Origin of the sequence: Amycolatopsis sp. NPDC051373, assembly GCF_040689465.1 — a bacterium.
Lineage (GTDB): Bacteria > Actinomycetota > Actinomycetes > Mycobacteriales > Pseudonocardiaceae > Amycolatopsis.
Map to the genome: position 1 here is coordinate 1 of NZ_JBFBAE010000013.1, position 112,086 is coordinate 112,086.

A 112,086-nucleotide genomic window follows, 5' to 3' on the forward strand; every position below is an offset into this window, starting at 1 on the left:
TTGTGTTGACGGCCGGTGACGTGTTGTCAAGGCGGGAAAGCGTGCCTTGACAACACGTCGCCGGCCGCAAGGAGGCTTCGGATCGGGGTGCGGGGTGGGGCTGGGTGCAGGTTTCGTCGCGTGGGTGGGTGGCGGTTGCGGGGGTGGACGCGGTCTGTGTGGGTGGTGAGTCGGGCAGGTGGGTGGCGGTGGGTGGGGGCCGAGGGGTCCCAGTGTGGTTTTCGGTGCGTTGGGTGTGCCGAACGCGGGCGTGGGGTGCGTTGGGCGCCAGTGCGGCATGGGGGGTGCGTGGGAGGGCGGGAAGGTTGGAGAAGCGGTGGAGCGGACTGGGGGAGGTCAGTCGCGGAGGAGGAGGGCGGTGGCGAGGGCGGCGATGCCTTCGCCGCGGCCGGTGAGGCCCAGGCCGTCGGTGGTGGTGCCGGAGACGCTGACCGGGGCGCCGATGGCCGCGCCGAGGGCGTCTTGGGCTTCGGTGCGGCGTTTGCCGACGCGGGGGTGATTGCCGATGATCTGGACGGTGGCGTTTGCGACGCGCCAGCCTTCGGCTTCGAGCAGCGTGCGGACTTCGGCGAGCATGTCGGTGCCGTGGGCGCCGTCCATGCGGGGGTCGCCCGTGCCGAAGACGGCGCCGAGGTCGCCGAGGCCGGCGGCGGACAGGAGGGCGTCGCAGAGGGCGTGGGAGGCGACGTCGCCGTCGGAGTGGCCGGCGCAGCCGTCGACGCCGGGCCACAGCAGGCCGGCCATCCAGCAGTCGCGGCCGGGTTCGATGGGGTGGACGTCGACGCCGTTGCCCACACGCAGGTCGGTCACAGCGGGGCCTCCTGGTCGCCGCCGGCCACGAGGGCTTCGGCCAGCGTGAGTTCAAAGGCGCTCGCGACGCGCATGGCGTCGGGATCGCCGGGGACGGTGGTGGCGCCGGACACGGAGCCGAGGCCTGGGTCCGGGCTTTCGGCGAGTGCCGCGCTGAACGCGTCGAGCGAGAAGCCGACGGGGGTCTGGGCGGTGCGCAGGCCGTCGCGGTCGACGGTGGCGGTGATCAAGCCGGCGTCGGTCGCCTTAACGGTGTCCGCCATCGGGAGCACCGGGACTACGACAGACGCACCTGCACGGACCGTGGTCAGTACATCACGGACAGTCCGTTGTGGAGTGAAGGCGCGCAGGGCGTCGTGGACGAGAACCACCGCACCGGGAGAAAGCGAGGGCTCGACGGCGGGGAAAACCTGCCGGAGCGACGCGCCGGGGACGAACCGGCAGCGATCGGACAGCTCGGAAACGAGGTCCGACAGCGCGTCCGAAAACGACTCAGCACACCGAGAAGGGGCTGACACGACCACCAGATCGAGCTCCGGTGTGCCGAGTAGCCCCCGCACGGTGTGCTTGAGAAGAACTTCACCGTTCACCGTCGTGAGAGCACGCTCTTCATCGGCGATGTGGTGTGCGACAGTCACGAACGCGACGCTCTGCACCTGCTGGTTCATCGAGTCGTGATCGTAGAGAAGTGGCTGCCCGGTGCCTCCGCCGGGAGCCGGATGACCCCAGGGGTCAGACCGTCGCGGTTTCCAGAACTTCGTCGAGGAGTGTTTCCGCCTTGTCCTCGTCGGTGCCTTCCGCGAGCGCGAGCTCGCTGACCAGAATTTGCCGCGCCTTCGCCAGCATGCGCTTCTCGCCGGCTGAAAGTCCGCGGTCCTTCTCTCGCCGCCAGAGGTCGCGCACCACTTCGGCCACCTTGTTCACATCGCCGGAGGCGAGCTTCTCCAGGTTGGCCTTGTACCGACGAGACCAGTTCGTGGGCTCTTCGGTGTGGGGAGCACGCAGTACGTCGAAAACCTTGTCCAGTCCTTCTTGCCCGACGACATCACGCACACCGACGATCTCGGCGTTGTCAGCAGGCACGCGAACCGTAAGATCCCCTTGCGCGACTTTGAGGACGAGGTACTTCTTCTCCTCGCCCTTGATCACGCGGGTCTCGATGGCTTCGATGAGTGCGGCACCGTGGTGCGGGTAGACGACGGTCTCTCCGACCTTGAAAACCATGTGTCCTCTGCCCCTTTCGCTGATTCCATCTTAGCACGGTCTTCAGATGGCCACCTAGCGGCCCGGGATCGTCGTCGCAGGTCAGCGGCTTGGCGGGGGTTGACAAACCTGAATCGCCCGTGCTCATGCAGGTGATGGGGAAGGCATTGATCAGCAGGTACGAAATCCTAATTGGACGGTTGATCTTGGGTCGTGGCGCACCCGTTGGGGCCCACCGGTTCCGCGCGCGCGGACGCGCCCGGCTAGTCTTCGTCGTGACGAGGCCGTGAGATGGAAGGACTCCGACGTGAGGCTGCAGAAACGTCGCGTGCTCGGCGCAGGTGTGTCGGCGCTCGGTGCCGCGCTCGTGCTCGCCGGTTGCGGGGCCGGTCAGATCACCCAGACCGACACGCAGCAGCCTGCGGTCAACGGCACGTACGCGCAGGTGAAGACGCTGGTGCTGCGTGACGCCGCCGTCCAGTACCCCGCGCAGGGCGCCGCCTACTCGGCCGGCCAGCCCGCGCCGCTCACGCTCACGATCGTCAACCAGGGCGCCCAGGACGACCAGCTCGTCTCGGTCAGCTCGGAGGGCACGAAGTCGCCGGCGCAGATCAGCGGCGCCACCGACATCGTCGCCGGCCACACGCTGGTCATCGGCCCGGACGACGCCGTCGAGTCGACCAACGAGCAGGCCGCGCCGACCACGCCGACCACGTCGAGCTCCGCCTCCACGCCGCCCGGCGGCACCTCCTCGGGCGCTCCGACCGCCACGAGCAGCGCGTCCCCCGGCGACGGCGGTGCGGCCACGAAGCTGGGTCAGGGCACGGTCGTGTTGCAGGACCTCACGCAGCCGTTGTGGCCGGGCATGACGATCAACGTCACCTTCACCTTCCGCAACGCGGGCCCGATCACCGTCGCGATGCCGGTCGCCGCGCCGGCACACGTCGAGCCCTGACGGTTTTTGTCGGTGCCCGCCGATAGCCTCGGCGCGTGGTGAAGAAGACCAACACCGTCTACCGGTGCGCGGAATGCGGGTACGAAGCCGCGAAGTGGCTCGGCCGCTGCCCGGAGTGCCAGGCCTGGGGCTCGCTCGAAGAGCGGGGCGGGGTCAAACCGGCGATCACGCGAGTGGCCGCGGGTGCCCCGAGCGCGCCCGCGCGGCCCATCGGGGAAGTCGACGTGGAGACGGCCCGCGCGAAGGCGACGGGCGTCTCCGAACTCGACCGCGTGCTCGGTGGCGGGCTTGTGCCCGGCGCAGTGGTGCTGCTGGCCGGCGAACCCGGTGTCGGCAAGTCGACCCTGCTGCTCGAAGTGGCGTTCCAGTGGGCCAGAACGGCCGGCCGCTCCCTGTACGTCACGGGTGAGGAGTCGGCCGGACAGGTGCGGCTGCGCGCCGAGCGCACGGGCAACGTGCACGGCGAGATGTTCCTCGCGGCCGAGAGCGACCTGTCGGCGGTCCTGGGCCACGTCGACGCCGTGAAGCCGGGCGTGCTGATCGTCGACTCGGTGCAAACGATGGCGTCACCGCAGGTGGAGGGCTCGCCGGGCGGGGTCACGCAGGTGCGCGCCGTCGCGGCGGGGCTCGTGGCGCTCGCCAAGGAACGCGGGCTGCCGGTGGTGCTGGTGGGCCACGTGACGAAGGACGGTTCGGTCGCCGGCCCGCGCGTGCTGGAGCACCTCGTCGACGTCGTGCTGCAGTTCGAGGGCGACAAGCATTCGACGCTGCGCATGGTGCGCGGCATCAAGAACCGCTTCGGCGCGGCCGACGAGATCGGCTGCTTCGAGCTCACCGAGGGCGGCATCGTCGGTGTGCCCGACCCGTCCGGGCTGTTCATGAGCCGCACCGCCGAACCGGTGCCGGGCACGGCCATCACGGTCGCCATGGAGGGCAAACGGCCACTGCTGGGCGAGGTGCAGGCGCTGGTGTCGAGCACGAGCATGCCGCAGCCCAGGCGCGCGGTGAGCGGCCTCGACTCCTCGCGCGTGGCCATGGTCCTCGCCGTGCTGGAGAAACGCGGCCGGCTGAAGCTGGGTGACAAGGACGTCTACGTCGCCACGGTCGGTGGGATGAAGATCACCGAGCCCTCGATCGACCTGGCGCTGGTCCTGGCGCTGACGTCGTCGATGCACGACGTCGCGTTGTCCCAGCGGCTGGTGGCCGTCGGCGAGGTCGGGCTGGCCGGCGAGGTCCGCCGGGTGCCCAACGTCGCGCGCCGCCTCGCGGAAGCCGCGCGGCTCGGTTACACCCACGCCCTCGTGCCACCCGACTCCGGCAAGCTGCCCAACGGCATCCGCGCCCTCGAGGTCGGCGACGTCGCCAGCGCGCTCAACGCCGCCAACCACGCGAAGTGATCACGACCCGAACTGGCTGGTGATCTCGAAGCTGAACTTCGCCTCGCTGAGCGTCTCGCCCGGGTGGATCCCGTAGAAGTTCTGGTTGGTGACGTTCTTCGCGCTGACCAGCTGCGAGGTCGGGGTGTTGACGTCGACCACGAGCTGGTGGTTGCCGTAGCTGACCGTGTAGGTCTCGACGTCGTCGTTCCTCGTCCACGAGGTGGCCTGGTCGCGCAGGGCGTCGATGATCGCCGTGCGCACCGGACGCGGCGCGAGCCCCGACGCGAGCACCGTGAGCAGGCGCATCTGTGTGTCGCCAGGCCCGGCGTAGGCGGCGACGGCCGACCCGGGGGTCGGCGGCAGCGGTGTCTTCGCCGTGCTCGTCTCGCCGGACGTCGGCACCTGGAACAGGCCGGGGTACGACTGCATCGGCGGGAGGACCTCGGTGGAGTAGCCCGACCGCTGGGGCGGCGGGTGCGCGGACGCGACGTCCTTCAGCAGCGGCGCCTGCTCCGTCGGCAGGTTCGCGACGAACTCCGGGGTCGGCCGGTACCAGCCGTCGGGGACATCGACGGCCCAGCCGCCAGGGTGGGGGAACTCCGCCTTGAAGTCGCCGCCCGCCGCGATCTGCGTGGTGGAGTCCGGCCCGGGCAGGCTCGGCTCGTCGGACCGCTGACCGGTGAGGAGCACCGTGTCCGGCTCGCGCGTCCACTTGCGCATCCACATGTCCGAGCGGTCGGCGGGGATCCAGAACTCGACCTTCTGCTGCACGGCGAAGGCGCTGCGGTCGTCCACCCACTCGACGTCGATGTAGTTGTTGGTCACGTGGGTGTACTGACCGGGACCGGGCTGCACGTCGGCGGTCGCCGTGGCCGCCGGGGCGACCGTGGCGGGACGCTCGACCACCTCGCGGGCCACGACCACGCCACCGGTCACGACGGCGACGGCCGCGGCCACGGCGATCCAGCGCCACGTGCCGCCACGCTTCTTCAGCGCCGGAGGGGCGATGTGCGAGCGGCCGGTTTCGGCGGCGGCGGCCCGCAGCAGCGTCGCGCGAGCGCGGTCCAGCTCAGCGGGATCGGTGCGGACGTGGGGATGCAGGGCGTCGAGGGCTTCGTCGAGCTCGGCGTCGGACCACAGGTGGCGCACATTGTCGTCGTTCACAGTTCCTTCGCCTCCTCGGCGGTCTCGGTGGTGCGCTGGACGGACGCGGCGTTGGCCCGAAGCCAGCGCCGGATGCGGTGCAGCCGCGAGCGGATCGTGCCAGGCGGCACACCCAGGGCTTCGGCGACCTCCGTCGGCTCGAGCCCCGCCCACGACACGAGCAGCAGGGTGTCACGGTCGGCGGCGTTGAGCTTCGCCAGCGCGCCGGCGAGCTGCGCCGCGCGGGTCTGCGCGTCCACCTGCTCGGCGACGCGGCCGTCGTGCCCGGCCGTGGAGCGCTCGCCGACCGCCGCGAGCCGCGCGGTCGCCCTCAGCGCCCGCGTCTCACTGCGGATGTGGTGGCGCAGCAGGTTCGTCGCGATCCCGTACAGCCACGAGCGCGCCGTGCCCAGGTCCGGCCGGTACGACTCGCGCCGCCGCAGCGCGACGAGGAACGTCTCGGCCACGAGGTCGTGGGCGGCGTCGTCGCCGACGCGGCGCGCGAGGTAGCGGTGCAGCTGGCGCGAGTGTGCGTCGAAGAGCCGGCCGAACACGGGCGCCGGATCGGGAACGCCCAGGTCGGGACGGTCGAACGAGTCCGGCAACGCCGCCTCCGGACCGTCGTGGATCACCTGCATGCCCTGTGTTGCCCGCAGAGCTCCGCAGCGTTCACAGCGGCGCTCACGGAGTGACCGGACTCACCAGATCGGGTGGTCGCTGAACTTCTCCAGCGTCGTGACGGACGGGCGGATGTAGAACAGGCCCGCCGCGTAGCCGAGCAGGCCCAGGGCGAAGTTGGCGAAGGTGGCCAGCACGTCCGTCGCGCCGAAGCGGTCGTGATCGCTCCACAGGTCGACCAGCGCCGACGCGGTGAGGGCGAGCAGGCAGGTGACGACGGTAGCCGTGAAGCAGGCGACCAGCGCCGTGCGCGCGGCTCGGGCGCGGGCGACCACGAGGTAGTCGCCCCGCAGGCAGCTGCGGCAGGTGAACACGACGATGGCCGTCATCACCACCGCGAGCGTCGGCAGCAGCAGGCCGATGACGCCGACAGGAGCGTCGGGGAGGCTGTGCCCGTGCAGCGGGCGGTTCACGAACGCGGTCAGCCCGAACACGAACGCGGTGCCGGCCAGCAGCGCGGTGCCGGTGACCACGGAGCCGGTGCGCACGCGGCGGGCGAAGAGCGGGGGCAGCGGGGCGTAGTCCGTGGCTTCGCCGTAGTACTGCTTCATCCCGTCACCTCCTTGCACCGACCTGCGTCCGAGCGCCGAATGAACGTGCAAATGCTCGTGAAGGTCACCTTAAGGGACGGTAGGTCTCTCAAGGTGACCTTCACGGCACTTGTCACCGACCTGTGCTAACGCGGTTAGGCCGGTGACAGGTGTTCACAGCTTCTCGGCGAGCAGGTTCGCGCACCGGATGAGGCCGATGTGCGAGTACGCCTGCGGGTGGTTGCCCAGCGAACGCTCGGCGATCGGGTCGTACTGCTCCGGCAGCAGGCCCGTGGGGCCCGCCGAGGCGACGATCTGCGTGAACAGCTCCTCGGCCTCGTTGCGGCGGCCGGTGATGAGGTACGCCTCGATCAGCCAAGCGGCGCAGATGTGGAACCCGCCTTCGCCGCCGGGCAGGCCGTCGTCGCGGCGGTAGCGGTACACCGTGGAACCGCTGCGCAGCTCGGCCTCGATCGCGGTCACCGTGCGCTGAAAGCGCTCGTCGGCCGGGTCGATCAGGCCGGTGAGGCCCACGAACAGCGACGCGGCGTCGAGGTCGGTGCCGTCGTACGCCGTGGTGAAGGCCTGGACCTCGTCGTTCCAGCCGTGCGCCAGCACGTCGGCCTTGATCTGCTCACGCAGCTCCGGCCATGCGGCCGGCACGTCGCGGCCGTACTCGTGGCCGAGCTTCACCGCGCGGTCGATCGTGACCCAGCACATCACTCGCGAGTACACCCGGTGGCGTGGCACGTGCCGCTCTTCCCAGATGCCGTGGTCCGGCTCGTTCCAACGCCGCGTGACGGCCTCGGCCATCGCGCGCACCATCTGCCAGTCCTCGTCGCGCAGCTCGCCACGCGCGTCGGCCAGGGTGACCACGAGCTCCACGACCGGGCCGAACACGTCGAGCTGCACCTGGTGGTTGGCCAGGTTGCCGACGCGCACGGGCCGCGAACCGGCGTACCCGGGCAGCGACTCGATCACGGCCTCGGCGCCGATCACGCTGCCGGCCAGCGTGTACAGCGGGTGCAGGCGCTCGGGACCGGCCAAAGTGGACAACACGCCGTGCAGCCACTGCAGGTAGCCCTCGGCCTCCTCGTTGGACCCGAGGTGCACCAGCTCGCGCACGGTCATGGACGCGTCGCGGATCCAGCAGTAGCGGTAGTCCCAGTTGCGGACGCCGCCGATCTCCTCGGGCAGCGAAGACGTCGCCGCCGCCAGGACACCACCGGAGTCGGTGTTGACCAGCCCGCGCAGTGTGAGCGCGGAGCGGCGCACCAGCTCGGCCTGCACCGTCGGCAGCTTCAGCTTGGCCGCCCAGTCGCTCCAGTAGCGGCCCGCGCGGTCGCGACGGTCTATTTCGGACAGTTCGTGGGCGCCGAGATCCGTGGTGCCGCAACGGAGTTCGAGCACCACGGGGTTGTCCGGTGTCGGCTGCACGAGCGCCGTGGCGGTGTCGTGCAGCCCGTCGGACGTGATGGTCCATGCCACGCCCGGCGAGCGGAGCACGAACGGCTCCGACGTGCCCAGCACCCGCAGCCCGTCGCCCTCGGCGACCAGCTTCACGGGCACGCCGCCGAACTCCGGCCGCGGCGCGAACAGCACGTCCGCCGCCGTCTCGCCCGAGATCACGCGCACGATGTCCGTGCGGTGCGAAGGGCTTTCCGGCTCGAGGTAGTCGGTCACGAGCAGGCGCGACCAGCGCGTTTCGACCGTCATCGTGTTCGGCAGGTAGCGCTGGCCCAGCGGCAGGCCGTTGCGGTGCGGCTTGATCGAGAAGGCTCCCGCACCGGGGCCGCCGAGCAGGTCGGCGAACACGGCAGGCGCGTCGGGACCCGGGTGGCACAGCCACGTGAGCTTCGCGTCGGGCGTCACGAGCGCGACGGAGCGCTCGTTGGCCAGCATCGACAGCCGCTCGATGGGCGGCGCCGACTCGCCGTAGAGCCAGTTCCGCCGTTCCTCCAGGAGGAAGCCGAGAACCAGCGCGACGTCGACGGTGTCGGGCACGCGGTAGGTCGCGAGCGTCTCGCCCTCGCCCACCTTGATGCCCAGGTCCGGGCCCGACAGGCGGGCGAACGCCTTCTCGTCGGTCACGTCGTCGCCCAGGAAGATGGCGGCGGTGGCGCCCACCTGGTGGCGCAGGGTGTCGAGCGCGCGGCCCTTGTCCGTCTGGACGACCGCGAGCTCCACCACCTCCTTGCCGTCGGTGGTCGACACGCCTTCCCAGGTCGACGGGCCTTCGTGCACGTCGGCGAGCACGCGGCGACCGGCCTCGTGCTCGGCTCGGCGCACGTGCACCGCGATGCTCGCGGGCTTGACCTCGAGCGACACGCCCGGCACGTCGAGCACCAGGTTCTCCAGCTCCGCCTCGAGCCGGCGGTGCAGCGCACGCGCCTTCTCGTCGAGGGCGTGGATGAACCCGATGTCGAACTCGGAGCCGTGGCTGCCCACGAGGTTGACCTCGGCGGGCAGGCGCGACAGCGTCGCCAGGTCACGCAGCGCGCGACCCGAGATGACCGCTGTGGTGGTCTCGTGCAGGCCGGCCAGAGATCTGAGTGCGCCGACGGACTCCGGCAGCGGCCGGGCCTCGTCGGGGTTGGCGGTGATCGGGGCCAACGTGCCGTCGTAGTCGCAGGCGACCAGCAGGCGCGGGGTACGGGCGATCTGCACGATCGCGCGCCGTAGCTCCGCAGGCAACGCCTCGGCGGTCAACACTCCTCCTCAGGAGGTCCAGCGCGGTACGGGGGAGGTCAGTCGACCGGCTCCGCACCCAGCGCCTGCAGGAACGAGCGCGCCCACCGGTCGACGTCGTGGGTGAGGACCTGTCGACGCATGGCGCGCATCCTGCGTCGGCCCTCGGCGGGGTCGAGCGTAATAGCAGCCACCAACGCGTTCTTCACCCCGTCCAGATCATGGGGGTTGACCAGGAACGCGCTGGTCAGTTCGGCGGCCGCGCCGGCGAACTCGCTGAGCACGAGCGCGCCCCCGAGATCGTGACGGCAGGCGACGTATTCCTTGCAGACGAGGTTCATCCCGTCGCGCAGCGGTGTCACCACCATCACGTCGGCGGCGGAGAAGAAGGCGGCCAGCTCGGTGCGGTTCACGGATTGGTGCAGGTAGTGCACGACCGGGTGACCGACACGCGCGAACTCGCCGTTGATGCGGCCGACCATCTGCTCGATCTCGCCGCGCATGCGCTGGTAGTGCTCCACGCGTTCGCGGCTCGGCGTGGCCAGCTGCACAAAGGCGACGTCCTCGGGCTGCATGCGCTCCTCGTGCAGCAGCTCGTGCAGCGCCTGCAACCGCAGGTCGATGCCCTTGGTGTAGTCGAGTCGGTCGACGCCGAGCATCACCGCTTTCGGGTTGCCGAGGTCGCGGCGGATCTGCTTGGCGCGCTCGATCACGCCCTTGCTGCGCGCGAGGGTGTCGAGGCCGGCGGCGTCGATCGAGATCGGGAACGCGCCGACGCGCACGGTGCGGTCGCCGACCTGCACCATGCCTGGCCGCGACCGCACGCCGACGGCGCCGCGCGTGGGCTCGAGGCCGACGAGCTGGCGGGCCAGCCACAGGAAGTTCTGCGCGCCGCCGGGGCGGTGGAAGCCGATGAGGTCGGCGCCGATGAGCCCGCGCACGATCTCGGCGCGCCACGGCAGCTGCATGAACAGCTCGACGGGCGGGAATGGGATGTGCAGGAAGAAACCGATGCGCAGGTCGGGGCGCAGTTCGCGCAGCATCGTGGGCACGAGCTGCAGCTGGTAGTCCTGGATCCACACCGTCGCGCCATGGGCCGCGACCTGGGCGCTGGCCTCGGCGAAGCGGCGGTTGACCTTCACGTAGCTGTCCCACCACGCGCGGTCGAACACCGGCGGCGCGACGACGTCGTGGTAGAGCGGCCACAGGGTGGCGTTGGAGAAGCCCTCGTAGTAGTCGCGGACCTCGGCGGAGGTGAGCGTGACGGGGTGCAGGACCAAGCCGTCGTCGTCGAACTCCTCGACGTCGACGTCGGGGACGCCGGGCCAGCCGACCCACGCGCCCTTGCGCGAGCGCAGGAACGGTTCTAGCGCGGAGACGAGCCCACCGGGGCTCGCCGTCCAGCGCTGGCCGCCGTCCGAAGCGCGCTCCAGGTCGACGGGCAGCCGGTTGGCCACCACAACGAAATCGGCGGACGGTGCGGTCTTCTGCTCGACAGTCACTACAGCTGCTCCCTCGTTTTCCGCGGGTCGCGGCCCCAGTGAAACCCTAGCGCGCGCCAGGTGACCGGCCGGTTGTCAACCGCTTACTCCAGACGGCGCTCCGGCGGCTCCAGCGGTCCCGCCATTCGCGGTCCGGCGAGCTTGCGTTCGAGCCGTCCGAGCCGCATCCGGACGGGTTGCGCGAGGTATTCACCCAGGACAACGCCCGCTGCGAGCGCGAGCCCGATGGCGACGGCGGTCATCAGCGTCGAGATGTTGCCGCCGGGCTCGACTCCCAATTGGTATAGACCACGATAGGTGGACAGGCCGGGCAGCAGGGGAGTGATCCCGGACACGGCCACGACGAGGGGCGTGACGCGCAGCCGCCGCGCCATCAGGCCGCCGCAGAAGCCGACGAGCGTGGCCGCGATGGCCGATGAGCTCACGGCGTCGAACTGCGTGAGCATGAGCGAGCCGTACACGAGGGCGCCGATGGCACCCGCCGCCGCGGCGACGAGCAGCGCGCGCAGCGTCGAGTAGGAGGCCAGCGCGAAGCACGCGGCCGCGCCGGCGCCGGTGACGACCACGATGGGCAGCTGCTGCGGGGTCGAGTTGATGACCTCCGGCAGCGGTGTGCTCGGCAGGCCGAGCATCACGGCGATCTTCAGCGCCAGCACCACGCCGGTGATCAGGCCCGCGGACATCAGCGCGGTCTCCATCGTGCGGCCGGCGGCCGTGACGTTGTAGCCGGTGATCGCGTCCTGCACCGCCGAGACGGTGGACAGCCCGGACAGCAGCACCGTGACGGCCGCGGCGACCACGAGCGTCGGGCGGTCGGTGGTGAGGACGTTGCTGCTCACGATCGCCATCGCCGACAGTGTCGCGACGAGCCCGCCGACGACCTGCTGGAAGAAGAACGGCAGGTGGTAGCGGTTGAGCAGCCGGCCGAGCCGGTCCACTACCGAGGAGATCACGAACGCCACCACGGCCACATCGGGGCCGCCGCCGAGCAGCAGCGTGATGAACGCGGCCAGCCCGCCCCACGCGATCGTGGCGACCCAGCGCGGGTACGGGTGCGGCGCCGCCGTGATGCGCTCCAGTTCCGTGTGTGCTTCCTCGGCGCCCATGTTGCCGCGGACGATCTTGCGCACGAGGAGCTCGGCCTGCGTGAGCCGCGTGTAGTCGAGGCTGCGCGAGCGGACCACTCGCAACGCGGTGACAGGCGCCAGGTCCGTGCCGCGGTGGCACGTGACGGTGATCGACGTGAAGATCACGTCGACCTCGCAGTGGGGCAGCCCGAGCGCGGCGGTGAGCGCGAGGATCGTGGCGGTGACGTCGGACGCACCGGCGCCGCTGGCCATCTGCACCTCGCCGATGCGCAGCGTGAGGTCGAGGACGAAGTTGACCGTCGCGTCGTCGGGCGGCTGCGGGCCCAGCGCCTCGTCGTTTTCGACGGCCGGCTGTTCCGCCGTCGGCGCCTCGAGGATGTGCCACGCGCGGCGCCGCAGGAGGTTCGGCCGGTGCCGCTGGTTCGAGCTCGGCCGGGGAGGCTCCAGGATCGGCCACCGTCTGCGATGAATCCCCTGGTCGGCGCGTTCGTTGATCTTCATGATCGATCCCACCTCCTCGTCCGTCTGGCGTCGTTCTCCTCGACGTTCCCGGGGACCATCGGCCGACGCGTCCCGACCGTTGCACTGATCCGGAAGTGGTGTGCACCACGTCTGCCCCTGATCGTCTCGCAGGGTCGTCCGGGGCGCTCGTTTCGAGGGTTGAGCTGGGGGTTCGAGGTGGTCTGGGCAGGCTTGCGCCGGGGTGCGCCGGGGTGCGTGTGCCGTGAGTGCGAATTCCTGGGTGAAACCGGTTTCGAAAAGTGCTTACCGGAATCCGCTGAGCGAATTTCGCGGGCTGCTTTTTGGGTGCATTCACGCTGGTGGAGCAGGTCTTGACTGTCGGTAAATTGCCATTGATACCACGCGGTATTTGCGCCGGTTGACAGGCAGGAATTGTTGATCTGTGCCACTGATCACTCTTTGGTGCATTCTCGTATTTCGTTTCGTAATGTGCCCGTGTTCTTGCGGTTACCCGCGATTCGCTCTCCTCCCCCGAAGGAGCTCTACCCCGAAATGGCACTCCACCGATTCGAAGTTCGATCCGATGCCGCACCGTCACGCAAGCGGCGCTTCGTCCGCGCCGCCCTGACGGCGACCGCGCTGGCCGCCGCGATGTCGGCCACGGCCGGCCCGGTCCTAGCGAGCACCGCGTCCGCCGCGACCGCGGCCCCGGCCGCCTCCGCGTCGGCCAGCGCTCGGGTTGGCGCCACTGCTCTCAGCCGCGCGCTGACCCAGCAGGGCAAGCCCTACGTCTGGGGCGCGGCCGGTCCGAACGCCTACGACTGCTCCGGCCTCGTCGTGTGGGCGTTCAAGCAGGCCGGCGTCGCGTTGCCGCACAGCTCACGCCTGCAGTCCACGGCGGGCGCCGCCGTCTCCAAGGCCGCCCTGCAGCCCGGTGACCTGGTGTTCTTCTACACGCCCGTGAGCCACGTCGGCATCTACGCCGGCGGCGGCATGGTCCTGCACGCCAGCCGGCCCGGAGTTCCGGTGAAGCTGTCGCCGCTGGCCTCGATGCCGTTCCACAACGCCCGCCGCATCTGACGGGTCGCGAACAACCCCAAGATCGATCAGCGACCTGTGGGGCGGAAGGAGCCGGCAAGGGGACTTGAACCCCTGACCTACCGCTTACAAGGCGGTTGCTCTACCAACTGAGCTATGCCGGCAGCGCCTGAACCAGGCCGCGAAAGTATATCGGTGTGGTGCCCGGCCTCCAGCCGCGGGAGCGAGCTTCCCGAGCCTGGCACCACGCGCCGCGGCGCTCGCGGGTCCACGTTTCCCCGGGCGTCGAGCACAACGGTCAGTTGTCACGTCGGTCTCGGCCGGGTGCGAAACCCCGGCCGAGGCCGATGTGATTCTGAGTCCTCGCAGTTGCCGAAAACGGGAACCCCCGATTTCCCGGGCTCGCGGGAAGTGAGCCGGGCCACACCGCGATGGTGAGAGCCGGCTGTTGCTTGACCGCGTCCAGGGATATTCCCCGTGACGAGTTGAACCGGTAGAAAACGATGCCCGTCAGCCATGTTCACGTATACGAAGTGTCGAGCACCGTGGGTCCGGCTGAGCCGGTCTTGGCACCGGGCGGCGTCGCCGCTGGCCTACTTGACCACGATCGGGTCACCGGCGACCCCGTCCCGCCCACCACCTTCAGCGGTGCCGCCGCGTAGAGGAAGTCCCACTGGCCGTCGGCACGGCAGTCGGCGACCAGCGCGCGCAGGTCGCAGATCTCGGTGAACACCAAGCCGAGGTTGCGCATCAGCGCACAGTGGACGAGCAACGTGGTGCCGTTGCGGGGGGTCGATGAGCACCTCGTTGCCGATCGTGTCGGTGGCGAGGTTGGCGATCTCCATGGCCTGGAACCACTCGGCCAGCTCAGGGGTGTAGATCAATCCCGGTTCCTGATAGGACTCGCCGAAGAACTCCTCCCGTGGCACGGAGTAGAAGAACTCGAGCCAGCCGGTGTTGATCAGCAGCACGTCGTGCGGCCGGATTTCCACGCCCTGCGCGGCGGCCGCGGCGGTGAGGTCCTCGTGGGTGAAAGTCTCGTCGCGGTCCAGGTGGCGTTTGCCTCGGAACCCCGCCAGATCGACGAGCACCCCGCGGCCGACGACGCCGCGTTCGGCGATCGGCAGCACGCTCGCCTTGCGCAGGCCGCCGATCGTGGTCGCGGCGTCGTAGCCGTTGTAGAGCGTGTCGTCGTACCAGACGTGGCCGAGCGCGTCGTACTGCGTCGAGCCCTGCAGGTGGCTCACGACGACGTCGTCCGCGTAGCGCGCGCCGCCGGGCAGGTCCGGTGGTTCGGGGCCGTACCAGGAACCCTGGTCCTGCACCATGTACCGCCGCGGCGCCGCCCGCGCGGGCGAGGACGGGTTGAGGGTGCCCACCTCGTCATCCTCGCCCCAGCGGCCCCAGTTCCGCGGCGCACCCGCGAGCAGGTGCGCCACGGCCGGGACCTCGTCCGTCACGCCTTGCCCCACAGCGCGGCGTACTGCTTGTCGTAGTCGGCGACGATCGGGAACAGTTCGCTGCCGGCCTCGGCGGGGTGGTTGTCCTTGGTGACGACCCACATCGGCGGGTGGATGGTCGGCACCGCGACGCCGGCGAACTTGCGGGCCATGCTGTCGACGATCGCCCACATGTCGCCGTAGAGGTCGTACGGGATCGCCCGGGCCTCGGTGCCGTTCTTCAAGTAGCCCAGCGAAGCGCCGTACGGGCCTGGCCGAAGACCTTCACGTCGTCGAGGCCCGCGGCCCGCAGCGCCGCGGGCAGACCGACGCCGGCCGCGTCGTCGGCGAGGAGGGGCGAGCTGGGCACCCTGGTCGTCGGGAGCGGCGCGGGCGTGATGCAGGCTTCGGAGGTTGCTGGAACGGATCGACGGCCTGCCCGACCGCGGCGTGCCGCGGAGCTTGGAGCTCGAGGGTGACGACGTGGACGTGGCCCGGGAGGTGGCCGAGGCTTTGGTGCGGGTGGGTCAGGAGGCCGTGGCCGATGCCGAGCAGCACTCGGGCTGCGACCGGCTCGCGGTTCGGGTGGTGACGGCGGTTTCGCGCGTGGTGAGCCTGCAGGTCACGGACAACGGCACGTTCGACGACGCCGCCCGCGGCCCCGCGGCCGGCCACTTCGGGATGCGGGCGATGCGCTCGGCCGTCGAGTCGCTCGGCGGTTCGCTCGCGGTGCACCCGGCGCCGGGCCGCGGCACGGTGGTCGAGGCGACGATCCCGGTCTGGCCGGTGCCTTCGTGATCCGGTTCTGCGTGATCGACGACCACGAGGTCATCCACGACGGACTGCGCGCCATGGCCGAACGCGAATCCGACCTGGAATTCCTCGGCGGCGCCACCACCGTCACCGACGGCGAGGTGCTGGTGGAACAGGTTCAGCCCGCGGTCGCCATCCTCGACCTCCGCACCGGCGAACGTGACGGCGGCAACGGGATCGACCTGTGCCGCACGTTCACCGGCCGGTACCCGGCGCTGTCCGTGGTGATGTTCAGCGCGTACGGCAACGGGGAACTCCTCGCCCAGGCCATCGAGGCGGGCGCCGCGGGCTACCTGCTGAAGGAGACGTCGGTCGGGCGCGTGCCGGGGATCCTGCGGGAGATCACCACTCGGGGGAGCTGGTTCGAACCGCGGATCGCCAGCGAACTTCTGCACCGCCGCGCCCGCGGGGACACCGCGCCACCCGCCTTCAGCCGCCGCGAGCTGGACATCTCCGCGGCATCGGCCGGGGCGAGAACAACCACGAGACCGGCGAACACCTGCACCTCAGCCCGCACACGGTGAAGTACCACATCGCGTCCATGCTGCGCCGCCACGACGTGCACCGCCGCGCGGAACTGGTGCGGCTGGCTTCGGACCTGCATTTGCTGGATTGACGGCGGGCCGGCCTGAAGGGACCGGCTCCAACGGTGAAGGGCCGCGGCGTTGAAATTGATCTTGCTGAATCGAATCGTGCTGGACCAACACGCGCCGAATCACCACGTGCCGGTCGGAAACTCTGGCAGCGAAGGCTTTCGGCCGTCGGGAGTCAGGAAGCGGCGGCCAGGCGGACGCGGCGGTCGCGGGCGTAGGACACGAGTTCGCGGACCTCGTCGGTGGTGATGATGCGCACGGCGTCGTCCAGGAGTTCGGCGGTGGCGACCTGCAGGGGCCAGCCCGCCAGGCCCGGGACAGGGACGTGCCAGAACCACTGGCCCTGCGTCAGATCTTCGGCGGCAACCTCGTCCACAGCGTGCCCCATCGTGTTCCCCACAGCGTTCCCCCAAGCGGCGTTTTCGAGAGTGGAGTTTTCCTCGGAACTCATACGGGAACCCTAGCGACGACCACCGACAAAAAACCGTCCACCATGGACGAGCGCCTGACCCGCATTTTTGCGGCCGGGCGCGCGCTGGCCTAGGCTGCGCCGATAGCCGGAAGAACAGGAATGGCGAGATGCCCCTGCTTGACTCCGGGTCGTACCGTGATGTCGACCTGCCGACGATCGTCCGCATGGAGCGGAGGCTGCCCTGGTTCGGGTGGCCGCACCTGCCGCTCGGCCTGCTGGTCTGCGTTGCCGCGATCCTGGCCGCGTACCGCGTGCCCGTGTCGTACCACACCACCACCGCGCTGGTGGCCGGCGGCGGCGTGCTGGGCGGCTTCTGCGGTTACGGCTGCGGCCTCGTGATGGTCAGCACGCCCGACCTCGTGAAGACCGGCCGCCTGCGCTGGCGCCGCACGCGCGTGTTGCGGGGGCTGCTGTTCGCGCTGGGCGTGCTCTCCGCCGCGTCGCTGGTCCTCGTCGCGGTGTGTCACTTCGTGCTGCTGGCGGGGGCGTCGGGGCTGCACCCGTTCACGCTCTCGCTGCAGGCCGGCGTGTATCTCCTGCTGGCCGTGGCCAACACGCTGCTCGCGGTGCTCGAGATGCTGGCGCTCACGAAGGTCCTCAATGGAGTGTCCATCAAGGACGGTGAGCTCACCGCCGCCGCAGCAGGACTTCCTGCGTGACGGAGGCCACCAGCCGGCCGTCGGTGGTGTAGAACTCGCCGTGGGTGAGGCCGCGCTCGTTGGTGAAGCTGCGGCTCTCCATGTCGAACAGCAGCCACTCGTCGGCGCGGAACGGGCGGTGGAACCACACGGCGTGGTCGAGTGAGGTCAGCTGCGCGCGGCCCGGCTCGTCGCGGTGGGGCAGCGCCGCCGTGCCCGCGAGGCGGATGTCGGAGATGTAGGTGAGCGCGCACACGTGGGCCAGCGGGTTGTCCGGCAGCCGGCCCTTCGCGCGCACCCAGATGCGCTGGCGCGGTCCGCTGCCGACGTCCGGCAGCCCCGCCGCCGGGTCGCTGATGAACCGCGCCTCGATCACCGACAGCATGATCGGCAGCTCGTCCTCGTCCCGGACCTCGACGTCGTCGGGCGCCGGGACCTCGGGCATGCGGGCCTGGTGTTCGCTGCTGGCGGCCGGTTTCTGGAACGACGCCGAGAGGCTGAAGATCGTCTCGCCGTTCTGGATCGCCGCCACGCGCCGGGTGGTGAACGAGCCGCCGTCGCGCGTGCGCTCCACCTCGTAGACGATCGGCAGGTCCGTGCGGCCGCCGCGGATGAAGTAGCCGTGCAGCGAGTGCACGTGCCGGTCCTCGGGCACGGTCGCGCCCGCCGCCGTGAGCGCCTGGGCCGCCACCTGCCCGCCGAACGCCCGTTGCGGCGAGCCCTCGTGGCTGGTGCCGCGGAAGAGGTTGCGCTCGAGTGGTTCCAGCTTGAGGAGCTGGTCGATGCCGGGGTGTACGGGGTCGGTGATCACCCCGTCATCCTAAGCGACCGCTCACTCCGCACGTCCCGTGAGCTGCGTCAACAACGGCAGCAGCGCGGCGGGTTTCTCCACGTGGGCGTTGTGCCCGAGCCCCGCCAATGTGACGGAGTCGGCAGCCAGCGCACGCAGCTGCTCCGGGCGTGACATCGGGTCGTCGGCGCCGGCGGCGAGCACGACGGGGCACGTCACGTCGGCCAGCAGCCGCGGCAGGTCCGGCGCGCCCACGCCGAACGCGGCGGAGTCCAACGCCAAGCGCCAGCCGTCGGCGGTCTCCACCACACCATCGGGATCGGCAGGCGCCAGGCCGGTGAGCCCGGCGACCTTCAGGTACGCGACCTCGGCGTCTTCCCTCGAGGCGAACAACCGGGGCGGACGCGCGGCCATCGTGGCGGCGCGGTCCAGGTCCTCGGCGCTCCACTCCACCTTGACGCCCAGCGCCAGCACTCCGGCCACGGCCAGGCCGTGCCGCCCGGAAGCCAGCTCCAGCGCCACCACACCACCCAGGGAATGCCCCACGACGACGACCGGCCCGGCGTCACCCAACCCGGTGGCCACCGCGCCCGCCATCGCCGAGAACGAGTAAGCCGGCAACGGCGCCGAACCACCGTGTCCGGGCAGGTCGGGCACGAGCAGGCGCCGGTCCAGCAGCTCGGCCAGCCCGTCCCACACCGCGCCGGTCGCGCCCAGGCCGTGGAGCAGCAGCACGGCCGGCTCGCCGGACCCGCCGGTGCGCAGCTTCAGCGTTTCCACCAGTCGGATCTTTCCCCAGGCCGGGGTTCCGGGGCTAGGGTCGAGACCGTGTCGAGTGCCCTGATCGCCGACCCGGACACCTACGTCGAAGGCGTGCCCTACGACGTGCTGGCGAAGCTGCGGCGCGAGACGCCGGTGACGCGCGTCGGCGACTTCTGGGCCGTGCTGCGCCACTCCGACGTGCGCGACGTGCTGCGCAACCCCGCCACGTTCTCGTCACAGCTCGGCGGCACGCAGATCCGCGACCCCGCGACGGCCGAGGACCTCGGCTACGTGCGGCGCATGATGCTGAACATGGACCCGCCCGAGCACGGCCGGCTGCGCGGGCTGCTGACCAAGGCGTTCACCCCGCGTGCGATCGGCCGGCTCACCGAGCGCATCGAGGGCTGGGCCCACGACCTGGTCGCGGCCGTCGCGGACCGAGGCGAGTGCGATTTCGCCAAGGACGTGGCCGCCGACCTGCCGCTGCTCACGCTCGCCGAGGTGTTCGGCGTGCCCGAGCAGGACCGGCGGCTGATGTTCGACTGGAGCAATCGCGTGATCGGCTTCCAGGACGCCGAATACGCGGTGAGCGCCACCGTCCGGCCGGAAGACGTCACGGACCTCGCCCGTGCCGCCCTCGCCGTGCGGCCCGAACCGGGGCCGGACGGATCGATGCCCGATCCGCGCACGCGCGCCGGGATGCCGGACCTCTACGCGTACGCCAACGCCCTCGGCGAGTACAAACGCAGCCACCCCGGCGACGACGTGATGAGCAACCTCATGCAGCACGTCGACGACGAGGGCGGCCGCGTCTCGATCGCGGAGTTCGAGAACCTGTTCTGGCTGTTTTCCGTGGCGGGCAACGAAACTCTGCGAAACGGCTTGCCCGGCGGGCTCGCCGCACTTCTGCACCACCCGGAGCAGTACCGCAAGCTCCTCGACGACCGCTCGCTGCTGCCGGGCGCCGTCGAGGAGATGCTGCGCTGGTGGACGCCCGTCATGCACTTCCGCCGCACGGCCACCGAGGACACCCGGCTGTCCGATGTGGACATCAAGGCCGGCGACAAGGTCGTGGTCTGGTTCTCCTCGGCCAACCGCGACGAGACCGTGTTCGCCGACCCCGACGCGTTCGACGTCACGCGCGCGCCGAGCGAGCACCTGACGTTCGGCCACGGCCCGCACTTCTGCCTCGGTTCGCACCTGGCGCGCGTGCAGATGCGGGCGCTGTTCGAGGCCGTCCTGGAGCAGCTCGGCGAAGTCCGCCTCGCGGGCGAACCGCGGCGGCTGCGGTCGAACTTCCAGAACGGCCTCAAGAGCCTCCCCGTTCAGTGGGGATGACCGCGCGTCACGACGAGCTTGGCGACGCCGGTCGAGGTGAACCCGAAGAAGATGAACGCCAGGATTCCGTACTGCACCAGGGAATCCCCGGCGAACCCCGTGGACAGCTCGGCGATCAGGAGACCCAGCATCACCAAACCGATCACGAGGTACGCCCAAGCCGTGCCCCGCGTACGGGGAAGCCAACGAAGCCCCATTTCTACCTCCCCGAGTTGAGATCGCGGATCAGGTCCTGCACGGTCTGGCGTAGGTGCGAAAGCGCGTCGCGCACTTCGGTCGCGACGCCGCCGGCGTGGTGGTCGACCGGCCCGGCCACGGGGTGCACCTCGTCCTCACCGGGCAGTGGCACACCGGGGCACGTGGTCGAGGCGGGCCGCGAGTTCTTGGTGAGGAACGTGTTCACGAGCCCGTCGACGCACGGGTTGCCGTTGATCGCGTATTCGCCGTGGAAGGGCGCGTCGTCCACGGAAATCAGCGGCACGCCGGCCGCACGAGCCCCGGCGCGGCCCTGCTCGTAGCCGGTCTGCGGATCGAACTCGCCCTGCACCACGAGAACGTGGCTCGCGACCGACGCCGGCAGGTCCGGCAGTTCGTGCTGCGGCGCTTCAGACCAGAAACCGCACGGCTCGCTGAGCCCGTAGGACCAGCCGTACAGCGGGTCGACGGGACCTTGGCGGTCGCTGAGGTTTTTGTACCAGGCCGCCGACCGCGTCAGCTGGTCACCGCAAGCCACGGCGTAGCGGGTGCCGCCCACCGGTGCGTAGTCGGGCGTCGCCGCGACGACCTTCGCCACGGTGAGGTCCGCGGCCTTCACGCCGAACGCGGTGCGCGACTCGGCGTCGAGGTCGGCCGCGAGGTCCTTCGGCGGCGCCGGCGCGGTGCCGTCCAGCGCGGCCGCGCCCTGTGTGAAGATCAGCGCGCCCAGCAGCCACTGCAGTTTGCTGCCGTTGCCGACGAAGATGTGGTCGAAGTTGTCGGGTGACATGCCCTCGCTCGCGTAGTACGCGCGCACCTGTTCGTACTTCTGTTTCACCGCCTTCGGCGTCTTGCCGAGCTGGTCGGGGAACTGACGTGAAAGCCACGGCACGTACACGTCGTCGAACTGGCGCTGATCGACCTCGGGGAACGCCTCGAAGTCGGCCTGTAGGCGGCCCTCGAAGTTCACGCTGGAATCGAGCACGATCTTGCCCGCGTGATCGGGGAACATCGACGCGTACTTGGCGCCGAGCCACGTGCCGTAGGAGTAGCCGAGGTAGTTGAGCTGCTGGTCGCCCAGCAGCGTGCGGATCAGGTCCATGTCGTGAGTGGTCTGCCACGTCGTGATGTACGGCGTGAGCGCGTCGCTCTGGCAGGCTTCGGCGATCGCCCGCGGTGTCGCCTGGTGGGCGGCGATGCTGGCGGCGGAGCGATCACGGGCGTCGAGGGCGGTGCCGGGCAGCCGGTCGGTGGGCACCTGGCACGACAACCCCTTGTCACTGCTGCCTTCCTGGCCGGTGCCGCGCGGATCCATGCCAATGAAGTCGTACTGCGCGTTGACGGTCGGTTCGAGCCCGGCGAGACGGCCGGCCAGGGAGGTGCCCTGCCCGCCCGGGCCGCCGGGGTTCACGAGGATCGCGCCGTGGCGGTCACCGGTCGCCGCGACGCGGCTGATCGACACCTTGAGGTCGACGCCCGCGGACGGGTTCGCCCAGTCGCGCGGCACGGTGATTTCGGCGCATTGTGCGGGTTTCGCCCCGGTGGCCGGTTTGAACGCGCAGTCGCCCCACGTGATTTTCTGGCTCGTGTAAGGGTCTTCGGCCGCGGCCGCCACTGCCGGGACCGCGGTCGCCGCGGTGGCCGTGATGACCGCAGCGACCAGTACTGCTCTGGGAGTTCGCACCGGGAAGTCCTTTCGTCCGTGATCCGCTTGCCGTCGAGTCTCGTGCGCGCGCGGACGCCGGCGATCAGCCTCGGGTACGAACTTCCGGCGCCGCCTCGGCCGTGCGAACGAGGCGGGCCAGCGCGCGCGGGGCTGCCGCAGCGGGGAAACTGGCGGCATGACCATTCCCGCGCCCGGCCCCGGCGTGGTGGGCCGACGGGTCGTGCAGCGCCTGCTCGACCAGCTGCTCGCCACCGTGCCCGTGGCGGTGGTCGCGGTGCTCGTCGTGCTCTACGTGCCCCCGCCCGGCTCGCTGCTCACGTTCATCGAGGTCGTGGCGTTCACGACGTTCGGGATCTGGATCGTCGCGAGTCTGTACCTCGAGATCTGGTGGCCGCACCGGCACGGCGGGCAGACGCCGGCGATGCGCTGGCTGCGGATCCGCGTGGTGCTGCCGGACGGCGGGCAGCCGCCGTTGCGCGCCTACGTGATCCGCGCGGTGCTGATGGTGGTCGACGGGTTCTGCTGGGGGCTCGCGGGCGTGGTGATCATGCTGGTCAGCCCGCGTCGGCAACGCCTCGGTGACCTGGTCGCGGGGACGCTGGTCGTGCGCGTGCCAGCCGCAGCTTCAGCGGACGAGTCCGGTTTCCCAAGCCCAGATGGCGATCTCGGTGCGGTTGCGAGCCCGCAGCTTGCGCTGGGCGGCCGCGAGGTGAGTCTTCACGGTGGAGAGCGACAGGACGAGTGACTCGCAGATCTCGGCGTTGGTCTGGCCGCCCGCCACGGCTTTCACCACGTCGAGCTCGCGGTTCGTGAGCGGGCTTTCCGGCTCGGACCGTTCTTTGCCGGCGCTGCCGACGAAGTGGGCCAGCAACCGCGTGGTGATGGCGGGGGAGACGAGCGCTTCGCCGTGCGCGGCGGCGTGCACGGCTTCGATCAGCAGCGTCGCGCCGGCGTCCTTCAAGAGAAAACCGCAGGCGCCCGCGCGCAGGGCCGCGTGGACGTTCTCGTCGAGTCCGAAGGTCGTGACCATCACGACGTGCAGCGGATCGGCGACGTCGGGACCGGCCAGGAGTTTGGTGGCCTGCAGCCCGTCGACGCCGGGCATGCGGATGTCCATCAGCGTGACGTCGGGACGCAGCTGCCGCGCCAGACGTACGGCGTCCTGACCGTCGGCGGCCTCGCCGACCACCTCGATGTCGGGCTCGCCTTCGAGGATGAGCCGGAAGCCGGTGCGGACCATCGCCTGGTCGTCGGCGATCAACACGGTCACCGGCACGGGGTTCCTCCTGCTCAGGCTGTTCTGGTCAGGCTGTTTCGAGCGGCAGCCGCGCGGCCACCAGCCAGCGGTGCCCGGCCGCCGGGCCCGCGGAAACCGTACCGCCGACGGCGGTGACGCGTTCGGTCATGCCGATCAAGCCGTAGCCGCCGGGACGCGTGGGCTTGGCGGCGCCGTCGTTGCCGACCTCCACCACGAGGTCGCGCTGGTCGCGGTGCACGCTCACGCGCACGTCGGTGGCGCGCGGCGCGTGGCGGCGGACGTTGGTGAGGGCCTCGGTGATCAGGCGGTGGACGGTGGTCACGACCTCGGGCGTCGCAGTGAGGCCGGCGAGGTCGTCGGGCACGTCGAGGGTGATCGTGCCGTCGTCGGGCACCGCGCGGTCCACGGCCGAAGCGAGCCCGGACGGTGGACTGAACAAGTTCTCCCCGTCGGTGCGCAGCGTGCCGACGAGCCGGCGCATCGACGCCAGCGCCTCCGCGCCCGCGTGCTCGATCTCGGAGAACGCGCTGGTGTCGCCGCCTTGCCGTTCGGTCACGCGGTGCGCGGCCTGCACGCGCACGACGATGCCGGTGATCTGGTGCGCGACCAGGTCGTGCAGCTCGCGCGCGAGGTTCAGCCGCTCCGCCGCGCGCACTTCGACGGCTTCGGCGCGGGCCCGCGCGTCGGCGTCGCGCAGCAGCAGGCCGATCGCGAGCGCCGCACCCCACGCGACGGCCGCGGCGGCGGAGAACAGCGCCGCGGGCGAGCCGATGCCGTAGCGGAACACCGGCGCCGCCACGGCCGCGATCCCGCCGACGACGGACAACGTCGCGGCGGGCGGGCGTTGCAGCCGGTGGCAGCACGCACCGACGACCAGCGCGATCGCGAGCGCCTCCGCACCACTGGGCTGCACCGGCAGCCGTTGCCCGAGCGCCGCGACGCCCGCCGTGACGGCCGTGCCGAGCAGCGACAGGCACGAAACCGCCGTCGCCACGAGCGCCACGTGGTCCGGGAAACGGCGGCGCAGCACAGCGAGCACGGCCACCACGGGCCCCAGCCCGGGCGCGAAGTCCACGGCGATCAGCGCGAGCGTGCCCTGCGCCGGGCCGGAGCGCGCGAACACCACGGCGTCGAGCACCACGAGCACCCCGAGCGCCGCGATCTCGGCGACCAGGGCGATGCGCGGGCCCACGCGCTGGGTGGTCATGGTCCTGATCGTCTCGTGCCGGGGCGCGCTTCGCCTCCTGCGCGGGTGCGAAGTGCCTCGGCCGTGAGGCTGAGCCGGGCGTTCAGCCGAAACTCACCAGCGACAGCCAGGTGTCGAGGAACGCCGTGTCGCCCGTGAGCTTCGCGGTGGTGGCGGGCACGCGGGCATAGATGATCAGCAGCAGGTCGGTCAGCGGCGCCTCGACGGTCACGGCCGGGTTCTCGATCGCGCCGGGATGCCACGCGGGCAGGTCGCCGGAGAGGTCGACGGTCCACGACGCCGCGTGGTCCGTCGGCGTGAGGTGGATCGTGTGGCCGGGGCCCTGCAGCGCGCGGCGTTCGGGGAAGTAGTCGAACATCACCGGCAGGGAGCCGAGTTCCAGCCACTCGTCCAGGGTGTCGTGGGCGATGTCGCCGTCGAGCGCGAAGCTCTGCCCGAGGGCGAGCGTCACGTCGGCGCGGTGCATGGCCGTCTCGTGCAGGAAGCGGCGGGCGTAGAACGCGGCTCGCGGCGCTCCGGCGGGGACGGGGGTCCAGACCTCGGCGTCGGGCCCGGCTTCACGCAAGGTCGTCGCCAGGGCCTCGGCGCCGTCGGTGAGCCAGCTGCTCGGCCGGACTTCGTGTCCCGGGTTGCGCAGGTAGTCATCGGCGGGGGCCTGAAATGCGCGCGTGCGCACGATTGCTTCGGCGTACCGGTGCCCCGCGCCGACGTGGTTGAGCAGCTGGCCCAGGCTCCAGTCCGGGCACGCCGCGATCCGCGTCGCGAGGTCAGCGCCGTTCGCGGTGGCCTGCAGCAGCTCGGTCTGCGCCGCGATCTCGGCGGCCCGGCGTTCGAAGTCCATGGTGGTCGTCCTTTCGGTTCGCTTCACCAAGGAGTCGGCGCCGGTGCCGCCGACCGGACACGGTCGCTCAGGATTCTTCCGGAGCCGGATCGATCGCCACGGACCGCGCGAGCGTCTCCAGCGGCGCGAGCGCGTCGATGCGGCCCTGCAGCGTGGCGGACAACGCGTCGAAGGCGTCGCTGCCCAGCGGGACCCGCAGCGGCGGGTTCTCCTGGGTGCTGAGGTCGTGGATCGCGCCCGGCGACCTTGCCGGGGTCGCCCCCGCCGCCGTGCTCGCGCAGCGCGGGCAGCACGGCGCGCGTGATCGCGATCGGCGCGTGCAGCATCGTGGTGAGCTGGCTCTGCACGAGCTCGGGGCTCTGGTCCTCGAGGGCACCGATCACGCCGAAGCCGGCGTTGTTCACGACCACGTCGAGCGGCCCGCGGGCCAGCACCCGGCCGAGGACCTCGTCGATCGCCGGGAGGTCGCTGACGTCGAGCTGCTCGACCTCGATCTGCGAGCCGTACTTCTGCTCGAGGTCGGCCACGCTCTCGGGCCGCCGGACCGCGGCGACGACCCGGTCGCCGCGATCGAGCACGACCTCGGTCAGCGCCCGGCCCAAGCCTCGGGAGGCACCGGTGACGAACCAGCGACGGACAGCACTCATCTGCAACTCCAGGAACTCGCGCGGTGGGGGAAGCCGAGCGCGAGGCTAGGAGGAGCGGGTTCGCGGCGGCACCGGCAGCTACGCCGTGCGTTCGAGGGAAGTGACGCGGTAGGTCAGGTGCGTCATCGTCGGCGTGGTGACGACGTCGGTGCGCTCCAGTGCCACGCGGCGGCCGGCGAAGTCGTCGAACAGCCGCACGCCGTCCCCGAACAGCAATGGCACGAGGTGCAGCCGCAGCTCGTCGACGAGGCCGAGGCGCAGGTACTGGCTGATCGCCGAGCCGCTCATCAGCACCACATCACGTTCGCCCGCGGCTTCTCGTGCTTGAGCCAGGGCGGCTTCCGGGCCGTCGGTGACGAAGGTGAACGTGGTCTTCCCGCGCTCCAGCGGTTCGGCCGGACGGTGGGTGAGGACGAACGCCGGCCGCTCGAAGGCGCCGTCCGGGCCCCAGACGTCGATGCCCATGTCGAACGTGGTGCGCCCGAGCACGAACGCGCCGGTGCCGGTGAAAAACCCGGCCATCACGTCGTGGTCGGCCTCGGTGCCGTGGGCCATCCACGTGTGCAGCAGCTCGCCGTCGCGGCCGAGGCGGTTGTCGGTGTCCGTGCCCGGGCCGGCGACGACACCGTCGAGCGACATGCTGATCTCCGCGACGACCTTCCCCATCGGACTACTCCTTCGTGGTCCCGGTGTTCGTGGTCCAGGCGTCCCCCCATTCAGCGTCGCGCGCGGCGCGGTAGCGGGGGCCGTGGCGTTTGGACACGGTGACGCCGGAAGCGAGGCCATCCACCGTACACAGATCGAGCTGCACGAAACCCTTGTGCTTGCGTGGGTGCCGCAGGATCCGCGCGTCGGTGCGGTCGGCCGCGACGCCTGCCGGCGCCGCGACGACGTAGGAGAACTTCTCGTCCTCGAACCCCAGCGTGCCGGCCTTGATGCGCCGGTGCACGCCACTTCGCGGCAGGCGCGCGGCGAAGTGGCACCAGTCCTCGCCGGGTTTGACGGGGCACTCGCCGTCGTGCGGGCACGGCGCGAGCACCGTGTGGCCGAGGCCGCGCAGCACGTCGCGCGCCGCGCGGATGCGGGCGAACCCGGCGGGCGTGCCGGGCTCGATCAGCGCCACCGCACCACCCGACGCGGCGAGCCAGCGCACCACCTCGTCGCGCACGCGTTCCGGCAGCTCGCCCAGGACGTACGACAGGGTCACCAGGTCGGCGGCCGGCAGCGGCGACGACGGATCGATCAGCCCGCGTTGCCACGTCGCCCCGCGGACCGCCGCGTCCGCGGCGCTCGCCGCGAGTTTCCGGCCGAGGGTGAGCGCGCCGGCGACCTGCTCGACGACGGTGCACTTTTCCAGCGTCGGCCACGCGCGGGCCGCGGCCCAGACCGCCGCGCCCGTGCCGCCGCCGACGTCGAGCTGCGTGCGCGGCGCGAACTCGGGCGCGGCCGCCGCCACTTCGCTGAGCACGGAGCTGACGGCCGCGTACGTCGCCGGCATGCGGTAACCCGCGTAGGCGGCGACGTCGAGCTCCGAGGTGAGGATCGGCGACGTCGCGGCTTCGCCGGAGCGGTAGCGCGAGCTGAGCTTGTCGACCGCCTGGGCGAGCCGGGATTCGGGGAAGCGGCCGAGCTCGTGGTCGAGGGCGGTTCGCAGGTCGTCGGGGAGGTGCGCCACGACGGAGAATTCTCCCACGCCCGATTTGTCCCCAGGCAGGCACCTGACCTGCTAGTTTCGGCCGCGGGGAAAAAGTTCGGGGGCCTTGTCGATCCAGTGGCCGCCCGTTCGACGTAAGCGTGACGGCAAAACCACAGAGAGAGGATCTCCCGATGCGGTTCATGGTGATCATGAAGGCGAGCGAAGAGTCCGAAGCCAACCAGCTGCCGACCACCGAGATGCTCGCCGAGATGGGGAAGTTCAACGAGGAGCTCGTCCGGGCGGGCGTGATGCTCGCCGGTGAGGGCCTCACGTCGAGCGCCGACGGTGCGCGCGTGCGCTTCGCGGGCAACGCCGAGCCGACCGTGATCGACGGCCCGTTCGCCGAGAGCAAGGAGCTCGTGGCCGGCTTCTGGATCCTGCAGGTGAAGTCGAAGGAAGAGGTCATCGAGTGGGTGAAGCGCGTGCCCAACACGGACGGCGCGCACCACGAGATCGAGATCCGGCGCATCGCCGAGGCCGAGGACTTCGGCGACAACCTGACGCCGGAGCTGCGCGAGGCCGAGGAGAAGCTGCGCGCGGAAGCGGCGAAGAACGCCTGATGCGCTTCCTTGTCATGGTCAAGGCCAACGCGGACTCCGAGGCCGGGGTCTTGCCGAGCGCCGAGCTGATGGAGCAGATGGGGAAGTTCAACGACGAGCTGGCGGCGTCGGGGCACCTCGTGCAGGCCGAGGGCCTCGCGCCCAGCTCGAAGGGCGCGCGGTTGGTCTACTTCGACGGTGAGCCGCAGCCGCAGGTCGTTGACGGGCCGTTCGCGGAGACGAAGGAGCTCGTGGCCGGGCTGTGGATCCTGCAGGGGGAGTCGGTGGCGGAGATCGTCGAGCTGCTCAAGCGCGCGCCCAACCCCGACCTGCAGGCGGGGGTCGTCGAGATCAGGCCGCTCGTTCCGTGACGGCGCGCCCGCCCGAGGCTTGCTCTCGGGCGGGCCAGCCTGTCTGATGGGCCCGTGGAGACGCACGGTGCCGTGGAGGCGGTCTGGCGGATCGAGTCGGCGCGGGTGATCGCGGGCCTCGCGCGGATGGTGCGCGACGTCGGGCTCGCGGAGGAGCTCGCGCAGGACGCGCTGGTCGCCGCGCTGGAGCAGTGGCCGGAGACCGGCGTGCCGCGCAACCCCGGCGCGTGGTTGATGACCACGGCCAAACGCCGCGCCATCGACCAGTTCCGCCGCAACGAGACGTTTGGCCGCAAGCTCGACGAGCTCGGCCGCGAGCAGCAGGCCTTCGAGCCGGACCTCGACGATTTCGACGCGGTCCTCGACGAGGAACACATCGAGGACGACATCCTCCGGTTGGTCTTCACCGCCTGCCACCCGGTGCTGCCCACACCGGCGCGCGTCGCCCTCACGCTGCGCATGCTCGGCGGCCTCACCACCGACGAGATCGCCCGCGCGTTCCTCGTCAAGGAATCCACTGTGGCGCAACGGATCGTGCGTGCGAAGAAGTCCCTGGCCGACGCGAAGGTGCCCTTCGAGGTCCCCGTCGGCGAAGAGCGCATGGCCCGCCTGTCGTCCGTGCTGGAAGTCATCTATCTGATCTTCAACGAGGGCTACTCCGCCACCCACGGCGACGACTGGCTGCGCCCCGCCCTCTGCGAAGACGCCCTGCGGCTGGCCCGCGTGCTCACGGGGCTCATGCCAACGGAGCCCGAGGTCCACGGGTTGGCGGCGCTGCTGGAGATCCAGGCTTCACGGTCCGCCGCGCGGACGGGGCCGTCCGGGGAGCCGGTGTTGTTGCTGGAGCAGGATCGGGGTCGTTGGGACCAGTTGCTGATCCGTCGTGGGCTCGCGGCGTTGGCTCGTTCGGAAGAACTGGCCGAGGGTGCTTACGGCCCCTATTCGGCGCAGGCGGCGATCGCCGCGTGTCATGCCCGGGCGCGGGTGCCGGAGGAGACGGATTGGGCGCGGATCGCCGCGTTGTACACGGGGCTCGCGCAGCTGACGCCTTCGCCGGTGATCGAGCTGAACCGGGCGGTGGCGGTGTCGATGGCTGAGGGTCCTGAGGCCGGCCTTGAGCTCGTGGACAAGCTGAAGGACGAGCCGGCGTTGAAGAACTACCACCTGCTGCCGAGTGTCCGGGGGGATTTCCTGGTGAAGCTGGGCCGTCTGGCCGAAGCGAAGGCCGAGTTCGAACGCGCGGCGGACATGACGGGGAACGCCCGGGAGCGCACGTTGTTGCTCGACCGCGCGGCGGCTTGTTGAGCGGCTTCGAATTCGAGCAGTTCGCTGCCAATGTGCAAGCACGCGCGCCCCAATGGGAACGCGCTGGATTCAGTGGCGGCTCGGACCCGAACGCGCGAAATCCGCAGCCTGGGTCGAGTGCGAGACCGGTGATTTGTCCGGACAGCTGAGCGTGTGGACCACCGGCGAGGCCGAGCTCTCCGTCGGAAGCATCGCGACCGACGTCATCGACCACGTTCATCACGACCTGGCTAGCCTTGACAACTTCAGGCTTGCCTCTACGACCTCACCTGTCGGCTCGGCAAAACAAACTGACCGAGTCCGGGATCAACGGCGCGGCAGCCTTGAGTCATCCGCAACTCACCACCACGCCTGTGGACAACTTCTTACGCCTCCACGAACACGATCCGCTCCGGCGGCACCACCAGCTTTACCGTCTGCCGCTTCACCTCCACCAGCGTCTCGAGCTCCGTCGACTGTCCATCCGGGACGGTGAACAACCGGTCGTCGCGCGTGTCGAGGAAGTGCGCGAAGCCGGCCAGTGAGACTCCGCCCGTCTCGTCCAGAGCAAGGTAATCGGCCAGTCGGCGGAACAGCTTGGGCAGCAGCACGAGCTCATCCTGCAACTGCGCCCGAGAACGGAGTCGAAAACCCTCACTGGTCACATCCGAAGCCCACACGCCGCTTCCCGACGCTCGTGCGGACGAGGCAGCGTCGGCCAGCGCCTGGCGCAGATCGACGTACAACAGCGAATAGAACGTCGGATACGCGAGACCCTCCGAAATCAACTGGAAATTCACCGAGTTCTTCACCGTTTTCGCATCGAGGAACACCTCGCTGCCGTCCACCGAACGGCCGGGCCGCTGACCCGGGAAGGCGAACGCGACCGCGCGGCCGTACTTGTCGGCGAAGCGCGTGAGGATGTGGCCAGCGACTTTCTCGGGCTTTGCCGCCGTGACGATGCCGCCTTCGCCTCGCGTCACGGAGGTGAAACCGAGCAGTGACACGAGCCGGTCGGCCGCGGCGTCGCCGAGCGCGGCAGGCTGGTGCAGCATCTCGCCGCCGCGCGGACGGTAGTGGGTCTCGAGCGCGTCGATGGCGTCGAGGCGCAGCTGCATGCCGCCGCGGGAATTGAGGCGGACGCGCAGGCCGGCGTTTTTTGTGGCGGAAGGGTCGTCGGGGTAGAACCGCACGGAGTCGCCGTCCGGTGCGGCACCGAGGAGCTGGAACGTGCCTTTGATCAGCGTCAGTGGCATGTGCACCACCGTAGATCGCGCGGAGCCGGGTGTGTCCGGTTTTCATCCGGACAGCCCAGTCACCGCCCACAGTGGACGGTGACTGGTTGCCCGGAAACGCGGAAACCGTGTCAGGGGATCATGAAACTGAGCACGGTCGCCTGCAGCAGTGACATCACGCCGACCACGGCGGTGAGGGCGAGTGACCACAGGAACGTCTGGCGCAGCAGTGATCCTTCTTTGCCGCTCTGCCCGATCGCCGTCGCGCCGATGGACAGGTTCTGCGGCGAGATCATCTTGCCCATCACGCCGCCGGACGTGTTCGTGGCTCCCGCCAGCACGGGGTTGAGGTGCAACTGCTGCGCGGAGATCACTTGCATGGGCCCGAAAAGGCTGTTGGTCGACGCGTCGGAGCCGGTCAGGAACACGCCGAGCCAGCCGATGTAGGCGGAGAAGATCGGGAACAGCACGCCGGTCGTGGCCAGTGCGAGGCCGAGTGTCTGCGTGGCGCCGGAGTAGTTCATCACGAACGCGATGGCCAGGATCATGAAGATCGTCGCGAGCGCCCAGCGCATCTGGTGCAGCGTGTTGCGGTACGTCTGCACCAATTGTTTCGGCCGCGCGCCCATCGCGAAGCCGGCGATCACAGTGGCGATGAGCGCGATCGTGCCGGGGGAGAAGAGGAAGTCGACGGTGAACGTCGCCGCGTACGGCGTGTCCTTCGACGTGATCGGCGCGTGCTGGATCACGTGGTTGTGCAGCCCCGGCCACGCGAACACCCAGTCGGCCTTGTGCAGCAGCTTCGTGAGGTCCAACCACGCGGGCAGGTGCGCGAAGATCGTGCCGATACGCGAGAGGAAGATCGCGAGGATCAGGATCACGTACGGCATCCAGGCGTAGAGCGCGCCGCGTTCGGACTTCGCCGCGCCCAGGCTCGCCGACTTGACGGGTTCTTCGCCCTCGAAGCGCCACACGGTCTTCGGCTGCCAGAACCGCGTGAGCACATACAGCGCGGCCATCGCGGCGAGGGCGGCGAGCACGTCGACGAGGCTCGCGCTGATGTAGTTCGACGCCGCGAACTGCATGAGCGCGAACGCCAGCCCGGCCGTGACGACGGCGGGCCAGACCTCCAGCATCTTCTTCCAACCGGCCAGCACGACGATCAGGAACGCCGGGATGATCACCGCCAGGAACGGCACCTGCCGCCCGACCATCGACGAGAACGCGGCCGTCGCCTCTTCCGGCTTGAGGTGCATGATCGGCCCGGTGAGGCGGCCCAGCACGATCAACGGGTTGCCGAGCCCGCCGAACGCCACCGGCGCGGTGTTCGCCAGCAACGCCAGCACCACGGCTTTCACCGGCGGGAAGCCGAGCGCTGCCATCATCGCCGCCGTGATCGCGATCGGCGACCCACCACCCGCGACGCCCTCCAGCAGCGCCCCGAAGCTGAACGCGATCAGCAACGCCTGTAGCCGCCGGTCCTCACTGAACCCGGCGAGCACGCGCTTGATGCTGTCGAAGCGGCCCGTGGTCACCGTGACGTTGTGGAAGTACACGGCGTGGAAGGCGATCCACGCCACCGACCACACGCCGAAGACCACGCCCATCACGGCCGAGTCGAGCGCGAGCCCCGTCGGCATCCGGTAGAGCAGCAGCGCCACCCCGAGCGCCGTGATGAGCGCCAACGCCGCCGACAGGTGCGCCGACAGCTTCACGACGCCCAGCGCCACCAGCAACACGATGATCGGCAGCGCGGCGAGCAGCGCGGACACCCACAGCCCGCCCGCCGGTTGGTAATCCTGGATCCAGGTCACGCGTCAGCCCCTTCGCTGATCCGTCCGGCCCTCCCGACGGCGGCGGTTCCGGGAGACCCAGAGGTTTTCGTTTCCTGCCGACCACGGCGGACGCCGAGCCGGCCTACGCTGGCGGCGGGTATTTCGGCTGCGGCTGGTGCCGAGCCTGGGGTGGGTCGGGTCTACCGACCGCGGTTGCGGCCGGCTTTGTCACGCGAGGCGGTGCCGGCGAGTGCCGGGCCTCGGTGGGTAGGTCGGGTTGCGGAGGCGGCCGTTCTCGTGTGTCGGGTCGGTCGCCACCGGGACTGTTCGGTTGGTTGTTTCGCCGCGGGTGTCGCGCCGGGTTGCGCTGGTTGCGGCGGCCAGCGCGGCGCGAGCCGAGCCGGAGTTCATTGGCCGTACCGCGGGTTCGGAGCTGGGTGCTGAGGCTTTCGCGAGAAGCGATGTGCCGGCGAGGTGCATGCACCGCGAGCCGGAGTAGGTGGGGCTTTGGAGTGCGGCGGATGCCGGCCGGGGTCGCCGGCTGGGATGGCCGCGGCCGAGGTGAATCGGAGCCGTTGATCATCGGCTGGTGGTGGCAGCCGGGGCGAGGGCTGTCAGTCGTGGGTGGACCGAAGCCGAGCCGGAGCTGGGCTGGGACGAGACGGGGAGCCCTACCGGCTTCGGACGTACCCCAGCCGGAGCGAAAGCGCCGCAGCCGTCCCCGCCACGGTCGCCCCCAATTCCTCCACGCGGCGCAGCACCCGGGGCGCCGGACCGGCCACGCTGATCGCCGCGATGGGCCGCCCGGAGTGGTCGCGGACGGCGGCGGCGACGCAACCCACGTCTGGCTCGTTCTCGACGTCGTCGATAGCCCACCCGCGGCGGCTCGTGCGGGCGAGGTCGTCGAGGAGCCGGCCGGGGTCGATGATGGTCTTGAGGGTGAGGCTGTCGAGCTTCATGCGGCGCACGCGCTCCACCCGGTCGAACTCCGGCAACGCCGCGAGCCACGCCTTGCCCAGCGAGGTCGCGTGCTGGGGGCGGCGCGTGCCGAGACGGCAGGCGAGCGTGACGGCGCTGGCGCTGCGCTCGGTGGCGACGTAGACCATGGTGTCGTTGTCGGGCACGGCCAGGTAGGTCGTCTCGCCCGAGCGTTCGGCCAGGGACGCCAGGTAGCGCGGCGCGCAGCGGTGCAGGTCGGTCGCCGCCATCGCGCGGGCGCCGAGCTCGACGAGGCGCGTGCCGAGGCGCACGCGGCCGGTCACGGTGTCCGCTTCGAGGTATTCGAGCCGCTTGAGGGTGCCGACGATGCGGTACGCCGCGCTTCGCGAGAGCCCCAGTTGCCTCGCGATCGCGTTGGTGGAAATCTCCTGGTGCTGCCCCACGTGCTCCAGCACCGCGAGCCCTCGCTCCAGCGTGCCGCTCTGGTCCAGCCCTCGTTCCGTCACGTCGTTCGCCCCTTCGCCCAAATTCCCGCTCATCGGCACGTGTTTCCGATAAGCGGGGTTGGACGCTAACACCTCGGATGTATAGACGGAAGATCTTGACCTACTTTCGTATTGTGGCAGGTAAAGGTTGCCCTGAATGGTTCAACCTCCGATCGCTAGGACGCCTAACAAATCATTCACGAGTCCGAATAGGACAACCGCCGGCGCCCGGCCCGGAAATCGTTACCCTGCCTTCGTGCGAACGGTGATCGGCGTCCGGATGCGGACCACGGCCGTCGCGGTGGTGGTGCTGGCGCTGGCCATCGCGGTGGCGTGCGTGGTCGTCGTCGTGCTGCTCGAAGAATCGCTCGACCGCAGCGTGACGGAGAGTGCGCGCAGCACCGGTCGCCAGGTCGCCATCCAGCTCGTCCGCGAAGGCTCACGCGACCTCTCCGCGAGCGACGTCGCCAGCACCGGTGACACCGAGGCCGTCACGCAGGTGCTCGACAAGGTCGGCACGCCCATCGCCGGCGACCCCGCCATCACCGGCCACCCGCCCCTCACCGCGAGCCGGCCCGTGCCCGGCCGGGAAACCGTCGAAACCCTGCCGCTGGACCTGAACGGCGACGGCGCCGACTACCGCGTCGTTTCGCAAGGCGTCAGGGGACCGGGTGGGCCCTACACCGTCATTTCGGCGAGATCACTAGAGCCCGTCACCGAGGCCTCAACCCGGCTCACGCTTCTGCTGGCCCTGATTTCCCTGCCAGTCCTCGCCATTGCCGGATTCGCCGTCCACCGATCCGTCGGCGCGGCGCTGAGGCCGGTGGAACGCATGCGGCGCACCGTCGCCGAGGTGTCCACAAGGGACCTCGCCGCACGAGTCCCGTTGCCACCCGGCAACGACGAGGTCCACCGCCTCGCCGTGACCCTCAACGAGATGCTGACCCGGCTCCACTCCGCCCAAGCCGCGCAACGCAGGTTCGTCGCCGACGCCAGCCACGAGCTCCGCAGTCCACTCTCGACGATCAGCACCGCCCTCGACGTCTCCGGCCGCCACCCCGAGACGACCGGTGAGCTCGTCCCCGTGATCACCCGGGAAACCGCGCGCCTGCGTGAACTCGTCGACGACCTCCTCATGCTCGCCCGCACCGACGACACCACCGACCGCCCCGCCACGACCGAAGTGGACCTCGACGACATCGTCCGCGCCGAGGCACACCGCATCCGCGCGGAAGGTCCCGTCGCGATCGAGGTCCGCGCCGGGCCGGCCAAAGTCCGCGGCAGCGAAGCACAGCTGAGACGGGCCGTGCGCAACCTCGTCGACAACGCCCGCGGCCACGCCCGCGAACGCGTCCGCATCGCCAGCTGGGTCCACGAAAACACCGCCGTGGTCGAGGTCAGCGACGACGGCCCCGGCGTCGGGCCCGAAGACCGCGAGCGCGTCTTCGAACGGTTCGTCCGGCTCGACGCCTCGCGCCAGCGCGGCCACGGCGGCACCGGCCTCGGCCTCCCGATCGTCGCGGGCATCGCCGCTCGGCACGGCGGCCACGCGTCTTATGCGGACGTCACCGACCCCAGTTATCCGGGCGCCCACTTCCGGATCGAACTGCCCCGCCTCGAGGAGGACTGACCGTGCGGCTGCTGATCGTCGAGGACGAGCGCGAACTCGCCGAAACCCTGCGCCGGGGACTGGTCGCGGAGGGGTTCACCGTCGACGTCGTCCACACCGGACCCGATGGCCTGTGGTCGGCCACGGAGCACGACTACGACACCGTCGTGCTCGACATCATGCTCCCCGAGCTCTCCGGCTACGAAGTCCTCAAACGCTTGCGAGCCAAGGAGAACTGGACGCCGGTCCTCATGCTCACCGCCAAGGACGGCGAGTACGACGAGGCCGACGCGTTCGACCTCGGCGCCAACGACTACCTGTCCAAACCCTTCTCGTTCGTCGTCCTCGTCGCGCGCCTCCGGGCCCTGTTGCGCAGAGGCGCCCCTGCGCGCCCCGCCGTGCTCGCGGCCGGCGACCTCAAACTCGACCCCGCCGCCCGCACCGTCCACAGGGGAGAGCGGCGGATCGACCTGACCGCCCGCGAGTTCGGTCTGCTCGAGTTCCTGCTCCGCCGCCAGGGCGCGGCGCTGACGAAGAACGAGATCCTCGGTCACGTGTGGGACGCACACTACGAGGGCGATGAGAACGTGGTCGAGGTCTACGTCGGCTACCTCCGGCGCAAGATCGACGCCCCGTTCGGCACCCACACCATCGAGACCGTGCGCGGGGTCGGCTACCGGCTCGTCACCTGAACGAACTCTTCCTGAACACCCACCACCCCGGCTTTCCTGGTACGACCGTGCCAGTGGATGCTGTGCCCGTGGCTACCGGCACCCTGGCCAGCAGTGCGCCCTCCGTGGAGCAGGGCGAGCTGATCACCTTCACCTACACGACGCCCCAGTCGTCGGTGACCCCGAAGAACTGGGTCGGGCTCTACTCCGACCCGGGCGGCGGTCCCGTCGACCAGTCCTATGTCGGCCCGTCGACGCTGTGGGAGTACACCCCGCTCGCGACCGGCACCGTCTCGTTCTCCACCGGCTCTCTCGGCCCCGGGAACTACCTCGCGTTCTACCTCGCGAACGACGGCTACGCCTGGCTCGCCGAACCCGTGCGTTTTGTTGTGCGCCCGACGCCACAGACGCCGCCGCCCGTGTACCAGGGCGCGTTCGGCCGCAGCGGCCGCGGGCCGTCGCAGTTCAGCAGCCCGGCCGGCCTCACGGTCGACGCGCGAGGCCAGATCTGGGTCGCCGACACCGGCAACGACCGCGTGCAGGCCTTCACCCGCGACGGCCGGCTGGTGCGCGTGCTCGCCGGCCGGTTCAAGACGCCGCAGGCCGTGGCCGTGGACCACGCGGGCAACGTCTACGTGGCCGACACCGGCAACAACCGTGTGGTCCAGTACTCCTGGTGGGGCGGCTTCGCGCGCGAGTACGGCGCCGGCAAGCTCGACAACCCGCGCGGCGTCGCCATCGACACCGCGGGCCGGCTGCTCGTCTCGGACACCGGCCACCAGCGCGTGGCCCGCTTCGACACCCACACGGGCAAGGCGCTCACCGACATCACCGAGAAGGTCAGCTCGCCGCAGGGCATCGTCAGCGACGGCGCGGGCGGCGCGTGGATCGTGCAGAACGGCCGCGCCGCGAGCGGCAGCGTCGCGGTCGTGCACTACTCCGGCGACGGCAAGGCGATCGGCTCGATCGGCGGCGGCCAGAACAGCGAGTTCGGCGGCCTGTCCAACCCCGCGGGCGTCGCGCTCAACACCCAGGGCGACGCGTACGTGACCGTCCCCGACTACGGCTGGGTCGCGCAGTTCCGCACCACGGGCCCGTACCGCGCCGAGTTCGGCACCGACGGTCCCGGCGCGCTGAGCTTCCCGCTCGGCGTGGCCGTGGACGCGCAGGGCCGCATCTTCGTGGCGGACACCGGAAACGATCGTATCGTCCACTTTGGAGTGAGAGTGTGAGCGAGTTCACCCGGCGCCGGGTTCTGGGCGCTGCCGCGGCAGCCGCGGCGGCTGCCGGATCGCTCGCGCTGCCGGCGAACGTCCGCAAGGCGCTGGCCGAGCCCGCGCGCCGGCCGGCGCGGCTCGAGGACATCGAGCACATCGTGATCCTGATGCAGGAGAACCGCTCGTTCGACCACTACTTCGGCACCATGGACGGTGTGCGCGGCTTCGCCGACCCGCACGCGATGAAACTCGCGGGCGGCAACTCCGTCTTCCAGCAGCCCTACAGCGGCCACCCCGACGGTTACCTCCTGCCGTTCCGCTACAACACGCGTGAGACGAACGCGCAGGCCACGCCCGGCCTCCCGCACGACTGGACCGACCAGCACACCGCGTGGAACAACGGGAAGATGGACCGCTGGATCGAGGCCAAGGGCGCCAAGACCATGGCCTACTAACGACCGCGACGACATCCCGTTCCACTTCGCGCTCGCCGAGGCGTTCACGGTCTGCGACCACTACCACTGCTCGGTGATCGGCCCGACGAACCCCAACCGGCTCTACATGTGGACCGGCTGGATCGACCCGCACGGCACCGCCGGCGGACCCGCGAACACCAACTTCATGTCGTCGGACAACCCGGTGCTGTCCTGGAAGACCTACCCGGAGCGGCTCACCGAGGCCGGCGTTTCCTGGCGGATCTATCAGGAGGAGGACAACTACGACGACAACGCGCTGGCCTGGTTCCGCCAGTTCGCGGACGCACTGAAGTCTTCGCCGCTCTACAAGAACGCGATGGTGAAGAAATCGGCGGGCTGGTTCGAGCACGACGCCCGCAACGACAACCTGCCCGCCGTTTCGTGGCTGGTGGCGCCCTCGGCGCAGACGGAGCACCCGAATTGGATGCCCGCGGCGGGGGCGCAGTACATCGCGTCGAAACTGGACGCGATCGCCGCCAACCCGGACGTGTGGGCCAAGACGGCGTTCATCCTCACCTACGACGAGAACGACGGGTACTTCGATCACGTCGCCCCGCCGACTCCGCCCGCCGGCACCCCGGACGAGTTCGTCGGCGGCGTGCCGATCGGCCTCGGTTTCCGCGTGCCGACCGTGGTGGTGTCGCCGTGGACGGCCGGTGGGTACGTGAGCTCGGAGACGTTCGACCACACGTCGTTGATCCGGCTGCTGGAAGCGCGGTTCGGGGTGCGGGAGCCGCACATCAGCGCTTGGCGCCGCCGTACCGTCGGTGACCTGACGTCGGCGTTCCGGTTCGGCCGGCAGCCTTCGCGGTACCCGCGCGACAACCGCGCGTTGCACTATCCGGCGACGACCGCAGACCTGCTGCAGGCGCAGGTCCAGGTCCGTGACAACCCGGCACCATCGGTCCCGACGGGGCCGCAGTCGATGCCGAACTGAGCTGCGCTACCGCGCTGGGCGGCCGAATTCGCCGTAGAAGGCATCGCCGGAGAGCAGGGCTTGGTGCGCGAGTGCGACGCGCCTGGCCTTGGACGGCCGCAGCCGGGGCCTGGCGGCGTCCAGGTTCAGGAACTCGAAGCCGCCGAGTTCGTCGCCGTCCGGGTCGATGGCCCGGATTTGCCCGCGGCTGAGGGTGCCGCCGTCGAAGATCAGCTGCAGGCTGTCGCGCCAGACGCCGTGAGTCGGCATCCAGTCGACGAGCAGCAGCCGCCCCAGCGTGAGCTCGAGGCCAAGCTCCTCCCGGACCTCGCGGTAGCAGGCCGCGAGCGGGGACTCGTCGTCCTCGACCATGCCGCCGGGGATCTCCAGGAACGGCTTGTAGGTCGGGTCGACGAACAGCACCCGGCCCTCCCCGTCGCGCACGAGCGCGCCGGCGGCGACGTTCTTGCGGGGCAGCCGCCCGGCGATGCCGGGGTTGAACTCGGCCTCCGGTTCGCCGTCGGCACGCAGGTCCTCGGCGAAAACGGCCCGGTCGCCGCGGTGGTGGAGCTGTTCGTCGGTCACGGTGCCTCGCCGGCCAGGAGCGCGCCTCGGCCGGCGGACGCTGCTACGCGTTGATGATGCCCTAGGCAGGCCGCGATCAGTTCTTCGAGATCGCGGCGACCGCGCGGACCACCGCGGTGCAGCGGTTCTCCACGTATTCGAGCCCGCCCTCCTCCGCGATGCGCTTCGCCTCGGCGGAAACGATGCCCTGCTGCAGCCACAGCGCTTTCGCACCGATGGCGACGGCGTCGGCCGCGATCCCCGGGGCCTCGGCGGCCGGGCGGAAGACGTCGACGAGGTCCACCGGCTCCGGGATGTCCTTCAGGGACCGGTAGACCTTCTCGCCGAGCAGCTCTGTGGCCGACGGGTGCACGGGGATGATGCGGAAACCGTGCGCCTGCAGCGTGGCGGGCACCCCGTGCGCGGCCTTCGCCGGGTCGCGGCTCAGGCCGACCACCGCGATCGTCGTGGCGTTCGCGAGGATTTCTTCAGGTTGCATGTGGGTTGAACGCCGTTCGAAACAGGAGGATTCCGCGTCAGCCGATCTTCGAGCCGTACATCTCACCGAGGTCGTCGGCGATGAGCTCGATGCGCGCGCCGTCGGGGTCGGTGAAGTAGATGGACGTGCCGCTCTCCTCCAGGTACTTCACGCCCGCCTTGTCGAGGCGGTCGCGCGCGCCGGCCCAGTTCTCCGGGGTCAGCGAGAGCGCGAGGTGGTGCAGGCCGCCGAGGACCTCCGCGTACGGGCCGAGGTCGAGGCCCGGCAGGTCGAAGAAGGCGACCGCGTTGCCGTTGCCGACGTCGAAGAAGAAGTGGCTGGAGCCCGGGTAATCGCGGTTCTCGATCAGCTCGGTGAGCGGGAAGCCGAGCACGTCCTGGTAGAAGGTGATCGTCCGCTCGACGTCACTGGAGAGCAGCGCGGTGTGGTGGATGCCGCGGCCCGCGGTCGTGGGCCGGACGGCGGCCGGGTGGAGGTGCTTGTCCCGCAGCTGGTCACGGGCTTCGGTGAGCTTCGCGACGTCTGTCTCGGTGGGTGCCATTTCCGGTCACGTCCTCTCTGGGGCTGATGCTTCAAAACCTACTCTCCATATCTCTCGCACGCAAGAAGTTTCTTCGCGAGAGATTTCGGCGTGCCGTCCAGTGGAACGAACGCCTTGGCCGGAACCTCGAAGGTGTGTGGCTTTGCCTGCGCGCTGAACTCCGCCGGATGCTCGGGTCCGGCGGCGGGTCCATTGTGAACACTTCGTCGACCGGCGGCCTGGTCGGAATGGGCATCGGACTGTCCGCTTACGTCTCCGCGAAGCACGGTGTCATCGGCCTGACGCGCGCCGCCGCCTTGGAATACGCGACGCAGGGAATCCGCGTCAACGCCGTCTGCCCGGGCGCCGTGCGCACCGGCATGTACGAGCAGGTGGTCGTCACCGAAGAGCAGATCGCGGCCATGCAACCCATCAACCGGGCCGCCCGGCCGGGGGAAATCGCCGAGGCGGTGGCCTGGCTGCTGTCCGATCGGGCGTCCTTCGTGACGGGGCAGGCGTGGGCTGTGGACGGTGGGTTGGTGGCGCAGTGAGTCAGGCCTGTGCCGCCACCCGCTCGATGCCGTCCAACACGCGGGGCCACACGGGTTCCGGCAGGTCGTGGCCCATGCCCGGGACGACGTCGAGGTCGGCGCGCAGGGCGCGGGCCGTGGCGCGGCCGCCGGAGACGTGGACGAGCGGGTCACGCGCGCCGTGGACGACGAGGGACGGGAGGGTGAGGCGGCGCAGGGCGGCCGCGCGGTCGCGGGTCGAGAGGATCGCGGCGAGCTGGCGCACAGCGCCGCCCGGGTTGACGCCGCGGTCGAAGGTGCGTTCGGCGCGTTCGCGCATGCGTTTCTCGTCGAAGGGGTAGCCGGGGGAGCCGATGAGGCGGAACGTCTTGACCAGCAGCTCGACGTACTCCTCCCGGCTGCGCGGCTGCGGCGCCAGCATCGACGCGGCCGCGCGCGGGCTCGGGTGGCCGATCAGGCGGCTGCCGGTGGTGGACATGATCGACGTCAGCGACCGGACCCGGCCCGGGTGCCGGATGGCGAGCGTCTGCGCGATCATGCCGCCCATCGACGCGCCGACGACGTGTGCGCGCTCGATGCCGAGGGCGTCGAGCAGGCCGGCGGTGTCGTCGGCCATGTCGGCCACCGAGTACGGTGCCGCGCGCAGCAGGTAGGCACGCACGACATCGGCGCGCCCGGACATGCGCTGCGAGCGCCCGGCGTCGCGGTTGTCGAAGCGGACCACGCGGAAGCCGCGGCCGGCGAGCTGCTCGCAGAAGTCGTCGTCCCACCAGGTCATCGGCGCGGCCAGGCCCATGATCAGCACCAGCGGCGGGGCCGTCGCGGCGCCGAACTCCTCGTGGCAGAGGGTGATGCCGTTGGCCTGGGTGGTCGACTCGCTCATGCCTTCTTCTTACCAATCCGACCAAAAGCAGGCGGGGCCCAACCGGACGCTACCGTGCCTGGTGGCAATTCCCGCTGTGGCTGTGGTCGGATTGGTAACGAACAGCACAGTTAGCGTGTACGGGTGTAGCGGGCGCGGAGGAACGGGCTGAACTCCGCGGCGTCGCCCATTTTCACGTCGATCTCGTGGGTGAGCGTGTCGCCTTCCGGCCGGAGCCGATGCCACGCGACGCCACGCGGGGTGCGCTTCTCGAGGTGAAGGGTCCCCTCGCGCCAGCCGCCGCGGCCGGGCTCGCCGGGTGGGAAGCCGTAGCTGTCGAAGCCGTACCAGAGCGTTTCCTGCGTGGCCGGGTCGACGGTGAAAACGTTGTGGCCCAGGAAGTCGCTGCCGTCCTCCCGTGTCTGGACGTAGTCCTGCACCACCGCGAACCCGTCCAGTGCGGCCCGGTACTCGGCCTTCGCATTCGCCGTCGACGCGGGCGCCCACGGCGACGCCGCGAGCTCCTCGACGCCGGCCCAGTCCCCGACGAGCGCGCCCAGCGCCTCGTGCGCTTCGCCTCTTCGTGGCATCTCCATGCCGTTCCCCTTTCGGCAGGTGCCTGTCAATATGAGACGCTAGCACGCATGACCGACCGGGCGCAGCGCCTCACCCAGCTCGTCAACGACGTCTTCCTGACCAACGGCACCCTGCTCACCACCGGCGACGCCCTCACCGCCCCGGCCGGCCTCACCGCCGCCCAGTGGCAGGTCCTCGGCTTCCTCGAAGACGGCCCCACCACGGCCGCCGACCTCGCCCGCCGCCGGGGCCTGCGCCGGCAGAGCGTGCAGGAAACGGTGAACCGCCTGCTGCGCAACGGAATGCTCACCCGAGCGCCGAACCCTGCGGATGCCCGCGCCCCGCTGCTCCACCTGACCCCGGCCGCGCGGAAGGCCCTGCGTGAACTGGAGACCCGCCGCGTCCGGTGGGCCGACGCCGTGGCCGCCGGGTTGTCACCCGAAGACCTCGAAATCACGCTGCGCACGCTCCACCGCCTGCGCGAGCGTCTCACCGAGGTGAAAACCGGTTGACCACCCCAGCCCCGACCCGGTTGAGTACCGCCCAGCACCCTCACGAACAGAAAGGAGGTGGACGCCATGTTCGGCTACTCGATCACGCGTTCCCACCTCCGGCTGAGGGTGCCGAGGGCCTGACGGGAGCGCGGAACTCCCGGAAGGAACCTCATGACCGATCTGGTCGTGCGCCCGCTCGTCGCGGGTGAGGAGCACCTGTTCACCGGCCTGAAGGTGGGCCACAGCGTCGGCAGCGCGTTGCGCAGGCCGGACTACGAAGAAATGGTCCGGCGCGGCGAATACCGTCCCGAGTGGACGTGGATCGCCACGAGAAACGGTGTTGTGGTGGCGCGGGCGGCGTGGTGGGTGCCCATCGGCGAAGACCAGCCGCGCGTCCTCGACTGGTTCGACTTCGTCGACTTCGCGGACGGTGTCGAACTCCTCGAGCGAGTCCCGACCCGCACCGAGTTCTCCCTGACGACACCGCCGAACTGGCGCGACGACGCGGCCGTCAAACGAGAAGTCGAAACCCGCATCGAGGCCGCGGAAGCCGCGGGGATGAGGGTGCTCGTGGAGCGGTACCGCTACACGTGGACGCCCGAGAGCGGTCTGAGGCAAAAGCCCGACCGGCTCCAGTTCAAAGCAGAACCCGACGACGCCAAGATCCTTGACGTCTTCCGCCGCGTCCACCAGGGCAGCCTCGACGCGCACGCGCGGCGCACCATCGCGGAGCACGGGCTCGAGGCCGCGGCGCAGGAAGACCTCGACCTCCTGCGCCGGCTGCCGAGCCCACGCGACTGGTGGCGCCTCGCGTACACGCGCGAAGGCCACCTCGTCGGCCTCACCATCCCGGCGCGCAACCAGACCACCCCGATCGTCGCGTATGTCGGTGTCGTGCCGGAGCACCGCGGGCGCGGGTACGCCTATGACCTGCTCGTCGAGGCCACGCACGAGCTGGTCGGGCGTGGGGCCGAGACGATCGCCGCCGCCACGGACGTCACGAACAAACCCATGGCGGCGGCGTTCGCGAAGGCCGGGTATCCGGTGAAGTACCACCGCATTGATCTGGTGTGAGCGGCGGACCGGCGTTACCCTTCTCGCTAGAGCGATCTATCAAATCGCAAGGGGGCGACCATGGACGTTCTGGCCGGGTTGGGTCTGAAAACGCTGCGTGTGATCCTCGGGTTCACGCTGCTCACGACCACTTTCCATTACGCGCACAACGTGATCCGCGCGCAGGACTACCCGCAGCTCCCGGGAATCCCCGTGCTCGTGGCGCAGATCGTCGTGGCGTTCGGGTGGGTGCTGTTCACGGGGTTCGGGCTGGCCGGCTACCGCTGCTACGTCCGCGGGCGGTACTGGCGGGCGCTGGGATTCCTGCTGGTCTGTTCGCTGGGCGGCCTGGTCAGCGCGGGTCACTTCCTGGTGGGTGTGCCGCAGATCCCGGCGTTCTGGTTCGCGACGATCTTCACCGACACAGCGGCCGCGATAGCGTTGTGGCTCTTCGTGTCCTGGGCGGCGGCGCAGCTCAACCGGGTGAGTATCGGAGATCAAGCGTCTACATAACATTGACGCTAGTCAGTAATATGTAGACAATCGGGGAGTGACCACCACCACGACTGTGACGTTCGAGCGCCACCCGGACACCTACCGGCATTGGAAGCTCGACGTCGACGGCGAGGTCGCCTGGCTCGAGATGGACGTCGACGAGCAAGGCGGCCTCGTGCCGGGCTACGAGCTGAAGCTGAACTCCTACGACCTCGGCGTGGACATCGAGTTCTACGACGCCACGCAGCGCCTGCGCTTCGAGCACCCCGGCGTCAAAGCCGTGATCGTGACGAGCGCCAAGGACAAGGTGTTCTGTGCCGGGGCCAACATCCGGATGCTCGCGTCGTCGGCGCACGAGTGGAAGGTGAACTTCTGCAAGTTCACCAACGAAACCCGCAACGGCATCGAGGACGCCACCGAGTTCTCCGGTCAGCGGTACCTGGCCGCGGTCAACGGGAGCTGCGCGGGTGGCGGCTACGAGATCGCGCTCGCGTGCGAGAAGATCCTGCTCGTGGACGACAACTCGTCGACGGTCGCGCTGCCCGAGGTGCCGCTGCTCGGCGTGCTGCCCGGCACCGGCGGCCTCACGCGCGTGGTCGACAAGCGCCGCGTGCGCCGCGACCTCGCCGACGTGTTCGCCACGCGCTCGGACGGCGTGAAGGGCAAGACCGCCGTCGACTGGCGGCTGGTCGACGAGCTCGTGCCCCGCGTCGGGTTCCGCGAATCCGTGCTGGCCAGGGCTCGGGAGCTGGCCGCCGAATCCGAGCGCCTGCCGGGCGACCAGGGTGTGCGGCTCACGCCGCTGAACCCCGAGGTCACCGACGACGGCGTCAAGTACCGCTTTGTCGACATCACCTTCGACCGCCCCGCCTCGCTCGCGACGATCACCGTCCGCGGCCCCGAGGGCGAACCCGGTGACCTGCACGCCGAGGGTGCCGACGGCTGGCTGCTGCGCCTCACCCGCGAGCTCGACGACGCGATCCTCCGCTTGCGCGCCAACGAAACCGAGCTCGGCACCTGGGTCCTGCGCACCGAAGGCGACCCGGCCGGCGTCTTGGCTCACGAGCAGCAGGTGCTCGGCGCGAAAGACTGGCTGAGCAACGAGATCCTGCACTACTACAAGCGCACCCTCAAGCGCCTCGACGTCACCAGCCGCACACTCATCGCGCTCATCGAGCCGGGCAGCTGCTTCGCCGGCGTGCTGCTGGAGCTCGCGCTGGCCGCCGACCGCCAGTACATCCTGGACGGTCCGCCCATCGACGACGAAGACAGTGAAGAACGCGCGTCGATCACCTTGTCGGAAGCCAACTTCGGCCCGTTCCCCATGGGCAACGGCCTCACCCGCCTGCAGTCGCGGTTCTACGGCGACGACGACCACCTCGCGTGGCTCGTGCGCGAGCGCGACCACGCGCTGACGCCGGCCGAGACCGTGGAGCTGGGCCTGGTCACCGACGCGCCGGACGACCTCGACTGGGAGGACGAGATCCGGATCGCGCTGGAGGGCCGCGCCTCGCTGAGCCCCGACGCGCTCACCGGGATGGAGGCGAACCACCGGTTCGTCGGCCCGGAAACGATCGAAACGAAGATCTTCGGCCGCCTCACCGCGTGGCAGAACTGGATCTTCACCCGACCTAACGCTTCTGGTCCCGAAGGCGCGCTGCGCCGCTACGGTACGGGCCAGAAGGCGATCTTCGACAGGAAGCGGGTCTGACCGAGATGCCCGAGCGGATCGACTACGACGCCAAGATCCCCAACAACGTCAACCTCGCCGACGACCGGAGGTTGCAGCGGGCGCTGGAAGGCTGGCAGCCGAAGTTCATGAACTGGTGGGGCGAGATGGGCCCCACCCTGCAGACGCACGGCGTCTACCTGCGCACGGCCGTGAGCGTCGGGCGTGAGGGCTGGGCGCACTTCGACCACGTGAACGTGCCGGACTACCGCTGGGGCATCTTCCTCGCCGAGCGCGATCCCGACCGGCGCATCGCGTTCGGGGAACACAAGGGCGAGTCCGTGTGGCAGCAGGTGCCCGGCGAGTACCGCGCCGACCTGCAGCGCCTGATCGTGATCCAGGGCGACACCGAGCCGGCGTCGGTCGAGCAGCAGCGGCTGCTGGGCCTGACCGCGCCGAGCCTGTACGACTTGCGCAACCTGTTCCAGGTCAACGTCGAAGAGGGCCGGCACCTGTGGGCGATGGTCTACCTGCTGCACGCCTACTTCGGCCGCGAAGGCCGTGACGAGGCGGAAGGCCTGCTGCTGCGCAACTCCGGCAGCCCCGACGCGCCGCGCATCCTGGGCGCGTTCAACGAGGAAACGGCCGACTGGCTGGCCTTCTTCATGTTCACCTACTTCACCGACCGCGACGGGAAGTACCAGCTCGGGACGTTGAAGGAGTCTTCTTTCGACCCGCTCTCGCGCACGTGCGAGTTCATGCTGAAGGAAGAGGCGCACCACATGTTCGTCGGCACCACGGGTGTCGACCGCGTGGTGCAGCGCTCCGCGGATCTCATCCGCGAGCACGACACGCTCGACATCGCGTCCCACGGCGGTATCCCGCTCGACATCATCCAGCGGTATCTGAACTTCCACTACACGGTGTCGCTCGACCTGTTCGGCAGTGAGACCTCCACGAACGCCGCGAACTACTACACCGCGGGCCTCAAGGGCCGCTGGCAGGAGACGCGCCGCAAGGACGACCACAAGCTCACCGAGGACAGCCGCGACCTCGACCGCCCCAACGGCGACGGCACGTGGACCTCCGACGAGCTGCAGGCCATCCTGCTCCTGAACCTCGACCTGCGCGGCGAGTACACGGCCGACTGCCAGACCGGCGTGAACCGCTGGAACAAGATCCTCGCGGACGCGGACATCGACTTCCGCTTCAAGCTGCCGCACCCTGGTTTCAACCGCGAGGTCGGCATAAACTCCGGCCACCACATCACTCCCGACGGCAACATCGTCGACGAGACCACGTGGGAGGCCAGCCGGCACCGGTGGCTGCCGACGACCGAGGACCTGACGTTCGTCCGCTCGCTCATGCACCCGGTGTACGAGCGCGGGAAGATCGCCAGCTGGGTCGCGCCGCCGAGGCAGGGCATCAACGGCAAACCGTTCGACTACGAGTACGTGCACCTCACCTAGAGGGGGCCCCATGAGCAGCGGGTTCAACGCCGCCGAGTACCTGCTGGCCCAGGGGCGTCCCGACGCACCCGCCGTCGTCTCCGCGCGGCGAACCCTGAGCTACGCCGAGCTGACCGACGAGGCCTACCGGGTCGCGTCGGGCCTGCGTTCCCTGGGCGTGCGCCCGGAAGAGCGCGTGATGTTCTGCATGGTCGACGACGTCGAGCTGCTCACGGGCATCCTCGGCACGATGCTGGCCGGCGCCGTCGCGGTGCCGGTGTCCACGATGGTCACAGGCCTCGAGCTGGGCAAGGTCCTGGCCGACTCGCGGGCTCGCGTGCTGTGCGTGTCCGGCGAGTTCGCCGCGCAGGCCGTCGGTGCGCTGGCGGCCGCGCCGGAGGTCACCGACGTGGTGCTGGACCGCGCGGAGGCGGCGGCGTTCCCCTCGGGTGTGGCCACGCACGCGTGGGCCGAATTGACCACTGTGGACGATCTGGACCTGGAACCCGCTCGCACGTGGGAGGATTCGCCCGCGCTGTGGCTGTACACGTCGGGCACGACGGGCCAGCCGAAGGGCGCGATGCACCGGCACGCGAGCATCCGCGCGGTGTGCGAGACGTACGCGCACTCCGTCCTGGCGACGACTTCGGGTGACCGGTTCCTGTCCGTGCCGAAGCTGTTTTTCGCCTACGGCTTGGGGAACTCCGCGTTCTTCCCGCTCGCCGCCGGTGGCACGACGCTGCTGGAACCGGCGCGGCCGACGCCGGCGTTGTTCGCCGCCCGCGCTCGCGCCGACAGGCCGACGTTGTTCTTCGGCGTGCCGACGTTCTTCGCCGGCGTGCTGGCCAGCGATGTGCCGGACGACTCGTTCGCCTCGGTGCGGTACGCGGTGTCGGCCGGGGAACCGTTGCCCGCCACCATTTTCACGCGCTTCCGCGACCGCTTCGGCGTCGAGATCCTCGACGGGATCGGCTCCACGGAAGCGTTGCACATATTCCTGTCCAACCGCCCGGGCTCGATCCGGCCGGGCAGCACGGGCACCGCCGTGCCGGGCTACGCCGTGGAGATCCGCGACGAGAACGGTGCTCTCATCGAGAGCCCCGGGCAGCCAGGCGAGTTGTTCGTGTCGGGCCCGTCGACGGCGATGGGCTACTGGGCGCGGTACGAGACCACCAAGCGCGTGTTCCAGGGCGAATGGTTGCGCACGGGCGACAGCTACGTCCGCAACGAGGACGGCACCCTGACTTGCCTGGGCCGCTTCGGCGACATGCTGAAGGCGGGCGGGATCTGGGTGTCACCGTCCGAAGTGGAGGAACGGCTGCTGCAGCACCCGTCCGTCGCCGAGGTGGCCGTGGTGGCCGCGCCGGACGCGGACGGCCTCGACAAGCCGGTGGCGTGCGTCGTCGCGGCGCCCGGTTTCGCCGTGGACCCGGATGTGCTGATCGACTTCTGCCGCGCGGGTCTGGCGGCGTTCAAGCGTCCGCGAGGTGTCGTGGAGTTGCCGGAGCTGCCGAAGACGGCGACGGGCAAGATTCGCCGCAATGTGATCCGCGACCAGGTGCGCGAGTCGCTGCTCGTGGTTCCCGCGAAACCGTGATCGACTGGCCGGCATGATCGACGGTCGCTTCGTGGTCGACGCCCACGTCCACACCCCCCGGCTGCCCACGCTCAAACCGGCCTGGATGGACTGGGCCCGCGACTTCGCCGGCACGTACCCGTGGCGCACGGTCTACGACGACGCGGGTTCGGTGATTCCCGCCGCGATGGACGAGCTGATGGACTCCGAGGGCGTCGACCGCGTGCTGCTGTTTTGCGAGTACAGCCCGCGCGCCACCGGCATCCAGCCGATCGAGGACAACCTGCCGCTGGTCGCGTACAACCCCGAGCGGTTTCGGTTGGTGGCCAACGTGAACCCGCACCTGCACCACCCGCTGCGCGACGAGGTGGCCCGCCAGCTGGACCTGGGCGCGGTCGCGCTGAAGCTCCACCCCGTCCACGGCGGTTTTTCGCCCGCGGACAAGGAGCTGTACCCCGTCTACGAGCTGTGCGCATCCCTCGGCGTGCCCGTCGTTCTGCACTCGGGCCTCTCGGTGTTCCCGGGCGCCCGCGCGAGCTTCGGCGACCCCGCCCTGCTGTCCGACGTGGTGGAAGACTTCCCTGCCGTGAACTTCGTCTTCGCCCACGGCGGCCGCGGCTGGTGGTACGACACCGCGGCCTTCATGGCCCAGTCGCGCCCCAACGTCTGGCTCGACCTCGCCGGCCTGCCGCCCAAGAAACTCCCGGACTACTACGCCCGCTTCGACCTGCCCCGGCTGGCGCGCAAGTGGATCTTCGGCACGGACTGGCCGGGCGTGCCGGGGACCGCGGTGAACGTCCGGTCGATCGCCGGGCTGGGCCTGCCGGAGGAAACGCTGGGGGACGTGCTGGCGGGTAATGCGCTGAAGCTTATGCCGGGGTTGAAGTAGCGCCACGTGCACCGGCGCGACCTGCGGATACGCGGAGTCGCCCGATTCGGCGGTCGTTCCGGTGATCGGGAGCCGGCGGGGGTGGTCACGTCGTCTGCATTGCGGACGAAAGGACGTGGGCATGGCCGAGGACGGGGAGTTGCGCCGGATTTCGGAGCTTGTCGTACGCGTGGTGGCCGCCGACCCGGGGCTGCGCGGCGACGCGGAGGACGCCTGCCAGGCGGCGTGGGCCGAGTTCCTCGGGCGCCCGGACGCAGTGCGCGACCGCGCACGCCTCGGCGCCTGGCTGGCCACCGTCGCCCGGCGCCACGCCATCCGCGCCGTCGGCCGGCGGGCGCGGGCCGCCGAGGTTGAGGCCGCCGTCGCGCCGGTGGACGCCGAGTCACCCGAAGCGGCTGCGCTGGACAACGACGTGGCCACCGCCCTGTGGCGCACGGTCGACAGCCTGCCCGACCGCCATCGACGGCTGGTGTGGCTGCTGGCGCACCGGCCTGAGCTGTCAGTCCGTGAGGTGGCGGCTGAGCTGGGGATTTCGCCGAGCAGCCTGGGCAAGGTGCGGAGCCGGTGTCTTGCGGTGTTGAGGTATCGGCTCACGGCGCAGGGGTACACCTACCCCTGACCTGCGGATCGGTGGATGCGGCCGACGCCCGGATCGGCCGACCGCGTACAGGCGGCGAAGGGTCGATCGCGGTCACAAAAGCCACCGGCGAAGCCTCCCTCAAACCGCAGCTCACCAGCCCAAAATCAATCCAACATCTCATGCAGGCACAAAACGTTCCCCTCCGAATCCGAGAACCACGCAGCCCTCTCCTGTCCCACCTGGGCCACATGGTCGACAGTCTTCAGTCCCTCCACGTCGACGTCCTGGAACCGCACCCCGCGCCGCTCCAGCACCGTCATCTCCGCCGGCAGGTCGACGACCTCGAAGCTCAACGCGGTGTTGGGGCTCTGCGCCCCCTCGGGCATCAGCCGAAGCCCGATCGTCCCGGCCCCCGCGGCGAAGTACTGCGTCCCGTCCTCGCCGGTGTTCACCGGGGCGAGGCCAAGGGAGTCGGCGTAGAAGTGGGCGGCGCGGGTGGCGTCGGACACCGGGAGCATGGTGGTGATGGTCGAGTCGGTAAGCATGTCAGCAGCATGCGCCGACCAGGCAAAACGTCGGTAGGGCGCGTTTTTCAGCCGTTGGCCGAGCGCAGGGTGCGCATGGCGGCGGCGAGAGCCGCCGCGTCGTCGCCCAGGGGGGTCAGGACGATGTGGCGCAGGATTTCCGCGCAGGCCGAGCGGGCCTTCAGGGCCACGTCGAGGCCGTGCTCGGTCAGGGAGGCGAACGTGACGCGGCGGTCGTCCGGGCTGGGGACGCGGCAGATGAGGTCCGCGGCGACCAGGCGGTCGGCGACCTTGGTGAAGCCGCCGCTCGACAGGGCGGCCTCGGTGGCCAGGCGGGTCATCGGCATGCGGTGGTCGGGTGAGCGCACGAGCCTGATCAGGATGTCGAACGACGCGGGCGCGAGGCCGAACCGATCGGCGATCTCGCCCATCAGCTTGTCCTGTGTCGCCAGGTAGCCCTCTATCACGAGGCCCCACCAGGTCACGATCTCGTCGTCGTCCGTGCGCGGATCAGGTGTCACGGCGCACACGCTACCGCACAGTCTCACCGGAATATATCTTGCACGCGAGAGGTTTTGCGGGTTAGCGTAAGGCACCAGCACCCGAGGAGACCTGATGTCCATCAAAACCAGCGGGTTGCACCACGTCACCGCCATCGGCGGCAACCCACAGCGCAACGTCGACTTCTACCTCCGGACCCTGGGGCTGCGGCTGGTGAAGACGACGGTCAACTTCGACGACCCGGGCACCTACCACCTCTACTACGGCGACCAGTCCGGCAAACCGGGCTCGCTGATCACCTTCTTCCCCTGGTCCGACGCGCCCGCCGGCCGCCTCGGCACCGGGCAGGCGACGACCACGGCGTTCTCCGTGCCGGAGACCTCGCTCGGCTGGTGGCAGAAGCACCTCACCGAGCAGGGCGTGGAGACGAGCCAGATCCGCAACGCCGACAACGAGGAAACCCTGACCTTCCGCGACCCCGACGGTCTGCAGATCGCCCTCGTCGCACACCCGCAGGGCGACCCGCGCGACCCATGGGACACGAAGCTCGTCCCGGCGGAGAACGCCATCCGTGGTCTGCACTCCGTCACGCTGTCGGTGTCCAAAGAGGACGCGACAGCCGGCATGTTCACCGACGGCCTCGGCCTTTCCTTCCACAGCCAGGAAGGAAACCGCTTCCGCTTCGAGGCGGGCGAAGGCGGCCCGGGCGCGCTCGTCGACGTGCTCGTGACACCGGAGACCCCGCGCGGCCTCGTCGCCACCGGCACCGTGCACCACGTGGCCTGGCGCGCGCCCGACGAGCCGACGCAGGCGGCCTGGCGCGAGGAGCTCGTGGACAAGGGCGTCAACGTCACGTCCATTTTGGACCGCCAGTACTTCCGCTCCATCTACTTCCGCGAGCCCGGCGGCACGCTGCTCGAAGTGGCTACGGACGCGCCCGGCTTCACCTACGACGAGCCGCTGCTCGAGCTCGGTCGCGCGCTGAAGCTTCCGCCGTGGCTGGAACCGCGCCGCGACGAGATCGAGCACACGCTCCCCAAACTGAACCTCCCGAGCGAGAACAACCCGGAGCAGAAGTGAGCGCGTTCGAGCACAAGTACGCGGAAGGCCAGCAGGACAAGCCCGTGCTGCTCCTGCTCCACGGCACCGGCGGCGGCCCCGACGACCTGCTCGGCCTGGCCCGCGAGCTGAGCCCCGGCTCGGCCACGCTGGCCCCGGCCGGCCCGGTGTCGGAGTTCGGCGCCGCACGCTGGTTCCGCCGGCTCGCCGAGGGCGTCTTCGACTACGAGGACGTCGTCAAGCGCGCCAACGACCTCGCCGATTTCGTCCAAGAAGCCATCGAAAACTACGGCCTGACCGACCGCCGCCTGGTCGCCGTCGGCTTCTCCAACGGCGCCAACATCGCCGGGGCCCTCACGCTGCTACGCCCGGAAGTCCTCAGCGAAGCCGCGCTGTTCTCCGGCATGTCCCCGGTGCCCGAGCCGCCGAAGCACGACCTGTCGCACACGCGCGTCTTCCTCTCCAACGGCGAGGTCGACCCGATGGCCCCGCTGGCCTCGACGGACGAGTACATCCGGCTGCTCAAGGAACGCGGCGCCGACGTGACGATCCACCGCCAGCCCGGCGGGCATCAGATCACGCTCGACGGTGTGCAGGCGGCCCGGGAGTGGCTCGCTCGCTAGTAGGGTCGGTCCCATGACTTCTGGGGCACTCGAACGTGCGACGAACCTGCTGAGCACCACGATCCTGTCCGACGGTCACAACGACCTGCCGTGGGAGCTGCGGCTGCAGGGTGGACCCGACCCCGCAGCCGCGGCCGCGGCGCTCGACCTGACCGTGCGCCAGCCGTCGCTGCACACCGATTTCCCCAAGCTGGCCGACGGAAAGCTCAGCATGCAGTTCTGGTCGGTCTATGTGCCGTGCCAGCTCGCGGACGACAGCGCCGTCACCGCCGTGCTGGAGCAGATCGAGCTCGTGCACCAGCTCGCGCAGCGCTACCCCGACCGGCTGGAGCTCGTCACCACGGCCGACGAAGCCGAAGCCGCGTTCGCCGACGGCAAGATCGCGTCGCTGCTCGGCGCCGAAGGCGGTCACAGCATCAACGAATCCCTGGGCGTGCTGCGGATCCTGCGCCGCCTCGGCGTGCGGTACATGACGCTCACGCACAACTTCAACACCTCGTGGGCCGATTCCGGCACGGACGAACCGGCGCACAACGGCCTCACCGACTTCGGCCGCGAGGTCGTGCGGACGATGAACGAGATCGGCATGCTGGTCGACCTTTCGCACGTCGCGCCGAGCACCATGCGCGCCGCACTGGAGGTCAGCACCGCGCCGGTGATCTTCAGCCACTCCTCGTGCATCGCCGTGAACGACCACCCGCGCAACATTCCCGACGACGTCCTCGCGCAACTGCCCGGCAACGGCGGCGTCGCCATGATCACCTTCGTGCCCGCCTTCATCTCCCCGGCCGTCTCCGCGTGGGACGAGCAGCTCAAGGCCGCGATGGCCGCCGCCGGCCAGGAGTTCCGCGACCTCGGGCAGCGCGGGCGCTTCGCCGAGGCGTGGGACGGGCCGCCCAAGCCGAAGGCGACCGTCGCCGACGTCGTCGCGCACGTCGAGCACGCACGCGAGGTCGCCGGTATCGACCACATCGGCCTCGGCGGCGACTACGACGGCGTCGGCACGCTCCCGGAAGGGATGGAAGACGTCTCGAAGTACCCGGTGCTGTTCGCCGCTCTGATGGAACGCGGCTGGAGCGACGAGGACTGCGCGAAGCTCGCCGGCCGCAACTCGCTGCGGGTGCTGCGCGAGGTCGACCTCAAGCACTGAAACACCGGTACTCACCCGTTAGGGTCGCAGAACCGGCGATCGGCTGACCGCGGGCGGACAATCAGGGCATGTCCCACGCGCGAAGTGACCACACAACCGGGGCCGCGGGCTCCGGGACTCCCGAGGTGCCGGGCGTCGGAGTGCCCGGGACCGAACCGATTCCGACCGATCCGACCACGACCTCGCCACCGACCAAGGCCGGCAAGCGCCCCACCCGGGTCAGCGGGGCCTGGATCGCGGCGGTCGTGGCCATCGTGCTGCTGGCGTTCCTGCTGGTGTTCATCCTGCAGAACCTCGACAGCGTCACGGTGCACTTCCTCGGCATGTCGGGCAGCCTGCCCCTCGGCATCGCGATGCTGCTGGCGGCGCTCGGCGGCATGGTCGTGATCGCCCTGGTCGGCGGGGCCCGGATCATGCAGCTGAAGAAGGCGACCCGGCGCGCCCGGAAGTGATCGGGCGCCGCCCGTCGTGAATGTCGCGGGCCGGCTGTGAAAGCCGGCGTCGCGACATCCCGCTCACAGAGCTGTGCCCGGAACCCGACCGCAAACGCTTGCGCGGTCGGGCTACGCGAAGACCGACACCATCTCGAGCACCGTCGCGCACGCGCTCTCGTCCCCCTTGACCGCCACGCGGTCCTCGACGTCGGCGGGCTTGACCGTGCGCGTGCACAGGCGCCAGAACGTGTCCGCGTCCGTGGCCACCGAAGCCAGCGGGCTGCGTGAGGTCGGTGCGCCGCGGTCCAGCGTCCAGCCCTTCGCCGACGCGCGAGCGGTCCACTGGCCACCGCTCGAGCCCGTCACGGTGTAGCCGACCTGACGGCCGCTACGCGCTTCGACGTCGCGCAGCGTGTGCGGCAAGGCGCGCATGAACGTGTCCACGACCGGCGCCCGGAACTCGGGATCGTCGAGCAGCGGGGCGCCCACGGCTTCGCGGATCTGCTGCTGGTGCACCCACAGCTCGGTGTACTCGCGCGCCACGTCGAGCCACATCGGCGCCGGTTCCGGGCCGGCCCACGTGACGGGCCCGCCCAACGCGTCGAGGTCGTGGCGCTTCCACATGTCGGTGAGCTGCGCTGTGCTGTCCACGAGCAGCGCGAACAGGACCTCGGGCGAGAGCCGGCGGCACGCGCGCACCCACTCGTCGTTGATCCGGTGCAGAAACGACGGGAACGGCTCGCCCTCGCGGGGCTCTTCGACGTGGTAGCCGTCGCGGTCCCGGGAAAGCCGCCCGAGCTTGTCGCCCAGGATGTGGGCGGCCACGTCGTGCACGGTCCAGCCGGGGCACGCCGTCGGCGCCGCCCACTGCCCGGCGTCGAGGTCCGTGAGCACGCTGACCAGTGCTTGTTCCTCGCGGGCGAACAGCGGGAGGACGTCGATCGGCGGTCCCCAGTGCGTCGCGGTCATGCGCGCCATCCAACACCACGCCAGACTGGCTACCCGCAGGTAGCATCAGCGCGGAACACGAGGGGAGCACGCCTGTGGACAGCCAGCGACCGAACGGCCGGGGCTCGGCCGAGGACGTGGCCAACGTCGCGCGCCGCGCCGGGCAGCTGGCCGGCTGGGCCGCGCGCGCCGGGTTCGGGCTCACGCGCAAGCTGCCCGGGCTCGACCAGGCCGAGCGCGGGATCCGCCACGTGGAGCGCAGCCTGCTCAGCGAGCTTCGCCGTCGCCTCGACGAGGTCGACGACCCGTACCACGCGGCGCTCACCGCGGCGTCGGCCATGAACCGCGGTGGCGGAGGCAGCCGCGTGGTCGAGTCCACCGTGACGCTGGTGCCCGCCCGCGAGCACGAAGAGCCGCTGCGCGCGGCGATGGCCGAGCTGCTCAACCACTCCATCGGCTTCGGCCGCGAGCGGGCCCGCGAGTACTTCTACGCGATCATCCTGCGCCAGCTCACGCCCGACGAGGCGCGCATCCTCGCCGCGCTGTCCGACGGTTCGCCGTTCCCCACCGTCGACGTCGCCGAGCGCACGAATCTCGGCAGCGCGGGCCGGATCGTGCTGCGCAACGCCTCGACCGTCGGCAAGGCGGCCGGGGTGTCGCTGCCCGACCAGGTGCCGGGTTACCTCACGCGGCTGATCGGGCTGGGGCTGGTCGACCTCGACGAAGAGGTGCCGGCGCTGGAGACGCAGTACGAGATCCTCCTGACCGACGAGACCGTGCGTGAGGTGGAGAAGCAGGTGAAGCGGGTGAAGGTGATCCGCCGGACCGTGCACATCTCCCGGCTCGGGGCTCAGTTCTGGCAGGCCTGCGACCCGAGCCTGGGCTAGCGTGGGCGCGTTCTTCTCGGGCCTGCTCGACGACTTCGCCCGCCACTGGCCGCTCTACGTTTCGATCCCCGTCGTCGCCGCCCTCATCGGGTACGGCACGAAGCTCGTCGCGATCCGCATGATGTTCCAGCCCGTGGAGTTCCTCGGGATCAAGCCGTTCCTCGGCTGGCAGGGCATCGTGCCGAAACGCGCGGCGCGCATGGCGAGCATCGCGTGCGACACGATGACCGAGCAGCTGATCAAGCCGGCCGAGGTCGTCGCGCGCCTCGACGCCGACCGGATCGCGCAGGAGATCGCCAAACCACTCGAAGCGGCGGTCGAGGACATCGTGCGCGAGGTCGCGGGCCACTACCAGCCGGGGCTGTGGGAATCGCTGCCGGTGGGCGTGCAGCGGCTGGTGATCCAGCGCGTGCAGACCGAGTCGCCGCACATGGTCAAGGCCGTGCTGGAGCTCATCAAGTCCGATGTGGACAGTGTGTTCGACCTCAAGGGCATGGTCGTCACCAGCCTGGTGAAGGACAAGCGCCTGCTCAACCGGATCTTCCAGGAGGCGGGCGAGCAGGAGTTCAAGTTCATCGCGCGCTCGGGGTGCGCGTTCGGCGGGCTGATCGGCGTGATCCAGATGGTGGCGTGGGTCCTGTTCAAGTTTCCGCTGATCATGCCGTTGTTCGGTTTGTTCACGGGCTGGTTCACCGACTGGCTCGCGCTGCGCATGATCTTCTACCCGCTCGAGCCGAAGCGGTACTTCGGCGTGCAGTGGCAGGGGTTGTTCCTGAAGCGGCGCGCGGAGGTGGCCGAGGCGTACGGCGCGCTGATCGCCAAGGAGATCATCACGCCGCACAACGTGATCCAGGCGATCCTGCAGGGGCCGCTGTCCGACCGGGTGCTGGCGTTGATCCAGCGCCAGCTCGACGTGGAGATCGGCCGCGCGGCAAACGTCGCGAAGCCGCTGCTGGTGTTCGCCATCGGCAGCCGCCGCTACCAGGACGTGAAGTTCGCGATCTCCGAGCAGATCATGGCGCGCCTGCCCGACACGATGCGCTACATCGAGGACTACGCCACCGACGCGATGGACATCCGCAACGTGCTGGTCACCAAGATGAAGGAGCTCTCGCCCGAGGAGTTCGAGCAGCTGCTGCGCCCGGCGTTCCAGCAGGACGAGTGGATCCTCATCGCGACGGGCGCAGTACTCGGGTTTTGTGTAGGGGAGGGCCAAGTTCTGCTGCTGGAGCACCTCGCTTCCTGAGCGCGCCGCTAGGGTGCTGCCGTCGGGACGGGACGTCGAGGGGTGCGGCATGGGCGAGGGAGCGGCTCCGTGGCCGCAGGAGATCCGGCTCGCGATGACCATGGTCGGCGGCGCGAGCCTGGCCGTGTGGATGAGCGGGGTGGCCGCCGAGACGTCGGCGCTGTTGCAGGCGTCGCGCTCTTCCGAGCCGAGTGGTGGGTACCGGAAGCTGCTCGACCTGCTGCGCGCGAAGGTGCGCCTCGACGTGCTCACCGGCACGAGCGCCGGCGGCGTCGGCGCGGCGGGGCTCGGGCTGGCGGAGGCGTTCCGGTCTTCGCCGACGCCGTTGCGTGACGCGCTGCTGGCCGACGCCTCGCTGGCGAACCTGATCCGCGACCCGAAGGAAGCGCAGCCGCGCTCGCTGCTCGACGGCGACCAGTTCCTGGGTTGTCTCGACGGCGCGTTCCGCGCGATCGTCTCCGGCGGCACGACGCCGTCCGAAGCGCCAGACATGACGCTGCTGCTGCCCGGCACGATGATCGACGGCGAGACCGTGCGCTACGACGACGCGCTCGGCAACCTCGTGCGCGACACCGAGCACCGCATGCTGTTCCGCTTCGTCGGTCCACTGTGGAACAGCCAGGTCACGGCGCCGCTCGCGCTCGCGGCGCGCTCCACCGCGTCGTTCCCCGGCGCGTTCGAGCTGGCGCGGCTGCCGGTCGGCCCCCGGGTCGCGGACCGGCAGCACCCGGACATGACGGACTACACCGAGCTCTCGCGCTCGCACTGGCTCACCGACGGCGGCGTGCTCGTGAACAAGCCGCTGCGCCCGGTGTTGCGGGAGATCTTCGAGCTACCGTCTTCGTCGGACGTGCGACGGCTGCTGCTTTACGTGGTGCCCACCGTCGAGGCCGAGGCGGCCGCGGTGCCGGTGGATCCGGCGAACCCGCCGCTGCTGGGCGCCGCGCTGGCGAAGGTCGTCTCGACGGTGATCAACCAGACGATCAGCTCCGACCTGGAGGAGCTCACCGCGCACAACGACGCCGTGGTCGCCACCCGCGACACCCGCGTTTCCCTTGCCGCGCTGGGGCTTCGCGGCGGCGAGCTCGTGGACCACCGCGTGATGGCGGCCTACCTCGACCGGCGCGTCGCCGAGGACGCGGCCGAGCTGGTGCGCACGGCCACGCGGTACTATGAATTGTCTACTGTGGACAGCAAGGATCCGGGCTGGGCCACGGGGATGTCGACGGAGCTGCGCTCGGTGGCCGCCGAAGGTCTCCGGCACGGCATGCCGGCGAAGGCGCCGGGAGCCGGGTGCCAGGTCGAGGACCTCGCCGCCTTCCGCACCACGGCGCTCGACGATTCGGTTGCCACGGGCCTGCAGCTGGTCAACGCCGCGTTCCACCTGTGCCCGGACGGGCAGCAGGCCGCGACGCTCAACGACGTCCGCGCACGCCTGCACGCGGCGCGCAGCAAAGCCGCGCGGGGCATCCGCATCTCGCCGTGGGTGGCGAAACACGAACCACCGGCCGCAGGCACCTCTGCGGCCGACTGGATCGGGCAGCTCGCGCGGGAATGGGCCCAGCTGGGCAAGTCGGACGCGTTGCGCGAAGCGTGGCCCCTGGTCACGGGCGCGCTGCGCGCCGCGGCGCCGGTGCTGCGGGAGCTGGCGAGCGCCCCGCTGGCGACGGCGGCGGTGCTGAAGATGAACGGGCAGACGCCGCCGCGGACCGACGGGGCCCGGCTGGACGCCGAGCTCGCCGACGTGGTGGCCGACGCCGTCGACACTGTCACGACGCTGATCGGCTGGTTCGGCCTGGCCGAGGATCCGGCTGTGGCCCCAGCGCAGTCCAAGGATCCAGCGCAGCCGGCGGTCGCAGTGCAGCCTGCGGTGGCAGCACTGCCCGCGGCGCAGCCCGCGGTGGCGGCGCAGCCCGGCGACTCAGCGCTGCACGCGGTGGCAGCACTGCCCGCGGTGGCGGCGCAGCCTGCGGTTGCAGTGCAGCCTGCGGTGGCGGTGCAGCACGACGACCCGGCGCAGGCTGCGGTCGCAGAGCAGACCAAGGGCCTGGCGCTGCCCGCGATGGCTGCGCAGCCCGCGGTCGCAGGGCGGCAGAAGGACCCAAACCAGCCCGAAGACCCAGCCCAGCCCGAGATTGCAGCGCAGTCCAACGACCCGGCCCACTCCGCCAACGACCACACCCTGATGTCACGCCTGATCCTCCTGCACGTCGCCACGCGCGGTCTCCTCGCGCAACCGCCGTCGGTCGACCAGCGCGTGGACCTGGTGCAGGTCAGCGCCGATTCCCGCACGTTGCTCGACCTCGGCCGCCGGCGCGGCTGGGACAAGCTCACCGGCCTGCAGGCCGACTACTTCGGCGCGTTCTACAAGTCCTCGTGGCGCGCGAACGACTGGATGTGGGGCCGCGTCGACGCCGTCGGCTGGCTCGTGCAGTGCCTGCTCGACCCGCATCGGCTGCGGGTGCTGCGCAACGTCGTCGGTCCGGAGGCGTTCCGCGTCGAGGTGCGCGAGGCGTTCACCGCGGTCGGCTGGCAGCTGCCGAGCGTGGCCGACAACGTGCCGGCCGCGGACGTGCAGTCGCTCGTCGCGCAGCTCGGCGAGGAGCTCGCCTTCCTGGGCCTCGACGCGCAGCTGGCCGACGCGGCGTTCAGCGACGATCTGCCGACCAGCCTGCCGGTGACGTCGATGGTGCTCGCGCGCGGTCGCCAGTTGGAGATCGCGCGCGAGGAGCTGCCGGTCGTCGCCCAGCAGGCGGCCGACGACGCGGCCGAGGGCAACGGCAAGCCGTCCGCGGTCTTCCGCACGATCATGGCCACGCCGCCCGCGGACGCCGCCGCGACGCAACGCGCGTTCCAGGCCTGCCAGGTCTCGGCCGAACGCTTCGAAGGCGAACGCGGCACGATGCTGCTCACCAAAACGCTCGTGAAGGCCGGTGCGACGGGCCTCAACGCCGCCGCGGGCGCCACCCGCGTGCCGACGTCGCTGCAGCCCGCCGCGAAGGTGGCCCAGGCGACCGGGCGCAGCGCGTGGTGGGTCACGCAGGGCGCGTCGAAGCTCGGCCGCCCGTGGAACCTCATCGCGGCCGCCGTGACGGCCGTGGCGGGCCTCGTGCTCGGCGGCAACGGCGGCCAGGTTCTGCAGTGGGTCGGCCCGCCCGTGGCCGCGGGCGCGGTCGTGTTCCTCGTGGTGAGCCTGCTGACGCTGAAACGCACGTGGCGCATGGTGCTCACGCTGCTGTGCGTGCTGGTGGTGTTGGCGTTGCTGTTCGCGGCGTTCCTGCCGCCGCTGGCGCAGCCGTTGTTCGGCTGGATCGGCACGGTGGTCGCGGGCTGGCGCCGCGGTGAGGCGCCCGTGTGGTGGCTGATCGTGGTGCTGCTGCTCGTACTGCCCGCCGTGTGGACGCCGATCGCCGCACTGCGCCGCCGCACGCGCACACGGAGCACCCGGCGCCAGGTCAAGGGCACCGAGATCACCCGCCGCACCTGAGTGACCACCGCCGAGACGCGCCGTCTGGTCAGGGGGGCCGTTCGTCCGTCTTGCGCCGAACCGCGTGACGCGTCATGGTCGGGGGAGTACAGGACGCTCGCCACGGCGAGCGGTCCAAGCCCAGGTCTTGCCCCGAGACGCTGTCGATCAAACGTGTTTGTGGGGCTCCTCACCGGACAATCCACGTCCCCGCAGGTGAGCGGGGTGGGCGTGGCCCGCGTCGCTGGCGGCGTGAAAATTCTCTGTTACGTTTCCTGAGTATGTCCGGAAAGCACTTGATCGAAACCCCGACCAAGGCCGATGGCGCCGCCCTCTGGCGAATCGCACGCGATTCGCAGAAGCTTGATCTTAACACTCCGTACGCGTACCTGCTGTGGTGCCGCGATTTCGCGGAGAGTTCGGTGGTCGCTCGCGTCGACGGCGAGGCGGTGGGTTTCGTCATCGCCTACCGGAGGCCGTCCGAGCCCGACGTCGCGCTGGTGTGGCAGGTCGCGGTCGACTCTTCGCAGCGCGGGAAAGGCCTGGCCGGGCAGCTGCTCGACGCCTTGTACACCCGCCTGGTCGACGACGGGGTGCGGTTTCTCGAAACCACGATCACCCCTGACAACGAGGCTTCGATCCGGCTCTTCGCGTCGTTCGCTAAGCGGTGGAACGCCGGGTTGAAGAGCAGCAGGCTGTTCGAAGCCGAAGATTTCCCGGAAGATGGCGAAGGCGGGCACCTGCCCGAAGACCTTTACCGCATCGGGCCGTTGATCCGTCAATAAGCCGTCAATTTCGGGTCGAGTAGGAGCAGAGAAACGTCATGAGCATCTTCGAAGAGCTCGAATCGGAAGTTCGCAGTTACAGCCGGGGGTGGCCGGTCGTCTTCGACCGTGCGCAGGGCAGCTGGCTGTACGACGAGGACGGCAAGGCCTACCTCGATTTCTTCGCGGGTGCCGGCGCGCTGAACTACGGGCACAACAACCCGAAGCTCAAGGCCGCGCTGATCGACTACATCCAGCGCGACGGCGTGACCCACGCGCTCGACATGTACACCGTGGCCAAGCGCGATTTCCTGGAGGCGTTCCAGGAAAAGATCCTCGCGCCGCGCGAGCTGGATTACAAGATCGTCTTCCCCGGCCCGGGTGGCGCCAACGCGGTGGAAGCCGCGCTGAAGCTCGCCCGCAAGGTGACCGGCAAGGAGTCGGTCATCAACTTCACGAACGCGTTCCACGGCATGACGCTCGGTGCGCTGTCGGTCACGGGCAACTCGATGAAGCGCGGCGGCGCCGGTATCCCGCTCGTGCACGCCACCCCGATGCCGTACGACCGCTACTTCGACGGCACGATCCCCGACTTCCTGTACTTCGAGAAGCTGATCGAAGACTCCGGCAGCGGCCTGAACGAGCCCGCGGCCGTGATCGTGGAGGGCGTGCAGGGAGAGGGCGGCATCAACGCCGCGCGCCTCGCCTGGCTCAAGGGCCTCTCGGACCTGTGCGAGAGCCACGACATCCTGCTGATCGTCGACGACGTGCAGATGGGCTGCGGCCGCACCGGCCCGTTCTTCAGCTTCGAGGACGCGGGCATCAAGCCCGACATCGTCTGCCTGTCGAAGTCCATCGGCGGCTACGGCATCCCGATGGCGCTCACGCTCATCAAGCCGGAGCTCGACGTCTGGGAGCCGGGTGAGCACAACGGCACGTTCCGCGGCATCAGCCCCGCGTTCGTGACCGCCACCGAGGCGATCAACCTCTACTGGAGCGACGACGAGCTCGAGAAGTCCACGAAGGCCAAGGGCGAGCGCATCGCCGCCGCCTTCAAGGACATCGTGGAGGCCTACCCGGACGCCAACCTGCTGGCGAAGGGCCGCGGCCTCGCGCGCGGCATCGAGTTCGCGAACGGCGACCTGGCCGGCGCGGTGTGCAAGGAAGCGTTCGAGCGCGGCCTGCTGATGGAGACGTCCGGGCCCGACGGTGAAGTCATGAAGCTGCTGCCGCCGCTGACCCTGACCGACGACGAGCTCACGCAGGGACTGTCGATCATCAACGACTCCATCGCCGCCGTCCTCAAGTAGTCCCGAACAACAGGTAAGGAGCAACCTTTGCTGGTCCGCACGCTCAACGACGTCACCGACACCGACGCTGACATCAAGACGCCCAACTGGCGCAGCAAGCGCATCATCCTCGCCAAGGAGGGTCTGGGCTTCTCGGTGCACGAGACCACGCTGTACGCGGGCACGGTGAACGACTTCTGGTACGCCAACCACATCGAGGCCGTGTTCATCACCTCCGGCGAGGGCGAGGTGGAGAACAAGGCGACCGGTGAGGTCTTCCCGCTGGCGCCCGGCACCATCTACGTGCTCAACGACCACGACAAGCACCAGGTCCGGCCCAAGACCGAGATCAAGTGCGTGTGCGTGTTCAACCCGCCGGTCACCGGCCGCGAAGTGCACGACGAGAACGGCGTGTACCCACTCATCGTCGAAGAAACCGCCTGAGCCTTCCCGGCTGCTGCCGCGACCACCACGCCGAACGAATGCGAGAACCAGGAGGAGAGCAACTGTGACGCTGACGGACACCCGGGTCGAAGACGCGTACCCGACCCGGATCACCGGTACGCCGGAGCAACTTCCGCGCGTGCACCCCACGGTGTGGGGTACCGAGGCAGACGGTCCCATCGACGCCGCGACCCTGGCCAACCACGAGGCCAAGGGCTACACCGTCGACGAAGGCCTGCTCTCGCCCGGTGAGGTCCAGACGTACTGGCAGGAGCTCGTGCGGCTGTCCTCCGACCGGGAACTGCGGGCGGACGAGCGGGTGATCACCGAGTCGAAGACCGGCGAGGTCCGGTCCATCTTCGACGTCCACGTGATCTCGGACCTGATCGCGGAGCTCGTGCGCGACCCGCGGGTCCTCGACCGGGCCCGGCAGATGCTGGGCTCGGACGTCTACGTCCACCAGAGCCGCGTGAACTACATGCCGGGCTTCAAGGGCACGGGGTTCTACTGGCACTCGGACTTCGAGACGTGGCACGCCGAGGACGGCATGCCGGCGCCGCGGGCCGTCAGCTGCTCGATCGCGCTCACGGACAACTACCCCTACAACGGTGGGCTCATGGTCATGCCGGGCTCGCACCGCACGTTCGTGCAGTGCGCGGGCGAGACGCCGGACGACAACTACAAGAGCTCGCTCAAGGACCAGCGCGTCGGTGTGCCGGCCGAGGACGACATCACGAAGATGGCGGCCGAGTACGGCATCGACCAGTTCACCGGCACGGCGGGCACGGCGCTGTGGTTCGACTCCAACGTGATGCACGGGTCGTCGAACAACATCACGCCGTACCCGCGCTCGAACATCTTCCTGGTGTTCAACAGCGTCGAGAACGCGCTGCAGGAACCCTTTGCGGCAGCCAGTCCCCGGCCGTCGTTCATCGCCGGCCGCGACGCCACCCCGGTGCGCCGGTGACGAGGGTTACCACGGCGCGGCGGCGGGTCGCCCGTAGCCGTGAATGTGCACCCTGTTACTTTGTCGCCACTCCGCACGGGCCTCGTGGGTCCGCCGCGGAGGAGCTGTCCGTGGCAGTCCGGGTTCCTAGCTCGGGGTGAGCCCACCCGTCCCGCCCGGGCAGCATTGAGGTCGGGTGGACCGCGCCCCCTGGCGGCCCAGCCGACGTCACCGAGTCCGGCCCCGCACCATCAGATCGGGACTGATGGTGCGGGGCCGGATTCGTTTCGTCAGGGGGCGCGTCCGTTACGACATTCGGGCCACGGCCGCTGCTCGGGCGGGAAAACCGTGCGCACAGCCGGGGAAACAGCGACTGACACGTGGGTGTCCGGCGTGTGGAGTTCACGAAAGAGTTGTGTCTGTCAGCTCATCACCACGGTAGGTTGTCCCTCCTGGCGGGGGAGACGCCGGAAACCAACCGGGGAGGTGCGCGCGAGCATGGCCGAAAACGCGGGCGCGCACGTGCAGCTGCTCGGCCCCGTCACGCTCCTCGACGGTGCACGTGCAGTTTCCATCGGCGGTCCCGGTGTGAAAGGCTTGCTCGCGCTGCTGGCGTTGAAGGTCGGCAAGGTCGTGCCGCTCGAGGAGATCATCGACGCGCTGTGGGGCCACGACCCGCCCGCCACCGCGCGGACGATCGTGCACGGCAACGTCTCGCACCTGCGCCGCGTGCTGCGCGACCTGGGCGGTGACTCCGTCGCGGAGATCCTCACGAGCCCGCCCGGCTACCAGCTCGCGGTGGATCCGGCGCGCATCGACGTGCACCACGCCCGCGCTCTGCTGGATCGCGCCGTGCTGGAGCCGCCGGAGCACGCGTCGCCGCTGCTGGGCTCGGCTTTGGCTCTGTGGCGAGGGCCTGCGCTGTCCGGCGTGCCCGATTCGGTGCGGGCGCCCGAACTGGAGGACCTGCGCCTCGCGATCCACGGCGCGCGCGTGGACGCCGACCTGGAGCTGGGCCGCCACAACGAGCTGATCGTGGAGCTCAGCCCGCTCGTGCGCGCCGACCCGCTGGCCGAGCGCACGGCCGGGCAGCTCATGCGCGCGCTCTACTACGCCGGCCGCCGGGGCGACGCGCTGGAGCTCTACCGCACCGTCTCGCGCGCCACGCTGCGCACGCTCGGCGTCGAACCGGGTGGCGACCTGCGGTGGCTGCACGAGCGTGTGCTCAACGACAACCTGGACGTCGCCGTCCCCCAACCGTCCGCGCTCGTGAAAGCGCCTTCACAACTGCCGGCCGCGGTGCCTTCGCTCGCCGGCCGCGACGCCGAGCTGGCGTGGCTGGACGGCCTCGCCGAGACCGGCGGGAGCACCGTCGCGGTGGTGTCCGGGACGGCCGGCGTCGGCAAGAGCGCGCTGGTCGTGTGGTGGGCCCACCGTGCGGCCGCGCGCTTCCCCGACGGCGTGTTGTTCGCTTCCCTGCACGGTTTCGACCCGCGGCACGCGCCCCTGGAGCCTGCGGAGCTGCTCACGCAGTTTCTGCTCGGCCTGGGCGTCGCGACGGGTGACGTGCCGGAGCAGCTGCACGAACGCGTCGCGCTGTACCGGTCGCTCATCGCGGGCCGCCGCATGCTGGTGCTGCTGGATGACGCGCGTTCCGCCGAGCAGGTGCGGCCGTTGCTGCCGCCGGGTTCGCGGTCGATGACCGTGGTGACGAGCCGGTCGAAGCTCGAAGGCCTGGCCGTGTCGAACGCGGCGCGGCTGCGTGTTCTGGGCACTTTGGCGCCCGACGACGCGGTGCGCCTGATCGAAGAGCTGGCCGGGCCCGCGGACTTCGACCTGAACCACGTCCTGGCGCGCTTGTGCGGCTACCTGCCGCTGGCCCTGCGCATCGCGGGCGCGCGGCTGTCCGCCAGTCCACGGTGGACCGTTCAGGACCTCGTCGACGAGCTGGGCAACGAACGCACTCGCCTCGCCGCTCTGGAGGTCGACGGCGCCGACGACGGCGTGCGTGCTGCGTTCGACGTCTCCTTCCGCGGCCTCCCTTCGGACCTGGCGCGCCTCCTGCTGCAGCTCGGTGTCCTGCCGGTCCGCCGCGTCGGCCCTCACCTGGCGGCCGCGGTGGCGTCCATGCCCGTCGACCGCGCGCGCCGCGCCCTGCGCACCCTGGCAGCGCACAACCTGCTGACCGAGACCGCCCGCGACGTCTTCGCACCCCACGACTTGGTGCGGCTCTACCTGAGGGAGCTCGCGGAGTCCGAACTGGACAGTGGTTCGACGGAAGCGGTCCTGGTCCGCGCCGTGCACTTCTACCAGGCCGCCTCCGACACGGCCCGCCGCCGCATGCTGCGCATCGTCGACCCGCTCGACCTGACGAGACTGCTGCCTGCCGACGCCCTCCCGGCGCTGCACACGTTCGACGAGGCCCAGGACTGGTTCGAGGCCGAGTGGCCCAACCTCCTGGTGGTGCTGGACGCCGCGTATTCCGCCGCGTTGTACGGCGACGTCTGGCGCCTGGCACGGGTCTCGCACACCTACCGAGTGGTCTGGCCCCTTTTGGACGAGTGGACCCGCCTCGTCGACCTGGGCCTGGCCGCCGCTGAGGCTTCCGGCGAGATCCTCGGCCAGTGCTGGATGCTCATCTCCCGCTGCGCCATCGCCCTGACCTTCGAGCTGCCCCAGGCCCGCCCCGGCGACGCCGAACGCGCCCTGGACCTCGCCGTGCAGCTCGGTGACAAACGCTCCGTCACGGTCGCCAACATCCACCTCGGCAGCGTGCTGTCCCTGCTGTCCCGCCACGACGAAGCCATCTCCCGCCTGCTGGACGCCGTCGCCGAAACCGAGCGCACCGGCGACCTCGAGCTGCGCGGGCAGGCCCTGAACAACTGCGCCGAGACGGAGAAGCGCGCCGGCCGCTTCGAGGACGCGGTGGCGCACGAGCTGGCCTCGCTGGCGATCGACCGGGAGCTGGGGAACGACAGCTTCGCGGTGGTTTCGCTGAACAACCTGGCCGACCTGTCGCAGCGCTTGGGGGACTCGGCCACTGCGTCGCGTTATGCGTGGGAGGGGATCGATCTCGCGCACGCCCGGGGGTTCGACCTGCACGAGGCGATCCTTCGGGTGACTCTGGCACGGATCTTGCGCGCTTCGCCGGCGACGGCTGGGTCGGCTCGCGAGCAGTACGCCTTGGCGGCGGTGCTGTATGAGCGGGTGAATCCGGCTCAAGTCGCGGAGGTGCAGGCGGAGGCTGCTGAGCTGGGGTGGGCGGTTTGACTGGTTCGACCGATTCGCTGATCGCTCGGCTGGCTTGAGGGTGCCGGTTTTGGGTCGGTTCGAGATCGGTTGAAGATCGGCCCACGAGGCCCGCGCAAGAGGTTTCTTGCACAGCGTTCACCCGCATTTGTGCAGGTCGGGGATACCCTGGCTGGGCATACTTAGTGGTTTCTTAGCGTCCGGGGGTGTGGGCCGCGTAGGGTCGTAGGCGGTGTTGGCGGAGCCCTAGGGGAGGGGCAGGCTGTGAAGCCGGCGCCGCGGATCCGCAGTCGCGTGCGGCGGGTCCGGAAGAGCCGCCAGGAGCGGCTCGGTGGCGGTTGGCCGGCCGACTTGGGGGTAGGCCGGCCGGCCGCCAGGCCCCGAGGAGCACCTGGGGGCGTCATTCGAGCGGCGCGGGGTCCAGCGATCGAACTGGACGTCCCAGTGGGCTGTGCGAAGCCCGAGCCCGCCCCGAGCTCACCCCACGTTCGCCGTGCACAGTGCGATTGTCGAACCACTGCTGTCGGCCACCGTCTTGCCGTCCACGAGGATCGTGCAGGAGATCTGGTTCACGACGCTCGCGTTGGCGGTGTCGGCGGTCAGGCTGAGGATCGGGGTGCCGCCGCTGAAGGAGCCGTGGCCGTGCCACTGATCGGTGCTCGCGGGGGCCGACTCGGTGCGCTGGTCGTTGAGCGTGCCGTAGCGGACGGTGGCGCCGCCGGCGGAGGTGACGACGAAGTCGACGTTGTGTTCGTCGCCCGGGGTCGGCGGGATGTGGAGGTCGCCGGCGCTGCTGGTGCCGAAGACCGACGGGAACAGCACCATCGTGGCGGACAGCAGGGCCGCGATCACCGTGACGATCACCGCCGTCACCGCGATGCCCCGGCCGCCCGCTTTGCCGCGCGTGGCCTGGACCGTGCCGACGATCGCCAGCACCAGCCCGACGCCCGCGAGCGGCCACGCGACGAAGCCGTAGTCCGCCGCGATCGCCGCCGCGATCGCCGCCGCGATCGCCGCCGCGATCGCGGCCAGGCCGAGAACCAGGCCGACGATGCCGAGCACGTTCGGCTTCGGCTTGGGCGGCGTGCGGTTCGGCGGCGTGGGCAGGACGCCACCGGGCGCGGCCGCGAGCCGGGGATCGGGCGGGATCACCCGCCAGGAGCCGGAGTCCGAGGAGCCGCCGCGGTGGGCGGAGGCGGCGGGTTCGGCTCGCCACGCGCCGGAATCCGAAGGTCCACGGGCACCCGCATGACGGCCGGCACCTTCGCCGGAAGATCCGGATCCGCCACCGCGTGAAGCGGCAGTGCGCGAATCCGCAGATCCCCTGCCCTGCCGTGAAGAATCCGCAGAATCATGACCCCCGGAGGCATCACGCGAACCGCCCCGCGCCCGGTCTTCGGAACCGGTGCCAGGCGGCGCGGAAGCACGTCCGGAAGAGCGGCCGTGGCGCGCGGGGGCGGGCGGGTGCCGCGGGTCGGGGGAGGTCATGCGTGGGGGCCTTCCGGGTCGAAGTGCGACGACGTTAACCCACGCCGACCAGTGGAAGGCGAAATCGTTACATAGCAGAAAACGTCATCTATTCACCTCGATGAACGCGCAGCGGTCATTTACTATCCCGTGCCCCAGCAGGTGACCTGGTCGGCCTACGGAAACCACAATTGAGCATGCGCCGCGTATACAGATTATCGGCGTGATTGATGAACAAACCGCGCGAAATCAGTGGTCGAACAAGCTCACTTCGGGCGTGATCTCGAGCAGTTCGTGCACCGGGCGGCCGCGGCGGCCGTCGATGGTCGTCGTCCGGACCACGCGCAGGCGGGCGGTCACCGGGCGGTCGAGGTTCTCCTTGATCTGGTCGAGCAGATCCTCGGCGACGGCACCCTGGATCGTGCCGCCGGACTCGCGCTCCAGATAAAAGATCCGCCGCCGCGTGCGGACGCCGTCGAGGCGGCCGGAGACGGTCTCGTAGCCCACGGCCTCGCGCGACTCGCGCAGGCTTTCCCTCAGGATCCGCGCCTGCTCGGTCGTCACGCTGCGCGTCACGTGCTCGCCCGTGGTGGGGGTGAGCGCCATGCCGATGCCGGCGTGCTTGCTCACCGCGTTGACGATGTCGCTCACCGCGTTGCGCACGGTGTCGCGCTGCAGCAGCACCGCGTCGAGCGCGCCGTCGTCGGAACCGTTGGCGGGCAGGAAATCGCAGAGCTCCTTGACCGCGCGCTCGGATAGCGTCTCGATGCCGTCGTGGATCAGCGCGTCGTCGAGCGCCGGCTCGGGGAAGCCGAAGAAGATCGCGTTGCCCGCCTGGCCCTTCTGGATCAGCGGCGCCTTGTCGCGGTCGGCCTGCTGGACGAAGGTGACCTCGTTGGACGGGTTGCGGATGATGTGCCCGATCTTCGCCGTCGCGTCCTGCAGCGCGCGGCTGATGTCGGAGAACGTGTACGCATCGATGTGCGTCTCGCCGATCACCGACACGTGCAGCAGCGGCGAGCGCGACGTGCGCTCGAACTTCGCGTTGGCCGCCATCGCCGACGCGCGCGCGAGGTCGTCGAGCCAGGTGCCGCCGGGGATCTCGTCGGCGATGCGCCGGAACTCGTTCCTCACCAGACCATCTCCGGGAACCCCTTGCCGCCTTCGGCCCACACGGTCTCCCACACGTCCTCGTCGCCGGGACGGCACAGGAACCCGTCGAGCATCCCGCCCACCGGCTGCACCTGCTCGAGGTACATCGCGGGCTGCCCGACGATGACTCCGCGCAGCGTGAGCAGGCCGTACAGCGCCGTTCGCCCTTCGTCGTCGAGCCGCTTGAGCGCGCCCCACTCGTCGGGCAGAAGCACCACGTCGAGGCCGCGCGGCGGGTGGCCCGTGCGCGTCACGAACGCGCCGCCGATCCACGCACGGCCTGAAGAGATCACCTGACGGGCGACGCCGAGGTAGCTGTTGAGCGCGCTGAACAGGATCTCGCGATCGTTCTGGTGCGGGGCGTCGAACACGAGCCGCTCGTAGACGTCGGCGAGATCGGCCTGGTGACGGCCCGGCGGCAGCAGGTTCTGCGGCGTCCAGTGCGGGAGCGCCATCGGACCTCCTGACCTCGCGAACCTCGACGAGAGGCCCACGGCTCCCGCTCACACCATTGCTCACAGTGCGTAGCCGAACTTACCAGGTGGGTGTCAGCCACCTCGCCCAGGTCGGCGCGGCGCGGACTCGCGGGGCTCGTCGTTGTGCGGCCACTCGTGCGTGGGCTCCTCGGCGGCCGGCCAGTTCAGGTCACCCGAGAGGTGCGCTTCAGGGTCCGGCAGTCGCCCGATGCGGTGGCCGGAGGGCTCGTCCGGGGCGTACGGCTCGTCCGGGTCCACCGCGGGGTAGTCGTTGTAGACCCGTTCGGGTTGCTCGTCGTAGTCGTAGCTCGGCACCGGGATGTACTGCGTCCGCTCGGTGTCGCTCGGCTCCGGGACGGCAGGCAACGAACCCGACGTCGAGCCCGCGCCCGCAGCCGCAGCGGCAGGCTCACGAGAACGCTTCGGCCGCCCCGCCCGCATGATCAGCCACATCACCAGCGCCCCCAGCAGGAACGCGACAAGCAGCCACAGCCAGATCTGCCCGAAGAGCCAGAGCATCCCCATCACCTCTCTTCGACTGTGATCTCGACGCGCCGGTCCCCACCTTCGCCCGGCGCGGCCGTTCCACTTCCCCGTACTAGCACCCGGTTGGCCGGCACTCCGCCGGCCGTCAGCAGTCGCATCACCGCTCGCGCCCGGCTTTGCGAAAGCCGGACCGCCGCCGCGCGCCCGCCCGGACCCGCGGCGACGTGCCCGGTGATCCGATAGCGCAGGTCGTCGGGCGCGCCCTTCAGCAGCTTCGCGACGGCGCGCGCCGCCTGCGTTCCCGCCGGCGTGAGTTGTGCGGTGTTCGGCTTGAACTCGATCGGCGCGTCCGCCAGCTGCGCGTCCAGTTCCTTCTGCACCCCGGCGCGATCGGTCGGCGGCGCGGACGAAGTCGTGGTCGGCGGCGCACTGCTAGTACTGGGCGGCGGGCTCGTCGTCGACGGCGGCGTGGGTGTCACGGACGGCGGCTTCGGCGTAGCCCCACCGGAAACCTCCGCGAACTCGACCCCTTCGACGCCCTGCACGATCCCCAGCGCACGCCCGGCCTGGTCGGCCGCGAAACCCGACAACGTCGCCTGCCGGCCCGAGAACGACACGTCGCCGCCCCGGATCCCGGCCGCGGCGAGCGCGGAGCGTGATCGTCCGGCGAGGTCGCCTTCGATCCCGTCAGCCCGCACCCACGTGACCACCCCGGCGAGCACAGCCGTGACCAGCAGCGCGACGGGGATCAGGCGGAGCCAACCGCGAGCACCGGACATAAAGGGACCATAGGCCGGTCACGGCCCGTTGGCGACCTGGTCAGGCGCGCCATTCGGGTGGCGCTGACCCGAACCGGGACCGGGTCAGGACGCGGTGGCGTTGCCCTGGAAGTCGCGCACGTCGAGCTCCAGCGCGGCGGCCTCGGCCTGCACCAGCGGCGAGAGCTGCGGACGCTTCGGTGACAGCCCGTCACCCATCGACTCGCCCTTGAGCTGGCGGCGGATCCACGGCAGCAGGTGCGCCTTGGTCCAGTTGAGGTCCGAGCGCCGCGAGGTGATCCACGTGGCCGGCTCCGTGGTCGGCGGGTACGGCTCGCGCCAGTCCTCGATCACGGGCAGGCCGAGCACCTCGGCGGTCAGCAGTGCGATGCGGCGGTGCGCGTCGGGCGTGAAGTGCAGGCGGTCGTCGCTCCAGGCACGGCGGTCGTGCAGCGGCCCCATGGTCCAGAGGTCGACCATCTTCGCGCCGTGGCGGGCCGCGATCGCCCACAGATACGTGTTGTAGATGCCGATCTTGCCGCGCAGCACGCTCATCACCGAGAGCGCCTTGGTGTCGGGGCCGTTGAAGATCACGACCGGGATGCCGGCCTCGCGCAGCTTCACCACGCCGGCCTCGAACCGGGCCGCGATGGCGTCGACGTCCGCGCCCGGCACGATCACGTCGTTGCCGCCCGCGCACAGCGTGACCAGGTCGGGCTTGATCTCGAGGGCGATCGGCAGCTGCTCGTCCATGATCTCGTCGAGCATCTTGCCGCGCAGCGACAAGTTGGCGTACTGGAAGTCCGGCCGCCCCGCGGCGAGCATCTCGGCGAGCCGATCGGCCCAGCCCCGGAACGAGCCGTCGGGCAGCTCGTCGTTGAGGCCTTCGGTGAAGCTGTCACCGATGGCCACGTAGCTGTCGATTCCGTACACGCTGGGATCCCCTTCCCCGGACTGACCGCGCCTCGCCCGCGTTAAGTTGTACACCACAACTAACAATCGGACGTCCCCGTATCCTTCCCGGCTGCCACCCCTGATTCAGCCGGAAGACACAGTCTCTTATCTTGTCGTCTCCTCGCGCGCCCGTATTACGCGAACTTCACCTCGATCCGGGGTGATGAACCGCTCAGTTGAGCACTTATCGGACACGCTGTGTGGCGAAGGTCTCCCGCTTCGGGCCTGCCACCCCGGTATCCGGCAGGCTGGGGATGTGACGGACGAGACGACGCCTGCGCGCGAGTCGCTCGCGCAGATCCTCGGTGGCCGCCGCGGGGCGATCGACGCCAGCATCCCGCCGGTGGCCTTCGTGGTCGGCTGGCTGGCCACCGGGCAGTCGATCTCGTGGGGCGCGATCGTCGCCATCGGGGTTGCGGTGGTGCTCGGCGCCTACCGGCTGATCCGAGGGGAAAAGGCGCGTGCCGTCGTCGTGAGCCTCGCGGCCGTGGTGATCGCCGCGCTCATCGCGTTGCACACCGGCCGCGCGGAGGACTTCTTCCTGCTGCAGCTGCTCTCCAACGCCGCGAGCGCCCTGCTCTTCGCCGCCAGCATCGTGGTGCGCTGGCCGCTGCTGGGCGTGATCGTGGGGCTCCTGATCGGACAGAAGACGCGCTGGCGCCGTGACCCCGCGCTCCTGCGCGCGTACTCGTGGGCGAGCTGGGTGTGGGTGCTGCAGTACTTGATCCGCGTGGTGGTCTACGGACTGCTGTGGTGGGCCGGGCAGGTGGTGGCTCTCGGCATCGCGCGCACCGCGCTCTCGTGGCCACTGGTCGCGGCGACCGTGGCGGTGAGCGGCTGGGTGCTGTACAAGGCGCTGCCGGCCGGGCACCCGGGTCTGCGGCTCACGCCGGAACCGAGTTCGGAAGACGGACCCAGGACATAAGGCGGCCCCCGGCGAGGGGGGAGGGTCCGGGGGCCGCTGTCTACGGTACCCGGACCGGAGGGGTTGAGTCGACGGTTTGGACACTTCGAACCAGGTTTTGGTCGTATTCACCTTGCCGAAGGCCGCGCCGCCGCCTCTCCCCAGGCGTCGACGGCGGCCAGCCACGCGGCGCCGAGCACTCCGTCGGAGCTGGTCAGCACGTCGAGGCCGGACAGCCCGGCCTTCACGAGCGGTCCCACCGGTCCCGTTCCCGTGAGGACGCTGCCCACGAGCACCACGGGAGTTTTCTCGCCCGGGTCGCGCGTGGCGAGGGCCGTGGCGACCAGAAGATCGGCTGCCCTGGCCACGATTTCCGTTGCGGAGGCTTCTCCGGCGGCCGCCGCGGCGCTCACGAGGGGTGCGAACCGGGCGAGCCGGACGGGCGCTTCGGCGTTGACCTTCGTGATGAGCGCACGCGCGGTGGTCAACCGATTCGCTTCCGTGACAAGCGAATTGGGGAAACTGGGATTGTCTGAAGTGGCCACGTCGTCCCGGGAGTCCACAGGAGACGGTCCGAACGCCTCGGCGAGCACGGCGCCCGGCAGCCCGGTGAGCTCCGCCCCGCGCCCGAGCGCCTCCAAAGTGGATCGCACCGCCTCTCGCCCGAGCCAGAACGCCGAGCCTTCGTCGCCGAGCAGCCAGCCGTAGCCGCCCGCGGTGGCGGTCATCCGCCGTTCGCGGATGCGGCCGGCGATCGAGCCGGTGCCCGCCACGAGCACGGTGCCGTCGGGGGCCGACGTCGCCGACGCGTACGCGACTTCGGCGTCGGCCACCGTCCGAACCGCACCGTCCAAACCGATCCGTGCCCACGCCCCGGCGAACACCGCCGCGACGGCGGGGTCGGACAGCTTGCTCACCCCGGCCAGCCCGACCACGGCGGCGCGCACGTCCGTGCGCCCGCCCAGTGCCCGCTCGATCGCCGAGGCGATGCGCGCGGCCGCCTCTGCCGGCGGGTGCGAGTTGGGGTTGGCGCCGGCGGCCGTCGCCGAGCCGAGCACGGCGCCGGTGGCGTCGACCGCGATCGCTCGCGTCGACGTGCCACCGGCGTCCACGCCCACGACGAGACTCACCGGGTCTTGGTCACCTTCAGCAGCCCACGCGGGCTGTCCGGGTCACCGCCGCGCGCGAGCGAAAGCCCGAGCGCGATCCGCTGGATCGGCAGGATCTCCAGGATCGGCGCGAGCTCCTCGGCCGTCTGCGCCACGGGGATCCGCAGCGCCGCGGGCACGTCGGCCGACGCGGATCCGACCGCCAGCACGTCGGCGCCGCGCTTGCCGACGGCGTCGAGCACCTCGCCCATCGCCTCGCCGCCGTGGCCCGCGCTCGTCACCGCGAGCACGGCGGTCTCGCCGTCGACGGCCGCGACCGGGCCGTGGAGCAGGTCCGCGCCGCTGTACGCGCGGGCGGCGAGGTAGCTCGTCTCCGCCAGCTTCAGCGAACCCTCGAGCGCCGTCGCGTACGAGTAACCGCGGCCGGTCGTGAGCACGCGGTCGACGAAGCGGTAGCGGTCCACCGCGCGCTGCACGCCTTCGGCCGCTCCGTCGAGCGTCTGCTGGGCGAGGTCGCCGAGCTTCTGCGCGTCGGCCGCCTTGCCACCGCGCACGGCGTCGATGAACAGGTACAGCGCGAGCAGCGTCGCGGAGTACGTCTTGGTCGCGGCGACCGCCTTCTCCAGACCGGCGCCGATGTCCACGCCCAGCTCGGCCGCCGCGCGCAGCGGCGAGTCCGGCGTGTTCGTGACCGACACCGTGAGCGCCCCCTGACGCCGGGCGGCTTCGGTGACCTCGATGAGGTCGGGTGAGCCGCCGCTCTGGCTTACGGTGACGAAGAGCACGTCCTTCAGGTCTGGCCGTGCGCCGTACAGCGTCGCGGTGGACGGTGACACGAGACCCGCGGGAAGACCCAGGAGTACCTCGATCAGGTACTTGGCGTACAACGCGGCGTGGTCACTCGAACCCCGCGCGGCGAGCAAGGCGAAACGGGGCGGCTTTTGTGAAATCTTTTCAGCTACTTCGGCTATTTCCCCCTGCCGCTCGACGAGCCCGGCCAGTACGGCAGGCTGCTCCGAGATTTCCGCGGCCATGTGCTCGCCGGGATGTTGTTGGGTCATCACTTTCCTCTCCGCCGGGACCGGAGCCCCGGGTGTGCTGAGCGGCGTGCGGTCAGGTCTAGACCAATGCTAGCCGGGCGGAGCGTTTGTGGTGAAGGGTACGTTTCTTGACGGGGAAGTGGCGCGATAGTGAGGGAAAGCTGAGGGAGCCGGTCATGTTGGAGACATCCCCCGCGAGTGAGGCGGGGACGGCGGGTGTGCGCGGACAGCGCGAACCCAAGTACTGGGCGCTGAAACAGCACCTGCTCGATCTGCTCGACGCGATGCCGCCGGGTTCGCCGATCCCGACGGAACGGGCGCTGGCGGGCGAGTTCACCGTGTCGCGCACCACCGTGCGGCAGGCACTGGCGGACCTGACGGCCGAGGGCCGCTTGCACCGCGTTCAAGGCAAGGGCACGTTCGCGGCCGAGCCGAAGCTCGCGCAGCGGCTGCAGCTGTCCTCGTACACGGAGGACATGCGCAAGCAAGGCCTGAAGCCGTCGTCGAAACTGCTCGAACTCGAGGAATTGCCCGTGGAGGGCGAACTCGCGAAACTGCTCGCGATCCGCCAGGGTGCGAAAATTCTTCGCCTTCGTCGTCTGCGGCTGGCCGATTCCCAGCCCATGGCGCTGGAGACAACGCACCTGCCGCTCGGGCGCTTCCGCGGGCTGCGCAAGCACATTTCGGCCGGAGGGTCGCTCTACGCAGTGCTTCGTGAGCACTACGGCGTCGAGCTCGAGCGCGCCGAGGAGACGATCGAGACGTCGCTCGCCGGCCCGCAGGAAGCCGAGATGCTCGGCGCGGACGTCGGCATGCCCGTGATGATGCTGACGCGGCACTCGTTCGCCACCGACGGCAAGCCGGTGGAGTTCGCGCGCTCGGTGTACCGCGGCGACCGCTACAAGTTCGTCACGACGCTGCTGCCGTGAGCCGGGCCGGCGGGCCCGCGAGCAGTCGCCGGGCCGGGCGCGGGTGGTTGCGCCCGGACCGGCGTCGCGACACCGTGTGCGCATGACTTTCGAGCGTGCGTGGTGAGCGCACCGTGACGACGACGGACAGCGGTATCCGCTGGGGCACCCCGCTTGCGCGCGGGGTGCTGTGGACGACGATCCTCGGCTCGGGCATGGCCATGCTCGACGGGACGATCGTCAACGTCGCGCTGCCCCGGATCGGTGAAGAGCTCGGCGCGACGGTCGCCGGGCTGCAGTGGATCCTCGACGGCTACATGCTGGCGCTCGCCGCGCTGATCCTCGTGGCCGGCTCGCTCGGAGACCGCTACGGCCGGCGCCGCGTGTACCTGATCGGCGTTGTCTGGTTCGGCGTCGCCTCGGGGCTGTGCTCGATCGCCACCTCGACCACGGAGCTGGTGGTCTTCCGGATCATCCAGGGCATCGGCGGCGCGCTGCTGACGCCGGGCTCGCTGGCGATCCTGCAGTCGTCGTTCGCGCACAACGACCGGGCGCGCGCGATCGGCGCGTGGTCCGGGCTGGGTGGTCTGGCCGCCGCGGTCGGACCACTGATCGGCGGGGTGCTGGTGCAGGTCTGGTCCTGGCGGCTGGCGTTCCTGATCAACCTGCCGCTGGCCGTCGTCGTGGTGCTGATGGCGCTCAAGTTCGTGCCCGAGTCGCGCGACGAGACGGCCACCGGCCACCCGGACTTCACGGCCGCCGCGACGGGCGCGATCGGGCTCGCGGGGATCACCGGAGCGCTGGTCGAAGCCCCCGGCCGCGGCATCGGCGACCCGATCGTGCTGATCGCCCTGGTCGCCGGCATCGCCGGGATGGGTGTGTTCCTCTGGCTGCAGCACCACTCCCACGAGCCGCTCGTGCCGCCCAGCCTCTTCCGCGACCGGACGTTCACGCTCTCCAACGCGCTCACTTTCGTGGTCTACGCCGCCCTCGGCGCCGTGATGATGCTGCTGGTCCTGCAGCTGCAGGTCTCCCTGAACTACCCGCCGACGCTCGCCGGCCTGGCCGGTCTGCCGATCACGATCATCATGCTGCTGCTCTCGGGCCGCTCGGGCGCGCTGGCCCAGCGCATCGGCCCGCGCCTGCAGCTGGTGGTCGGACCCATCGTGATCGGCGTCGGCATGCTGCTGCTGATCCGCGTCGGACCGGGGTCCTCGTACCTCGGTTCGGTCTTCCCCGCGGTGGTCGTCTTCGGCCTCGGATTGGCCTGCACAGTGGCGCCGGTGACCGCGACGGTGCTCGCCGCGGCACCCGACCGATTCGCCGGTGTCGCGTCCGGAGTAAACAATGCGATCGCCCGAACGGGTGGTCTTCTTGCGGTCGCGGTGCTCCCCGCGGCGGCCGGGCTCACCGGTTCGGCCTACCGCGACCCCGTCGCGCTGACGGCCGGCTGGCGTATGGCACTCCTCATCTGCGCCGTCCTGGCGATCGCCGGGGGCCTCATCGCGTTGGGGATTCACAACGGCGTGCTCGGTTCGCCGGACGATTCCGGAGACACCTCCGGTGGCACGGCCGGGCCCGAGGCCAAGCGGACCGTGGACGACGAGTCGCCGCACCTCGGCGAGTGCTTCTCGTGCGGGGTGGACGGACCGCCGACCCACGTCCGCCCCGGGCCCCCGCACTCCTGACCCCACCTCACGTCGCGCCGCATCGGGTGCGTGGAATGGGGCATGGGCGCGCAGCGCCTCCGCGGAGGGTGGTGGCGGGGGCATGGATGGAGCAACCAATGCCGCATCGGGGTGGTTCGGGCCCCGGGGTTTCGATGCCGATCAGAACTGCCGACTCTCAGGGCAGGGCGGTGGCGGGTACGGGTGGCTCGGCTCGGAGACCGACCGCGTCCCGGCTGGGTGGTGTGCCGAACATGCGGCGGTACTCGCGGCTGAACTGTGAGGCGCTTTCGTAGCCGACGGTGTGGCCGACGCCGGTGACGTCGGATGGCCGGCCGACCAGGAGCAGCCGGGCTTCCTGCAGGCGGATGCGCTTTTGGAACTGGATGGGGCTCATTCCGGTCACGGCCTGGAAGTTGCGGTGGAACGCGGACACGCTCATGCCCGCTGTCCGTGCGAGATCTTCGACTCGGAATGACTCCGCGTAGTGCTTTCGGATCTGCTGGACCGCCCGGCTGATGTGGGCCAGTCCGCTGTCCGCCAGGCCGAGCTGGCGGATGGCGGGGCCCTGTTCGCCGCGGAGCAGGTGCCAGAGAATCTCCCGTTTGACCAGCGGGGCGAGGATCTTGCGGTCAGCGGGACGCTCCAGCAGCCGCAGCAGCCGGACGATGGCATCCAGCAGTTCCGAGGGGGCTTGGCTGACCGCGATGCCTGCGGGTGCGGAGAGTGTCGGGGCCGGCAGGTCGCGGGGGTCGGCCTCCAGGAGCAGCTGAGCGATTTCGACAGGGTTGAGGGTCATCCCGAAGCCGAGGGTGGGCTGCCCGGTGTCGATGACGTGGCCGGTGACGGGGAGGTCGACCGAGGTGACGAGGTACTGACCAGGTCGGTAGTCGTACAGGCGCTCGCCCAGGGCGAGGCGCTTGCCGCCCTGGGCGATGACCGCGAGCACGGTGCCGGACATGCCCGCCGCAGGTGCGCTGCGCTGGTCGAACCGACATGCCTGGATGCCGTCGATCGCTGTGGTCAGATCGGGGCGAGCATGCCGGTTCACCAGCTCGCGCAGTTCGTCCAAAGGCATGCCTTCAGTCTTGCGCAGACCGGTCACACCGTGCTCGGCCGCAGCAGGATCAGGCAAGGATGTGCGCGTACTGGGGCAGCGTGTGGCGAGCGCAGCACGGTGGCCTGCGCGAGGTGCCACCGGGCGGCAGCAATGGCTTCGGCGTGGGGGAGGGCCGTGCTCGCGGTGGTTCATCGCGGGGTGCCTGGTCAGAGGTTCTGGCCGCCTGACACTTCGATGTCCTGGCCGGTGATCCAGCGCCCTTCCTCGGAGACCAGCATGGCGATGACCATGCCGATGTCGTCGGGTTCGCCGATCCGCCCGAGCGCGAACGTCTTCGCCAGGTCCGGAATGATCTCCGGGTTCTTGGCGAAGGCGTCATCGGCGAAGCGCGTGCGGGTGGCGCCAGGGGCGACGGAGTTGACGCGGATGCCGCGGGCGCTGAACTCCTTGGCCATGTACCGGCTGAGGACCACGATGGCGCCCTTGAGAGCCGCGTAGATGGAGTAGCCGGGCGCGGTCACGTGGGGCAGGGTGGAGTTGCTGGTCAGGTTGACGATGGCGCCGCGGTCGGCCAGCAGTGGGAGCAGGGTCTGGGTGAGGAAGAACGGGCCCTTGAACAGGCCGTCGGTGAGCTTGTCGAATTCCTGTTCAGTGGCCTGCTCGATCAGCGCCATCCCGGCGAAACCCGCGTTGTTGACCAACTGGTCGAAGGAGTCCCGGTGGAAGGTCTCGCGCAGGGCGTCGGCCACGGCGTCGTGGAAGGCAGGGAAGCCGGCTGTGTCGCCGATGTCCAGGTGCAGCGCCACGGCGGTGCCGCCCGCCTGCTCGATCTCACGGACGGTGTCCTTGGCGCCCTGCTCGTTGGAGCTGTAGGTCAGGATGACACCGGCCCCACGCTTGGCGACCTGAACGGCCGCGCTCTGGCCGATGCCGGAACTGGCGCCGGTGACGACGGCTACCTTCATCTGTTGTGCCTCCTGGACATCCGGAGCTTGAAGGCTCCGTACGGGGTGTGACACCCCAAGGCAACCGCGTCACCGTCCTCGGGAGAAGAAGAATCCTCCTGGCCTCTTGCCCGATTCTGCCCTCCTCAATGCTGCGGGTCCGCACGCGGATCCGACGAAACCTCAGGCGAGCAGGTCGGCCAGCATCGCGGGGTCGACGTTGCCGCCGGACACCACGGACACGGTCTTGCCGCCCGGCAGCTCGCCGGCGTGGTGCAGGAACGCGGCCGTGGCCGTGGCGCCGCTGGGCTCGGCCACGAGCCGGGCCCGGCGGGCCAGCACGCGCACGGCGTCGCGGATCTCGTCCTCGGTCACGGTGACGATGCCGTCCAGCACGTTCTGCAAGTGCGCGAACGTGAGGTCGGACGGCTGGGCGCGCAGGCCGTCGGCGATCGTGCGGGCCCGCCGGTCCATCGGCCACTCGACGCGCCGGCCGGCGCGCAGGCTCTCGGCGGTGTCGCCCGCCAGCTCGGGCTCGACGCCGATCACCTTCGCACCCGGGCACAGCGCCTTGATCGCCGTGCCGACGCCGGAGGCGAACCCGCCGCCGCTCACCGGCACGAGCACGGTGTCGACGTCCGGCAGGTCGATGGCGATTTCCAGGCCCGCGGTGCCCTGGCCGGCGATCACGTCGAGGTGGTCGAACGGCGGGATGAACGTGAGCCCGCGCTCGCGCGCCAGCTCGCTCGCGCGCGGCTCCTGGTCGGCGATCGGGACCTCCACCACCTCGGCACCCCAGCGTTTCGTGGCCTCGACCTTGAGCCGCGGCGCCACGTCCGGCACCACGATCACGGCCGGAACGCCGAACGCGTTCGCCGAGTAGGCGACCGCCTGCGCGTGGTTACCGCTCGAATACGCGACCACGCCGCGCGCACGTTGTGCGTCGTCGAGCGAGGCGATCGCGTTGTACGCGCCGCGGATCTTGAACGCGCCGATCTGTTGCAGGCTCTCGGGTTTGAGCCACAGCTGTCCTTCGGCCCAGGGCTGGCGCAGGAGCGGCGTGCGCACCGCGTGGTCGGCCACGCGCTTCGCCGCGGCCTCGATGTCGGAGATCGTCACCAATCGCATGTGGCGAGTATGTCAGGAAAGTGTGAGCCGTAGTCCATCCATTGTGGACGGTCGACGTGTCCTCGCTCACGGATGGGCAACGCGGGGAGTTCCTCGCGCGCCTTACTCGTTGAACGCAGTGGGGGAAGTCGCCGGGTACTAGTAGATCGGGATCATGAGTCAGCAGCAGGAAAAGACGTCGGAGCAGGGTGAGAAGAAGAGCTTCCGCCCCGCGCAGGTGGTGGCGACGGCACTTGCGGCCGTCACGGCCGCGTTGCTCGGTTCGACGCTCGGCGTGGCGGGCACCGTGGTGGGGGCCGGGGTGGCGAGCGTGATCACCACCGTCGGCGCCGAGCTGTACCTGCGCTCGCTGCAGCGCACGCGCGAAGCCGCGGTGAAGGCGCGCGCCGCGCTCGTCACGGCGGGGCAGCGCCGTGGCAGCAAGCCCGGGCTGTCGCCGGTGGACGACCCGGCGCAGATGCCGACCGTGCTCCTGCCGCTCGACCCGTCGGAGATGCCGACGGTGCGGATCTCGAAGCTGACCGCGCCGGCCGAGCCCGAGGAATCCTTCGGCGACAAGCTGCGGAAGCTGCGCTGGCCGATCATCATCGGCACGAGCGTGGTCGCCACCGCTATCGCCATCGCCGTGATGGTCGGCGTCGAACTGGCCACCAAGGGCGGCGTCGGTGGCGGGTTCGTCTACCACGGCAACTCGGGCACGAGCCAGCAGCAGAAGCAGGACGACAGCCCGCCCGCGACGTCGGAGAACAGCCCGCCGCCCAGCGAGACCCAGTCGAACACCCCGCCGCCCTCGACCTCGTCTTCGAGCACGTCCACCAGCGAAAGCCCGACGTCTTCAAGCAGCTCGGACAGCGCCCCGCCGCCTTCGAGCACGGGTGGGGCGCCGTCGACCACGCCGAGCGCGCCACAGACGAAGGGCGCGCCCTCGGGCACGCCGAGCCCCTAGCCGAGCTGGGTCTTCAACGCCTGCGCCGCCGCCTTCGGGTCTTCCGCGTCGGTGATGGCGCGGACCACGACGATCCGCGTCGCGCCGGCCGCCAGCACCTCCGGCAGCCGTTCGGTGTCGATGCCGCCGATCGCGAACCACGGCCGGTCGGTACCGGTTTTCGCGGTGGCCCGAACGAGGTCCAGGCCCGGTGCGTACCGGCCGGGTTTGGTCGGCGTCGGCCAGCACGGGCCGGTGCAGAAGTAGTCCACGCCGTCCTCTGCTGCGGCCGCCGTGGCCTGCTGAGGCGAGTGCGTGGAGCGGCCGATCACGACGTCGTCGCCCAGAATGCGGCGCGCGAGCGGCACGGGGATGTCGTCCTGGCCCAGGTGCAGCACGTCGGCTCCCACGGCGAGTGCGACGTCGGCGCGGTCGTTGACCGACAGCAGCGCACCGTGGCGCGCGCACGCTTCGGCGAGCACCTCGAGCGCCGCGATCTCCTGCGCGGCCTCGAGTGGGGCCCCGTTGGTCTTGTCCCGCAGCTGCACGATGTCGACGCCGCCGGCCAGCGCCGCGTCGATGAACTCGGCGAGGTCGCCGCGCGACGAGCGGGCGTCGGTGCACAGGTACAGCCGCGAATCGGCCAGGCGGGTGCGGATCTGTGATCCGGTCAGGGCGGGCATGGCGGGCACGTTACCCGCGCGCTACGGTGGGGTGGTCCGCACGGGAGCCCGAGGCACGGGCTGAGAGGGAGCTGCCGCTCCGACCGTGGAACCTGATCCGGGTCATGCCGGCGCAGGGAGCGTGATTCCATGAATGAGACCCTCACCGTCGTCGGCGGCGGTGTCATCGGCCTGTCCGCGGCTTGGCGCGCGGCGGCCCGCGGCCATCGCGTCACGGTGGTCGATCCGGCCCCCGCGCGCGGCGCGTCCTGGCTGGCCGGCGGCATGCTCGCGCCGGTCACGGAGGCGTGGCCGGGCGAGGAGCACGTGCTCCGCCTGGGCGAGGAGTCGCTGCGGCGCTGGCCCGCGTTCGCGCGGGACCTCGCGGCCGAGGGCACGGACCCTGGGCTCGCTTCGCACGGCACGATCGTGGTCGCGTTCGACAGCGCCGACGCCGGGCACCTCGACATCCTCGCGGAGTACCTGACGTCCCTGGGCCGGGACGTCGAGCGGCTCACCGGGCGGGCGGCGCGGCGGCTCGCGCCCGGCCTAGGTGCGGTGCGCAGCGGGCTGCACGTGCCGGGTGACCTGGCTGTCGACAACCGGAAGCTGCTGACGGCGCTGCTCTCCGCGTGCGCGAAGCGGGGGGTTGAGTTCTCTTCGTTGCGGATCACTTCGCTCGACGACGTGACCGGTCCCGTCGTTCTCGCTGCCGGCGCGTGGACGGGCAAGCTGCACCCGCTGCTGGCCGACGCCGTGCGGCCGCTCAAGGGCGAGATCCTGCGACTGCGGCCGCGTCGGGGCTGCCTGCCGCCCCCGCCGTACACGGTGCGCGCGATGGTGGAGGGCCGGCCGATCTACCTCGTGCCGCGCGCTGACGGCGAGCTGGTGCTCGGTGCGACGCAGTACGAAGCGGGCTTCGACGAGACCGTGACCGCGCGTGGCGTGCGGGAGCTGCTGGAAGGCGGCGAACGGATCCTGCCGGGCATCACGGAGTACGAGCTCGTCGAGATCGCGGCCGGGCTGCGCGCGGGGAGCCGCGATGCGCTGCCGTACATCGGGGAGCTCAGCGAAGGCGTGTACGCGGCGACGGGGCACCACCGCAACGGTCTGCTGATGGCCCCCGTGACCGCCGACGCCGTGGTCGCGTGGCTGGCCGGCGAGGCCCCACCGGACGAGATCGGGGCGGCCGCGCCCGCCCGTTTGCTGCAGAAGGAGCGAGTCTGATGGAGATCAAGGTCAACGGGAGCTGGCGCGAGTTCCCCGACGGCGCCACCGTGTCCGAGGTGCTCGACGCACTCGACGTGACCCGCCAGGGCGTGGCCGTCGCGGTGAACGGCGAGGTCGTGCGCCGGGGCGAGTGGGAGGCGTCGGTGGTGCCGAAGGGCGCGAACATCGACGTGCTGACCGCGGTGCAGGGAGGCTGACGATGGACGACGCTCTGGTCATCGGCGAACACAAGCTGTCGTCGAGGCTGATCATCGGGACCGGTGGCGCCGGAAACCTGTCGGTGCTGGAACGCGCGCTGGTCGCGTCGGGCACCGAGCTGACGACGGTCGCCATGCGCAAGGCCGACGCCGACGGCGGCACCGGTGTGCTCGGCCTCGTGCGACGCCTCGGGATCAAGCTTCTGCCCAACACCGCAGGCTGCCGCACCGCCGCGGAGGCCGTGCTGACCGCGCAGCTGGCCCGCGAGGCGCTCGACACGGACCTCATCAAACTCGAGGTCCACGCCGACGACCGCACCCTGCTACCCGACCCGTTCGAAACCTTGGACGCCGCGGAACAACTGGCGGCCGACGGCTTCACTGTGCTCGCGTACACCAACGACGACCCCGTGCTCGCTCTTCGGCTCGAGGAGGCGGGCTGCGCCGCCGTGATGCCGCTCGGCGCCCCCATCGGCACGGGCCTCGGCATCCGCAACCCGCACAACATCGAGCTCATCGTCGCGCGCGCCATGGTCCCCGTCATTCTCGACGCGGGCATCGGCACCGCTTCCGACGCCTGCCTCGCCATGGAACTCGGCTGCGACGCGGTCCTGCTGTCCACCGCCGTGACGCGCGCCAAGGACCCGGAACGCATGGCCGCGGCCATGCGCGCGGGCGTCGAGGCGGGCCGCCTGGCCCGCGACGCGGGCCGGGTACCGCAGCGCTTCTGGGCGCACGCATCGAGCCCGCCCCGCTGACGGCTGCCGCGCGTGCGCGGTGCAGGTGGGCGACGGCGCGATGGCGAGTTGGGTGCGGCTGTGGAGCTCGCGCGCTTCCGCCCTGCTGGCGGCTGCGGTGCGTGCGCGGTGCAGGTGGGCCATGGCGCGATGGCGAGTTGGGTGCGGCTGTGGAGCCTGCGCGCTTCCGCTCCGCTGACGGCTGCCGTGCTGGTGCCGGCGCAGGTGGGCCACGGGCACGACGCTGAACTGGGTGCCTCGGCGGAGCCCACTCGCCGACGGGATGCGGTCCGTGCTGGGGTGACCCGGCGACTTCGCGGGCCGGTTCGCCGCGAGCCGCCCCACGTGTGCAATCGGCGCTGATTGCGGAGGGCCGCTCTCGGTGAAGGCTGCCGGCCGCGTCGGCGGCGCCGGACCGGTCGGCGGCGGATGTGGCGGCCGGCAAGCCGGACCGCGCGTCGCGATCGGCGTCGGACGCGGCGGCGGAATGCCATCCCGGCCTCGGCGGCTGTGCGTAGGCGGCTCGTTTCGCCCTGCCGGGGTAAACGCGGGTAAGCCGCCTGGTGCAAGTGGGCCGCGTTTGCCGACCCGGTTGGTGATTTCGTCCGCGCTTAACGCTGAACGTGCACCGTCAGGCCTTATGGTGGACGACACCTTTCCGGCGCAAAGGCGGCGGGCAACAGCGGTAGGAGGAGCCAGCCGTGACTCTATCCTCGGTCCAGGACGTCTCGGGCAGGTTGTACTTGGCCGTGGGACGGCTGTCGCGCTCGTTGCGGCAGGCGGGGGTCCCCGGGCCCGGCCACGGCGCGATCTCGGCCCTTGCCACGCTCGTCCACTTCGGTCAGCTGCGCCTCGGTGACCTCGCCGCGAAGGAGGGCGTCGCGGCGGCCACGATGTCGCGCATAATCGCCACCCTCGTCGAGGCGGGCTACGTCACGCGCGAATCCGACCCCGTCGACCGCCGAGCCTGGCTCGCCCGAGCGACGGAGGAGGGCGAGCGGCTCGTGTCCGGCGTGCGGTCCACCCGCGTGCAGGAGCTGAACCGCCGCCTCGACAAGCTGAGCCCGGAATACCGCGAGGCCCTCACGATCGCGTTGCCGGCCCTGGAAGCCCTGATCTCCGACGACAGCTAGCTGCCGCGGCGCGCCCATGGTTACCACTTCCGGACGGGAAGGCACTGCGGGTGTGAGCTCGTCAGCGCACGAGCAACGCCAGGCGCCTCCTCGCGGGCGGTCGCCTCGCGCTCGGCCGACCGCGGCCAGAACTGGTCCGCCAAACACCTGACACAACTTGTCGCGACCACCGACCACCGACCACCAGCCCGCAGGACTGCTGCTGCGCCGCCGCCCGGAGAGACAACGTGCCCCCACCCTCCCAAGGGGGGCGTCCCTGTTCCAGTCTACCGAGGTCGGCGGCCCGAAAACGGGGTTCGGCGAATCTGTGGACAACGTCGGGACGGGCGTTGGGGCTGTGGACAAATCAGCGGTTTGGCGGCACTCGCGCCCGACGATGTGGTAGTCGGCAAAGCCCTAGTGGGCCAATCCCGCGATCCTCTTCGGCGCCGACGCGTGCTCTACGCGGCCTGCGAAATCTTCGGCACGGGCGCGCTCCGCTGGGCCTGTGAAGCCGAATCCGGCTTCACAGGCAACGGCTCCAACAGCACCGACGCCATCGCCGCGGCAACCGGCTAACGGTCCTCCGGCGCCAGCCGCCAGAACGCCGACACCGGCCCCACCTTCGCCCCCATCGGGTACGAGTGTTCGACCGCGCGCGACACGAACCACTTGCCGTACCTGGCGGCCTCCACGACCGACATCCCCTTCGCCAGCCCGGCCGTCAGCGCCGACGCCATGGTGTCGCCGGCGCCGTGGGTGTGCGGGGTGTTGAAGCGCGGGCCGGGCAGCTCCACGAACGTCGAGCCGTCGAAGAGCAGGTCGACGCACTCCGGGTCGGACACGAGGTGGCCGCTCTTCACGAGCACGTACTTCGGCCCCAGCCGGTGCAGCGCCACGGCCGCGGTGTGCATGCCCTCGCGGTCGGTCACGGTCAGGCCGGTCAGCAGGCGCACCTCGTCGAGGTTCGGCGTCAGCACGGTCGCGCGCGGCAGCAGCTCCTCGCGCAGCGCGGACAGCCCGTCGGCGTCGAAGAGCGGGTGGCCGGTCATCGACGCCGCCACCGGGTCGACCACGAACGGCACCTCGTGATCGCGTCCGATGCCCGCGTTGTCGCAAGCCGTCGCCACGGCGTGGATGATCTGCGCCGACGCGAGCATGCCCGTTTTCGCCGCCCCCACACCCATGTCCGACGCGACGGCCTCGATCTGGCCGCCGACGACGTGCGGCGGGATGCCCGCGCGATCGTGGACTCCCAACGTGTTCTGCACCGTCACGGCCGTCACGGCGACGAGCCCGTGCACCCCACAAGTGAGGAATGTCCGCAAATCAGCCTGGAGTCCGGCTGCGCCACCGGAGTCGGAACCGGCGATGGTCAACGCCGACGGCGGGCTCGGGATTTCAGTCATGGGCACTTTCCGACTTCTGGTCTAGTCCATTTGGTCAGCTGTCCTTCATCCACAGTCCATCACGGTGGCACAGTGTGAGTGCCATCGCACTATCGGTGGGTGAAGGGGTCAGGATGAAACTCGCTTCAGTGGTCGTGACGGTCGGTGCGCTCGTCGCCGCGTCGTTGTCCGGGGCAGCCGTCGCGAACGCGGACAGCCCGAAACTTTCGCACGTGACCACGGTCGGCGTGCACAACACCTACGACCCGGCGGCGTACCCGTTCCTTGCGCAGGCGCTGGACAACGGCTCGTCGCTGATCGAGCTCGACGTGTGGCCGGACTTCATCACGCACGAGTGGAAGGTCAGCCACTCGAACCCGTTGGGCAACAGCAACAACTGCGTCGCGGCGTCGACGACGGCCGATCTCTACAAGGGCGGCACGAACAAGAATCTGGAGTACTGCCTCGACGACATCCGCATCTGGCTCGCGGCCCACTCGGACCACACGCCGCTCACGCTGAAGCTCGAAATGAAGACCGGGTTCTCGGACAACACCGGCATGGGCCCGGACGAGCTCGACGCGGCCTTCCGCGCCCACCTCGGCAGCGCCGTCTTCAAACCGACCGACCTCCTCGGCAGCTACGCGACGCTCGACGACGCGGCCAAGGCGGACAACTGGCCGACCGTGGACGCCTTGCACGGCAAGGTGATGACCGAGATCATCCCGGGCACGGTCGAGGAGCAGAACCCCACCGACACGCTCCACGCGGACGTCGAGTACGCGAACTACCTGCTGGCGCAGAAGAACGCGGGCAAGCTCGGTGACGTCCAGATCTTCCCGACCGTGCACGGCGCCGTCGGCGGCGACCCGCGCGACAAGTACGCGGCCAACCTCAAGCCGTGGTTCGTGGTCTTCGACGGCGACGCCAACGCGTGGGTCACGCAGACCGGCCCGTGGTGGTACGACGCCAACCACTACTACGTGGTGATGACCGACGGCCAGAACGTCGCCCCGGCCATCGACGACCACAACCCGACCGTCGACCAGGCCAACCAGCGCGTGGCCGAGCTGGCGGCGCAGCACGCGTCCGTGGTCACGTCCGACTGGACGGGCCTGACCACGGTGCTGCCGCAGGTCGACGCCCGCGGCTGAGTTCCACCCGGACAGTCCACAATGGCCCCTGGCTCGCGCGAGGGGCCATTGTGTGTCCGCATCAGACGGTGAGCACCAGCTTCCCGGTGACCCGGCCGCCTTCGCCCACCTCGTGGGCCTTCGCCGCGTCTTCGAGCGGGAACGTCTGGTCCACGTGCACCTTCAGCTGCCCGGCCTCGACGAGCTCCACCAGTCCGAGCAGTCCGATGCGGTCGGGCTCCACGAGGATCGGCGCCGTCCGCACGCCTCGCTTGGCCGCCTCCTCCTGAGCCCGCGCGCCGACGCCACCGGGCACGCTGACGAGCAGGCCGCCCGGCTTGAGCGACGGCAGCCAACGCAGGTCGCTGTCCTCGCCGACGAGCCCGAGCACGACGTCAAGATCCGCCGGGACCGCGTTCTCGTCCCGGTAGTCGATCGGTTCGTCCACGCCGAGCGACCGCAGGAAATCGTGCTTCGCCGCGCTGGCCGTGCCGAGCACGTAAGCGCCGCGCGCCTTCGCGATCTGCACGGCGAGGTGTCCAACCCCGCCCGCCGCCGCGTCCACGAGCACCCGCTGTCCACTCCGGACTTCCGCCACGTCCACCAGCGCCTGCCATGCCGTGAGCCCCGCCAGGGGCAACCCGGCCGCCTCCACGTGCGACAGCCCGGCCGGCTTCCGCACGAACTGGCGCGACGGCGCAGTCACGAACTCCGCGTAGGCCGCGGCCTCGCGCGGGAACCACGGCATGCCGAGCACCTCGTCGCCCTGCTTCACCCCGGTGGCCCCGAAACCCACCTCTTCGACGACGCCGGACACGTCCCAGCCCAGCGTGTACGGAGGCTCGCCCAGGAACACCGGGTGCGCCCGCGTCTTCCAGTCGACGGGGTTGATGCCGGCGGCGTGCACGCGCACCAGCACCTCGGTCGGGCCGGGCGCCGGGCGGTCGGTCTCGGTCACCCGCAGCACTTCCGGGCCGCCGAACTCCCGCTGGGTCACCACGCGCATCTCGGATCTCTCCTTCTGGTCGGTTCGCTCGGTCTTCCCTATGCTCGTGCCGGTAGTCACTTTTCGCCAGAAGGCACTTCCCGGTAAAGTAGGTACCTGATGGAAACCACCTGTGACCAGCACGGATCCTGGGACGTCTACCTGAAGAGCTGTCCCTGCCGCGATGTGCTCGACCTGCTCGCGAACAAGTGGACGGCGCTCGTGCTCGGCGTGCTGGAGCAGCGGCCGCACCGCTTCGGCGAGCTGCGCCGCGCCGTCGGCGGCATCAGCCAGAAGATGCTCACGCAGAACCTGCGCAACCTCGAACGCGACGGTTTCGTCAGCCGCAAGGTCTTCCCGACCACTCCGCCGACGGTTGAGTACGCGCTCACGCCGATGGGTGCGGAGGTCAGCGCCCACCTGGTCGCGCTGAGCACGTGGTCGCAGTCGAACTTCGACCGGATCCGCGACGCGCGCAGCACCTACGACACGCGCTCGCTCGAACCCGTCAACTGATCCCGTGCGGTACGGGGGGTTTCCTCCCGTAACGCACGGAACGTCCAGTTCGGACTCAGGTGAAGCGCGGCGGTGGCTTCAGCACGTTCTTGCGGTAGTCGGTCACCGCACGTGATTCGGCGATGCCCGGTTTGGGGTCCAGGCCCCATTTCCGGATCACCTTGAGGGCCGCGGCCGGTTTGTTGGCCGAGACCAGCTGGTCGACCTCGAACTGCAGGTCCAAAGGCATCTGGGCCCACAGTGCGCGGGCGGCGGCGTCGTCGGTCACGGGTCCAGTGTGGCCGGTCAGTCGGCCAGCCGCCAGAACGGGGACACCGGCCCCACCCCGGCGCCGAGCGGATAAGCCTCGGCGACGCAGCGTTCGATGAACTGCTTCGCCTCGGTCACGGCCGTCGGCACGTCGGCGCCCTTGGCGAGCGACGACGTGATGGCCGAGGCCATCGTGTCACCGCCGCCGTGGGTGTTGTCGGTGTCGATGCGCACGCCGCTGAGCTCCAGCACGTCCGTTCCGTCAGTCAGCAGGTCCACGCAGTCCTCGGCCTCGTAAAGGTGCCCGCCCTTCACGAGCACCCACCGCGAGCCGAACTCCAGCAACGCCTCGGCCGCCGCGCGCTGGGTTTCCGCGCCGGTGACCGTGATGCCGGTGAGCAGCCGCACCTCGTCGAGATTCGGCGTGATCAGCGTGGCGCGGGGGAAGAGCTCCGTGCGGATGGCTTCCAGCGCTTCCTCGCGCAACAGCGCGTGGCCGGTCATCGATGCGGCCACCGGGTCGACGACGAACGGGGTATCCGTGTCGCGTCCGATGTGGACCTCGTCGAGCGTCCTCGCCACGGCCTGGATGATGTCGGCCGTGGCGAGCATGCCGGTCTTGGCCGCGTTCACGCCCATGTCGCCGGCCACGGCCTTGATCTGCGCCGTGACCACCTCGACCGGGATCTCGGTGAAGCCCTGCACACCGAGCGAGTTCTGCACCGTGACGGCTGTGAGCGCGACCAGCCCGTGGACGCCGTGGGCGAAGAACGTGCGCAGGTCGGCCTGCACACCCGCACCACCGCCGGAGTCGGATCCGGCGATGGTGAGGGCGGTGCGGGGTGTTTCGGTCATGACTGCTGCCTTTAATAGCGGGTGGAGCTACTGCCCGACGACCGGGAGGTAGACCTTGTTGCCCTGCTCGCCGAACTCGGCCGACTTCTCCGCCATGCCGGCCTCGATGGCCTCCACAGTGGACAGACCGTGCTCCTCGGCGTACTTGCGCACGTCGTGGGTGATCCGCATCGAGCAGAACTTCGGGCCGCACATCGAGCAGAAGTGCGCGGTCTTCGCCGGCTCCGCGGGCAGCGTCTCGTCGTGGTACGAGCGCGCGGTGTCGGGGTCGAGCGCCAGGTTGAACTGATCGTTCCAGCGGAACTCGAAGCGGGCCTTGGACAGTTCGTCGTCCCACTCGTGCGCGTGGGGGTGGCCCTTGGCGAGGTCGGCGGAGTGCGCGGCGATCTTGTAGGTGATCACGCCGGTCTTCACGTCGTCGCGGTTGGGCAGGCCGAGGTGCTCCTTCGGCGTGACGTAGCACAGCATCGCCGTGCCGTACCAGCCGATCTGCGCCGCGCCGATGGCCGAGGTGATGTGGTCGTACGCCGGCGCGATGTCCGTCGCGAGTGGACCGAGGGTGTAGAACGGCGCCTCGCCGGTGAGCTGTTCCTCGAGCTCGACGTTCTCCTTGATCTTGTGCATCGGCACGTGGCCGGGACCCTCGATCATCACCTGCACGTCGTGCTCGCGCGCGATGTGCGTGAGCTCACCGAGGGTCTCGAGCTCGGCGAATTGCGCACGGTCGTTGGCGTCGGCGATCGAACCGGGGCGCAGGCCGTCGCCGAGGGAGAACGTGACGTCGTACTTGCGCAGGATCTCGCAGAGTTCCTCGAAGTTCGTGTACAGGAAGGACTCCTGGTGATGCGCGAGGCACCACGCGGCCATGATCGAGCCGCCGCGGCTCACGATGCCGGTCACGCGCCGGGCGGTGAGCGGGATGTAGCGCAGCAGCACTCCCGCGTGGACGGTGACGTAGTCCACACCCTGCTCGCACTGCTCGATGATCGTGTCGCGGTAGACCTCCCACGACAGCTTCTCCGGCTCCCCGTTGACCTTCTCCAGCGCCTGGTAGATCGGCACGGTGCCCACGGGCACGGGGGAGTTGCGGACGATCCACTCGCGCGTCTCGTGGATGCGCTTGCCGGTGGACAGGTCCATGATCGTGTCGGCACCCCAGCGGGTGGCCCACACCATCTTGTCGACCTCTTCCTCCACTGAGGACCAGACGGCCGAGTTGCCCATGTTCGCGTTGATCTTCACCAGGAACTTCTTGCCGATGATCATCGGCTCGGTCTCCGGGTGCTTGCGGTTGGCGGGGATCACCGCCCGCCCGCGCGCGACCTCGTCGCGCACGAACTCGGGCGAGCACCGCTCGCGCGCGGCGATGAACTCCATCTCGCGCGTGATCACACCGGCTTTGGCCCAGCCGAGCTGGGTGTTGTGCGCGCGGCCGTCTGCCCAGCCCGCGCGCAGCGGGTTAAGTCCATTGTGGACGTCGATCTTCGCGTCCGGGTCGGTGTACGGCCCGGACGTGTCGTACACGTCGAAGTGCTCACCGTTCGACAGGTCGATGCGCCGCGCCGGAACCCGCAGGCCCGACTCGGTGCGGTGGTAGACCTTGTGCGAACCGGTGATCGGCCCCGTGGTCACGGAAGGCGTGATGGCAGGCTCGTTCTCCAGCGTCGTCAACGACGTTCACTCCCTACGCCGGCATTACCCGGTCAGGTTCATGCGGTCGGCGGCACCGGGTGTCCACAGACAGACACCAGCCACCCTCTCAGCCCGCCAAGGCGCGAGCTCCCGCGTTGGTTATGAGGTTGTCCTTCGACCATGCCACGGCGGATCACGCGAGCACAAGGCGACCCCGTGTCCGGTGTGTTCTTCACCGGATCGGAGCATCCGGTCGACAGACGGTCACGTGACGGTCAGCTGCGCCGACTTCGGGGGCGTCTCGTGAGGAAAGCTCTGCTCGCCGGACTGGTGGCGGTGTCGGCGATGAGCGCGGCCCGATTCTTCCGGTTCCGAAGCGGTCAAGAGGCCCAGGCCACTGCTCTCCGTGGTTTCCGCGCGATTTCCGCCGACTACTCCCGCGGCCGGCGCGATTATCCGTTTATCGTGCGCACGGCTCCGTCTTCATTGCCGAGCCCAGGCTCCCGATCGTGCTCACCGTTTCGCCGGCCCACAACTGCCGAAAATCGCGGCCGAGCTGCTTGTGCCCCCAGTAACTCACCTTGGGAAAGCCCCCACCCATCCTCGGGGGAGCGGCCCTTGGCCAGTCTACCGCTCCCCACCGACAAAACGATCCCCGAAGCCGAGTTGTCCACAGCGAACCCCGAGTTGTGGACAACAACAGAAAACCCGACCCCGCAACAAAAAACACGCCGGCGCAACACCGATCAGGGTTGCGCAGGAAAGCCCCGGGCGAAAAGGCGAACCGCCGGAGTTCGGTGCCTTCGCCGGACACCATGCCGGAGCAGGTCTGGGATGAAAACCCGCCCTCGTGCGCGAGCATTTCCTCGACCGCTGACCCGCTGAAACGACGAGTCTCCCGGCCCCAACCCGGGACCGGGAGACTCGTCGACAAAGAAAATCAGGCCTCGGCCGGCTCGTCCTTCGGCGGCAGCCAGCTCAACCCCGGCACGCCCCACTTGTTCTTCTTCAGCATCTTCTTCGCCGCCCGGGCGTGGCGGCCCACCAGGCGATCGAGGTACAGGTACCCGTCGAGGTGGTCCGTCTCGTGCTGCAGGCAGCGGGCGAAGTAGCCGGTGCCCTCGACGGTGATCGGCTCACCCGCCACGTCGAAACCGCTCACGCGCGCCCACGACGCGCGGCCGGTGGGGTAGGACTCGCCGGGGACCGAGAGGCAGCCCTCCCAGTCGTCGTCAGGGTCCGGCATGGTCTCGGGGACCTCGGACGTCTCCAGCTTGGGGTTCACCACCAGGCCGCGGTGTTCGACGCCCTCGTCGTCAGGGCAGTCGTAGACGAACAGGCGCAGGTCGAGGCCGATCTGGTTGGCCGCGAGGCCGACGCCTTCGGCGGCGTACATCGTCTCGAACATGTCTTCGGTCAGCGTGCGCAGCTGCTCGTCGAACTCCGTGACCTCACGGGTCGGCTGGTGCAGCACGGGATCGCCGGCGATGCGGATGGGGTGGACGGTCACGAGCAGCGAGTTTAGTCGGACCCGTCTGATACACCTGGATCGGACCGTGACGCGCCGCGCCGGATGCCCATGTCGAGAGTGGGTTCCGTGGTTGAATGGCGCCCGCGGAAGGACAGCCGAAACCGATTGCGAGGACCGCATGGACGCCGCGGAGTCGATGGCTGGGGAGCAGCCGTCGCCGCCGGAGAATGTGGGCGGCCTGACCGAGCGTGAGGTGGAGATCCTCGCGTTCGAACGTCAGTGGTGGCGGCACGCCGGTGCCAAGGAGAACGCCATCCGGGAACGGTTCTCGCTGTCCTCGACCCGTTACTACCAGCTGCTGAACACACTGCTGGAAAAGCCTGAGGCCATGGCGGCCGACCCGATGCTGGTGAAGCGGCTGCGCAAGACGCGCGCCGCCCGGCAGCGCAAGCGCGGCGCCAGGCGGCTGGGGATCGAACTGTCATGAGCTTCTTCTCGGGACTGTCCCGGCCCATGCGGGCCGCGGGCGTCGCGCTCATCGGCGTCGCCGTGATCGCCGCGATCGTCGGCGGCGTCACCGCACTGTCGGGTAATGGATCGAGCGACAACAACGCCGGGCCCACCAGCTCGAGCGGGTCGCCTTCGTCGTCGCAGTCGGCGCCGGGCTCGTCGTCCCCGGCGACGCCGCCTTCGTCTTCGGCCCCGTCTTCACCGGCTTCGTCGGCACCTTCGCCGCCGCCGGCCAGCCAGTCGGGCCAGCCTGGCCAGCCCAGCGGACAGCCCGGTCAGCCGGGTCAGCCCGGCCAGCCCGGTGGTCAGCCGGGGCAGCCGGGCAACGGCCAGCAGGCGTCCAACAAGTGGGTGACCGTGCGGGTCTACAACAACTCGACGATCCCGCACCTCGCCGAGCAGGCCGCCGACGACTTCCGCGCGTCGGGTTGGAACGTGCCCGAGGTCGGCAACTACCCGCAGGGCGTGATCCCGCACACCACGGCCTACTTCCGGCCGGGCACCGACGAGGAGGCCGCGGCGAAGCAGCTGGCCGCCGAGTTCGGGTTCCAGGCCCAGCCGCGGTTCGACGGCATCCAGAACTCGAGCCCGGGCGTGATAGTGATCATCACGAAGGACTACCAGAGCGGCCACAAGGGCAGCTGACCAGCGAAAATAACGGGCCCCACCGCGAAGGTGGGGCCCGTTTTCGTCAGCGTTCCTGCTGCGCCTGGGCGTACGCCTCCAGCGTCGCCAGCTGCGCCGGGTCCAGCGACGGCCGCACGACCTCGCGCGCTTTCGCCAGGTGGGCGGCGGTGACCACGTGCGCCTCGAGCGACTCGCGCATCGCCGTGAGCGCGGCCTCGCGGATGAGCGCGGCGCAGTCGGCGGCGGAGTAACCGTCCAGGGTGGACGCGATGGCCGCCAGATCCACATCGGACGCCAGCGGCGTGTTCTTCGACGTCGCCTTGAGGATCGCGGTGCGCGACTCCGCGTCGGGCGGCGGCACGTAGATGCGCCGCTCCAACCGGCCCGGCCGCAGCAGCGCCGGGTCCACGAGCTCGGGCCGGTTCGTGGCGCCCAGCACCACGACCTCGCGCATCGGCTCCACGCCGTCGAGCTCCGTGAGCAGCGAGGCGACCACGCGGTCGGCCACGCCGGAGTCGGACGACTGCCCGCGCCGCGGCGCCAGCGCGTCGATCTCGTCCAGGAAGATCAGTGACGGCGCGGCGTCGGCGGCTCGCCGGAACAAGTCGCGCACCGCCCGCTCCGACTCGCCGACCCACTTGTCCAGCAGCTCGGCGCCCTTGATCGCGAACACGTTGAGCGCGCCCGTGCCGGCCAGCGCGCGCACGAGGAACGTCTTGCCGCCGCCGGGCGGGCCGTACAGCAGCACTCCGCGCGGCGGGTCGATGCCCAGGCGGGCGAAGGAATCCGGATAGCGCAGCGGCCACAGCACCGTCTCGGTGAGGGCCTGCTTGACGTCGACCATGTTGCCCACGTCTTCGAGCGTCAGCCCGCCCGTGGCCAGGTTGTCCGAAGTGGACAGGGAGATCGGCCGAACGGTGGCGAGCGCGTCGAGCAGGTCGTGCTGCGAGATCCGCGGCTCGGCGACGTCACGCTGGCGCAGCGCGGCCCGCAGCGCGGCGTCGCGGCGCAGGGCGATGAGGTCGGCGGCGACGAACCCGGGCGTCTTCTCGGCGAGCACGCCGAGGTCGGCGCCCGGTTCCACGGGCACGTCACGCAGCAGGATCCGTAGCAGCTCCACGCGGGTTTTCGCGGCGGGTAGCGGCAGGCCGAGCTCGCGGTCGAGCAGGTCGGCGGTGCGCAGCCGCGGGTCCACGGACTCGGCGCGCTGCGTCGTCGCCACCACGGCGAGGCCCTCGCGGCGCATGGCCGCGCGCAGTTCCTCCAGAACGACGGTGGCGACCGGTGGCGGCTGCGTGGCGGGCAGGAGCGCGTCGACGTCGTTGATCAGCAGCACCCCGGGCCCGTCGCCGTCGGCGGCACGGGTCACGGCCTCGCGCAGGCGGGCGTGGGCCGTGTTCGGCTCCAGCACGGCGATGTTGGGCGCGACCAGCGACACCACGCGCACGTTCTCGGCCTGCGCGACGGACCGCACCAACGTCGCCTTGCCGACACCCTCCGGCCCGGACAGCAGCACGCCCAGGTGCGCCGACGTGCCCAGCCGCTCGAGCAGCTCCGGCCGCCGGAACGCCAGGTCGAACCACTCGGCGAGCTTGCGCGCGGCCCCTTCCGCCCCGACCAGGTCGGCGACGGGTGGGATCGGTTCCGTGAGCTCCTCCAGCTTCGCCTCCTCGACGACCTCCGCGTCGAGGTAGTCCTCGGCCGCCGTCACGGCCGTGCTTCGGACGAGTGCCGTCGCGCTGCGCGTGGGGACGGTGTCGGTCGGCGTCTCGCCCGTGCGGGCGCCGTCGCGCCAGCTGACCACAGTGGACGGTCCCACCACGACCACGCCCGCGGGCTCCGTGGCGGTGACGGTGAGCAGCTCGTTGGTCCACGTCGCGCCGATCGCGCGCGACAGCTGCCCGCGCACGGCCGCGACGTCCGAACCCGGCGCGGGCGCGAGGTCCTGGGGGAGCAGCGAAACCGCGTCGCCCCGCGTGAGCACCTTGCCGGTGAGCGCGAGCCGCAGCGTCTGCGGCGGCACGGACACGCTGGCCAGCCGCGAACCGGAGACCGTGACCGTCTTGGCCGCCGCGACGTCGGCCGGCGTCACCACGATCTCGGAGCCCTCGGACACGCCGAGGTTCGACATGGTGACGTCGTCGGTCAGCACCACGCCCGGCGTGCCCTCCTCGGCCGGCGCGGCGAGCGCGGCGCTGCGCCGGGCGCCGGTGAGGTGCACGGCGTCCCAGGCGCGCAGGCCCAGCGCGTCGAGCACCTCGGGGTGCATCCGCACGACTCCGCGCCGGGAATCCAGCGCGGACGGCGTGTGCCTGACGGTCAGCGTGATCTGCGGGTCGCTCACGCTGTTCACCCTAGCGACGCGGACGCCGTCCAGGCGTCGAACGAGAGGATCTCGCCCACCGGTGGCCGCGCGGCGGGGGAGAACTCACGCTGTGTCGAGTGCGCCACGGCGATGAGGCCGACCTGCGTGACGTCGGCCGGGATCCCCAGCAGGCGCGCGACGTCCGGCTCGTGGCCGGCGAGGTGGTAGCTGCACAGCGAGCTCGCGAGGCCGCGCGTGCGCAGCGCGAGCTGGAAGCTCCAGATCGCGGGGTAGATCGAGCCGTAGAACGACGACTGCTCCGCGGCCGACGTCGGCGGCCGGCCCGGCATGCACGGCAGCACCAGCGCCGGCACGCGGTCGAGGTTGTCCACGAGGTGGCGGGCGGAGGCGAACATGCTCGTGTCGGCCAGGTGCGCGTAGTGCTGCCACACCTCGTGCGCGGCCTTCCTGGTGATCGCCGCGACCTCGGCGCGCAGCTCCGGGTCCAGCACCGCGACCCAGCGCTGCGCCTTCAGCAGCCCACCGGCGGCGGGCGCCTGCTGGGCGATGCGCAGGCAGTCTTCGATCACCGCGGGGTCGACTGGCCGGCCGAGGTCCAGCTTGCGGCGGACGGACCGGGTGGTCGTGAGCAGTGTTTCGGCGTCCATGGCGTCCCTCCAGATCGATACTTACAGCGTAAGCGTACACCGTAAGTACTTACGCCGTAAGCTACGATTCGGCCGTGGTGCGCGAAACCCTGACGCGGGAAAAGGTCCTCGACGAGGCACTGGCCCTGGTGGACGCCGACGGCATGGGCGCGCTGTCGATGCGCAAGCTCGCGGCCCGCCTCGGCGTCGAGGCGATGTCGCTCTACAACCACGTGAAGAACAAAGGGGATCTGCTCGACGCGCTCACCGCCCGCGTCTTCGAGTCTGTGCCGCTGCCGGTGCCCTCGTGGAGCTGGGAAACCCGCGTCCGCCGGCTCGCTGAAGGCCTCTACACGGCATTCACGAGGCACCCGGCCGTGGTGCGCGCACTGGCGGCCGAGGAGGCGAACCCACGCTCGCCCGGCGCGTTGCGCGTGATCGACGCCCTGCTGGGCGCGCTGCTCGACGCCGGGCTGGACGAGGAAGCCGCGGCCCGCGGCTACCGGTCGTTGATGGGACTCACGTTCGGCGCGGCGCTGGCCGACTCCGCCGCCGGGGGCGTCGCCCGGCGGGACGAGCCCGCCGGCGACTGGTTCAGCCGCATGGTCACGCCGGAGGAACTGCCGAATCTGTACCGCGTGCTGCCGTCACTGGCGGAGGTCGACTGCGTGCAGGACTTCCACGACCAGCTCGACCTGCTGCTCACCGGCCTGCGCGCGGCCGCACGCTAGGTCGGTCGCGGGCCTCAGCGGCGCCGGATCCCGATCCGCCGCCAGCTGCGGCGGCGCTGGTTCGGGCCGGAAGTCGAGCTCGAGCTCGAGTTGCCGGTGCCCGAGTGGTCCCGGTCCCGCAACGCCCGCGTCGCCCGCACGAAGTCCGAGCTGTTGCGCGGCAGCCGCACCGCGCGCATCGCCGCGCCCGCGACCCGGCGAGACGCCGGGCGCAGCCGCAGACGCCGCTGCGAACGCGCACGGCGGATGGCGCGGCGTTCGCGCGGCGGGACCGTCCACGCCTCGGGGTGCGCGGCGAGCCAACGGTTCCGGTACACCGCGTACGGGATGTGCAGCAGGTACAGCACCAGCGCCATGGCCAGCGCCACCAACGGGAACTGGATGATCGCGGCGGCCAGCAGGCCGACGCCCACCAACAGCGGCGCGATGGCCCTGGCGGGCACCTTGACGGTCTTCAGCGACAACGTCGGGATTCGGCTGATCAGCAGCGCGGCGACGGCGATCGTCCAGATGATCACCACGTACTGCTCGGACCACCAGCCCTCGCCCCACTGCAGCGTCGCGATGAGCGGCAGCATGGCGACGAGGCCGCCGGCTGGCGCGGGCACGCCGACGAAGAACTCCCCCGCGTACGGCGGCTTGTCGGTGACGTCGAGCAGGGTGTTGAAGCGCGCGAGGCGCAGGATCATGCAGACGGCGAAGATCAGCGAAGCCACCCAGCCGATGCGGTCGCCGTGCGACTGCCACACGTACAGCACCAGCGCTGGCGCCACGCCGAACGAGATGCCGTCGGACAGCGAGTCGAGCTCGGCGCCCATCTTCGACGTCGCGTCGAGCAGGCGCGCGATGCGCCCGTCGAGGCTGTCGAGCACCGCCGCGATGCCGATGGCCGCGATGGCCATGGCGTAGTTGCCCGCGAGCGCGAACTGCACGGACGACAGCCCGGCGCACAGCGCCAGCACCGTGATGGCGTTCGGCAGCAGCCGAATGCTCGGGGTGGTCACGCGGACCATGAGATCAGCCTTCTGCCAGTGCCGGGAGTTCGGCGATCACCGTCTCGCCGCCGACCGTGCGCTGGCCCTTCTCGACGAGCACGCGGCTGCCGGGCGGCAGATAGAAGTCGACACGGGAGCCGAACCGGATGATGCCGTAGGTGGCACCCGCGGCCACCTTGTCGCCCTCGTGGATCTCGCACAGGATTCGGCGCGCGACGAGGCCGGCGATCTGCACGACGACGAGCTCGTGGCCGTCGACGGTGCGCATGAGCACGGAGTTGCGCTCGTTGTCCTCGCTCGCCTTGTCCAGGTCCGCGGAGAGGAACTTGCCCGGCCGGTAGGCCACCTTCTCGATGACGCCGGGGGCCGGGATCCGCTGGACGTGCACGTCGAACACCGACAGGAACACGCTCACGCGCATCCGCGGCTCGGCGGGCAGCCCCAGCTCAGGCGGCGGCACGGCCTCCTCGATGAGCGACACCAGACCGTCGGCCGAGGCCACCGCGATGTTGTCCCGCTGCGGCGCGACGCGGGCGGGCTCGCGGAAGAACGCGGCGGTGGCCGCGGTCGCGAGCGCGCCGACCAGACCGAGGCGCTTGGAGAACCGGCGCAGCACCAGCGTTGCCGCCAGCCCGCCGAAGACGAACGGGCGTCCGGCGGGGTGCATCGGCGGGATGGTCTCCCGCGCGAGCTGCACTGCGTGCGTGAGGGGATTGCCGGTGGGCTTGCCGCTCATGGATCGGTTCCCCGCTGTTCGTTGCGTTCGGAGGGAGAGGACGGGTTTCACGTCCGATTTGGGAATCACCACGCTACCGCCCGTCGGCGGACGGACACGTCTAGGGCCGGTGGCGGCTCCCCCGCAAGGGTTTCCCCGACACGGGTGGGCGTGCCCACAAACCGGTAACGACTGATCGAATTCCTCGACAACTCTCAGTAGTACCCGCCGTTCGGGAGCCGTGCCCGGGCCTGAGTCCGCCGAGGAAGCGATGTCCGTACCCGATCCGCTCACCGAGCTGCTGTGCGCCTGGCGACGGGAGATCTCCGCCGCGCCCATGCCTGTGCTGGTGGACACGGCGCACGCTGTGCGCGTGGTCCGGGAGGCGATCCGGGCGGGCCGGGTGCATGCGTCCCCCGACGACGCATGCACCCGGACGCGGAACTGATCAGTTTAGGCGGTTTCCGGGGGTTACTGACGGTTCGTGTGTAAACCGTTACCGGTAGTTGTCTCGCCGGTAGTTGTCGTGCGGATAGTCGTCGCGCCGGGACCGCCGGCCGATCGAGCTGACCAGCCGCAGCACCGCCAGCAGGACGATCGCGCCCAGGATCGCGACGCCGAAGCTCGGGAAGTCGAACTCGAAGCGCTGCTGCTCACCCGTCGCCAGCCGGTAGATGAAGCCGCCGAGCGCCGCCCCGAGCACCCCGACGAGCACGCTGACCAGGCACCCCTGCCGGCGCCGGTCCGGCCCGCCGACGACCAGGTTCGCGAGCCAGCCGACCAGCGCACCGAAGACGATCCAGGTGAAGAAGCCCATGGGGGTGAGGATACCTGGGACGCGGTTCCACAAGGGGTGTTGTGCAATGCTGCTTGTGCAACTACTCTTGTGGATTGTGTCTGATCCCGTTGACGTCCAGCAGATCCGCGACTCCCACGTGCTGGCCGCGATGTCCCACCCTCTGCGCCGGCGCCTCCTCGACGTCCTGAAGCTCGACGGTCCCGCCACCGCTTCGATGCTGGCCGAACGCACGACCTCCGCCGTCGGCAACATCTCGCACCACCTGAAGGTCCTCTCGGCCGCCGGCCTGGTCGAAGAGGCCCCCGAACTCGCCCGCGACCGCCGCGAACGCTGGTGGCGCCGCCCTTCCCGAAGCCTGCCCTGGTCCACTTCGGACTTCGTCGGCGATCCCGTGGGCGACGCGGCCGAGGTCGTCGCGCTCGACCGGCAGGCTTCGCTGTCCCGGTCGTGGCTCTCGGACCTGGAAACGGAACCCCCCAAGTGGCGCGACGCCTGGTTCACCAACGAAACCTGGGCGCGCTTGTCTCCTGCGGAGGTGATGGAGCTGAGCTCCCGCATCCTGGCCTTGTTCGCCGAGTACACCGACCGCCCGACCCCTGACGACTCCGCCGAGCGCCGCCCGGTCTTCCTTTTCACCCGAGGCTTTCCTGCGCAACCCTGATCGGTGTTGCGCCGCGCGCTTTTTGTTGCGGGGTCGGGTTTTCTGTTGTTGTCCACAACTCGGGGTTCGCTGTGGACAACTCGGCTTCGGGGATCGTTTTGTCGGTGGGGAGCGGTAGACTGGCCAAGGGCCGCTCCCCCGAGGATGGGTGCGGGCTTTCCCAAGGTGAGTTACTGGGGGCATAAGCGGCTCGGCCGCGATTTCGCTCGAAAAGCTTCGTCAGTTGGGCGAAGCCGATTGGTGATGGCGCAAAACCCCTTCGGACGGGCAAAGCCGCTCGGGCTGGTGGAACCGCTTCGGGTACGCAACGTCGGTCGGGCGGGCGAAGCCCGTTGGGGAGCAAAGCCGAAGGCTCCGGCGACGCCCTTTGGGTACGCCAAGCCGCGCGCAGGCGGCCAAAGCCGCTTGCTCGGGCGAGGCCCTTCGAATACGCCAAGCGGCGCAGGCGGGCAAAGGCGCGTGCTCCAGCGAGGCCCTTCGAGTACTCCAAGCCGCGTGCGGGCAAAGCCGCTTGCTCCGGCGGCCCCCGTGCACTCAAAGCCGCTCCAACCAGCGAACTCCGTTGGATGGGCAAACCTGGACGGGCAAGGCCATTCGGGCCGACGGCGCATTTCGGGTCCGCAAAGCCGCTCAGCCCAGCAAAGCCGCTCAGCCCAGCAAAGCCGCTCGGCCCAGCAAAGCCCTTCGACCCAGCAAAGCCCTTCAGGCAGACAAAGCCGCCGAAGCGAGCAACACCCTGCAGGCACGCAAATACCGCCCATCCGCACAAAACCCTCGGCGACCAACCGAATCCACACCAAGCAGCAAAAGGTCCGCAACCGCCCGAACCACCCCGATAACCCATGACTGACGCGAAAATGACCACAGCCCTACGGCGAGACCGCAACTTCCGCCTCATCTGGACCGGCGAGACGATCAGCACGCTTGGCAGCGCAGTCGCCGGCACGTCGTTGCCGCTCGTCGCGTTGCTGGTCCTGCACGCCTCGACGTTCGAGGTGGCGCTGCTGACCGCGGTCGCGTGGGTGCCGTGGTTGGTGGTGGGGTTGCCGGCCGGGGCGTGGGTGGACCGGTGGCGCAAGCGGCGCGTGATGGTGACCTGCAACGTGGTGTCGATGGTGGCGTTCGCGGCCGTCCCGGTCGGGTACGTGGCCGGGTGGCTCACGGTGCCGTACCTGCTGTGCGCGGCGCTGGTCGGCGGGTTCGCGAAGGTGTTCTTCTCGCTGGCCTACCGCAGTTACGTGCCGGTGATCGTGACCAAAGCGCAGTTGCTCGAGGCCAACGTGAAGCTCCAGGGCAGCGAGTCCGCCGCGCAGGTGGGTGGGCCCGGGCTGGCGGGGCTGCTCGCGGCCGTCGCGGGACCTGTCACCGGGGTGCTGGCCGACGCTGTGAGTTTCGGCATTTCTGTGCTGTGCCTGCGTTCCGTGCGGGCGAAGGAAACCCTGAAGCCCCGTGGCGAGGAACGCCTGCGCACCGAGATCGCCGAGGGTATCGGCTTCATCGCGCGCGACCGGTACCTGCGGTCCCTCATCGGAGCCGCCGCCGTCGCGAACCTCGCGCTCGACGGGTACGCCGCCATTCAGGTCGTGTTCCTCGTCCGCGACCTGGGCACCGGGCCGGGAGCCGTGGGGGTGGTCCTCGCAATCGCGGAAGTCGGCGGTGTCGCCGGCGCGCCGTTGGCCGCGCGGCTGGGCAAGCGCGTCGGGGCGGCGCGCGCGTTCCTGCTCTGCGAAGCGCTGGCCGCGCCGGCGATGCTGCTCGGGCCGTTTGCCACCCCGGGCGCCGGGCTCACGGTGTTCGTGCTGTCCGGGATGGGCGTCGCCGCCGGGATCGTCGGGTCCAACGTGCTCGTCGGTACCTTCCGCCAGACCTACTGCCCACCCGAGCTCTTCGGCCGCATCACCGCGAGCTCCGCCGTCGTCAACTACGGCACCATCCCGCTGGGCGCGTTCCTCGGCGGTGTCCTCGGCGAAGCGCTGGGTGTGCGCGAGACGATGCTCATCATGGCGGGCGTCCAGCTCGCCTCGCTGGTGATCCTCCTCAGGAGCCCGCTGCGCCGCGACAAGGACTTCCCTACAGCAGCAGCACGTCCACTTCAGTCCCTTCAGCCACCTCACCAACCCCCTCCGGCAGCACGATCAGGCAGTTCGCCTGGGTGAACGCCGCCAGCAGGTGTGAGCCCGGCCCGCCCCGCGGTCCGACGACGCCGGTAACCTCGCCCTCGGTCGGCGTGTAGAAGCCGCGGCGGAACTGGCGTCGCGAGCTGGGCGAGGTCATCGCCTCGGAAAGACGCGCGCGCACCCGGCGGCGGTCGACGTCGGTGTGGCCCATGGCCGACAGCAAGGCCGGCCGCAGGAAGGCCTCGAACGACACCAGCACGCTCACAGGGTTGCCCGGCAGCGTCACCACCGGCACGCCGTTCCAGTGGCCGCAGCCCTGCGGCCCGCCGGGCTGGATGGCGATCTTCTGGAACCGCACACCCTGGCCCGTCAGCGCGTCCTTGACCACCTCGTACGCGCCGGCGCTGACGCCGCCCGAAGTGATCAGCAAGTCGGCGTCCGCGAGCTTCGGCTCGATGATCTTGCGGAATTCCTCGACGTCGTCCACCACGCTGCGCACCACGGCGACGTGGCAGCCCAGCTCGCGCAGCGCGGCGGCGAGCATCACGCTGTTGGACTCGTAGATCTGCCCGTGCCGCAACGGGTTCGGCGCCTCGACGAGCTCCGTGCCGGTCGACACCACGAGCACGGACAGCGGCCGGTGCACGGCGAGCTCGGCCAGGCCGACGGCCGCCGCGAGGCCCAGTTGCGAGTGGCCGAGCACGGTGCCGGCGCGCAGGGCCACCACGCCGTGCTCCACGTCCTCGCCGGTACGCCGCACATGGTCGCCCGAGGTCGCGGCCTTGGCGATCCGCACGTCGACAGTGCCGCCGTCGGTGTCCTCCACCATCACGATCGCGTCGGCACCCGGCGGCAGCGGCGCGCCCGTCATGATCCGGTGCGCGGTGCCCGGCTCCAGCGTCGCGACGTCCACGCGCCCGGCGGGGATGTCGTCGGCCACGGGCAGCGTCACGGGCGACTCGGCCCCGGCGCCGGCGACGTCGGCCGCGCGCACGGCGTAGCCGTCCATCGCGGAGTTGTCGAACGGCGGCAGTGACACCCCCGCGTGCACGTCCTCGGCCAGGACGAACCCGGCGGCTTCGGCGAGGGGCAGGGTCGTCACGGGCGTGCGGCCGAGCAGCTCGGTCACGGTCTCGCGGTAGGCATCGACGGAGATCACGCGGACCATCCTCCCCCTCGCGCGCGGGCGTGCAACACTCTCCCGCGGCAAGAGTCGGGGATCAGGGGAGTTCTGATGCAAGTACGAGTCCGCCACCAGCCGTCGTTCGCGGTTGCGCGGCTGGAGCTGGCGCAGGGTGAACCGGTGCAGGTCGAGTCGGGCGCGATGATGGCGACGAGCTACGGCGTGACCGTCCAGTCGCAGGCCAACGGCGGGATCATGAAGGGCCTCGGCCGCGCGTTCCTCGGCGGCGAGTCGTTTTTCATCTCCACCTACACCGCACCCCAGAACGGCGGCTGGGTCGACGTCGCGGCCAACCTGCCCGGCGACATCCAGGTCGTGACCCTCGACGGCCAGACCGGCTGGTGCGTCACGCGCGGCTCCTGGCTCGCCTCGTCGCACGGCGTGAAGACGCCGACGCGCTGGGGAGGTATGAAGAACCTGGTCGGCGGTGAAGGCGGCTTCCTGTCGCACGCCACGGGCCAGGGCCAGGTGCTGGTCTCGTGTTACGGCGCCCTCGACGTCATCACGCTGCAGCCGGGCGAGGCGATCACCGTCGACACCGGTCACGTGGTGGCCTACGCCGACACCGTCCAGTACCAGCTCCGCAAGGTCGCGCAGGGCGTGATCCAGTCGATGAAGAGTGGTGAAGGCTTCGTGTTCGACTTCGCCGGCCCCGGCCAGATCCTCACGCAGACGCGCAACCCGTCTTCGCTGATCAGCTGGATCCTTTCGCACGTCCCCTCCCGCTGACATGCGCGTACACACGAGGCACACCCCGAACTTCGGCGTCGCGCGAGTGCACCTCGCGCCCGGCGAGGCCGTGCAGTCGGCGTCGGACACGATGCTGGCCACCAGCTTCGGCGTGCGCGAAGGCGCTCCGCCGTCGGCGCGGGGCGGCGCGCGCAAGCCCGGCGTCTCCGTGTTCACCGCGCCCGTCGAGGGCGGCTGGGTCGACCTCGCCCCGCTCGGGCCCGGCGACGTCTACCCGCTGGAGCTCACGGGCAATACCGGCTGGTCGGTGCACCGCGACGCCGTGCTCGCGCGGCCGTCTTCCGTGCGTCACGACCAGACGTGGGCGCCGTTGCAGCAGCTCTTCGGCGCCGACGCCGGGTTCCTCGACCACTACAGCGGCACCGGTCCACTCGTGCTCACCGCACCGGGACCCGTCGACTCGTTCGAGCTGTCGGCCGGTGAGCTGGTCACCGTGCGGCCGGACTACGTGCTGGCCTACCCGGACACGCTGCAGTGCCGGCTGCGCGCCGTGGACCCGAGCGGCCCGCAGTCGCTGCGCACCGGCGAAGGTCTGGTCCTCGATTTCGCCGGACCGGGCACCGTTCTCGTGCAAGCACGCAACAGGCGGGTTTCCCGGGGCTGACAAATCTGCGAATCAACCATTGCCGAAGGGCGTAATTCCGGTAGCGTGAACTGCACTTCCAGCCGCTACGGACAGCGGATCTTGTCCTGAGGGAGGGCGCCGTGGCTGTCGGCACCGTCAAATGGTTCAACTCGGAAAAGGGCTACGGGTTCATCGAATCCGCCGAAGGGCCTGACGTGTTCGTCCACTATTCGGCGATCCAGGCCGAAGGATTCCGGACGCTTGACGAAGGGGACCGGGTCGAGTTCGAGGTCCAGTCCGGCCGCGACGGCCGCAGTCAGGCCGCGGACGTCCGCAAGGTCTCCTGATTCCGGGGTAGCCGACCGGTTGGGCGAACCGCCCATCGCTGCGGAATGCAGGGCGTTAAGCTGCGCAGCGTGACAGGCGATGTGTCGGGGGACCTCACCGGTCGCCGGCTGGGCAACTACCGCATCGACTCGGTGCTCGGCAAGGGCGGCATGAGCGTGACCTACCAGGCCACCGACGTGCGGCTCGGCCGGAAGGTGGCGCTGAAGGTCATCGGCGACCACCTGGGCACCGACGCCGAGTTCCGCGAGCGGTTCGTGGACGAAGCCCGCAACACGTCCGCGATCGACCACGCCAACATCGTGCCCCTGTACGACTTCGGCGAGCTCGAAGGCATGCTCTACATCGCCATGCGCATGGTCGACGGCGGCGACCTCGCCGGGCTGATCTCTTCGGGCCCGATCGCGCCCGCGCGCGCCCTGGCGCTGCTCGACCAGGTCGCCGACGCGCTGGACACCCTGCACAACCGCGGCCTCGTGCACCTCGACGTGAAGCCCGCCAACGTGCTCGTCACCAGCAAGGAAACCTCCCGCGAGCACGTCTACGTCGCCGACTTCGGTCTCACCCGCCGCGGCGCCACCGGCCACCGCACGCGCGGCGGCGACTTCCTGGGCTCCCCGACCTACGCCGCGCCCGAGCACTTGCGCGGCGAGCCCCTCGACGGGCGCACCGACCAGTACGCCCTCACGTGCGTGCTCTACGCGTGCCTCACCGGCACCCCGCCGTTCAAGGGCGACGTGCCGACGGTGATCAAGGGCCACCTCAACGGTGAGCCGCCCTCGGTTTCGCGAGTGGTCGCGCTGCCGGCCGCCGTCGACGACGTGATCCGCAAGGGCATGGCGAAGAACCCCGCCGACCGGTACCCGAACTGCGTGGCGATGATCGCCGCCGCCCGCGTGGCGCTGGGACCGCTCGCGACGTCGGACACGCCGCCGGGGCCGCCGGGTTCGGGCGGGGCCGGGATACAGAACGGACTGGCCGGGTTGGGTGCTCTCGGTGGTCCGGGTGCGGCCGGTGGTCAGGCCGGCCAGGGCAGTCAGGGTGCTCCCGGTCCTCAGGGGGAGGGAGCCGGCATGCCGCCCTTCGGACAGCAACCGGGATACGGCCAAGGCGGCCCGCAGAGTCCCGGTGGGCCTGGTGGTCAGAGTGGTCAGGCGAACGACCCGGCGCACGGCGCCCAGTGGTCGGGACCCGGCGGCCAGGGCGGTCCCGGCGGACCTGGTGTCCCAGGTGGACCAGGCCAAACCGGACCCGGTGGCCAGGGCACACCCGGCCAAGGTCGACTCGGGCAAGGTGGACCCGGCGAGGGAAACCCGTGGGGCGGCCCCGGCGGCTGGTCCGGCGCCCCGCAGAACCCCGGTCAGCCCCACGGCGCCCCGCCGCAAAGCCCACCCCCCGGCTACGGCTACCCCGGCCTGCCGCCGCAAGGACATCAAGTACCGCAAGGATATCCGGGCCAGCACGGTCACCCGGGACAACCCGGCCCACCGCCCGGCTACGGCAACTACCCCAACCAGCAACAGGGTTACCCCGGCATGCACCCGGGTTACGGCCCGCCCGGCGACCCGATGCGGCTGCGTCCGCCGTCGCCCGCCGGTGGCGCCGGTGCGTTCCAGCAGTCGCGCAGCGGCGGCGGCCGGAAGTGGCTGTGGATCGGCCTCGGGATCGTCGTGCTCGCCGGCCTGATCGTCGGCGCGATCTTCCTCTTCGGCGGCGACGACAGCGGCGGCGGCACGACGACCCCCACGACCGCGCCGAACATCCCCGTCGGCCCCGGCGGACCCAGCGGTTCGCAGTCCGGCTCGCCGTCGCTCAAGCCGCCGCCCGCGTCGATCCCCATCCAGCCGAGCCGCTGACCCGCGATCTCATCTCCGGCAGGTGACCACCTCGAATCCCGGCTGTGTTCGACTCCCGGGACACGCCGGAGGTCGAGGGGGCCAGCCATGGATTTCGGTGACCGGCAGGACTTCGAGGATGCCGCCCGCGGGTTCGTCGCGACGCTCGACCCCGTCACGATCACCGGCGCCGACGGCCGCGCGGTGTTCGACTTGCGCCCGTACGCCTACCTCGACGGCGACTGCCCGGACACGGTGAACCCCAGCCTGTGGCGGCAGGCGCAGCTGTGCCGCACCAACGGGCTGTACGAGGTGACCACCGGCATCTACCAGGTCCGCGGCTTCGACATCTCCAACATGACGCTCGTCGAAGGCGGGCGCGGCGTGATCGTGATCGACCCGCTGATCTCCGAGGAATGCGCGGCGGCCGCGATCGCCCTCTACCGCGCCCATCGCGGTGACCGGCCCGTCACCGCCGTCATCTACACCCACTCACACGTCGACCACTTCGGCGGCGTGCTGGGCGTGCTGCCCGGCGGCGCGGGTGACGTCCCGATCCTCGCCCCGGCGGGCTTCCTCGAAAACGCCGTGGCGGAGAACGTGTACGCGGGCACGGCGATGAGCCGCCGCGCCACCTACATGTACGGCATCACCCTCGACGTGAGCACCACCGGCCAGGTCAGCGGCGGGCTCGGCATCGCCACGTCGACGGGCCGGCCCGGGCTGCTCGCGCCCACCGTCGACATCACCGCGACCGGGCAGCAAGAGGTACTCGACGGCGTCCGCGTCGTCTTCCAGCTCACGCCGGGCACCGAGGCACCGGCCGAGATGAACTTCCACTTCCCGGACCACCGCGCCCTGTGCCTGGCCGAGAACGCCACGCACAACCTGCACAACCTCCTGACGCTGCGCGGCGCTCTGGTCCGCGACCCGCGCGTCTGGGCCCACTACCTGGACGAGGCGATCGAGCTCTTCGGCGCCCGCACCGACGTGGCGTTCGCCTCGCACCACTGGCCCACCTGGGACACCGCCCGCGTGGTGAAGTTCCTTTCACAGCAACGAGATCTATACGCGTACTTGCACGACCAGACCCTGCGCCGGCTCAACCAGGGCGCCACCGGCATCGAGATCGCCGAGGACTTCACACTGCCGCCGGCGCTGGAGAACGCGTGGCACGCGCGGGGTTACTACGGCTCGGTCAGCCACAACGTCAAGGCGATCTACCAGCGTTACCTCGGCTGGTTCGACGGCCACCCCACGTCGCTGTGGCAGCACCCGCCGCAGGCGCTGGCCACGCGCTACGTGGACGTCCTCGGCGGGGTGCCCGCCGTCCTCGGCAAGGCTCAGGAGTACGCGGACGCCGGCGACCTCCGCTTCGCCGCCGAACTGCTCAAGCACGCCGTGTTCGCCGACCCGGACAGCTCTGTCGCCAAGAACGCGCTGGCCGAGGTCTACCAGCGCCTCGGCTACGGCGCCGAGAACCCGACCTGGCGCAACTTCTACCTCGTCGGCGCGCTCGAGCT

The 112,086-nt window shown here is 70.3% G+C and carries 117 protein-coding genes, 1 tRNA gene and 2 riboswitches (1 of these 120 only partly in view); of the genes, 59 read left to right on the top strand and 59 right to left on the bottom strand.

Annotation, left to right across the window (positions count from 1 at the left end; translation table 11 throughout):
- Positions 1-336: 336 nt before the first annotated feature.
- The 3 genes from ispF to AB0383_RS24430 form a co-directional block, all read right to left on the bottom strand.
- Positions 337-801, bottom strand: coding sequence for a 2-C-methyl-D-erythritol 2,4-cyclodiphosphate synthase (gene ispF, locus AB0383_RS24420; RefSeq protein ID WP_364187044.1), 465 nt, complete (start codon positions 799-801; stop codon positions 337-339).
- A 5-nt stretch (positions 802-806) separates the two neighbouring features.
- On the bottom strand, positions 807-1,478 hold the full coding sequence (locus tag AB0383_RS24425; protein WP_364187039.1) for a 2-C-methyl-D-erythritol 4-phosphate cytidylyltransferase: 672 nt from the start codon (positions 1,476-1,478) through the stop codon (positions 807-809).
- Positions 1,479-1,542: 64 nt separating this feature from the next.
- On the bottom strand, positions 1,543-2,034 hold the full coding sequence (locus AB0383_RS24430; protein WP_033294400.1) for a CarD family transcriptional regulator: 492 nt from the start codon (positions 2,032-2,034) through the stop codon (positions 1,543-1,545).
- Between the two features lie 286 nt (positions 2,035-2,320).
- Here AB0383_RS24430 and AB0383_RS24435 point away from each other — a divergent pair, with 286 nt between their 5' ends.
- Positions 2,321-2,968: a hypothetical protein gene (locus AB0383_RS24435; protein WP_364187036.1), complete on the top strand. Its 648-nt coding sequence runs from the start codon at positions 2,321-2,323 to the stop codon at positions 2,966-2,968.
- Positions 2,969-3,003: 35 nt separating this feature from the next.
- Positions 3,004-4,365, top strand: a complete 1,362-nt coding sequence (gene radA, locus AB0383_RS24440; RefSeq protein ID WP_364187034.1) for a DNA repair protein RadA — start codon at positions 3,004-3,006, stop codon at positions 4,363-4,365.
- Here radA and AB0383_RS24445 read toward each other — a convergent pair whose 3' ends face one another.
- The 6 genes from AB0383_RS24445 to AB0383_RS24470 all read right to left on the bottom strand — a co-directional run bounded on the left by AB0383_RS24445 (position 4,366) and on the right by AB0383_RS24470 (position 12,477).
- Positions 4,366-5,511 (bottom strand): hypothetical protein, encoded by a 1,146-nt coding sequence (locus AB0383_RS24445; protein ID WP_364187031.1) that lies wholly within the window; start codon positions 5,509-5,511, stop codon positions 4,366-4,368.
- Positions 5,508-6,128, bottom strand: a complete 621-nt coding sequence (locus tag AB0383_RS24450; RefSeq protein ID WP_364187028.1) for a sigma-70 family RNA polymerase sigma factor — start codon at positions 6,126-6,128, stop codon at positions 5,508-5,510. The genes AB0383_RS24445 and AB0383_RS24450 overlap by 4 nt, the downstream gene beginning before the upstream one ends.
- A 60-nt stretch (positions 6,129-6,188) precedes the next feature.
- On the bottom strand, positions 6,189-6,719 hold the full coding sequence (locus AB0383_RS24455) for a hypothetical protein (RefSeq protein WP_364187026.1): 531 nt from the start codon (positions 6,717-6,719) through the stop codon (positions 6,189-6,191).
- A gap of 153 nt (positions 6,720-6,872) precedes the next feature.
- Positions 6,873-9,410: a trehalose-phosphatase gene (gene otsB, locus AB0383_RS24460; protein ID WP_364187024.1), complete on the bottom strand. Its 2,538-nt coding sequence runs from the start codon at positions 9,408-9,410 to the stop codon at positions 6,873-6,875.
- Between the two features lie 35 nt (positions 9,411-9,445).
- A complete protein-coding gene (locus AB0383_RS24465; RefSeq protein WP_364187021.1) occupies positions 9,446-10,888 on the bottom strand; it encodes a trehalose-6-phosphate synthase in 1,443 nt (480 codons plus the stop codon).
- A gap of 83 nt (positions 10,889-10,971) precedes the next feature.
- A complete protein-coding gene (locus AB0383_RS24470; RefSeq protein WP_364187019.1) occupies positions 10,972-12,477 on the bottom strand; it encodes a threonine/serine exporter family protein in 1,506 nt (501 codons plus the stop codon).
- Positions 12,478-12,990: 513 nt separating this feature from the next.
- On the opposite strand from AB0383_RS24470, the gene AB0383_RS24475 reads away from it, so the two are divergent.
- Positions 12,991-13,518 (top strand): NlpC/P60 family protein, encoded by a 528-nt coding sequence (locus AB0383_RS24475; RefSeq protein ID WP_364187016.1) that lies wholly within the window; start codon positions 12,991-12,993, stop codon positions 13,516-13,518.
- Positions 13,519-13,567: 49 nt separating this feature from the next.
- On the opposite strand, the gene AB0383_RS24480 is transcribed toward AB0383_RS24475, so the two are convergent.
- The 4 genes from AB0383_RS24480 to AB0383_RS24495 all read right to left on the bottom strand — a co-directional run bounded on the left by AB0383_RS24480 (position 13,568) and on the right by AB0383_RS24495 (position 15,285).
- Positions 13,568-13,640 (bottom strand) — tRNA-Thr (locus AB0383_RS24480).
- A gap of 429 nt (positions 13,641-14,069) precedes the next feature.
- Positions 14,070-14,936 (bottom strand): cyclase family protein, encoded by an 867-nt coding sequence (locus AB0383_RS24485; protein WP_364187014.1) that lies wholly within the window; start codon positions 14,934-14,936, stop codon positions 14,070-14,072.
- On the bottom strand, positions 14,933-15,160 hold the full coding sequence (locus AB0383_RS24490; protein WP_364187011.1) for a hypothetical protein: 228 nt from the start codon (positions 15,158-15,160) through the stop codon (positions 14,933-14,935). The genes AB0383_RS24485 and AB0383_RS24490 overlap by 4 nt, the downstream gene beginning before the upstream one ends.
- A complete protein-coding gene (locus AB0383_RS24495) occupies positions 15,157-15,285 on the bottom strand; it encodes a hypothetical protein (protein WP_364187008.1) in 129 nt (42 codons plus the stop codon). The genes AB0383_RS24490 and AB0383_RS24495 overlap by 4 nt, the downstream gene beginning before the upstream one ends.
- Positions 15,286-15,329: 44 nt before the next feature.
- Between AB0383_RS24495 and AB0383_RS24500 the strand changes: the two genes are divergently transcribed.
- The 3 genes from AB0383_RS24500 to AB0383_RS24510 are packed head-to-tail and all read left to right on the top strand — an operon-like array spanning position 15,330 to position 16,344.
- Complete coding sequence (locus AB0383_RS24500; RefSeq protein WP_364187006.1) at positions 15,330-15,713, top strand: ATP-binding protein; 384 nt, start codon at positions 15,330-15,332, stop codon at positions 15,711-15,713.
- Entirely contained in the window at positions 15,710-16,252 is a 543-nt protein-coding gene (locus AB0383_RS24505; RefSeq protein ID WP_364187003.1) for a response regulator transcription factor, read from the top strand. Before AB0383_RS24500 ends, AB0383_RS24505 begins: the two co-directional genes overlap by 4 nt.
- Positions 16,228-16,344, top strand: coding sequence for a LuxR C-terminal-related transcriptional regulator (locus AB0383_RS24510; RefSeq protein ID WP_366188760.1), 117 nt, complete (start codon positions 16,228-16,230; stop codon positions 16,342-16,344). Before AB0383_RS24505 ends, AB0383_RS24510 begins: the two co-directional genes overlap by 25 nt.
- 152 nt (positions 16,345-16,496) lie before the next feature.
- Here AB0383_RS24510 and AB0383_RS24515 read toward each other — a convergent pair whose 3' ends face one another.
- A complete protein-coding gene (locus tag AB0383_RS24515; protein ID WP_364187000.1) occupies positions 16,497-16,772 on the bottom strand; it encodes a hypothetical protein in 276 nt (91 codons plus the stop codon).
- Between the two features lie 128 nt (positions 16,773-16,900).
- Between AB0383_RS24515 and AB0383_RS24520 the strand changes: the two genes are divergently transcribed.
- Entirely contained in the window at positions 16,901-17,452 is a 552-nt protein-coding gene (locus AB0383_RS24520; RefSeq protein WP_364186997.1) for a hypothetical protein, read from the top strand.
- Here the strand turns inward: AB0383_RS24520 and AB0383_RS24525 are convergent.
- Both AB0383_RS24525 and AB0383_RS24530 read right to left on the bottom strand, forming a co-directional pair.
- On the bottom strand, positions 17,421-18,242 hold the full coding sequence (locus AB0383_RS24525) for an acyl-CoA thioesterase II (protein WP_285971976.1): 822 nt from the start codon (positions 18,240-18,242) through the stop codon (positions 17,421-17,423). The two genes, AB0383_RS24520 and AB0383_RS24525, sit on opposite strands and share 32 nt — an antisense overlap.
- A gap of 21 nt (positions 18,243-18,263) precedes the next feature.
- On the bottom strand, positions 18,264-19,001 hold the full coding sequence (locus tag AB0383_RS24530) for an alpha/beta hydrolase (protein WP_364186994.1): 738 nt from the start codon (positions 18,999-19,001) through the stop codon (positions 18,264-18,266).
- Positions 19,002-19,049: 48 nt separating this feature from the next.
- Here AB0383_RS24530 and AB0383_RS24535 point away from each other — a divergent pair, with 48 nt between their 5' ends.
- Positions 19,050-20,321: a cytochrome P450 gene (locus AB0383_RS24535; RefSeq protein ID WP_364186992.1), complete on the top strand. Its 1,272-nt coding sequence runs from the start codon at positions 19,050-19,052 to the stop codon at positions 20,319-20,321.
- On the opposite strand, the gene AB0383_RS24540 is transcribed toward AB0383_RS24535, so the two are convergent.
- Together AB0383_RS24540 and AB0383_RS24545 are read right to left on the bottom strand one after the other, a co-directional pair.
- Complete coding sequence (locus AB0383_RS24540) at positions 20,309-20,518, bottom strand: hypothetical protein (RefSeq protein ID WP_364186990.1); 210 nt, start codon at positions 20,516-20,518, stop codon at positions 20,309-20,311. The two genes, AB0383_RS24535 and AB0383_RS24540, sit on opposite strands and share 13 nt — an antisense overlap.
- A 2-nt stretch (positions 20,519-20,520) precedes the next feature.
- Positions 20,521-22,200, bottom strand: a complete 1,680-nt coding sequence (locus tag AB0383_RS24545; RefSeq protein WP_366188638.1) for an alpha/beta fold hydrolase — start codon at positions 22,198-22,200, stop codon at positions 20,521-20,523.
- 157 nt (positions 22,201-22,357) lie between these two features.
- On the opposite strand from AB0383_RS24545, the gene AB0383_RS24550 reads away from it, so the two are divergent.
- The gene (locus AB0383_RS24550) at positions 22,358-22,927 is read left to right on the top strand and encodes an RDD family protein (protein WP_366188639.1); all 570 of its coding nucleotides are present in this window, start codon (positions 22,358-22,360) and stop codon (positions 22,925-22,927) included.
- Here AB0383_RS24550 and AB0383_RS24555 read toward each other — a convergent pair.
- The 6 genes from AB0383_RS24555 to AB0383_RS24580 form a co-directional block, all read right to left on the bottom strand.
- Positions 22,808-23,458 (bottom strand): response regulator transcription factor, encoded by a 651-nt coding sequence (locus AB0383_RS24555; protein ID WP_366188640.1) that lies wholly within the window; start codon positions 23,456-23,458, stop codon positions 22,808-22,810. The two genes, AB0383_RS24550 and AB0383_RS24555, sit on opposite strands and share 120 nt — an antisense overlap.
- Positions 23,459-23,486: 28 nt before the next feature.
- Positions 23,487-24,647 (bottom strand): histidine kinase, encoded by a 1,161-nt coding sequence (locus AB0383_RS24560; protein WP_366188641.1) that lies wholly within the window; start codon positions 24,645-24,647, stop codon positions 23,487-23,489.
- 82 nt (positions 24,648-24,729) lie between these two features.
- Entirely contained in the window at positions 24,730-25,488 is a 759-nt protein-coding gene (locus AB0383_RS24565) for a maleylpyruvate isomerase family mycothiol-dependent enzyme (RefSeq protein ID WP_366188642.1), read from the bottom strand.
- A gap of 23 nt (positions 25,489-25,511) precedes the next feature.
- The gene (locus AB0383_RS24570) at positions 25,512-26,135 is read right to left on the bottom strand and encodes an SDR family NAD(P)-dependent oxidoreductase (protein WP_366188643.1); all 624 of its coding nucleotides are present in this window, start codon (positions 26,133-26,135) and stop codon (positions 25,512-25,514) included.
- 78 nt (positions 26,136-26,213) lie between these two features.
- Complete coding sequence (locus AB0383_RS24575) at positions 26,214-26,801, bottom strand: dihydrofolate reductase family protein (protein WP_366188644.1); 588 nt, start codon at positions 26,799-26,801, stop codon at positions 26,214-26,216.
- A 4-nt stretch (positions 26,802-26,805) separates the two neighbouring features.
- On the bottom strand, positions 26,806-27,828 hold the full coding sequence (locus tag AB0383_RS24580; protein ID WP_366188645.1) for a small ribosomal subunit Rsm22 family protein: 1,023 nt from the start codon (positions 27,826-27,828) through the stop codon (positions 26,806-26,808).
- A 134-nt stretch (positions 27,829-27,962) separates the two neighbouring features.
- Between AB0383_RS24580 and AB0383_RS24585 the strand changes: the two genes are divergently transcribed.
- Genes AB0383_RS24585 through AB0383_RS24595 form a run of 3 tightly spaced genes read left to right on the top strand, consistent with a single transcriptional unit; the run spans position 27,963 to position 30,046 of the window.
- Complete coding sequence (locus tag AB0383_RS24585; protein ID WP_364186968.1) at positions 27,963-28,391, top strand: YciI family protein; 429 nt, start codon at positions 27,963-27,965, stop codon at positions 28,389-28,391.
- On the top strand, positions 28,391-28,741 hold the full coding sequence (locus AB0383_RS24590; RefSeq protein ID WP_364186966.1) for a YciI family protein: 351 nt from the start codon (positions 28,391-28,393) through the stop codon (positions 28,739-28,741). Before AB0383_RS24585 ends, AB0383_RS24590 begins: the two co-directional genes overlap by 1 nt.
- 54 nt (positions 28,742-28,795) lie before the next feature.
- Positions 28,796-30,046: an RNA polymerase sigma factor gene (locus AB0383_RS24595; protein ID WP_364186963.1), complete on the top strand. Its 1,251-nt coding sequence runs from the start codon at positions 28,796-28,798 to the stop codon at positions 30,044-30,046.
- A 365-nt stretch (positions 30,047-30,411) separates the two neighbouring features.
- Here the strand turns inward: AB0383_RS24595 and AB0383_RS24600 are convergent, their stop codons facing one another.
- From AB0383_RS24600 to AB0383_RS24610, 3 genes are all read right to left on the bottom strand, one after another.
- Positions 30,412-31,281, bottom strand: coding sequence for a nuclease (locus tag AB0383_RS24600; RefSeq protein ID WP_366188646.1), 870 nt, complete (start codon positions 31,279-31,281; stop codon positions 30,412-30,414).
- A gap of 110 nt (positions 31,282-31,391) precedes the next feature.
- Positions 31,392-33,074: an L-lactate permease gene (locus tag AB0383_RS24605; protein ID WP_366188647.1), complete on the bottom strand. Its 1,683-nt coding sequence runs from the start codon at positions 33,072-33,074 to the stop codon at positions 31,392-31,394.
- Positions 33,075-33,706: 632 nt separating this feature from the next.
- Positions 33,707-34,480: an IclR family transcriptional regulator gene (locus tag AB0383_RS24610; RefSeq protein ID WP_364186955.1), complete on the bottom strand. Its 774-nt coding sequence runs from the start codon at positions 34,478-34,480 to the stop codon at positions 33,707-33,709.
- 235 nt (positions 34,481-34,715) lie between these two features.
- Here AB0383_RS24610 and AB0383_RS24615 point away from each other — a divergent pair, with 235 nt between their 5' ends.
- The 5 genes from AB0383_RS24615 (at position 34,716) to AB0383_RS24635 (ending at position 39,369) form a co-directional block, all read left to right on the top strand.
- Complete coding sequence (locus tag AB0383_RS24615; RefSeq protein ID WP_366188648.1) at positions 34,716-36,089, top strand: HAMP domain-containing sensor histidine kinase; 1,374 nt, start codon at positions 34,716-34,718, stop codon at positions 36,087-36,089.
- Between the two features lie 2 nt (positions 36,090-36,091).
- Entirely contained in the window at positions 36,092-36,760 is a 669-nt protein-coding gene (locus tag AB0383_RS24620; RefSeq protein WP_366188649.1) for a response regulator transcription factor, read from the top strand.
- 68 nt (positions 36,761-36,828) lie between these two features.
- Positions 36,829-37,971 (top strand): NHL repeat-containing protein, encoded by a 1,143-nt coding sequence (locus AB0383_RS24625; RefSeq protein ID WP_364186946.1) that lies wholly within the window; start codon positions 36,829-36,831, stop codon positions 37,969-37,971.
- On the top strand, positions 37,968-38,411 hold the full coding sequence (locus AB0383_RS24630; RefSeq protein ID WP_366188650.1) for an alkaline phosphatase family protein: 444 nt from the start codon (positions 37,968-37,970) through the stop codon (positions 38,409-38,411). The genes AB0383_RS24625 and AB0383_RS24630 overlap by 4 nt, the downstream gene beginning before the upstream one ends.
- Before the next feature lie 13 nt (positions 38,412-38,424).
- A complete protein-coding gene (locus AB0383_RS24635; RefSeq protein ID WP_366188761.1) occupies positions 38,425-39,369 on the top strand; it encodes an alkaline phosphatase family protein in 945 nt (314 codons plus the stop codon).
- 6 nt (positions 39,370-39,375) lie between these two features.
- Here the strand turns inward: AB0383_RS24635 and AB0383_RS24640 are convergent, their stop codons facing one another.
- The 3 genes from AB0383_RS24640 to AB0383_RS24650 all read right to left on the bottom strand — a co-directional run bounded on the left by AB0383_RS24640 (position 39,376) and on the right by AB0383_RS24650 (position 40,952).
- Positions 39,376-39,933 (bottom strand): NUDIX hydrolase, encoded by a 558-nt coding sequence (locus tag AB0383_RS24640; protein WP_366188651.1) that lies wholly within the window; start codon positions 39,931-39,933, stop codon positions 39,376-39,378.
- A gap of 76 nt (positions 39,934-40,009) precedes the next feature.
- The gene (locus AB0383_RS24645) at positions 40,010-40,411 is read right to left on the bottom strand and encodes a CoA-binding protein (RefSeq protein WP_220244722.1); all 402 of its coding nucleotides are present in this window, start codon (positions 40,409-40,411) and stop codon (positions 40,010-40,012) included.
- Between the two features lie 37 nt (positions 40,412-40,448).
- A complete protein-coding gene (locus AB0383_RS24650; protein ID WP_364186938.1) occupies positions 40,449-40,952 on the bottom strand; it encodes a VOC family protein in 504 nt (167 codons plus the stop codon).
- A gap of 26 nt (positions 40,953-40,978) precedes the next feature.
- Here AB0383_RS24650 and AB0383_RS24655 point away from each other — a divergent pair, with 26 nt between their 5' ends.
- Positions 40,979-41,482, top strand: a complete 504-nt coding sequence (locus AB0383_RS24655; RefSeq protein ID WP_366188762.1) for an SDR family oxidoreductase — start codon at positions 40,979-40,981, stop codon at positions 41,480-41,482.
- A 1-nt stretch (position 41,483) separates the two neighbouring features.
- Here AB0383_RS24655 and AB0383_RS24660 read toward each other — a convergent pair whose 3' ends face one another.
- Entirely contained in the window at positions 41,484-42,344 is an 861-nt protein-coding gene (locus tag AB0383_RS24660) for an alpha/beta hydrolase (RefSeq protein ID WP_366188652.1), read from the bottom strand.
- 110 nt (positions 42,345-42,454) lie between these two features.
- The gene (locus AB0383_RS24665; protein ID WP_364186930.1) at positions 42,455-42,919 is read right to left on the bottom strand and encodes a DUF1579 family protein; all 465 of its coding nucleotides are present in this window, start codon (positions 42,917-42,919) and stop codon (positions 42,455-42,457) included.
- A gap of 48 nt (positions 42,920-42,967) precedes the next feature.
- Here AB0383_RS24665 and AB0383_RS24670 point away from each other — a divergent pair, with 48 nt between their 5' ends.
- The 8 genes from AB0383_RS24670 (at position 42,968) to AB0383_RS24705 (ending at position 51,142) form a co-directional block, all read left to right on the top strand.
- The gene (locus AB0383_RS24670) at positions 42,968-43,411 is read left to right on the top strand and encodes a MarR family transcriptional regulator (RefSeq protein WP_364186927.1); all 444 of its coding nucleotides are present in this window, start codon (positions 42,968-42,970) and stop codon (positions 43,409-43,411) included.
- Between the two features lie 153 nt (positions 43,412-43,564).
- Entirely contained in the window at positions 43,565-44,467 is a 903-nt protein-coding gene (locus tag AB0383_RS24675; protein WP_366188653.1) for a GNAT family N-acetyltransferase, read from the top strand.
- Between the two features lie 60 nt (positions 44,468-44,527).
- Positions 44,528-44,959 (top strand): hypothetical protein, encoded by a 432-nt coding sequence (locus tag AB0383_RS24680; RefSeq protein WP_364186921.1) that lies wholly within the window; start codon positions 44,528-44,530, stop codon positions 44,957-44,959.
- A gap of 37 nt (positions 44,960-44,996) precedes the next feature.
- Positions 44,997-46,652 (top strand): 2,3-epoxybenzoyl-CoA dihydrolase, encoded by a 1,656-nt coding sequence (gene boxC, locus AB0383_RS24685; protein ID WP_364186918.1) that lies wholly within the window; start codon positions 44,997-44,999, stop codon positions 46,650-46,652.
- A gap of 5 nt (positions 46,653-46,657) precedes the next feature.
- Complete coding sequence (gene boxB, locus AB0383_RS24690; RefSeq protein WP_364186915.1) at positions 46,658-48,079, top strand: benzoyl-CoA 2,3-epoxidase subunit BoxB; 1,422 nt, start codon at positions 46,658-46,660, stop codon at positions 48,077-48,079.
- 10 nt (positions 48,080-48,089) lie between these two features.
- The gene (locus AB0383_RS24695; protein ID WP_364186913.1) at positions 48,090-49,655 is read left to right on the top strand and encodes a benzoate-CoA ligase family protein; all 1,566 of its coding nucleotides are present in this window, start codon (positions 48,090-48,092) and stop codon (positions 49,653-49,655) included.
- A gap of 13 nt (positions 49,656-49,668) precedes the next feature.
- Positions 49,669-50,523 (top strand): amidohydrolase family protein, encoded by an 855-nt coding sequence (locus AB0383_RS24700; protein ID WP_364186911.1) that lies wholly within the window; start codon positions 49,669-49,671, stop codon positions 50,521-50,523.
- Positions 50,524-50,644: 121 nt separating this feature from the next.
- Positions 50,645-51,142 (top strand): sigma-70 family RNA polymerase sigma factor, encoded by a 498-nt coding sequence (locus AB0383_RS24705; RefSeq protein ID WP_366188654.1) that lies wholly within the window; start codon positions 50,645-50,647, stop codon positions 51,140-51,142.
- Between the two features lie 125 nt (positions 51,143-51,267).
- Here the strand turns inward: AB0383_RS24705 and AB0383_RS24710 are convergent, their stop codons facing one another.
- Together AB0383_RS24710 and AB0383_RS24715 are read right to left on the bottom strand one after the other, a co-directional pair.
- Entirely contained in the window at positions 51,268-51,648 is a 381-nt protein-coding gene (locus AB0383_RS24710; protein WP_364186907.1) for a VOC family protein, read from the bottom strand.
- Between the two features lie 47 nt (positions 51,649-51,695).
- Entirely contained in the window at positions 51,696-52,148 is a 453-nt protein-coding gene (locus tag AB0383_RS24715; RefSeq protein WP_364186904.1) for a MarR family transcriptional regulator, read from the bottom strand.
- 94 nt (positions 52,149-52,242) lie between these two features.
- Between AB0383_RS24715 and AB0383_RS24720 the strand changes: the two genes are divergently transcribed.
- From AB0383_RS24720 to AB0383_RS24735, 4 genes are all read left to right on the top strand, one after another.
- Complete coding sequence (locus AB0383_RS24720; protein WP_366188655.1) at positions 52,243-53,208, top strand: ring-cleaving dioxygenase; 966 nt, start codon at positions 52,243-52,245, stop codon at positions 53,206-53,208.
- A complete protein-coding gene (locus AB0383_RS24725) occupies positions 53,205-53,810 on the top strand; it encodes an alpha/beta hydrolase (protein WP_364186899.1) in 606 nt (201 codons plus the stop codon). Before AB0383_RS24720 ends, AB0383_RS24725 begins: the two co-directional genes overlap by 4 nt.
- Before the next feature lie 13 nt (positions 53,811-53,823).
- Positions 53,824-54,960, top strand: coding sequence for a dipeptidase (locus AB0383_RS24730; protein ID WP_366188656.1), 1,137 nt, complete (start codon positions 53,824-53,826; stop codon positions 54,958-54,960).
- Positions 54,961-55,028: 68 nt separating this feature from the next.
- Positions 55,029-55,412, top strand: a complete 384-nt coding sequence (locus tag AB0383_RS24735) for a lipopolysaccharide assembly protein LapA domain-containing protein (protein WP_364186894.1) — start codon at positions 55,029-55,031, stop codon at positions 55,410-55,412.
- A gap of 111 nt (positions 55,413-55,523) precedes the next feature.
- On the opposite strand, the gene AB0383_RS24740 is transcribed toward AB0383_RS24735, so the two are convergent.
- Positions 55,524-56,372 carry a maleylpyruvate isomerase family mycothiol-dependent enzyme gene (locus AB0383_RS24740; protein ID WP_364186891.1) on the bottom strand — a complete coding sequence of 283 codons (849 nt, stop codon included), beginning with the start codon at positions 56,370-56,372 and terminating at the stop codon, positions 55,524-55,526.
- A gap of 65 nt (positions 56,373-56,437) precedes the next feature.
- On the opposite strand from AB0383_RS24740, the gene AB0383_RS24745 reads away from it, so the two are divergent.
- From AB0383_RS24745 to AB0383_RS24780, 8 genes are all read left to right on the top strand, one after another.
- Positions 56,438-57,229 (top strand): Abi-alpha family protein, encoded by a 792-nt coding sequence (locus tag AB0383_RS24745; protein WP_364186888.1) that lies wholly within the window; start codon positions 56,438-56,440, stop codon positions 57,227-57,229.
- 1 nt (position 57,230) lies between these two features.
- A complete protein-coding gene (locus AB0383_RS24750; protein WP_364186886.1) occupies positions 57,231-58,475 on the top strand; it encodes a DUF445 domain-containing protein in 1,245 nt (414 codons plus the stop codon).
- A 49-nt stretch (positions 58,476-58,524) separates the two neighbouring features.
- Entirely contained in the window at positions 58,525-61,962 is a 3,438-nt protein-coding gene (locus AB0383_RS24755) for a patatin-like protein (protein ID WP_366188657.1), read from the top strand.
- 260 nt (positions 61,963-62,222) lie between these two features.
- Positions 62,223-62,726, top strand: coding sequence for a diaminobutyrate acetyltransferase (ectA, locus tag AB0383_RS24760; RefSeq protein ID WP_364186881.1), 504 nt, complete (start codon positions 62,223-62,225; stop codon positions 62,724-62,726).
- A 38-nt stretch (positions 62,727-62,764) separates the two neighbouring features.
- The gene (ectB, locus tag AB0383_RS24765) at positions 62,765-64,015 is read left to right on the top strand and encodes a diaminobutyrate--2-oxoglutarate transaminase (protein WP_366188658.1); all 1,251 of its coding nucleotides are present in this window, start codon (positions 62,765-62,767) and stop codon (positions 64,013-64,015) included.
- 27 nt (positions 64,016-64,042) lie between these two features.
- Complete coding sequence (locus AB0383_RS24770; RefSeq protein ID WP_364186875.1) at positions 64,043-64,438, top strand: ectoine synthase; 396 nt, start codon at positions 64,043-64,045, stop codon at positions 64,436-64,438.
- 64 nt (positions 64,439-64,502) lie between these two features.
- Positions 64,503-65,405: an ectoine hydroxylase gene (gene thpD / locus AB0383_RS24775; RefSeq protein WP_364186872.1), complete on the top strand. Its 903-nt coding sequence runs from the start codon at positions 64,503-64,505 to the stop codon at positions 65,403-65,405.
- Between the two features lie 477 nt (positions 65,406-65,882).
- On the top strand, positions 65,883-68,654 hold the full coding sequence (locus AB0383_RS24780) for a BTAD domain-containing putative transcriptional regulator (protein ID WP_366188659.1): 2,772 nt from the start codon (positions 65,883-65,885) through the stop codon (positions 68,652-68,654).
- A gap of 456 nt (positions 68,655-69,110) precedes the next feature.
- On the opposite strand, the gene AB0383_RS24785 is transcribed toward AB0383_RS24780, so the two are convergent.
- The 6 genes from AB0383_RS24785 to AB0383_RS24810 all read right to left on the bottom strand — a co-directional run bounded on the left by AB0383_RS24785 (position 69,111) and on the right by AB0383_RS24810 (position 73,905).
- Positions 69,111-69,785: a hypothetical protein gene (locus AB0383_RS24785; protein ID WP_366188660.1), complete on the bottom strand. Its 675-nt coding sequence runs from the start codon at positions 69,783-69,785 to the stop codon at positions 69,111-69,113.
- 564 nt (positions 69,786-70,349) lie between these two features.
- Positions 70,350-71,234: a hypothetical protein gene (locus AB0383_RS24790; protein ID WP_364186863.1), complete on the bottom strand. Its 885-nt coding sequence runs from the start codon at positions 71,232-71,234 to the stop codon at positions 70,350-70,352.
- Entirely contained in the window at positions 71,231-71,707 is a 477-nt protein-coding gene (locus AB0383_RS24795) for a hypothetical protein (protein WP_364186861.1), read from the bottom strand. The genes AB0383_RS24790 and AB0383_RS24795 overlap by 4 nt, the downstream gene beginning before the upstream one ends.
- A 93-nt stretch (positions 71,708-71,800) precedes the next feature.
- Positions 71,801-72,247: a LapA family protein gene (locus AB0383_RS24800; protein ID WP_364186858.1), complete on the bottom strand. Its 447-nt coding sequence runs from the start codon at positions 72,245-72,247 to the stop codon at positions 71,801-71,803.
- Between the two features lie 5 nt (positions 72,248-72,252).
- Positions 72,253-72,993 carry an OmpA family protein gene (locus AB0383_RS24805; protein WP_366188661.1) on the bottom strand — a complete coding sequence of 247 codons (741 nt, stop codon included), beginning with the start codon at positions 72,991-72,993 and terminating at the stop codon, positions 72,253-72,255.
- Between the two features lie 84 nt (positions 72,994-73,077).
- Entirely contained in the window at positions 73,078-73,905 is an 828-nt protein-coding gene (locus tag AB0383_RS24810) for an SGNH/GDSL hydrolase family protein (RefSeq protein WP_364186853.1), read from the bottom strand.
- 277 nt (positions 73,906-74,182) lie between these two features.
- On the opposite strand from AB0383_RS24810, the gene AB0383_RS24815 reads away from it, so the two are divergent.
- The gene (locus AB0383_RS24815) at positions 74,183-74,851 is read left to right on the top strand and encodes a DUF3159 domain-containing protein (RefSeq protein ID WP_364186850.1); all 669 of its coding nucleotides are present in this window, start codon (positions 74,183-74,185) and stop codon (positions 74,849-74,851) included.
- Between the two features lie 107 nt (positions 74,852-74,958).
- Here the strand turns inward: AB0383_RS24815 and AB0383_RS24820 are convergent, their stop codons facing one another.
- Both AB0383_RS24820 and AB0383_RS24825 read right to left on the bottom strand, forming a co-directional pair.
- A complete protein-coding gene (locus AB0383_RS24820) occupies positions 74,959-75,960 on the bottom strand; it encodes a BadF/BadG/BcrA/BcrD ATPase family protein (RefSeq protein ID WP_364186847.1) in 1,002 nt (333 codons plus the stop codon).
- Entirely contained in the window at positions 75,957-77,000 is a 1,044-nt protein-coding gene (locus tag AB0383_RS24825) for an SIS domain-containing protein (protein ID WP_364186844.1), read from the bottom strand. Before AB0383_RS24825 ends, AB0383_RS24820 begins: the two co-directional genes overlap by 4 nt.
- Before the next feature lie 155 nt (positions 77,001-77,155).
- Between AB0383_RS24825 and AB0383_RS24830 the strand changes: the two genes are divergently transcribed.
- Complete coding sequence (locus tag AB0383_RS24830) at positions 77,156-77,908, top strand: GntR family transcriptional regulator (RefSeq protein ID WP_354867163.1); 753 nt, start codon at positions 77,156-77,158, stop codon at positions 77,906-77,908.
- Between the two features lie 113 nt (positions 77,909-78,021).
- A complete protein-coding gene (locus AB0383_RS24835) occupies positions 78,022-79,575 on the top strand; it encodes an MFS transporter (protein ID WP_364186841.1) in 1,554 nt (517 codons plus the stop codon).
- A 157-nt stretch (positions 79,576-79,732) separates the two neighbouring features.
- Here the strand turns inward: AB0383_RS24835 and AB0383_RS24840 are convergent, their stop codons facing one another.
- From AB0383_RS24840 to AB0383_RS24850, 3 genes are all read right to left on the bottom strand, one after another.
- Positions 79,733-80,659, bottom strand: coding sequence for an AraC family transcriptional regulator (locus AB0383_RS24840; protein WP_366188662.1), 927 nt, complete (start codon positions 80,657-80,659; stop codon positions 79,733-79,735).
- Between the two features lie 161 nt (positions 80,660-80,820).
- Positions 80,821-81,579 (bottom strand): SDR family oxidoreductase, encoded by a 759-nt coding sequence (locus AB0383_RS24845; protein ID WP_366188663.1) that lies wholly within the window; start codon positions 81,577-81,579, stop codon positions 80,821-80,823.
- Between the two features lie 162 nt (positions 81,580-81,741).
- Complete coding sequence (locus tag AB0383_RS24850) at positions 81,742-82,686, bottom strand: threonine/serine dehydratase (protein WP_364186834.1); 945 nt, start codon at positions 82,684-82,686, stop codon at positions 81,742-81,744.
- Between the two features lie 154 nt (positions 82,687-82,840).
- On the opposite strand from AB0383_RS24850, the gene AB0383_RS24855 reads away from it, so the two are divergent.
- Positions 82,841-83,632 carry a hypothetical protein gene (locus tag AB0383_RS24855; protein WP_364186831.1) on the top strand — a complete coding sequence of 264 codons (792 nt, stop codon included), beginning with the start codon at positions 82,841-82,843 and terminating at the stop codon, positions 83,630-83,632.
- On the opposite strand, the gene thiE is transcribed toward AB0383_RS24855, so the two are convergent.
- On the bottom strand, positions 83,629-84,294 hold the full coding sequence (gene thiE, locus AB0383_RS24860) for a thiamine phosphate synthase (RefSeq protein WP_366188664.1): 666 nt from the start codon (positions 84,292-84,294) through the stop codon (positions 83,629-83,631). The genes AB0383_RS24855 and thiE overlap by 4 nt on opposite strands.
- A 30-nt stretch (positions 84,295-84,324) precedes the next feature.
- Positions 84,325-84,430: riboswitch (TPP riboswitch) on the top strand.
- Here thiE and thiO point away from each other — a divergent pair.
- The 4 genes from thiO to AB0383_RS24880 all read left to right on the top strand — a co-directional run bounded on the left by thiO (position 84,424) and on the right by AB0383_RS24880 (position 87,570).
- Positions 84,424-85,500, top strand: a complete 1,077-nt coding sequence (gene thiO / locus AB0383_RS24865; protein WP_364186825.1) for a glycine oxidase ThiO — start codon at positions 84,424-84,426, stop codon at positions 85,498-85,500. Its footprint overlaps the riboswitch before it by 7 nt.
- A complete protein-coding gene (thiS, locus tag AB0383_RS24870; RefSeq protein WP_285972039.1) occupies positions 85,500-85,700 on the top strand; it encodes a sulfur carrier protein ThiS in 201 nt (66 codons plus the stop codon). The genes thiO and thiS overlap by 1 nt, the downstream gene beginning before the upstream one ends.
- 2 nt (positions 85,701-85,702) lie before the next feature.
- Positions 85,703-86,458 (top strand): thiazole synthase, encoded by a 756-nt coding sequence (locus tag AB0383_RS24875; protein ID WP_220244680.1) that lies wholly within the window; start codon positions 85,703-85,705, stop codon positions 86,456-86,458.
- 680 nt (positions 86,459-87,138) lie between these two features.
- The gene (locus AB0383_RS24880; RefSeq protein ID WP_220244679.1) at positions 87,139-87,570 is read left to right on the top strand and encodes a MarR family transcriptional regulator; all 432 of its coding nucleotides are present in this window, start codon (positions 87,139-87,141) and stop codon (positions 87,568-87,570) included.
- Between the two features lie 554 nt (positions 87,571-88,124).
- Here AB0383_RS24880 and thiD (AB0383_RS24885) read toward each other — a convergent pair.
- Entirely contained in the window at positions 88,125-88,958 is an 834-nt protein-coding gene (thiD, locus tag AB0383_RS24885) for a bifunctional hydroxymethylpyrimidine kinase/phosphomethylpyrimidine kinase (protein WP_366188665.1), read from the bottom strand.
- A gap of 113 nt (positions 88,959-89,071) precedes the next feature.
- Between thiD (AB0383_RS24885) and AB0383_RS24890 the strand changes: the two genes are divergently transcribed.
- Positions 89,072-90,091 (top strand): phosphatidylinositol-specific phospholipase C domain-containing protein, encoded by a 1,020-nt coding sequence (locus AB0383_RS24890; RefSeq protein ID WP_364190479.1) that lies wholly within the window; start codon positions 89,072-89,074, stop codon positions 90,089-90,091.
- Between the two features lie 61 nt (positions 90,092-90,152).
- Here AB0383_RS24890 and AB0383_RS24895 read toward each other — a convergent pair whose 3' ends face one another.
- Complete coding sequence (locus tag AB0383_RS24895; protein WP_364190482.1) at positions 90,153-91,076, bottom strand: NADP-dependent oxidoreductase; 924 nt, start codon at positions 91,074-91,076, stop codon at positions 90,153-90,155.
- 99 nt (positions 91,077-91,175) lie between these two features.
- On the opposite strand from AB0383_RS24895, the gene AB0383_RS24900 reads away from it, so the two are divergent.
- Positions 91,176-91,571 carry a helix-turn-helix domain-containing protein gene (locus tag AB0383_RS24900; RefSeq protein ID WP_366188666.1) on the top strand — a complete coding sequence of 132 codons (396 nt, stop codon included), beginning with the start codon at positions 91,176-91,178 and terminating at the stop codon, positions 91,569-91,571.
- 55 nt (positions 91,572-91,626) lie between these two features.
- Here AB0383_RS24900 and AB0383_RS24905 read toward each other — a convergent pair whose 3' ends face one another.
- The 4 genes from AB0383_RS24905 to AB0383_RS24920 all read right to left on the bottom strand — a co-directional run bounded on the left by AB0383_RS24905 (position 91,627) and on the right by AB0383_RS24920 (position 95,817).
- On the bottom strand, positions 91,627-91,839 hold the full coding sequence (locus tag AB0383_RS24905; protein WP_364190488.1) for a hypothetical protein: 213 nt from the start codon (positions 91,837-91,839) through the stop codon (positions 91,627-91,629).
- A gap of 17 nt (positions 91,840-91,856) precedes the next feature.
- A complete protein-coding gene (thiD, locus tag AB0383_RS24910) occupies positions 91,857-92,675 on the bottom strand; it encodes a bifunctional hydroxymethylpyrimidine kinase/phosphomethylpyrimidine kinase (protein WP_364190490.1) in 819 nt (272 codons plus the stop codon).
- A gap of 27 nt (positions 92,676-92,702) precedes the next feature.
- Positions 92,703-94,346: a phosphomethylpyrimidine synthase ThiC gene (gene thiC, locus AB0383_RS24915; protein ID WP_366188667.1), complete on the bottom strand. Its 1,644-nt coding sequence runs from the start codon at positions 94,344-94,346 to the stop codon at positions 92,703-92,705.
- Positions 94,340-94,471: riboswitch (TPP riboswitch) on the bottom strand. Its footprint overlaps the gene before it by 7 nt.
- A 776-nt stretch (positions 94,472-95,247) precedes the next feature.
- A complete protein-coding gene (locus tag AB0383_RS24920) occupies positions 95,248-95,817 on the bottom strand; it encodes a peptide deformylase (protein ID WP_364190495.1) in 570 nt (189 codons plus the stop codon).
- Between the two features lie 139 nt (positions 95,818-95,956).
- On the opposite strand from AB0383_RS24920, the gene AB0383_RS24925 reads away from it, so the two are divergent.
- Both AB0383_RS24925 and AB0383_RS24930 read left to right on the top strand, forming a co-directional pair.
- Complete coding sequence (locus tag AB0383_RS24925; RefSeq protein WP_364190498.1) at positions 95,957-96,265, top strand: DUF3263 domain-containing protein; 309 nt, start codon at positions 95,957-95,959, stop codon at positions 96,263-96,265.
- Positions 96,262-96,933: a LytR C-terminal domain-containing protein gene (locus AB0383_RS24930; protein ID WP_364190501.1), complete on the top strand. Its 672-nt coding sequence runs from the start codon at positions 96,262-96,264 to the stop codon at positions 96,931-96,933. The genes AB0383_RS24925 and AB0383_RS24930 overlap by 4 nt, the downstream gene beginning before the upstream one ends.
- 46 nt (positions 96,934-96,979) lie before the next feature.
- Here AB0383_RS24930 and AB0383_RS24935 read toward each other — a convergent pair whose 3' ends face one another.
- Complete coding sequence (locus AB0383_RS24935; protein WP_366188668.1) at positions 96,980-99,259, bottom strand: AAA family ATPase; 2,280 nt, start codon at positions 99,257-99,259, stop codon at positions 96,980-96,982.
- Positions 99,260-99,264: 5 nt separating this feature from the next.
- Positions 99,265-99,888 (bottom strand): nitroreductase family protein, encoded by a 624-nt coding sequence (locus tag AB0383_RS24940; protein WP_364190505.1) that lies wholly within the window; start codon positions 99,886-99,888, stop codon positions 99,265-99,267.
- A gap of 74 nt (positions 99,889-99,962) precedes the next feature.
- Here AB0383_RS24940 and AB0383_RS24945 point away from each other — a divergent pair, with 74 nt between their 5' ends.
- Positions 99,963-100,598, top strand: a complete 636-nt coding sequence (locus AB0383_RS24945) for a TetR/AcrR family transcriptional regulator C-terminal domain-containing protein (RefSeq protein ID WP_366188669.1) — start codon at positions 99,963-99,965, stop codon at positions 100,596-100,598.
- 14 nt (positions 100,599-100,612) lie between these two features.
- On the opposite strand, the gene pssA is transcribed toward AB0383_RS24945, so the two are convergent.
- Both pssA and AB0383_RS24955 read right to left on the bottom strand, forming a co-directional pair.
- Positions 100,613-101,611 (bottom strand): CDP-diacylglycerol--serine O-phosphatidyltransferase, encoded by a 999-nt coding sequence (gene pssA / locus AB0383_RS24950; protein ID WP_366188670.1) that lies wholly within the window; start codon positions 101,609-101,611, stop codon positions 100,613-100,615.
- A 4-nt stretch (positions 101,612-101,615) separates the two neighbouring features.
- Positions 101,616-102,329, bottom strand: coding sequence for a phosphatidylserine decarboxylase (locus AB0383_RS24955; protein ID WP_366188671.1), 714 nt, complete (start codon positions 102,327-102,329; stop codon positions 101,616-101,618).
- A 250-nt stretch (positions 102,330-102,579) separates the two neighbouring features.
- On the opposite strand from AB0383_RS24955, the gene AB0383_RS24960 reads away from it, so the two are divergent.
- Positions 102,580-102,756 carry a hypothetical protein gene (locus tag AB0383_RS24960; protein WP_354875250.1) on the top strand — a complete coding sequence of 59 codons (177 nt, stop codon included), beginning with the start codon at positions 102,580-102,582 and terminating at the stop codon, positions 102,754-102,756.
- Between the two features lie 48 nt (positions 102,757-102,804).
- Here AB0383_RS24960 and AB0383_RS24965 read toward each other — a convergent pair whose 3' ends face one another.
- Positions 102,805-103,125 carry a GlsB/YeaQ/YmgE family stress response membrane protein gene (locus AB0383_RS24965; RefSeq protein ID WP_354875252.1) on the bottom strand — a complete coding sequence of 107 codons (321 nt, stop codon included), beginning with the start codon at positions 103,123-103,125 and terminating at the stop codon, positions 102,805-102,807.
- A 76-nt stretch (positions 103,126-103,201) separates the two neighbouring features.
- Here AB0383_RS24965 and AB0383_RS24970 point away from each other — a divergent pair, with 76 nt between their 5' ends.
- Both AB0383_RS24970 and AB0383_RS24975 read left to right on the top strand, forming a co-directional pair.
- Complete coding sequence (locus AB0383_RS24970; RefSeq protein WP_366188672.1) at positions 103,202-103,768, top strand: helix-turn-helix domain-containing protein; 567 nt, start codon at positions 103,202-103,204, stop codon at positions 103,766-103,768.
- Positions 103,769-104,610: 842 nt separating this feature from the next.
- Positions 104,611-105,924, top strand: a complete 1,314-nt coding sequence (locus AB0383_RS24975; protein ID WP_366188673.1) for an MFS transporter — start codon at positions 104,611-104,613, stop codon at positions 105,922-105,924.
- On the opposite strand, the gene glp is transcribed toward AB0383_RS24975, so the two are convergent.
- Positions 105,839-107,044: a gephyrin-like molybdotransferase Glp gene (gene glp / locus AB0383_RS24980; RefSeq protein WP_364180228.1), complete on the bottom strand. Its 1,206-nt coding sequence runs from the start codon at positions 107,042-107,044 to the stop codon at positions 105,839-105,841. The two genes, AB0383_RS24975 and glp, sit on opposite strands and share 86 nt — an antisense overlap.
- Before the next feature lie 75 nt (positions 107,045-107,119).
- Here glp and AB0383_RS24985 point away from each other — a divergent pair, with 75 nt between their 5' ends.
- The 5 genes from AB0383_RS24985 to AB0383_RS25005 form a co-directional block, all read left to right on the top strand.
- Positions 107,120-107,797 (top strand): TIGR00266 family protein, encoded by a 678-nt coding sequence (locus tag AB0383_RS24985; RefSeq protein WP_366188674.1) that lies wholly within the window; start codon positions 107,120-107,122, stop codon positions 107,795-107,797.
- A 1-nt stretch (position 107,798) separates the two neighbouring features.
- A complete protein-coding gene (locus tag AB0383_RS24990; protein WP_364180232.1) occupies positions 107,799-108,422 on the top strand; it encodes an AIM24 family protein in 624 nt (207 codons plus the stop codon).
- Between the two features lie 101 nt (positions 108,423-108,523).
- Complete coding sequence (locus AB0383_RS24995) at positions 108,524-108,730, top strand: cold-shock protein (protein ID WP_204093028.1); 207 nt, start codon at positions 108,524-108,526, stop codon at positions 108,728-108,730.
- Positions 108,731-108,799: 69 nt separating this feature from the next.
- Positions 108,800-110,584, top strand: a complete 1,785-nt coding sequence (locus AB0383_RS25000) for a serine/threonine-protein kinase (RefSeq protein ID WP_366188675.1) — start codon at positions 108,800-108,802, stop codon at positions 110,582-110,584.
- Positions 110,585-110,671: 87 nt separating this feature from the next.
- Positions 110,672-112,086: the 5' portion of an alkyl sulfatase dimerization domain-containing protein gene (locus tag AB0383_RS25005; RefSeq protein ID WP_366188676.1), read on the top strand. 385 nt of this gene lie beyond the right edge of the window; 1,415 of the gene's 1,800 nt are visible here — the first part of the coding sequence; the start codon lies at positions 110,672-110,674; its stop codon lies off the right edge, out of view.

Coding starts and splice junctions, on each gene's coding strand:
- AB0383_RS24425 (WP_364187039.1), bottom strand. CDS start 1,478: ATGAACCAGCAGGTGCAGAGCGTCGCGTTCGTGACTGTCGCACACCAC.
- AB0383_RS24430 (WP_033294400.1), bottom strand. CDS start 2,034: ATGGTTTTCAAGGTCGGAGAGACCGTCGTCTACCCGCACCACGGTGCC.
- AB0383_RS24450 (WP_364187028.1), bottom strand. CDS start 6,128: ATGCAGGTGATCCACGACGGTCCGGAGGCGGCGTTGCCGGACTCGTTC.
- AB0383_RS24455 (WP_364187026.1), bottom strand. CDS start 6,719: ATGAAGCAGTACTACGGCGAAGCCACGGACTACGCCCCGCTGCCCCCG.
- AB0383_RS24470 (WP_364187019.1), bottom strand. CDS start 12,477: ATGAAGATCAACGAACGCGCCGACCAGGGGATTCATCGCAGACGGTGG.
- AB0383_RS24475 (WP_364187016.1), top strand. CDS start 12,991: ATGGCACTCCACCGATTCGAAGTTCGATCCGATGCCGCACCGTCACGC.
- AB0383_RS24515 (WP_364187000.1), bottom strand. CDS start 16,772: ATGAGTTCCGAGGAAAACTCCACTCTCGAAAACGCCGCTTGGGGGAAC.
- AB0383_RS24520 (WP_364186997.1), top strand. CDS start 16,901: ATGCCCCTGCTTGACTCCGGGTCGTACCGTGATGTCGACCTGCCGACG.
- AB0383_RS24540 (WP_364186990.1), bottom strand. CDS start 20,518: ATGGGGCTTCGTTGGCTTCCCCGTACGCGGGGCACGGCTTGGGCGTAC.
- AB0383_RS24550 (WP_366188639.1), top strand. CDS start 22,358: ATGACCATTCCCGCGCCCGGCCCCGGCGTGGTGGGCCGACGGGTCGTG.
- AB0383_RS24560 (WP_366188641.1), bottom strand. CDS start 24,647: ATGACCACCCAGCGCGTGGGCCCGCGCATCGCCCTGGTCGCCGAGATC.
- AB0383_RS24565 (WP_366188642.1), bottom strand. CDS start 25,488: ATGGACTTCGAACGCCGGGCCGCCGAGATCGCGGCGCAGACCGAGCTG.
- AB0383_RS24570 (WP_366188643.1), bottom strand. CDS start 26,135: ATGAGTGCTGTCCGTCGCTGGTTCGTCACCGGTGCCTCCCGAGGCTTG.
- AB0383_RS24575 (WP_366188644.1), bottom strand. CDS start 26,801: ATGGGGAAGGTCGTCGCGGAGATCAGCATGTCGCTCGACGGTGTCGTC.
- AB0383_RS24585 (WP_364186968.1), top strand. CDS start 27,963: ATGCGGTTCATGGTGATCATGAAGGCGAGCGAAGAGTCCGAAGCCAAC.
- AB0383_RS24590 (WP_364186966.1), top strand. CDS start 28,391: ATGCGCTTCCTTGTCATGGTCAAGGCCAACGCGGACTCCGAGGCCGGG.
- AB0383_RS24600 (WP_366188646.1), bottom strand. CDS start 31,281: ATGCCACTGACGCTGATCAAAGGCACGTTCCAGCTCCTCGGTGCCGCA.
- AB0383_RS24645 (WP_220244722.1), bottom strand. CDS start 40,411: ATGCAACCTGAAGAAATCCTCGCGAACGCCACGACGATCGCGGTGGTC.
- AB0383_RS24650 (WP_364186938.1), bottom strand. CDS start 40,952: ATGGCACCCACCGAGACAGACGTCGCGAAGCTCACCGAAGCCCGTGAC.
- AB0383_RS24655 (WP_366188762.1), top strand. CDS start 40,979: ATGCTTCAAAACCTACTCTCCATATCTCTCGCACGCAAGAAGTTTCTT.
- AB0383_RS24660 (WP_366188652.1), bottom strand. CDS start 42,344: ATGAGCGAGTCGACCACCCAGGCCAACGGCATCACCCTCTGCCACGAG.
- AB0383_RS24665 (WP_364186930.1), bottom strand. CDS start 42,919: ATGGAGATGCCACGAAGAGGCGAAGCGCACGAGGCGCTGGGCGCGCTC.
- AB0383_RS24670 (WP_364186927.1), top strand. CDS start 42,968: ATGACCGACCGGGCGCAGCGCCTCACCCAGCTCGTCAACGACGTCTTC.
- AB0383_RS24675 (WP_366188653.1), top strand. CDS start 43,565: ATGACCGATCTGGTCGTGCGCCCGCTCGTCGCGGGTGAGGAGCACCTG.
- AB0383_RS24680 (WP_364186921.1), top strand. CDS start 44,528: ATGGACGTTCTGGCCGGGTTGGGTCTGAAAACGCTGCGTGTGATCCTC.
- boxB (WP_364186915.1), top strand. CDS start 46,658: ATGCCCGAGCGGATCGACTACGACGCCAAGATCCCCAACAACGTCAAC.
- AB0383_RS24695 (WP_364186913.1), top strand. CDS start 48,090: ATGAGCAGCGGGTTCAACGCCGCCGAGTACCTGCTGGCCCAGGGGCGT.
- AB0383_RS24700 (WP_364186911.1), top strand. CDS start 49,669: ATGATCGACGGTCGCTTCGTGGTCGACGCCCACGTCCACACCCCCCGG.
- AB0383_RS24705 (WP_366188654.1), top strand. CDS start 50,645: ATGGCCGAGGACGGGGAGTTGCGCCGGATTTCGGAGCTTGTCGTACGC.
- AB0383_RS24710 (WP_364186907.1), bottom strand. CDS start 51,648: ATGCTTACCGACTCGACCATCACCACCATGCTCCCGGTGTCCGACGCC.
- AB0383_RS24720 (WP_366188655.1), top strand. CDS start 52,243: ATGTCCATCAAAACCAGCGGGTTGCACCACGTCACCGCCATCGGCGGC.
- AB0383_RS24730 (WP_366188656.1), top strand. CDS start 53,824: ATGACTTCTGGGGCACTCGAACGTGCGACGAACCTGCTGAGCACCACG.
- AB0383_RS24735 (WP_364186894.1), top strand. CDS start 55,029: ATGTCCCACGCGCGAAGTGACCACACAACCGGGGCCGCGGGCTCCGGG.
- AB0383_RS24740 (WP_364186891.1), bottom strand. CDS start 56,372: ATGGCGCGCATGACCGCGACGCACTGGGGACCGCCGATCGACGTCCTC.
- AB0383_RS24755 (WP_366188657.1), top strand. CDS start 58,525: ATGGGCGAGGGAGCGGCTCCGTGGCCGCAGGAGATCCGGCTCGCGATG.
- ectA (WP_364186881.1), top strand. CDS start 62,223: ATGTCCGGAAAGCACTTGATCGAAACCCCGACCAAGGCCGATGGCGCC.
- ectB (WP_366188658.1), top strand. CDS start 62,765: ATGAGCATCTTCGAAGAGCTCGAATCGGAAGTTCGCAGTTACAGCCGG.
- AB0383_RS24780 (WP_366188659.1), top strand. CDS start 65,883: ATGGCCGAAAACGCGGGCGCGCACGTGCAGCTGCTCGGCCCCGTCACG.
- AB0383_RS24795 (WP_364186861.1), bottom strand. CDS start 71,707: ATGGCGCTCCCGCACTGGACGCCGCAGAACCTGCTGCCGCCGGGCCGT.
- AB0383_RS24800 (WP_364186858.1), bottom strand. CDS start 72,247: ATGCTCTGGCTCTTCGGGCAGATCTGGCTGTGGCTGCTTGTCGCGTTC.
- AB0383_RS24805 (WP_366188661.1), bottom strand. CDS start 72,993: ATGTCCGGTGCTCGCGGTTGGCTCCGCCTGATCCCCGTCGCGCTGCTG.
- AB0383_RS24825 (WP_364186844.1), bottom strand. CDS start 77,000: ATGACCCAACAACATCCCGGCGAGCACATGGCCGCGGAAATCTCGGAG.
- AB0383_RS24830 (WP_354867163.1), top strand. CDS start 77,156: ATGTTGGAGACATCCCCCGCGAGTGAGGCGGGGACGGCGGGTGTGCGC.
- AB0383_RS24845 (WP_366188663.1), bottom strand. CDS start 81,579: ATGAAGGTAGCCGTCGTCACCGGCGCCAGTTCCGGCATCGGCCAGAGC.
- AB0383_RS24850 (WP_364186834.1), bottom strand. CDS start 82,686: ATGCGATTGGTGACGATCTCCGACATCGAGGCCGCGGCGAAGCGCGTG.
- AB0383_RS24855 (WP_364186831.1), top strand. CDS start 82,841: ATGAGTCAGCAGCAGGAAAAGACGTCGGAGCAGGGTGAGAAGAAGAGC.
- thiE (WP_366188664.1), bottom strand. CDS start 84,294: ATGCCCGCCCTGACCGGATCACAGATCCGCACCCGCCTGGCCGATTCG.
- thiO (WP_364186825.1), top strand. CDS start 84,424: ATGAATGAGACCCTCACCGTCGTCGGCGGCGGTGTCATCGGCCTGTCC.
- thiS (WP_285972039.1), top strand. CDS start 85,500: ATGGAGATCAAGGTCAACGGGAGCTGGCGCGAGTTCCCCGACGGCGCC.
- AB0383_RS24875 (WP_220244680.1), top strand. CDS start 85,703: ATGGACGACGCTCTGGTCATCGGCGAACACAAGCTGTCGTCGAGGCTG.
- thiD (WP_366188665.1), bottom strand. CDS start 88,958: ATGACTGAAATCCCGAGCCCGCCGTCGGCGTTGACCATCGCCGGTTCC.
- AB0383_RS24890 (WP_364190479.1), top strand. CDS start 89,072: ATGAAACTCGCTTCAGTGGTCGTGACGGTCGGTGCGCTCGTCGCCGCG.
- AB0383_RS24895 (WP_364190482.1), bottom strand. CDS start 91,076: ATGCGCGTGGTGACCCAGCGGGAGTTCGGCGGCCCGGAAGTGCTGCGG.
- AB0383_RS24900 (WP_366188666.1), top strand. CDS start 91,176: ATGGAAACCACCTGTGACCAGCACGGATCCTGGGACGTCTACCTGAAG.
- thiD (WP_364190490.1), bottom strand. CDS start 92,675: ATGACCGAAACACCCCGCACCGCCCTCACCATCGCCGGATCCGACTCC.
- AB0383_RS24925 (WP_364190498.1), top strand. CDS start 95,957: ATGGACGCCGCGGAGTCGATGGCTGGGGAGCAGCCGTCGCCGCCGGAG.
- AB0383_RS24930 (WP_364190501.1), top strand. CDS start 96,262: ATGAGCTTCTTCTCGGGACTGTCCCGGCCCATGCGGGCCGCGGGCGTC.
- AB0383_RS24940 (WP_364190505.1), bottom strand. CDS start 99,888: ATGGACGCCGAAACACTGCTCACGACCACCCGGTCCGTCCGCCGCAAG.
- pssA (WP_366188670.1), bottom strand. CDS start 101,611: ATGGTCCGCGTGACCACCCCGAGCATTCGGCTGCTGCCGAACGCCATC.
- AB0383_RS24955 (WP_366188671.1), bottom strand. CDS start 102,329: ATGAGCGGCAAGCCCACCGGCAATCCCCTCACGCACGCAGTGCAGCTC.
- AB0383_RS24960 (WP_354875250.1), top strand. CDS start 102,580: ATGTCCGTACCCGATCCGCTCACCGAGCTGCTGTGCGCCTGGCGACGG.
- AB0383_RS24965 (WP_354875252.1), bottom strand. CDS start 103,125: ATGGGCTTCTTCACCTGGATCGTCTTCGGTGCGCTGGTCGGCTGGCTC.
- AB0383_RS24975 (WP_366188673.1), top strand. CDS start 104,611: ATGACTGACGCGAAAATGACCACAGCCCTACGGCGAGACCGCAACTTC.
- AB0383_RS24985 (WP_366188674.1), top strand. CDS start 107,120: ATGCAAGTACGAGTCCGCCACCAGCCGTCGTTCGCGGTTGCGCGGCTG.
- AB0383_RS24990 (WP_364180232.1), top strand. CDS start 107,799: ATGCGCGTACACACGAGGCACACCCCGAACTTCGGCGTCGCGCGAGTG.